Source organism: Streptomyces sp. NPDC102259, from assembly GCF_044766465.1.
Taxonomy (GTDB): domain Bacteria; phylum Actinomycetota; class Actinomycetes; order Streptomycetales; family Streptomycetaceae; genus Streptomyces.
In genome coordinates this window covers 354,936-466,556 of record NZ_JBIWMA010000004.1, presented here as the reverse complement: position 1 = coordinate 466,556, position 111,621 = coordinate 354,936, and the positions used below count along the sequence as shown (strand labels likewise).

The 111,621-nt window shown below is 71.9% G+C and carries 104 protein-coding genes and 1 pseudogene (2 of these 105 running past the window's edge); 50 read left to right on the top strand and 55 right to left on the bottom strand.

Annotated elements, in window-relative coordinates; all coding sequences use genetic code 11:
* Positions 1-99 carry the start of a DUF3500 domain-containing protein gene (locus ACIRPU_RS13965; RefSeq protein WP_403866124.1) on the bottom strand. Its footprint begins 1,119 nt before the window's first position, so 99 of the gene's 1,218 nt are visible here — the first part of the coding sequence; its start codon is at positions 97-99; the stop codon falls past the left edge of the window.
* A gap of 531 nt (positions 100-630) precedes the next feature.
* On the opposite strand from ACIRPU_RS13965, the gene ACIRPU_RS13960 reads away from it, so the two are divergent.
* Both ACIRPU_RS13960 and ACIRPU_RS13955 read left to right on the top strand, forming a co-directional pair.
* Positions 631-1,335, top strand: coding sequence for a DUF6445 family protein (locus ACIRPU_RS13960; RefSeq protein ID WP_403866121.1), 705 nt, complete (start codon positions 631-633; stop codon positions 1,333-1,335).
* Between the two features lie 122 nt (positions 1,336-1,457).
* Entirely contained in the window at positions 1,458-2,519 is a 1,062-nt protein-coding gene (locus ACIRPU_RS13955) for a M20/M25/M40 family metallo-hydrolase (protein ID WP_403866118.1), read from the top strand.
* Here the strand turns inward: ACIRPU_RS13955 and ACIRPU_RS13950 are convergent.
* Both ACIRPU_RS13950 and ACIRPU_RS13945 read right to left on the bottom strand, forming a co-directional pair.
* On the bottom strand, positions 2,516-3,436 hold the full coding sequence (locus ACIRPU_RS13950) for a hypothetical protein (protein ID WP_403866115.1): 921 nt from the start codon (positions 3,434-3,436) through the stop codon (positions 2,516-2,518). The genes ACIRPU_RS13955 and ACIRPU_RS13950 overlap by 4 nt on opposite strands.
* A gap of 110 nt (positions 3,437-3,546) precedes the next feature.
* Positions 3,547-4,089: an FxLYD domain-containing protein gene (locus ACIRPU_RS13945; protein WP_403866112.1), complete on the bottom strand. Its 543-nt coding sequence runs from the start codon at positions 4,087-4,089 to the stop codon at positions 3,547-3,549.
* Between the two features lie 168 nt (positions 4,090-4,257).
* Here ACIRPU_RS13945 and ACIRPU_RS13940 point away from each other — a divergent pair, with 168 nt between their 5' ends.
* Positions 4,258-4,746 (top strand): hypothetical protein, encoded by a 489-nt coding sequence (locus tag ACIRPU_RS13940; protein WP_403866109.1) that lies wholly within the window; start codon positions 4,258-4,260, stop codon positions 4,744-4,746.
* A gap of 27 nt (positions 4,747-4,773) precedes the next feature.
* On the opposite strand, the gene ACIRPU_RS13935 is transcribed toward ACIRPU_RS13940, so the two are convergent.
* The 3 genes from ACIRPU_RS13935 to ACIRPU_RS13925 all read right to left on the bottom strand — a co-directional run bounded on the left by ACIRPU_RS13935 (position 4,774) and on the right by ACIRPU_RS13925 (position 7,291).
* Positions 4,774-5,598 carry a M23 family metallopeptidase gene (locus ACIRPU_RS13935; protein ID WP_403866107.1) on the bottom strand — a complete coding sequence of 275 codons (825 nt, stop codon included), beginning with the start codon at positions 5,596-5,598 and terminating at the stop codon, positions 4,774-4,776.
* A 62-nt stretch (positions 5,599-5,660) separates the two neighbouring features.
* A complete protein-coding gene (locus tag ACIRPU_RS13930; RefSeq protein WP_403866104.1) occupies positions 5,661-6,653 on the bottom strand; it encodes a glycoside hydrolase family 26 protein in 993 nt (330 codons plus the stop codon).
* Positions 6,654-6,823: 170 nt separating this feature from the next.
* Complete coding sequence (locus ACIRPU_RS13925; protein WP_403866101.1) at positions 6,824-7,291, bottom strand: GNAT family N-acetyltransferase; 468 nt, start codon at positions 7,289-7,291, stop codon at positions 6,824-6,826.
* 125 nt (positions 7,292-7,416) lie between these two features.
* Here ACIRPU_RS13925 and ACIRPU_RS13920 point away from each other — a divergent pair, with 125 nt between their 5' ends.
* The 3 genes from ACIRPU_RS13920 to ACIRPU_RS13910 all read left to right on the top strand — a co-directional run bounded on the left by ACIRPU_RS13920 (position 7,417) and on the right by ACIRPU_RS13910 (position 11,909).
* Positions 7,417-8,313 (top strand): hypothetical protein, encoded by an 897-nt coding sequence (locus tag ACIRPU_RS13920; RefSeq protein ID WP_403866098.1) that lies wholly within the window; start codon positions 7,417-7,419, stop codon positions 8,311-8,313.
* Positions 8,314-8,482: 169 nt separating this feature from the next.
* Positions 8,483-10,222: a lysyl oxidase family protein gene (locus ACIRPU_RS13915; protein ID WP_403866095.1), complete on the top strand. Its 1,740-nt coding sequence runs from the start codon at positions 8,483-8,485 to the stop codon at positions 10,220-10,222.
* A gap of 394 nt (positions 10,223-10,616) precedes the next feature.
* Positions 10,617-11,909: an LCP family protein gene (locus ACIRPU_RS13910; RefSeq protein ID WP_403866092.1), complete on the top strand. Its 1,293-nt coding sequence runs from the start codon at positions 10,617-10,619 to the stop codon at positions 11,907-11,909.
* 216 nt (positions 11,910-12,125) lie between these two features.
* On the opposite strand, the gene ACIRPU_RS13905 is transcribed toward ACIRPU_RS13910, so the two are convergent.
* Entirely contained in the window at positions 12,126-13,478 is a 1,353-nt protein-coding gene (locus ACIRPU_RS13905) for a sensor histidine kinase (RefSeq protein ID WP_403866089.1), read from the bottom strand.
* Positions 13,479-13,628: 150 nt separating this feature from the next.
* Positions 13,629-13,826 carry a hypothetical protein gene (locus tag ACIRPU_RS13900; RefSeq protein ID WP_403866085.1) on the bottom strand — a complete coding sequence of 66 codons (198 nt, stop codon included), beginning with the start codon at positions 13,824-13,826 and terminating at the stop codon, positions 13,629-13,631.
* 181 nt (positions 13,827-14,007) lie between these two features.
* On the opposite strand from ACIRPU_RS13900, the gene ACIRPU_RS13895 reads away from it, so the two are divergent.
* The 3 genes from ACIRPU_RS13895 (at position 14,008) to ACIRPU_RS13885 (ending at position 15,978) form a co-directional block, all read left to right on the top strand.
* Positions 14,008-14,559, top strand: a complete 552-nt coding sequence (locus ACIRPU_RS13895; protein ID WP_403866082.1) for a MarR family winged helix-turn-helix transcriptional regulator — start codon at positions 14,008-14,010, stop codon at positions 14,557-14,559.
* Positions 14,560-14,655: 96 nt separating this feature from the next.
* Complete coding sequence (locus tag ACIRPU_RS13890; protein WP_403866079.1) at positions 14,656-15,024, top strand: DoxX family protein; 369 nt, start codon at positions 14,656-14,658, stop codon at positions 15,022-15,024.
* 30 nt (positions 15,025-15,054) lie between these two features.
* The gene (locus tag ACIRPU_RS13885) at positions 15,055-15,978 is read left to right on the top strand and encodes an RNA polymerase sigma-70 factor (RefSeq protein WP_403866076.1); all 924 of its coding nucleotides are present in this window, start codon (positions 15,055-15,057) and stop codon (positions 15,976-15,978) included.
* Positions 15,979-16,024: 46 nt separating this feature from the next.
* Here the strand turns inward: ACIRPU_RS13885 and ACIRPU_RS13880 are convergent, their stop codons facing one another.
* The 9 genes from ACIRPU_RS13880 to ACIRPU_RS13840 all read right to left on the bottom strand — a co-directional run bounded on the left by ACIRPU_RS13880 (position 16,025) and on the right by ACIRPU_RS13840 (position 25,990).
* Positions 16,025-16,648: a GtrA family protein gene (locus ACIRPU_RS13880; RefSeq protein WP_403866073.1), complete on the bottom strand. Its 624-nt coding sequence runs from the start codon at positions 16,646-16,648 to the stop codon at positions 16,025-16,027.
* A 183-nt stretch (positions 16,649-16,831) separates the two neighbouring features.
* Positions 16,832-18,640 (bottom strand): NADase-type glycan-binding domain-containing protein, encoded by a 1,809-nt coding sequence (locus tag ACIRPU_RS13875; RefSeq protein WP_403866070.1) that lies wholly within the window; start codon positions 18,638-18,640, stop codon positions 16,832-16,834.
* Positions 18,637-19,194, bottom strand: coding sequence for a phage tail protein (locus ACIRPU_RS13870; RefSeq protein WP_403866067.1), 558 nt, complete (start codon positions 19,192-19,194; stop codon positions 18,637-18,639). The genes ACIRPU_RS13875 and ACIRPU_RS13870 overlap by 4 nt, the downstream gene beginning before the upstream one ends.
* Before the next feature lie 31 nt (positions 19,195-19,225).
* Positions 19,226-21,184, bottom strand: a complete 1,959-nt coding sequence (locus ACIRPU_RS13865) for a putative baseplate assembly protein (RefSeq protein WP_384115870.1) — start codon at positions 21,182-21,184, stop codon at positions 19,226-19,228.
* Entirely contained in the window at positions 21,184-21,627 is a 444-nt protein-coding gene (locus ACIRPU_RS13860; RefSeq protein ID WP_020132881.1) for a GPW/gp25 family protein, read from the bottom strand. The genes ACIRPU_RS13865 and ACIRPU_RS13860 overlap by 1 nt, the downstream gene beginning before the upstream one ends.
* A 52-nt stretch (positions 21,628-21,679) precedes the next feature.
* Positions 21,680-23,581: a VgrG-related protein gene (locus ACIRPU_RS13855; protein ID WP_403866062.1), complete on the bottom strand. Its 1,902-nt coding sequence runs from the start codon at positions 23,579-23,581 to the stop codon at positions 21,680-21,682.
* The gene (locus tag ACIRPU_RS13850) at positions 23,581-24,306 is read right to left on the bottom strand and encodes a peptidase M23 (protein WP_355702463.1); all 726 of its coding nucleotides are present in this window, start codon (positions 24,304-24,306) and stop codon (positions 23,581-23,583) included. The genes ACIRPU_RS13855 and ACIRPU_RS13850 overlap by 1 nt, the downstream gene beginning before the upstream one ends.
* 52 nt (positions 24,307-24,358) lie before the next feature.
* Positions 24,359-24,784, bottom strand: a complete 426-nt coding sequence (locus ACIRPU_RS13845; RefSeq protein WP_020132884.1) for a phage tail protein — start codon at positions 24,782-24,784, stop codon at positions 24,359-24,361.
* A 51-nt stretch (positions 24,785-24,835) separates the two neighbouring features.
* Entirely contained in the window at positions 24,836-25,990 is a 1,155-nt protein-coding gene (locus ACIRPU_RS13840; RefSeq protein ID WP_403866060.1) for a hypothetical protein, read from the bottom strand.
* 826 nt (positions 25,991-26,816) lie between these two features.
* Between ACIRPU_RS13840 and ACIRPU_RS13835 the strand changes: the two genes are divergently transcribed.
* Both ACIRPU_RS13835 and ACIRPU_RS13830 read left to right on the top strand, forming a co-directional pair.
* Complete coding sequence (locus ACIRPU_RS13835; protein ID WP_403866057.1) at positions 26,817-27,371, top strand: hypothetical protein; 555 nt, start codon at positions 26,817-26,819, stop codon at positions 27,369-27,371.
* A gap of 549 nt (positions 27,372-27,920) precedes the next feature.
* Positions 27,921-28,256 (top strand): hypothetical protein, encoded by a 336-nt coding sequence (locus ACIRPU_RS13830; protein WP_403866054.1) that lies wholly within the window; start codon positions 27,921-27,923, stop codon positions 28,254-28,256.
* 425 nt (positions 28,257-28,681) lie between these two features.
* Here ACIRPU_RS13830 and ACIRPU_RS13825 read toward each other — a convergent pair whose 3' ends face one another.
* From ACIRPU_RS13825 to ACIRPU_RS13810, 4 genes are all read right to left on the bottom strand, one after another.
* Positions 28,682-28,840, bottom strand: a complete 159-nt coding sequence (locus tag ACIRPU_RS13825) for a DUF6760 family protein (protein ID WP_020132885.1) — start codon at positions 28,838-28,840, stop codon at positions 28,682-28,684.
* Positions 28,837-29,361: a hypothetical protein gene (locus tag ACIRPU_RS13820; protein ID WP_403866051.1), complete on the bottom strand. Its 525-nt coding sequence runs from the start codon at positions 29,359-29,361 to the stop codon at positions 28,837-28,839. Before ACIRPU_RS13820 ends, ACIRPU_RS13825 begins: the two co-directional genes overlap by 4 nt.
* Positions 29,361-29,804 carry a phage tail protein gene (locus tag ACIRPU_RS13815; protein ID WP_020132887.1) on the bottom strand — a complete coding sequence of 148 codons (444 nt, stop codon included), beginning with the start codon at positions 29,802-29,804 and terminating at the stop codon, positions 29,361-29,363. Before ACIRPU_RS13815 ends, ACIRPU_RS13820 begins: the two co-directional genes overlap by 1 nt.
* A gap of 62 nt (positions 29,805-29,866) precedes the next feature.
* Entirely contained in the window at positions 29,867-31,459 is a 1,593-nt protein-coding gene (locus ACIRPU_RS13810) for a phage tail sheath family protein (RefSeq protein ID WP_384115848.1), read from the bottom strand.
* Between the two features lie 345 nt (positions 31,460-31,804).
* Here ACIRPU_RS13810 and ACIRPU_RS13805 point away from each other — a divergent pair, with 345 nt between their 5' ends.
* Both ACIRPU_RS13805 and ACIRPU_RS13800 read left to right on the top strand, forming a co-directional pair.
* Positions 31,805-33,220 carry a hydrolase gene (locus ACIRPU_RS13805; protein WP_403866047.1) on the top strand — a complete coding sequence of 472 codons (1,416 nt, stop codon included), beginning with the start codon at positions 31,805-31,807 and terminating at the stop codon, positions 33,218-33,220.
* Positions 33,221-33,369: 149 nt separating this feature from the next.
* Positions 33,370-34,749 (top strand): ricin-type beta-trefoil lectin domain protein, encoded by a 1,380-nt coding sequence (locus ACIRPU_RS13800; protein ID WP_403866044.1) that lies wholly within the window; start codon positions 33,370-33,372, stop codon positions 34,747-34,749.
* A gap of 48 nt (positions 34,750-34,797) precedes the next feature.
* Here the strand turns inward: ACIRPU_RS13800 and ACIRPU_RS13795 are convergent, their stop codons facing one another.
* The 3 genes from ACIRPU_RS13795 to ACIRPU_RS13785 form a co-directional block, all read right to left on the bottom strand.
* Positions 34,798-36,813 (bottom strand): ATP-binding protein, encoded by a 2,016-nt coding sequence (locus tag ACIRPU_RS13795; RefSeq protein ID WP_403866261.1) that lies wholly within the window; start codon positions 36,811-36,813, stop codon positions 34,798-34,800.
* A 137-nt stretch (positions 36,814-36,950) separates the two neighbouring features.
* A complete protein-coding gene (locus ACIRPU_RS13790) occupies positions 36,951-37,625 on the bottom strand; it encodes a DUF4255 domain-containing protein (RefSeq protein ID WP_355702472.1) in 675 nt (224 codons plus the stop codon).
* 139 nt (positions 37,626-37,764) lie between these two features.
* Positions 37,765-38,475: a LuxR C-terminal-related transcriptional regulator gene (locus ACIRPU_RS13785; protein ID WP_403866041.1), complete on the bottom strand. Its 711-nt coding sequence runs from the start codon at positions 38,473-38,475 to the stop codon at positions 37,765-37,767.
* A gap of 297 nt (positions 38,476-38,772) precedes the next feature.
* On the opposite strand from ACIRPU_RS13785, the gene ACIRPU_RS13780 reads away from it, so the two are divergent.
* From ACIRPU_RS13780 to ACIRPU_RS13770, 3 genes are all read left to right on the top strand, one after another.
* Positions 38,773-41,772, top strand: coding sequence for an AAA family ATPase (locus ACIRPU_RS13780; protein WP_403866038.1), 3,000 nt, complete (start codon positions 38,773-38,775; stop codon positions 41,770-41,772).
* A 52-nt stretch (positions 41,773-41,824) separates the two neighbouring features.
* Positions 41,825-42,175 (top strand): VOC family protein, encoded by a 351-nt coding sequence (locus ACIRPU_RS13775; RefSeq protein ID WP_403866035.1) that lies wholly within the window; start codon positions 41,825-41,827, stop codon positions 42,173-42,175.
* A 98-nt stretch (positions 42,176-42,273) separates the two neighbouring features.
* Entirely contained in the window at positions 42,274-42,486 is a 213-nt protein-coding gene (locus tag ACIRPU_RS13770; RefSeq protein ID WP_403866032.1) for a DUF4287 domain-containing protein, read from the top strand.
* A 22-nt stretch (positions 42,487-42,508) separates the two neighbouring features.
* On the opposite strand, the gene ACIRPU_RS13765 is transcribed toward ACIRPU_RS13770, so the two are convergent.
* Both ACIRPU_RS13765 and ACIRPU_RS13760 read right to left on the bottom strand, forming a co-directional pair.
* Positions 42,509-44,020: a DEAD/DEAH box helicase gene (locus ACIRPU_RS13765; RefSeq protein ID WP_384115826.1), complete on the bottom strand. Its 1,512-nt coding sequence runs from the start codon at positions 44,018-44,020 to the stop codon at positions 42,509-42,511.
* A gap of 130 nt (positions 44,021-44,150) precedes the next feature.
* Entirely contained in the window at positions 44,151-44,354 is a 204-nt protein-coding gene (locus ACIRPU_RS13760; protein WP_403866029.1) for a cold-shock protein, read from the bottom strand.
* Positions 44,355-44,699: 345 nt separating this feature from the next.
* Between ACIRPU_RS13760 and ACIRPU_RS13755 the strand changes: the two genes are divergently transcribed.
* The gene (locus ACIRPU_RS13755; protein ID WP_403866026.1) at positions 44,700-45,023 is read left to right on the top strand and encodes an SCO0607 family lipoprotein; all 324 of its coding nucleotides are present in this window, start codon (positions 44,700-44,702) and stop codon (positions 45,021-45,023) included.
* 22 nt (positions 45,024-45,045) lie between these two features.
* A complete protein-coding gene (locus ACIRPU_RS13750; RefSeq protein ID WP_403866023.1) occupies positions 45,046-45,408 on the top strand; it encodes a DUF952 domain-containing protein in 363 nt (120 codons plus the stop codon).
* 185 nt (positions 45,409-45,593) lie between these two features.
* Here ACIRPU_RS13750 and ACIRPU_RS13745 read toward each other — a convergent pair whose 3' ends face one another.
* Together ACIRPU_RS13745 and ACIRPU_RS13740 are read right to left on the bottom strand one after the other, a co-directional pair.
* Positions 45,594-45,857: a GlsB/YeaQ/YmgE family stress response membrane protein gene (locus tag ACIRPU_RS13745; protein ID WP_355702479.1), complete on the bottom strand. Its 264-nt coding sequence runs from the start codon at positions 45,855-45,857 to the stop codon at positions 45,594-45,596.
* A gap of 72 nt (positions 45,858-45,929) precedes the next feature.
* The gene (locus ACIRPU_RS13740) at positions 45,930-46,385 is read right to left on the bottom strand and encodes a TerB family tellurite resistance protein (RefSeq protein WP_355702480.1); all 456 of its coding nucleotides are present in this window, start codon (positions 46,383-46,385) and stop codon (positions 45,930-45,932) included.
* Between the two features lie 173 nt (positions 46,386-46,558).
* On the opposite strand from ACIRPU_RS13740, the gene ACIRPU_RS13735 reads away from it, so the two are divergent.
* The 3 genes from ACIRPU_RS13735 to ACIRPU_RS13725 all read left to right on the top strand — a co-directional run bounded on the left by ACIRPU_RS13735 (position 46,559) and on the right by ACIRPU_RS13725 (position 49,315).
* Complete coding sequence (locus tag ACIRPU_RS13735) at positions 46,559-46,771, top strand: hypothetical protein (RefSeq protein WP_403866019.1); 213 nt, start codon at positions 46,559-46,561, stop codon at positions 46,769-46,771.
* A 12-nt stretch (positions 46,772-46,783) separates the two neighbouring features.
* Positions 46,784-47,395, top strand: a complete 612-nt coding sequence (locus ACIRPU_RS13730) for a hypothetical protein (RefSeq protein WP_403866016.1) — start codon at positions 46,784-46,786, stop codon at positions 47,393-47,395.
* A 336-nt stretch (positions 47,396-47,731) separates the two neighbouring features.
* On the top strand, positions 47,732-49,315 hold the full coding sequence (locus ACIRPU_RS13725; protein ID WP_403866258.1) for a carbohydrate-binding protein: 1,584 nt from the start codon (positions 47,732-47,734) through the stop codon (positions 49,313-49,315).
* Between the two features lie 75 nt (positions 49,316-49,390).
* On the opposite strand, the gene ACIRPU_RS13720 is transcribed toward ACIRPU_RS13725, so the two are convergent.
* The 3 genes from ACIRPU_RS13720 to ACIRPU_RS13710 form a co-directional block, all read right to left on the bottom strand.
* Complete coding sequence (locus ACIRPU_RS13720; RefSeq protein WP_403866013.1) at positions 49,391-49,894, bottom strand: DinB family protein; 504 nt, start codon at positions 49,892-49,894, stop codon at positions 49,391-49,393.
* 145 nt (positions 49,895-50,039) lie between these two features.
* A complete protein-coding gene (locus ACIRPU_RS13715; protein ID WP_403866010.1) occupies positions 50,040-50,498 on the bottom strand; it encodes a pyridoxamine 5'-phosphate oxidase family protein in 459 nt (152 codons plus the stop codon).
* 69 nt (positions 50,499-50,567) lie between these two features.
* On the bottom strand, positions 50,568-51,227 hold the full coding sequence (locus tag ACIRPU_RS13710) for a TetR/AcrR family transcriptional regulator (protein WP_403866007.1): 660 nt from the start codon (positions 51,225-51,227) through the stop codon (positions 50,568-50,570).
* 155 nt (positions 51,228-51,382) lie between these two features.
* On the opposite strand from ACIRPU_RS13710, the gene ACIRPU_RS13705 reads away from it, so the two are divergent.
* The 4 genes from ACIRPU_RS13705 (at position 51,383) to ACIRPU_RS13690 (ending at position 55,148) form a co-directional block, all read left to right on the top strand.
* A complete protein-coding gene (locus ACIRPU_RS13705; RefSeq protein WP_403866004.1) occupies positions 51,383-52,414 on the top strand; it encodes a medium chain dehydrogenase/reductase family protein in 1,032 nt (343 codons plus the stop codon).
* 127 nt (positions 52,415-52,541) lie between these two features.
* Positions 52,542-53,186, top strand: coding sequence for an SRPBCC family protein (locus ACIRPU_RS13700; RefSeq protein ID WP_403866001.1), 645 nt, complete (start codon positions 52,542-52,544; stop codon positions 53,184-53,186).
* A gap of 136 nt (positions 53,187-53,322) precedes the next feature.
* A complete protein-coding gene (locus tag ACIRPU_RS13695) occupies positions 53,323-54,054 on the top strand; it encodes an RNA polymerase sigma factor (protein WP_403865998.1) in 732 nt (243 codons plus the stop codon).
* A complete protein-coding gene (locus ACIRPU_RS13690; protein ID WP_403865995.1) occupies positions 54,051-55,148 on the top strand; it encodes a CU044_5270 family protein in 1,098 nt (365 codons plus the stop codon). The genes ACIRPU_RS13695 and ACIRPU_RS13690 overlap by 4 nt, the downstream gene beginning before the upstream one ends.
* A gap of 40 nt (positions 55,149-55,188) precedes the next feature.
* Here ACIRPU_RS13690 and ACIRPU_RS13685 read toward each other — a convergent pair whose 3' ends face one another.
* Positions 55,189-55,641 (bottom strand): DUF5707 domain-containing protein, encoded by a 453-nt coding sequence (locus ACIRPU_RS13685; protein WP_403865992.1) that lies wholly within the window; start codon positions 55,639-55,641, stop codon positions 55,189-55,191.
* Positions 55,642-55,924: 283 nt separating this feature from the next.
* Between ACIRPU_RS13685 and ACIRPU_RS13680 the strand changes: the two genes are divergently transcribed.
* The 3 genes from ACIRPU_RS13680 (at position 55,925) to ACIRPU_RS13670 (ending at position 59,395) form a co-directional block, all read left to right on the top strand.
* On the top strand, positions 55,925-58,258 hold the full coding sequence (locus ACIRPU_RS13680) for a histidine kinase (RefSeq protein WP_403865989.1): 2,334 nt from the start codon (positions 55,925-55,927) through the stop codon (positions 58,256-58,258).
* Positions 58,255-58,938, top strand: coding sequence for a response regulator transcription factor (locus ACIRPU_RS13675; RefSeq protein ID WP_355702493.1), 684 nt, complete (start codon positions 58,255-58,257; stop codon positions 58,936-58,938). The genes ACIRPU_RS13680 and ACIRPU_RS13675 overlap by 4 nt, the downstream gene beginning before the upstream one ends.
* A gap of 106 nt (positions 58,939-59,044) precedes the next feature.
* Positions 59,045-59,395, top strand: a complete 351-nt coding sequence (locus tag ACIRPU_RS13670) for an SCO4225 family membrane protein (protein ID WP_403865985.1) — start codon at positions 59,045-59,047, stop codon at positions 59,393-59,395.
* A 2-nt stretch (positions 59,396-59,397) separates the two neighbouring features.
* Here the strand turns inward: ACIRPU_RS13670 and ACIRPU_RS13665 are convergent, their stop codons facing one another.
* From ACIRPU_RS13665 to ACIRPU_RS13635, 7 genes are all read right to left on the bottom strand, one after another.
* Positions 59,398-59,748: a MerR family transcriptional regulator gene (locus tag ACIRPU_RS13665; RefSeq protein ID WP_403865982.1), complete on the bottom strand. Its 351-nt coding sequence runs from the start codon at positions 59,746-59,748 to the stop codon at positions 59,398-59,400.
* A gap of 450 nt (positions 59,749-60,198) precedes the next feature.
* Positions 60,199-60,510 (bottom strand): SCO5918 family protein, encoded by a 312-nt coding sequence (locus ACIRPU_RS13660; RefSeq protein ID WP_355702495.1) that lies wholly within the window; start codon positions 60,508-60,510, stop codon positions 60,199-60,201.
* 7 nt (positions 60,511-60,517) lie between these two features.
* Positions 60,518-60,805, bottom strand: coding sequence for a CBS domain-containing protein (locus ACIRPU_RS13655; RefSeq protein ID WP_384115778.1), 288 nt, complete (start codon positions 60,803-60,805; stop codon positions 60,518-60,520).
* 54 nt (positions 60,806-60,859) lie between these two features.
* Entirely contained in the window at positions 60,860-62,353 is a 1,494-nt protein-coding gene (locus ACIRPU_RS13650) for a DEAD/DEAH box helicase (protein WP_403865977.1), read from the bottom strand.
* Between the two features lie 218 nt (positions 62,354-62,571).
* Entirely contained in the window at positions 62,572-62,775 is a 204-nt protein-coding gene (locus ACIRPU_RS13645; protein WP_020133169.1) for a cold-shock protein, read from the bottom strand.
* A gap of 314 nt (positions 62,776-63,089) precedes the next feature.
* The gene (locus ACIRPU_RS13640) at positions 63,090-64,073 is read right to left on the bottom strand and encodes a polysaccharide deacetylase family protein (protein ID WP_403865973.1); all 984 of its coding nucleotides are present in this window, start codon (positions 64,071-64,073) and stop codon (positions 63,090-63,092) included.
* Between the two features lie 37 nt (positions 64,074-64,110).
* Positions 64,111-65,091 carry a glycoside hydrolase family 11 protein gene (locus ACIRPU_RS13635; protein ID WP_403865970.1) on the bottom strand — a complete coding sequence of 327 codons (981 nt, stop codon included), beginning with the start codon at positions 65,089-65,091 and terminating at the stop codon, positions 64,111-64,113.
* 395 nt (positions 65,092-65,486) lie between these two features.
* Here ACIRPU_RS13635 and ACIRPU_RS13630 point away from each other — a divergent pair, with 395 nt between their 5' ends.
* The 3 genes from ACIRPU_RS13630 to ACIRPU_RS13620 all read left to right on the top strand — a co-directional run bounded on the left by ACIRPU_RS13630 (position 65,487) and on the right by ACIRPU_RS13620 (position 68,546).
* Positions 65,487-66,773, top strand: coding sequence for a sensor histidine kinase (locus ACIRPU_RS13630; protein ID WP_403865967.1), 1,287 nt, complete (start codon positions 65,487-65,489; stop codon positions 66,771-66,773).
* Positions 66,770-67,483, top strand: coding sequence for a response regulator (locus ACIRPU_RS13625; RefSeq protein WP_403865963.1), 714 nt, complete (start codon positions 66,770-66,772; stop codon positions 67,481-67,483). The genes ACIRPU_RS13630 and ACIRPU_RS13625 overlap by 4 nt, the downstream gene beginning before the upstream one ends.
* Before the next feature lie 133 nt (positions 67,484-67,616).
* On the top strand, positions 67,617-68,546 hold the full coding sequence (locus ACIRPU_RS13620) for a lysostaphin resistance A-like protein (protein WP_403865960.1): 930 nt from the start codon (positions 67,617-67,619) through the stop codon (positions 68,544-68,546).
* Positions 68,547-68,608: 62 nt separating this feature from the next.
* Here ACIRPU_RS13620 and ACIRPU_RS13615 read toward each other — a convergent pair whose 3' ends face one another.
* From ACIRPU_RS13615 to ACIRPU_RS13600, 4 genes are all read right to left on the bottom strand, one after another.
* Entirely contained in the window at positions 68,609-69,958 is a 1,350-nt protein-coding gene (locus ACIRPU_RS13615) for a sugar ABC transporter permease (RefSeq protein WP_403865957.1), read from the bottom strand.
* A complete protein-coding gene (locus tag ACIRPU_RS13610; protein ID WP_355702499.1) occupies positions 69,949-70,728 on the bottom strand; it encodes an ATP-binding cassette domain-containing protein in 780 nt (259 codons plus the stop codon). The genes ACIRPU_RS13615 and ACIRPU_RS13610 overlap by 10 nt, the downstream gene beginning before the upstream one ends.
* Positions 70,729-70,761: 33 nt before the next feature.
* Positions 70,762-71,877, bottom strand: coding sequence for a sugar ABC transporter substrate-binding protein (locus tag ACIRPU_RS13605; protein ID WP_403865954.1), 1,116 nt, complete (start codon positions 71,875-71,877; stop codon positions 70,762-70,764).
* 73 nt (positions 71,878-71,950) lie between these two features.
* Positions 71,951-72,430 carry a DUF5990 family protein gene (locus tag ACIRPU_RS13600; protein WP_403866255.1) on the bottom strand — a complete coding sequence of 160 codons (480 nt, stop codon included), beginning with the start codon at positions 72,428-72,430 and terminating at the stop codon, positions 71,951-71,953.
* A 145-nt stretch (positions 72,431-72,575) separates the two neighbouring features.
* Here ACIRPU_RS13600 and ACIRPU_RS13595 point away from each other — a divergent pair, with 145 nt between their 5' ends.
* Positions 72,576-73,430 carry a polysaccharide deacetylase family protein gene (locus ACIRPU_RS13595; protein WP_403865951.1) on the top strand — a complete coding sequence of 285 codons (855 nt, stop codon included), beginning with the start codon at positions 72,576-72,578 and terminating at the stop codon, positions 73,428-73,430.
* 82 nt (positions 73,431-73,512) lie between these two features.
* Here the strand turns inward: ACIRPU_RS13595 and ACIRPU_RS13590 are convergent, their stop codons facing one another.
* Complete coding sequence (locus ACIRPU_RS13590; protein WP_403865948.1) at positions 73,513-73,833, bottom strand: hypothetical protein; 321 nt, start codon at positions 73,831-73,833, stop codon at positions 73,513-73,515.
* 175 nt (positions 73,834-74,008) lie between these two features.
* Here ACIRPU_RS13590 and ACIRPU_RS13585 point away from each other — a divergent pair, with 175 nt between their 5' ends.
* Complete coding sequence (locus ACIRPU_RS13585; RefSeq protein ID WP_403865945.1) at positions 74,009-76,717, top strand: LuxR C-terminal-related transcriptional regulator; 2,709 nt, start codon at positions 74,009-74,011, stop codon at positions 76,715-76,717.
* Here the strand turns inward: ACIRPU_RS13585 and ACIRPU_RS13580 are convergent.
* Positions 76,672-77,373 carry a response regulator transcription factor gene (locus ACIRPU_RS13580; protein WP_403865942.1) on the bottom strand — a complete coding sequence of 234 codons (702 nt, stop codon included), beginning with the start codon at positions 77,371-77,373 and terminating at the stop codon, positions 76,672-76,674. The two genes, ACIRPU_RS13585 and ACIRPU_RS13580, sit on opposite strands and share 46 nt — an antisense overlap.
* 145 nt (positions 77,374-77,518) lie before the next feature.
* Positions 77,519-78,880 carry a sensor histidine kinase gene (locus ACIRPU_RS13575; protein ID WP_403865939.1) on the bottom strand — a complete coding sequence of 454 codons (1,362 nt, stop codon included), beginning with the start codon at positions 78,878-78,880 and terminating at the stop codon, positions 77,519-77,521.
* A 231-nt stretch (positions 78,881-79,111) separates the two neighbouring features.
* Here ACIRPU_RS13575 and ACIRPU_RS13570 point away from each other — a divergent pair, with 231 nt between their 5' ends.
* The 4 genes from ACIRPU_RS13570 (at position 79,112) to ACIRPU_RS13555 (ending at position 83,529) form a co-directional block, all read left to right on the top strand.
* The gene (locus ACIRPU_RS13570; protein WP_355702506.1) at positions 79,112-79,321 is read left to right on the top strand and encodes a hypothetical protein; all 210 of its coding nucleotides are present in this window, start codon (positions 79,112-79,114) and stop codon (positions 79,319-79,321) included.
* Positions 79,318-80,037 (top strand): ABC transporter ATP-binding protein, encoded by a 720-nt coding sequence (locus ACIRPU_RS13565; RefSeq protein ID WP_403865935.1) that lies wholly within the window; start codon positions 79,318-79,320, stop codon positions 80,035-80,037. The genes ACIRPU_RS13570 and ACIRPU_RS13565 overlap by 4 nt, the downstream gene beginning before the upstream one ends.
* A gap of 3 nt (positions 80,038-80,040) precedes the next feature.
* Positions 80,041-82,575: an ABC transporter permease gene (locus tag ACIRPU_RS13560; RefSeq protein ID WP_403865932.1), complete on the top strand. Its 2,535-nt coding sequence runs from the start codon at positions 80,041-80,043 to the stop codon at positions 82,573-82,575.
* Between the two features lie 366 nt (positions 82,576-82,941).
* A complete protein-coding gene (locus ACIRPU_RS13555) occupies positions 82,942-83,529 on the top strand; it encodes a lamin tail domain-containing protein (RefSeq protein WP_403865929.1) in 588 nt (195 codons plus the stop codon).
* Positions 83,530-83,647: 118 nt separating this feature from the next.
* On the opposite strand, the gene ACIRPU_RS13550 is transcribed toward ACIRPU_RS13555, so the two are convergent.
* Complete coding sequence (locus tag ACIRPU_RS13550; protein WP_403865926.1) at positions 83,648-85,180, bottom strand: FAD-dependent oxidoreductase; 1,533 nt, start codon at positions 85,178-85,180, stop codon at positions 83,648-83,650.
* A 126-nt stretch (positions 85,181-85,306) separates the two neighbouring features.
* Between ACIRPU_RS13550 and ACIRPU_RS13545 the strand changes: the two genes are divergently transcribed.
* The 3 genes and pseudogenes from ACIRPU_RS13545 to ACIRPU_RS13535 all read left to right on the top strand — a co-directional run bounded on the left by ACIRPU_RS13545 (position 85,307) and on the right by ACIRPU_RS13535 (position 87,800).
* Positions 85,307-85,783, top strand: a complete 477-nt coding sequence (locus ACIRPU_RS13545; protein ID WP_403865922.1) for an SRPBCC family protein — start codon at positions 85,307-85,309, stop codon at positions 85,781-85,783.
* 93 nt (positions 85,784-85,876) lie between these two features.
* A complete protein-coding gene (locus tag ACIRPU_RS13540; protein WP_403865920.1) occupies positions 85,877-87,031 on the top strand; it encodes an aromatic acid exporter family protein in 1,155 nt (384 codons plus the stop codon).
* Positions 87,032-87,138: 107 nt separating this feature from the next.
* Positions 87,139-87,800: pseudogene (locus tag ACIRPU_RS13535) on the top strand (GAF and ANTAR domain-containing protein).
* An 82-nt stretch (positions 87,801-87,882) separates the two neighbouring features.
* Here the strand turns inward: ACIRPU_RS13535 and ACIRPU_RS13530 are convergent.
* The gene (locus tag ACIRPU_RS13530) at positions 87,883-89,661 is read right to left on the bottom strand and encodes a SulP family inorganic anion transporter (RefSeq protein WP_403865917.1); all 1,779 of its coding nucleotides are present in this window, start codon (positions 89,659-89,661) and stop codon (positions 87,883-87,885) included.
* A gap of 142 nt (positions 89,662-89,803) precedes the next feature.
* Positions 89,804-90,778, bottom strand: a complete 975-nt coding sequence (locus ACIRPU_RS13525; RefSeq protein WP_403865914.1) for a helix-turn-helix domain-containing protein — start codon at positions 90,776-90,778, stop codon at positions 89,804-89,806.
* A 118-nt stretch (positions 90,779-90,896) separates the two neighbouring features.
* Here ACIRPU_RS13525 and ACIRPU_RS13520 point away from each other — a divergent pair, with 118 nt between their 5' ends.
* On the top strand, positions 90,897-92,000 hold the full coding sequence (locus tag ACIRPU_RS13520) for a saccharopine dehydrogenase family protein (RefSeq protein ID WP_403865911.1): 1,104 nt from the start codon (positions 90,897-90,899) through the stop codon (positions 91,998-92,000).
* Positions 92,001-92,094: 94 nt separating this feature from the next.
* Here ACIRPU_RS13520 and ACIRPU_RS13515 read toward each other — a convergent pair whose 3' ends face one another.
* Positions 92,095-93,156, bottom strand: coding sequence for a YihY/virulence factor BrkB family protein (locus ACIRPU_RS13515; protein WP_403865908.1), 1,062 nt, complete (start codon positions 93,154-93,156; stop codon positions 92,095-92,097).
* Between the two features lie 227 nt (positions 93,157-93,383).
* Here ACIRPU_RS13515 and ACIRPU_RS13510 point away from each other — a divergent pair, with 227 nt between their 5' ends.
* Complete coding sequence (locus ACIRPU_RS13510; RefSeq protein WP_403865905.1) at positions 93,384-94,733, top strand: hypothetical protein; 1,350 nt, start codon at positions 93,384-93,386, stop codon at positions 94,731-94,733.
* Between the two features lie 124 nt (positions 94,734-94,857).
* On the opposite strand, the gene ACIRPU_RS13505 is transcribed toward ACIRPU_RS13510, so the two are convergent.
* The gene (locus ACIRPU_RS13505) at positions 94,858-95,145 is read right to left on the bottom strand and encodes a DUF4190 domain-containing protein (RefSeq protein WP_403865902.1); all 288 of its coding nucleotides are present in this window, start codon (positions 95,143-95,145) and stop codon (positions 94,858-94,860) included.
* A gap of 866 nt (positions 95,146-96,011) precedes the next feature.
* Between ACIRPU_RS13505 and ACIRPU_RS13500 the strand changes: the two genes are divergently transcribed.
* Entirely contained in the window at positions 96,012-98,474 is a 2,463-nt protein-coding gene (locus ACIRPU_RS13500; protein ID WP_403865899.1) for a P-loop NTPase fold protein, read from the top strand.
* A complete protein-coding gene (locus ACIRPU_RS13495) occupies positions 98,461-99,477 on the top strand; it encodes a hypothetical protein (RefSeq protein ID WP_403865896.1) in 1,017 nt (338 codons plus the stop codon). The genes ACIRPU_RS13500 and ACIRPU_RS13495 overlap by 14 nt, the downstream gene beginning before the upstream one ends.
* 102 nt (positions 99,478-99,579) lie before the next feature.
* Here the strand turns inward: ACIRPU_RS13495 and ACIRPU_RS13490 are convergent, their stop codons facing one another.
* The gene (locus ACIRPU_RS13490) at positions 99,580-101,277 is read right to left on the bottom strand and encodes a transglycosylase domain-containing protein (protein ID WP_403865893.1); all 1,698 of its coding nucleotides are present in this window, start codon (positions 101,275-101,277) and stop codon (positions 99,580-99,582) included.
* A gap of 167 nt (positions 101,278-101,444) precedes the next feature.
* A complete protein-coding gene (locus ACIRPU_RS13485; RefSeq protein ID WP_403865890.1) occupies positions 101,445-102,542 on the bottom strand; it encodes a sigma factor-like helix-turn-helix DNA-binding protein in 1,098 nt (365 codons plus the stop codon).
* A gap of 272 nt (positions 102,543-102,814) precedes the next feature.
* Between ACIRPU_RS13485 and ACIRPU_RS13480 the strand changes: the two genes are divergently transcribed.
* Together ACIRPU_RS13480 and ACIRPU_RS13475 are read left to right on the top strand one after the other, a co-directional pair.
* Positions 102,815-103,351: a SigE family RNA polymerase sigma factor gene (locus ACIRPU_RS13480; protein ID WP_403865887.1), complete on the top strand. Its 537-nt coding sequence runs from the start codon at positions 102,815-102,817 to the stop codon at positions 103,349-103,351.
* The gene (locus tag ACIRPU_RS13475) at positions 103,341-104,141 is read left to right on the top strand and encodes a hypothetical protein (protein ID WP_403865884.1); all 801 of its coding nucleotides are present in this window, start codon (positions 103,341-103,343) and stop codon (positions 104,139-104,141) included. The genes ACIRPU_RS13480 and ACIRPU_RS13475 overlap by 11 nt, the downstream gene beginning before the upstream one ends.
* Before the next feature lie 180 nt (positions 104,142-104,321).
* Here the strand turns inward: ACIRPU_RS13475 and ACIRPU_RS13470 are convergent, their stop codons facing one another.
* Positions 104,322-105,140, bottom strand: coding sequence for a hypothetical protein (locus tag ACIRPU_RS13470; protein ID WP_403865881.1), 819 nt, complete (start codon positions 105,138-105,140; stop codon positions 104,322-104,324).
* 1,262 nt (positions 105,141-106,402) lie between these two features.
* Here ACIRPU_RS13470 and ACIRPU_RS13465 point away from each other — a divergent pair.
* Positions 106,403-107,275: a helix-turn-helix domain-containing protein gene (locus ACIRPU_RS13465; protein WP_403865878.1), complete on the top strand. Its 873-nt coding sequence runs from the start codon at positions 106,403-106,405 to the stop codon at positions 107,273-107,275.
* 41 nt (positions 107,276-107,316) lie between these two features.
* Here ACIRPU_RS13465 and ACIRPU_RS13460 read toward each other — a convergent pair whose 3' ends face one another.
* Positions 107,317-108,558 carry a PP2C family protein-serine/threonine phosphatase gene (locus ACIRPU_RS13460; protein ID WP_403865875.1) on the bottom strand — a complete coding sequence of 414 codons (1,242 nt, stop codon included), beginning with the start codon at positions 108,556-108,558 and terminating at the stop codon, positions 107,317-107,319.
* A gap of 612 nt (positions 108,559-109,170) precedes the next feature.
* Here ACIRPU_RS13460 and ACIRPU_RS13455 point away from each other — a divergent pair.
* From ACIRPU_RS13455 to ACIRPU_RS13445, 3 genes are all read left to right on the top strand, one after another.
* The gene (locus ACIRPU_RS13455) at positions 109,171-110,568 is read left to right on the top strand and encodes an ice-binding family protein (RefSeq protein ID WP_403865872.1); all 1,398 of its coding nucleotides are present in this window, start codon (positions 109,171-109,173) and stop codon (positions 110,566-110,568) included.
* Positions 110,569-110,786: 218 nt separating this feature from the next.
* A complete protein-coding gene (locus ACIRPU_RS13450; RefSeq protein WP_403865869.1) occupies positions 110,787-111,419 on the top strand; it encodes a DUF5819 family protein in 633 nt (210 codons plus the stop codon).
* Positions 111,409-111,621 carry the 5' end (the start) of an HTTM domain-containing protein gene (locus ACIRPU_RS13445; protein WP_403865866.1) on the top strand. The gene runs 981 nt beyond the window's last position, so only the first 213 of its 1,194 coding nucleotides appear in the window; it begins with the start codon at positions 111,409-111,411; its stop codon lies beyond the right edge, outside the window. The genes ACIRPU_RS13450 and ACIRPU_RS13445 overlap by 11 nt, the downstream gene beginning before the upstream one ends.

The following is a 111,621-nucleotide window of genomic DNA, read 5'->3' as shown; positions in this document are numbered from 1 at the left end:
CGGGTAGTGGACGCCTGCGGCCGCCTTCTGCGCGTCACCGCTCGTCGAAGCATTGGCTACCGCAAATCCACCGCCGACGAGGACGACTCCGGCGGCCACGCCGGCCACGCCTCGCCACGTGCGTCGCTTGCGTGCCTGACTGGTTCTTTCCCTACTCACGAACACTCCCTTGAGACAAAGTCCGGGATGGCGTGCCGACCATGCGGGCAGCACCCGTCGACTGGCTGTGGGGTCGCGAAGTCCCGCTCCAACTAGGGGAGTTGGGGCATGGACGGATCAGATGGCGGGCCGAATCCGGCCTGCCTGCGATGGATAAGGAAATTATCAGCGACATTGTTGACACCTCAATGCCGGAGTCTCGGGACGGGCCCGTTTTGGGTGCCGTACGTCGCATATCCAAGGCGTTTGCTAAGTTGGTTGACAGGTTTCGCACATCGCCGCTTCAGCCGACCGGCGGCAGTCGTGCGGCACCCGTCCCCCAGCCGCCCCGGCGCCGCCCCCGGTCCGTGCCGTCGGGCTCGCGTGGTTGACGAACCGTTGACCGCCTCGACGAAATGTTGACCACTTCGCGGAGGAGTGCGGACGAACGGAAGGGCGAGTCATGAGGATCCCCCGACCTAGATTCGCTGCATGTCCATGCCACAGCGGCCCCACCAGCCCGCGAGGGCTGCCGCCACGCTCCCCGTGCTCCCCTACCGCAAGCCCACCAAGGGCCGCGACTACTGGGTGATCGACGACGTCTTCCCCGAGGCCGACATCACCGCGATCCGCGAGCGCTGTCTCGCCAAGGACGACTGGGTCAAGGGCTACCCGTACACCTCGGAGAGCTGGCCGGGACTGCGCACCATGCCCGGACTCGAACCCGGTGAACTCGGGCGGGTGGAGCGGCTGGTGAGGAACGCGACGGGAGCCGGGAAGCTGTGGGTGCAGCGGGCGCCCGGCGGCGGGACCCTCAACCACAACTGCGTCCAGGTGGTGGGAGAGGGCGAGAGCACACCCCGGCCGCACTCCGACTCCCGGGCGCTGTGCCGGTACGCGGCCGTGCTGTACCTCAACCCGGCCGTCCCCAAGGACTGCGGCACCAGCTTCTACCGGCAGTCCCTGCCCGGCGGGCGGCTCGGCGGCAACGTCGTCCAGGCCCCGCACAACAACCTCGTCGAGGCGCTCGGCACCCGGTTCGTCGCCCCGGACGCCTTCGAGGAGGACGTACGGGTCCCCCACAAGGCCAACCGGCTGCTCCTCTACCACGCCAACCTCGTGCACAGCGCGACCGGTTACTCCGGCACGACCCTGGAGGAGAAGCGGATGACGGCCGTCTTCTTCTGGATGGCCTGAGACCGTCGGAGTGCCTGAGGCCGGCGGAATGGAGTGGCCTGAGAGCGGCCTACGGTCTGAGACCGTCGGAAGTGTCGGAATGGTCCGAGGCGGGCTGAGAGCGTCCGTCAGACGACATCGTCGTGCCGGCCGGCGAGTGCCGCGCCGGTCACCAGGCCGACCGCGATCGCGGTGACGATCGTGACGGCAGCGCCGACTGCAAGGGCAACATCGTCATGCACCTCACCGCGCTGCGGGCACTCGGCGAGAACCTCCCGGTGGGGCTGAAGCTCGTCGCGGAGGGGTCCGAGGAGCAGGGCACCGGCGGACTGGAGGCGTACGTCGCCCAGCACCCGGAGCAGTTCCTCGCCGACGCCCTGCTGGTGTGCGACACCGGCAACGCGGAGGTCGGCACCGGCACCGCGACCATCACCCTGCGCGGCCTCGCCAACCTCGTCGTCACCGTCGACACCCTCAAGGGCGAGATCCACTCCGGCATGTTCGGCGGCCCGGCCCCCGACGCGCTCGCGGCACTGATCCAGATGCTCTCCACCCTGCGCGACCCGGTCACCGGCTCGACCCGCGTCGACGGCCTGGTCTGCGACGGGACATGGCAGGGCGAGGACTACCCGGAGGACCGGTTCCGCGCCGACGCCGGTGTCCTGGACGGCGTACGGCTCACCGGCACCGGCACGGTCGCCGACCGGCTGTGGGCGAGACCCGCCGTCACGGTCCTCGGCATCGACTGCCCGCCGGTCGTCGGTTCCGCAGCCGCCGTCCCGCCCACCGCCCGCGCCCGGGTCAGCCTGCGCGTCCCGCCCGGCACGGACGCGGACGCCGCCCGCGAGGCCCTCACCCGGCATCTCACCGAGGCCGCGCCCTGGGGCGCGAAGGTCACCGTCGAGCCGGAGGGCACCGGATCGCCCTTCCGCGCCGCCACCGACGGCCCCGCGTACACCGCCCTCGGCACGGCCGTGCGGGAGGTCTACGGCAAACCGCTCGCCTTCCTCGGGCAGGGCGGATCCATCCCCCTGTGCAACGTCCTCGCCACCACCTTCCCCCGCGCCGAGATCATCCTCATGGGCGTGGAGGAACCCCGCTGTCTCATCCACGCCCCCGACGAGAGCGTCGACCCGACCGAGATCGAGCACATGGCCCACGTGGAGGCGCTGTTCCTGCGGGAGTTCGCGAGGACGAGGAGCTAGCCCGGTCTCCGGCTGCGGCTCCGGCGCCTGCTCCGGTCGCGGTGCGGGCCGCCCCGCCGCCGGTGCCGCCGCCACAGCCACACCGCTCCCGTGCCCACCGACGCCGCCGTCAGCGCGAGCCCCAGGACCGGCCAGTTGCCGCCCGCGATGCGCAGGTCGGCGACGAGTACGCCGATGATCAGCGCCACCGGTACCAGCAGGGACAGCAGGGCACGGCCCGCGCCGGCGAGGGCGGCCGGGTCGGGGCGGCGGCGCGGGGGTGGGGCGTCGTCGTCCGCCCCGGCCGTCGGGAAGTAGAAGCGGACGGCCCGGTCGTTGAGCCGGGTGGTGGCGCGGTCGTAGGAGTTCGCCATGTAGGGCAGCCAGACGAGCGGCGCGGCCAGGCCGACGAGGATCACGGCGGCGAGCAGCAGCCAGCGCGCGGCCTGCGCCGACCGGCGAGGACGGCCGCCGGGACCGGCCGGCGTGATGAGGCCGAGCAGACGGGCCATGCGCAGGGTGAGGTTCCACAGGACGATCGGGCGGATGCGCCGACCGGAAGGTCGGGAGGGACCCGAGGGGCCGGCATGGCTGGAGGAGCCTGAGGGGTCTGAGGGGCTGGAGGGGCCTGGTGGGCCGGGTGGGTCGGCGGTGTGGGCGGCCAGGCCGGCGCGGGCCGCGGGGACGTCGTCGTACACCCCTTGCAGGACCAGGAGTTCGGCCGCGCGGTCCCGCTCCTTCGGGTCCCGGCCGGTCAGCGCGGCCAGTTCGAGGATCGTTCGGGTCTGGCGGAGCAGGGCGGCGCAGAACGCGACCGGGATGAGCAGGAGGAACGGGCCGCCCACGAACGCGCCTTCGGTGACCGTGGCGCGGCGGCCCCGGGCGAGCAACTGGGCTCGGGTGGGCGGCGGTTCGGTCGACGTCGTGCGGTCCGCCACCGGACCCAGGTGGCGTACCGCGAACAGGGCCAGATGCTCGGGGAGGCGGTGGGGGTCGGTGACGATCTCCCGCAGCAGTCGGCCCGCGACGGACGTCTCCGCGGTCGGCGTCAGTACCGCACCGCCCGGGCCACCTCCGCCTTCACCTCGCCGGACAGCGTGCGGTTGCTGCGAGCCGTCTCCTTGCCGGTCTTGCCCGCGGCCACGTCGGCGACGGTGGTGACGACCGTGTCGAGCCGGTTGCCGGAGGAGTCGGTGAAGTCGACCTGCACGGCGAAGGACTTCGACGCGTCGGTGGTGTTGGAGACGGTGACCTCGACGGTGGCCCGGCCGTCCTGGTCGGTGTCCGGGGCGCCGAGTTTCACGTCGGACTTCACGTCGACGCCGTCCTTGATCTCGCCCAGCTCGCGGCCCGCCTTCGCCGTCGCCGACGCGAGCGCCGAGGCTCCCCCGGACGCGAGGTCGGAGGCGAAGCCGGAGGCCAGGGAGGACGCGGCGGCGGTGGCTTCCCTGCCCAGCGACTCGGCCGCCGAGGCTGCCTTGCTGGCCGCGGACGACACCGACGAGGGGGTGTTTTCGTCCGAGCAGCCGGTGAGCACGGTGGCGCAACAGATCGCCGCCGCCGTCAGCAGCACGCCCTTGGTGCGTCGCATCTTGTCTCCTCCTGGGGGGTCCGCGGGCCTCCCTCCAGTGAAGGGGCGGTCCGGCCCGTCCGCATGCCGGGTCACCCGTACGGCGCACCCCCGTGGTGGCGGCACCCGTCCGGACGGATGGTCGGTGCAGTGCAGTGCAGAACACCGACACAGAGACGGGGTGGCGCCATGAGCGATCAGCCGCACTCCCAGCCGTCGCAGGGGCCCCGGGTGTGGGACCCGTCCCATCAGGGCACCGGTTCGCCGGGCATGGGCTCGCCGCCGCCCGCGGGGGGTGGACTGGTCGCCGGCGGGGTCGTCTTCGGCGGCGTGCTCATGTTCGTCAGCGGCTTCCTCGCCGTGTTCCAGGGCATCGCCGCGATCGCCGAGGACGACGTGTACGCCCGGGTCGCCCAGTATGCCTACGAGATGAACCTCACCGCCTGGGGCTGGATCCTGGTGATCGTGGGCGTCGTGGCCGTGCTGACCGGATACGGGCTGCTCAGCGGAGGCGAGTGGGCCGGGTGGGCCCGGATCAGCGGCATCGTGCTGGCCTCCCTGAGCCTGATCCTCCAGTTCCTGTTCCTGCCGTACGCGCCGTTCTGGGCGGTCATCCAGATCTCCATCGACGTCTTCGTGATCTGGGCGCTGGCCGCCTACCGCCCCCAGCAGACGTAGTCCTTCCAGCACGGCCGCCGCCCGCGGTCAGGGCAGCGCGGACGCTCCTGCCACCTGGACGTCCTTCCGGCGCAGCCAGGGCAGGGGCGGCACCGCGGACCCGACGTACGGGGTGATCCGCACCTCGAAGTGCAGATGCGGGCCGGTGACGTTGCCGGTCGCGCCGGACAGGCCGATGCGCTGACCGGCGCTCACGCGTCCCCCCTTGCGCACGTCGATGCGCGACAGGTGGGCGTACTGCGTGAAGTAGCCGTCGCGATGGCGGATCACGACCTGGTTGCCGAATCCGTCGCCGCAGGTCGTGGCGCGGACGGTGCCGGAGCCGACGGCGTACACCGGGGTACCGGAGTCCACGGCGAAGTCCTGGCCGGTGTGCCGGTGGGCCCAGCGGGAGCCCTTGGCGGCGTAGCCCGCGGAGAGCCAGTAGCGGCGGGTCGGGGCCGTCCAGGGGTGCGCGCGCCGCTCCGGCGGGCGGCTCCGGTCGCCGAACGGACAGCGGCTGTCCTGTCCGGACGGGTCGACGGCGACCGGATCGCCTGAGTTCCTCCCGGTGGCCCACAGCAGGTCCCACAGCCCGGCGCGGACGGTCTTACGGCGGCGTTCGGCGTCCTCGACCTCCGTGGGAGAGGCGTCGGACTCGCGCAGCCTGTCGACCCGCTCACGAGCCCGCTCGTGCGCGCGGACGGCACGGGCGGCCTCCTTGCGGAACCCGTCACTCTCGGCTCCCGCGGGCACGGCGGCGAGCGCGAGCAGCAGGAGGACCGGCAGCAGGAGGGCCGGCAGGGCGGCCCCGGTCGCGCCACGGAGGCGCGCGCGCGTTCGCGGGAGACGCGCGTGGTGTTCTCGTCCCATCGTGTGATCATCGGACCGGTAGGGCGGGTGGGAGCGGCAGGCGGCCCGCGTGGCGGCCGGGTTCAGCCGAACGGCCCCCCGACCAACGACCGGTACACGGCCGACGACCGTGGATTGCCGGAACACCGCCACACGCCGTGCGGGCAGTAGTCGCTGATGGTCTGGTACAGCGGCCGCTGCTCGGCGAACCAGGTGAGCATGCCCCGTACGTACTCCGGGTTGTCGCCGTTGCGGTACAGCCCCCACTCCGGATACGAGACCGGCTTTCCGTGCGCCCGCGCGAACCGCACATGCGCGGCGAGGCCGTACGGCTCGGCGACCTGTTCCTCGAAGGACATGCCGTGGGGCTGGTCGTAGGCGTCCATACCGATGACGTCGACGTACCGGTCGCCGGGATAGCACTCGTTCCAGGGGACGGCGTCCAGCCCGCGACTGGGCGTGAACTCGAACCGGAACCGCTGCCCCGCGTCCACGGACCGCATGGCGTCGACGATCCGCGCCCAGTACCGCTTCCAGGCCTCCGGGTCGGGCCCGCACCGGTGCGTGTAGGTGATCCCGTTCATCTCCCACCCCACCACCAGCACGGCATCGGGCACCCCGAGCGCGACGAGCCGCCGGGCCAGCACCCGGAAGTGCTCGTCGTACTCCCCGCGCGCCCCTCGGCGCAGCTCGTCCCGCACGACCTGGTCGGGCACATGCTCCTCGGTGTGCTCGAGCATCGGCACGTTGAGCACGAACATCCGGTCGGCGCGCTCCCGCCGCCACCGCGCCCAGTACTCCAGGTACCCGGGCGTCCCCTCGATGTTGCTCCACCGGTCGCCCGGCAGATAGGCGTGCCCGACCCGAGGCGTCGCCGCCCCGAGCCACCCGTCGAGCGCCGCGATCCGCCGCATACCGGCGGCGTCGTACCCGACGTACGCCCCGAAGGCCCCGGGCGGCGCACCGACCCCCCGCCCGACGGGTACGCAGGCGGGCCCGGCGAGCAGGGCACAGGCGACGAGGAGCGCGGTCAGCGGCGCCCGAAGGGCGCGAAGGGCGCGAAGGAAGCGAAACACCGGCTCATGATGAAGCCGCCGCCCCCTCCTCCACCCCGAACCCGCCCCGGAACCACCCGGACCGGGGACGGGACCGGCGACGGGAGCGGGGACGGGGAGAGGGCGGGGAGGGGGCGGGGAGGGGGCCGGAGGCGGGGTCAGAGACGGGTCAGGGGTGCGAGCGGGTCGGGTCAGGGGTGGGATCGGGGACGGGGTCGGGGATGGGGCGCGCGCACCAGGAACACGTCGACGGCGTCCTCGTGTTCGAACGTGAAGCCGTGCCGTTCGTAGAGACGGCGGGCCGGACTGCCCTGAAGGACGTCGACGCGCAGCCGGAGCGCCGAGCGGTCGGCCGTCTCGACCAGCTCCCGCAGGACGGCGGTCCCGATACCCCGCCCCTGGGCGTGCGGCGCGAGATAGAAGTGCTCCAGCCAGTGCGCGTCGTCCGCCGGGCGCAGGGCCACACAGCCGGCGAGGAGGCCGTCGAGCTCGATGATCCGGGTGTGCGCGGGCACGAACCCGTCGCGCAGCCGCTGCCGTACACGGTGCTCGTCGTAGCGCCCGAGCCGCTCCAGATCGGCCCGCATCGCCACCGCCCGCACCTCCGCCACGGCCTCGACGTCGTCCGCCGTGGCCGGTCGGAGCACCCAGTCCGCCATGGCGCGGATGCTACGACCGGAAAGCGGCAACCCGCTACGGGCCCGGCGGCGACCACACACGCACCAAGCATGGCCGCACGACCGCACCGGCAAGTGAATCCCGTTCCCCGCACGAGGAGTTCACCATGCGCAAACCCCCCGCACGGCGACCCGCCCGCCACCTCGCGAGGCCCCTCACCCTCGCCCGGCTGCTCACCGTCCTCGGGGCGCTCGTCGCCCTCCTCATCCACGCGACCGGAGTCGCCGCCCCACGGGCCGAGGCGGCCGACGAATGGAACCCGCCCGCGGCCCTGGTCCAGCCCCTGAACGAGGTCTGGAACCACGTCTCGACGACCTACCCCGACCTCTACGGCTTCCGCAACTACGGCTGGGACCAGGTCATGGCCAACAAGGGCAGCATCAACTACTGCGTCCGCTGGGAGTCGGACGCCCCCGTCAACACCACCCTGCGCGACCAGATCCACGCGGCCCTGAAGAAGCAGTTCGCCAAGTGGATGGCGGCACAGGTGGAGAACGGCCGGGCCTACGACAACTGGCCCTACACCACCGTCCCGGTCAACATCGTCGGCTGGGCGGTGAAGAACCGCTCCACCCTCCAGTGGTCCGACGACTCCGTCGACGTCTACTCCGGCGTCCTCGACGGCGCCGGCGCCCCGCAGTGCGTCCCCGACTGCGGCCGCTTCTTCCACCAGGACGGCAACTACTCCAAGTGCCCCGGCGGCACCGCCCGCCACTACGACCAGTCGCTCTGGCTCACCAAGGGCTTCCAGGGCGGCGCCGGCGGCGACTGGGGCCAGCGCGTCGGCCAGGAGTACTTCACCGGCGTCCTGAACCAGGAGAACATCCACATCTACCTGCACGAAGTCGGCCACACCTTCGGCCTCGACGACTTCTACGACTGGACCCCGACCGGCCAGTGCTGCTTCCTGATGAACGCCGGCAGCGCCACCCAGATCACCGAATTCGACAAGTGGATGCTCCGAGACTTCTGGCGCCACCTGAAACCCCGCTACAACCTCTGACGCTCTTCAGTCGGTTTTCGCCCAACAGGCAACCCCGACACACCATTTACCGGTCTCACAGGGTGCTCACAGTTCCGGCCGGGGTGCGGGGGTTCGTCTGTCGCGCCGGTCGGGGTGTGGGCTGTCCAGTCCGATGCCACTGACCATGGCACTCGCAGACGAGGAACCGATGACCAGATCGCAACACCGCAAGGGCCTCAAGCACGCGGCGTTCGCCGCCGGGGCCGCGCTCACCGTCGTGGCCGCCGTCGCCGGGTCCGCTCCCGGCGCCGGGGCCGCGCCGGCGAGCCCGGCAGGGACGCCGAAGCTCAAGCTCGTCGCCGCGTCGAAGGCCGTGACCGCCGACCGGTACGAGGGGAACTCCGGGGTCTACCTCGACCTCGGGACGTACGTCACCGTCGACAACGCTCCGCTGGAGCTGAAGGTGACCCGCAAGTCGTACAAGGACCCGATCGTCGCCCAGCAGATCCTGCGCAACGGGACGAAGGTGACGACGAAGACGCTGCCCGCCGGGCTCGTCAAGGACTTCAGCGGCCTCCCGGACTTCCTGGAGGTCTCCATCAAGAACGCGGCCGGGGCGGAGGTGCAGAAGAGCACGAGCAACTTCTGCCTGAACAACGCCTCCGGCCGACTGCGTCCGGACGCCCCGGCCACCTCGCACTATCCGCAGAGCTGCTCCACCAACCCCTTCACGCTCGGCTCGGTCTGGGGCGTCGAGAAGGGCTGGGCGGCCAACACCTCCGCCTTCGACTACGACAGGCCGCTCGACCTGGCCGCGGGTGAGTACACCGTCAAGGTGGCGGTGGCGAAGAAGTACCGCGACCTGTTCGGCATACCCGACGACCGGCCGACCATCGCGCTGACCGTCCGGGAGATCAGCGACGGCGGGGAAGGCGGAGGCGGAGGTGGGGCCGGTCTCACCGCCCACAGCGCCACCGGCACCGGCAGCGGCCACGGCCACGCCTCGCACGACATGGCGGGCATGGCGGGCATGGAAGGTATGGAAGGCATGGCCGGCATGGGGGGCGGTCATCACTACGGGCCCCGTGGCGCCGACGCTCCCACGCCCTCCGCGCTCTCGCACGCCCTGGAGGCCCGTGGTCTCACCCCCCGCCCGGGCGACGGCGCCGGTCACACCGACGGCTCCCGGATCGCACCCGCGCTGAAGGCCGCCGGCAAGCGGCCCACCGGCCGGGCGGGCGTAGCGGCCGACGTGCCGAAGCCGGACCTGCGTTCGCTGCCCGCCTGGGACATCGCGGTCACCGACGGCGAGGACGGCGACGTGGCCGGCAAGGACTACCTCGCGTTCAGCGCCAACGTCTGGAACGCCGGCCCCGCGCCGCTCGTCGTGGACGGCTTCCGCAAGCCGGGCGCGGACCTGATGGACTCGTACCAGTACTTCTACGACGCCAAGGGCAAGCAGGTCGGCTACGCGCCGGCCGGCACCATGGAGTGGGACCCGCGCATCGGCCACGAGCACTGGCACTTCACCGACTTCGCCAGCTACCGGCTGCTCGCCGCCGACCAGAAGGAGATCGTCAAGAGCGGCAAGGAGGCGTTCTGCCTCGCCAACACCGACGCCATCGACTACACGGTGAAGAACGCCAACTGGCACCCGTACAACACCGATCTGTCGACCGCCTGCGGCCAGCAGAACTCGATCTCCGTGCGGGAGGTCCTCGACGTCGGCTCCGGCGACACGTACACCCAGTACCGTCCCGGCCAGTCCTTCGACATCACCGGCCTGCCGAACGGCACCTACTACATCCAGGTCGTCGCCAACCCGGCGAACCGCCTCCAGGAGACCAACACCAAGAACAACGTCTCCCTGCGCAAGGTCGTCCTGGGCGGCACCGAGGGCGCCCGCACGGTCTCGGTCCCGCCGGTCGGCCTGATCAACGCGCCGTGACCGTCCCCGCGACCGTCCACGTGACCGTTCTCTGATCCATCAGCCTCTCAGGCATTCCGACGCCCCCGCGGAGACCAGCCCGCGGGGGCAACCCTGGGGTGGCTCTGTGAGTCTCCTGAGTCATCTGTGCTTTTAAGACGTATTCCTGCACGCGTGTAGGGTTCCGACGTTCGGCGGCGACCAACGCCGACGATCCGAACACGGTGTACGGGGTGAAACAGCCGAGGCGGAGGGGCGAGCGCCGGTGAGCGGGACGAGGAGGCGTGGGCGTACTCCGGTGGAGGCGGCCGGCCGAGGCGGCAGGAGCAGGACGGGCGGGCCCGGTGGCGGTACGGGCGGGCCCGGCAGGACGCGGCTCACCCGGCGGGGAAAGATCCTCGTGTGGGGCGCGGGCGTGACGTCCCTGGTCGTCCTCGGGGTGGGCGGGGTCGGGGCCTGGGTCTACAACGACCTGAACAACAACATCAACTCCGCCGACGTGGACGACAAGCTGGGCGAGAACCGGCCCGAGAACCTCAGTCCCGGCTCGAAGAACATCATGATCGTCGGATCCGACAGCCGCGACGGCGCCAACGCCAAGTACGGCAAGGATCTGACCACCATGCAGTCCGACACGCTGATGGTGCTGCACATCCCGGCCGACCGTAAGTGGGCCTCGGTCGTGTCCTTCCCGCGCGACTCGTGGGTGGAGATACCCAGTTGCGAGAAGGGGGACGGCAGTTCGTCCTCCCCGCACCACTTCAAGATCAACGAGGCGTTCGCGCTCGGCGGCAGCAACGGCAAGGTCGCCGAGGCCGCCGCGTGCAGCATCAAGACCGTCGAGTCCAACACGGGCCTGCGCATCGACCACTTCATGACGGTCGACTTCTCCGGCTTCAAGGGCATGGTCGACGCGCTGGGGGGCATCGAGGTCTGCCCGAAGCAGGCCATCCACGACGAGAAGGCCCACCTGGACCTGGAGGCGGGCTGCCAGACCGTCAAGGGCGAGAAGGCGCTCGGATACGTCCGCACCCGCTACAGCGTGGGCGACGGCTCCGACATCGGACGCATCGGGCGCCAGCAGGAGTTCATGGACGCGCTGGCCAAGAAGGCCAAGTCCAAGCTCACGAGCCCCGACGCCATGTACGGCTTCCTCCAGTCGATCACCAAGTCCCTCACCACCGACCCCGACATGGCCGGCATCCAGCCGCTGTACGGGCTGGCCAACGAGCTCAAGGGGATACCGAGCGACCGCCTGAGCTTCCTCACCGTGCCCAACTACGGGCGCGAGGCCGACCAGCCCACCGACAAGGCCAACATCGTCTGGCAGTACCCGCAGGCCACCGACCTGTTCACCTCCCTGGCCAAGGACAAGGAGGTCACCAAGCCGCAGTTGGAGGCGGCGAAGAAGAACGTGGTGTACGCCTCCAGCGTGCGGGTCCAGGTCCTCAACGGCACCGGGGTCTCCGGGCGCGCCGCCGCCGTCGCGGAGAAGCTGAAGGACGCCGGTTACACCGTCACCGGCACGGGCAACGCCCCCAAGACGGTGGCCAAGACGACCCTCACCTATCCGACGGGCCTCGACGGCCAGGCCGCCGTCCTCGCCTCCCGGCTGCCGGACCGGACGGCCACCGCCGACGCCTCGGCCGCACCGGGCGTCATCACCCTGGTGGTGGGACCCGAGTTGAAGGTCGGCGACGTCGCCTGACGAGGTCTCCGGCCTCACGAGGTCTCCGGCCTGACGGTGTACATGGTCAAGAGCACCCCCGAGATGCGGTAAGCTTGATCTTGAGCCGGTCACCGGAAAGCAAAACGGTGGACGACCTCTGCGTTGGTGGTCCAAGGAAAGACGCCCCGCTTCCTGCGGGGAAATGCAGGTGCAAGGCCTGCCCGGCGCTCCATTTCGAACGAGTCCCATCCCGTGTCAGACGGGGTGGGACTCGTTCGTTTCCCGTGTGCGCAGGGGCAGTTCGGCGACGACCTCGAAGCCGCCGCCGGGCCGATGCCCGGCACGGACCCGGCCGTCCGCCGAGCGGGCCCGCTCCCGCATGCCGATGAGGCCGTATCCGCCGCCGCCCACGGAGGCGGGGGCCTTCGGATGCGCGCCGCCGCCGTCGTCCGTGACCGCGACCGTCAGCAGATCCTCCGTGTAGACGAGCCGTATCGCCGCCGTACGGGCGCCCGCGTGCTTGGTGACGTTGGTCAGGGCCTCCTGCACGATCCGGTACGCCGTGAGCTCCGCGCCGGCGGTGAGCGGACCGGGCTCACCCTCGGTGTGGAGCCTGACCTCGAGGCCCGCCCCCTCGAAGGAGGCCGCCAGCCGCGGCAGTTGAGCGATTCCGGGGGTGGGCCCCCCGGCCCCGACCGATCCCACGGCCCCGACCGACCCCACGTCGTTGGTGCCCGCTCGACGCAACAGGCCGACGGTGGACTTGAGTTCGCGCAGGGCGGAGGCGGTGGTGCCGGTCAGGTCGGCGGTGAGGCGGGCGGCCTCCTCGGGACGGGCGGGGAGGTGCCGGGCCACCGCGCCGGCCTGGAGTCCGGCCAGGACCAGGTGGTGGGCGACGACGTCGTGCAGGTCACGGGCGATCCGCAGGCGCTCCTCGGTGACCCGGCGGCGGGTCTCCTCCTCCCGGGTGCGTTCGGCGTGCTCGGCGCGGGCCCGGACGGCGTCCAGACAGGCGGCGCGCAGTCGGGTCACCGTCCCCAGCGCGGTGGGCAGCAGCAGCCAGGCGGCGGGGCCGAGCAGCTTGAGGACCAGCGGTTCGCCGGCCGGCCCGGACGGCAGCCCGACGCCGACCAGCAGGACGATGCCGGTGAAGGCGAAGGCGTTGGCGGTCCTGCGGTCGGTGGACGAGGCGAGGGAGTACAACGCGGCCATGAGCGGCGCCAGCAGCAGCACCGTGAGCAGATACCCGAGCGCGGAGGCGGCCACGGCGCAGGCGAGGGTCACGACGACCGTGCCGCGAGGGCGGTCGCGGCGCCGGATCAGCGCCGCGCAGGAGACAGCGGCCAGCACCACACCGGGCCACCAGGGAACGCCCAGGTCCTGGCCGGGGAAGGTGATCACACTGCCCGGGAACGAACAGGCGAAGAGGGCGGCGGCGAGAACCGCGTCGGAGGACCGGGGATGGCCACCGGCGAACGGCAGTCCAGGGAGACCGACGGCTCCGGCGGGCTGGGAGGAAGGCTGCGGGAGGGGCTGGGCACGGGCATGGGGCGGCTGGGCATGGGGCTGGGCACGGGCATGGGGCTGGGCGGGGATCCGGGAGCGCATGGGATGGGGTTCCTGTTGCGAGCGAGGAGAGGGAGGGTCAGCCGGTGCGGTGGCCCCAGCCGTGCCAGGCGGTGACCAGCGCGGAGGCGCCGACCACGACGGCGAGGAGAAGGAGGAGGAGGGGGAGGAGGGGGAGCGTCGGGTGAGCGGTCACGGACGGACTCCGGCCGCGGTCGCGGTGCCGCCGGGGAGGAGCGCCTGCCAGAGCGGCAGGACGGTCCTGGCGGGCGCGAGGGCGGGAGCCGGTGCGAGGGCGAGGCGTACGGCACCGGCACGGACACCGGCGCGGGCGGGCGCCGGGCGGCGGACGCGGTTCTTCCGGGCGGGGGCGATGGTGGCGTGCGGCATGGGAGACGCTCCGGTGGATCGGGGGTGCTCTTGGGTCTCTTGGGTGCTCCTGAGTGCCCTTGGGTTCTCTTACCCCGGGGCTCTTAGTTGCTTGAGTTAGGCAACCATGATGGACTTACTTAAGTCAAGCAACGAATTACTTGTCTTGCTTGAGTTAGGCAATTATCTGTACGGTGAACGGATGCCGATACCGTCGCCCGCAACGCCCGTCCCCGAAGATGTGATCGCCGTGGAGCGGGTGCTCACCCGCCTCACCTACCTGGCGACCCGCGCCCGTCGGCACGACCGGCTGATGGCGCTCGCCGGACTCCCGCTGGACCGGGCCGACGTGGCGATCCTGCGCCATCTCGCCGAGGCCGACCCGCTCCGCCCCGGGATGCTCGCCGTCCGGCTGTCCGTGGAGGCCTCTCATGTCACGCGGCAGCTCAGGCAGTTGGAGAAGTCCGGCCTCGTGGTCCGCTTCCCCGACCCGGAGGACCGACGGGCCCAGCTCATCCAGCTCACCGAGGCGGGCCGGGCCGCGATCGACCGCGTACGGGACATCGGCCGCCGAGGCATGAGCCTCGCCCTGGCCGACTGGACGCCGGACGACCTGCGGCAGCTCGCCACCCTCTTCCACCGCCTCGTCGACGACTTCGTCGCCCACGCGGAGACGGCGCTGGACGCGCCGGGGGAAGCGTCGCTGGGCGCGCCGGGGGACATGGGGGCGGAGGGCGGTCCGACCGGCGCGTGAGGCCTTCGCGCGTTCGCCGGACGCGGATGTCACAGGCGGAGACCGCTGTCTCGTCCTAGGGGTGCGGAAGGACAAACCCCGATCAAGGAGTGGACGATGGACCTCGCGCTGTGGATCGCCGCCGGACTGCTGGCCGCCTTGGCCCTGGCCGCCGGCGTCACCAAGACGTTCGTGCCCAAGGAGAAGCTGGCCGCCGCCCACGGCGGGGGGTGGACCGCCGACGTCGGCGCCCCCTTCGTCAAGACCCTCGGCATCCTGGAGCTGCTGGCCGCGGCAGGCCTGATCCTGCCTGCCGCGCTCGGGATCGCGCCGATTATGGTGCCGGTGACCGCCGTCTGCTGGATCTTGCTGATGGTCGGCGCGATGATTGCCCACGGCCGCCTCGGTGAGTCCAAGTTGGTGGTACTGAACCTGGTCTATCTCGCCTGCGCGGCATTCATCGCGTGGGGCCGCTTCGGCCTCTGACCGCGTGGGTGACGTCACGGAGGAGCCGGCATGGGCAGGACCGAGGAGTTCCAGGAGCTGCGGCCGCTGCTGTTCTCGATCGCCTACCGGATCCTCGGCAGTGTCGGTGAGGCCGAGGACGCCGTCCAGGAGACCTGGCTGCGCTTCGAGGCCTCCCCGGCCTCACCCGCGTCGACCAAGGCCTTCCTCTCGGCCGTGGTGACCCGGCTCTCGATCGACGTGCTGCGCTCGGCCCGCGTCCGGCGGGAGGAGTACGTCGGGCAGTGGCTTCCCGAGCCGCTGCTCAGCGACCCCTACGAGGATCCGGCGCGGTCGGCGGAACTGGCGGACTCGGTGTCGGTGGCGGCCCTGCTGCTGCTCGAGCGGCTCAGCCCGCTCGAGCGGGCGGTCTTCGTGCTGCGGGACGTGTTCGCGTTCGGGTTCCCCGAGGTCGCGGCGGCCGTGGGGCGTTCGGAGGCGGCGTGCCGCCAGCTCGTGGTGCGGGCCCGGCGCCACATGGCCGAGGGTCGGCCCCGGTTCGCGGCGGACCGCAGAGAGCGGGAGGAACTGGCGTCCGGGTTCTTCGACGCCCTGCGCGAAGGCGATGTCGCCGGCCTTCAGAAACTGCTCGCCGCCGACGTGGCGATGGTCGGCGACGGCGGCGGCCGGGCCCCGCAGCTGGCCAGGGCGGTCAGCGGCGCCGAGAACGTGGCCCGGCTGCTCACCACCGCCTTCGTGCTGGTGGCCCGGATCGACGTGACGTTCGAGCCGCGCGAGATCAACGGCCAGCCCGGCGCGATCTTCCGCGACCGGGACGGCAGGGTGCTCCACACCTTGGCTCTCGACGTGCTCGACGGGCGGATCCAGGCGATTCGCCTGGTGATCAATCCCGACAAGCTCGGGCACCTGGGCCCGGTGGCGGACGCCTGGGCCGTCGACGGCGAAGCGCGGAAGGTGCGCCGGCCCGGGCGGTGAGGGCGGCCGGGTCCGGGCGGTGAGGGCGGACGGGTCCGCGTCTCGGTCAGCTCGGGCTGACGGCCGTCGTCAGCCCGGCGGCGGCGGGGGCGGGCGTCCGCCGGGGGCGGGTGATCGTGACCTTGATCGGCTTGATCGGCTTGATCGCCGTGGGTGCCGTGGGTGCCGTGGGTGCCGCGGTCACCGTGGCCTTGGTCGGCTCCTTCGTGCCGGTCGTCTTCGTCGTCTCGCCGTGGGCGCCGGCCAGGTTTGGCGCGGTCACGTCGGTTGCGGTCGCGTCGGCGCTGGTCGCGAAGACGAACAGGCGCAGGATCACGAAGCGGCCGATGCCCGCGAGGCCCGAGGCCGAGAGGTAGACGAGCTGCTCGGTGAGCATGCCGGGGGTGGGCTGGATCGCGTGCAGGGCGAACACGGCCACGGAGGTCGCCGCGTAGGCGGCCGCCGCCGAGCCCGCCGACTGCCAGTGCCGGCGCAGGCCCGCGTGGCTGCCGGTGCGGAAGGTGTAGCGGGCGTGCAGCTCGGTGCACAGGACGGTCGAGGCGATGGTGATCAGCGCGTTCGACAGGGCCCACGGCATCAGCGCCGCCAGCAGCGGGACGGCCAGGCTGGAGAGGACTCCGGTACCGCCGCCGAAGGCCACGAAGCGGGCGAAGGAGGTCAGCGACTTCACGGCGGTTCCTTCCGCAGCGGGTGAACTAGCTTGCTTAACTCAGGCAACCATAAAGAGATTGCTTGACTTACGCAAGTACACGCTCAAGAGGAAGGGCCCTGGGTGGCCGGGAGGTTTCCCTCCCGGCCACCCAGGGCCCTGAACCGCCAGGTCAGGCCGTCGAGCCGCCGGCCCGCCGGGCCGTCACGTCGAGTTCGCGCTCGACCGGCCGAAGAACTCGATCTCGGCTATCGACACCTGCTTGCTCGCGGAGGCCATGTACGACGACTCGATGGTGAAGCGGACCTTGGTGACGTCGCCCACGCGGAAGGCGCGGCGCTGGCCCCCCGAGCTCTGGTCCAGGACGATCTCCCGGGTCGTCGTCTTGCCGTCCTTCAGGGTGATCGTCGCCTTGATGCGGTGCGGGAGGGCCGACTGGTTGAGCTGGTCGGGGCGGACCGACGTGCCCGAGGTGATGATCAGGTCCAGCAGGCGGGTCGGCTCGTCGAAGCGGGCCTCGATCCACTCGCCCTCGCCCGACTGCGAGACACCGGGACCCCACCAGCTGTTGTTGATCTTGTCGAAGGCCAGCTCCGGCTTGTGCCCCGGGTAGGAGCGCGAGGCCGCGAACGAGTCCGGGGTGACCGGGGCGCGCTTGGCGAAGTGGTCGCGGGTGGCCTGGATCGCGGCCGGCGTGTTCACCCCCGCGATGATCACGAGGGTGATGACGACCGCCGCGACCACCCAGCTGAGGATGCGGTCGAACGTACGGCGCAGCCGCGGGCGGTCGCCGGCCCAGGGGGTCGCGCCGTTGCGGTTGAACAGGCGGCGCCACCAGGGGAGGCGGATCGAGGACCGGTCCTCCAGCGTCATGGGCATCGCGCAACGGACGCAGAAGTGCCGGTCGGGGTTGTTGGGGGTGGCGCACCAGGGGCACGCGACGCCGTTGTGCTCGCCCAGGACGGGTCCGGGCGCACGCACCTGCGGCCGGTCCGCGACCGGCCTGCCCGGCAGGACCGGGGCCACGGACGGAGGCGCGGCGGGTCGGGGCTCGGCGTCGGCCACGGGGACCAGGAGGGAACGGGCCCGGGCGGCCATTGTGTCGCCGAGGGCGGGAGCGGGGGCGGCGGCCGCCGGTACGGGTGTGGTGGGGGCGGTCCGGTCGGGGGCGGGAGTGTGCGCGGGGGCCGGTGTTGTGCCGGACGGAGCGGTGGTGCCGTCCTCCGGCGGGATGACCGGCAGGGGAGTTTCCGTGGTGTCCTCGTCGTCCGGGTCGTAGTCGTCGTTGTCGGCGGCCGGGGCGGCGGCCTGGGGCGTGGGCTCGGGCGCGGTGTGCGGCGAGGCGGGTGCCGGCGCGCTCGCCACGGTCGTACCGGGGGCGGCGGCGGGGGCCGGAGAGGTGATGGGAGCGGGAGCGGTGGTGGCGGAGGCGGTGGGGGAAGCCGTACGGGAGGCCGCACCGGCTTCCGGTCCCGCGGCGCCCGACGGCTCGCGCGAGCCCTCCGCGGAGCGGTATCCGGCCCCGGAGCCGCCGCCCACGCCGCCGGAGTCGGCACCGGCCGCCGCCCCGGACCCGTACGCCGAGCCGGAGCCGGAGCCGGAGCCGTACGCGGAGCCTGACGACCCCGTTCCGGACCCGCTTCCGTGAGCGGACCCCGCCCCGGACCCGTCGCCCGTCGCGGACCCGGCACCGGAACCCGTGCCGAAGCCGGGACCCGCCCCGAAGCCGGAGCCCGCTCCCGAGGCGGAGCCCGTCCCGGGACCGGGGTCCGACCCGGATCCGGCACCGGGGGTCGAGCCCGACCCGGAGCCGGACCCCGAACCCGAACCCGAACCCGAACCCGAACCCGAACCCGAACCCGAACCCGAACCCGAACCAGCGCCCGGGCCGGTGGCCGCGCCGGGGCGCGACGAGGGGCGGTCCGTCCAGCTCAGTACGGCGCCGCAGGCGTCGCAGAACGACTGGCCGGGCTCGGCCCGCGTGCCGCACTCGGCGCAGTTCTGGGTGGTCATCTCTCCGGGGTCCTTTCGGCGGCGGTCACCTTGACCGTGTACGGCATGTGGGCGGGGCGGGCCGCGGCCACGAGGGTGTCCAGGCGGTGCTCGTCCGCCGGGCCGGGGTCGGGCAGGCGGACCGTGACGTGCAGGTGCGGCCGGGGTTCGCCGGGGACCGGGCCGAGCGGCCGGGCGCTCCAGTCGGCGCCGCCGCTCTCGGAGATCTCCGGCTCCACGCCGAAGGCCAGCCGGACCGTCTCCGACAGGCCGCGCCGGGTGCCGCGCACCCGGTGCAGGTACGCGGCCGCCGCCACCGCGGCCCGCAGCCTCGGTTCCGGTTCCGTGCCGTCGGTCTCCGCGCCGACCCAGCCCGCCAGCCAACGGGTGAAGTCGACCGGGGCGAGGGCCGGGTCGAAGTAGGCGGGCAGGCAGTCCAGGACGTTGAGGATGGGGGCCATCACCTCGTCCAGACCCCCGACGAAGCGCTGTGCCAGGTCGTCGTCGGCGAAGACGGCCGGCAGCATCCCGCCGATCGGGACGGAGGAGCCGAGTCCGTCCACGGAGCCCCTCAACGCTCCGTGTCCTTACGTGAGTTCGCGCCGGTCATGAGCCGTCCCCGATCACTCGCACCCGGTGGTCGTAGGAGAACACCAGGGCCGGGGCGGCCAGGTCGATGCGGTCGGTCGCCTCGCCGCGCTTGCCCGTCAGCGGGTCGGCGGGGTGCAGCATGACCTGGTCGACCAGCTCCACTCCCGGGACGCGTTGGAGGACGGCGAAGACCTCGCCCGACTGCACCGGGCGGCCGAAGGGCCAGCCCTTGCCGTCCGCGCCGCCGACCAGCGGGTCGAGGTGGCGGTAGAGGGCGTCGTGGGCCTGGCGGCGGACGCGGTCCGTGTCGACGCCCCGGAAGGCGTGGACCGTCGCCACCACCGTCACACCCTGGTAGTACGGCGGGCCGACGGCCAGCCTGGTGCCGATCAGACGGCGTTCGTCGAGATGGCGGGTGATGCGGTCCAGCAGGGAGTCGCCGGGCACCAGTTGCTCGAAGCGGAGGCGTCCGCCGGGGTCCGGCACGGCCTGCGGGACCACCAGCACCCGTACCGCGTAGGAGCCGTGTTCGTCGGGCTGACCCTCCAGGCAGGTGATGCGGGCGGTCTCGGGCGCGGCCCGGCGGGCGAGTTCCTCGTAGTCGCGCAGGGTCACGGCCCGCTCCTGGGCGCGCAGGGTGATCGGCGCGCGGAGCTTCGCCTCCTCCACCGTCTCGCCGTCGACCCCGCCGCGCGCGGCCTCCCGGTTGACGACCTCCGAGACGTATGGGACGGAGGTGCGGAGCACTTGCACCGCGCCCCGGGCCACGTTGCCGGCGCGGCCGCCGCCCGTGCGGTAGCGGCGGGCGCGGATGACCGAGCCCTTGGGGGCGACGGCCCCGTACTGGCGGAGTTTGCCGTCGGGTTCGCGGACGGACGGGCCGAAGGCGATCTCGCCGGTGGCCGCGTCGAGGGTGACATGGCGGTCGTCGTGGCCGGAGGCGGCGAAGTGCGGGACGACCTGCCAGTCGGACCAGCCCTCGTGCTGGGCGGTCTGCAGCAGAAGCGGCGGGTCGTCGCCGACGACGGGCGAGTGCGCGAGGGCGACGCGCTGGCCGGGCAGGCCGGTGGACTCGCCGAGGGCCTCGTCGTAGACGGTCTCGGCGTGCACGGCGGGGGCGGTGCCGCCGATCGTGAAGACCTCGGCGGAGCGCACGGTCGGCGAGGTCGTGTAGAAGGGCTGGCCGGTGAGGGGCTCGGTGACGCGGCAGCGCAGCCAGCCGGCCTCCTGGCCGCCGGAGCGGGACAGGACGTGGCCGCCGGTGATGTGCAGGACGACCTCGCCGGGGCGGTTGAGGCCGCCGGTGCCGTCGCGGTCGATCTCGCACTCCTGCCAGCCGTCCTCCGTCCACGCCTCCCAGACGAGCGGGGGCTGGCGCGGGTCGACGCCGACGCCGTCGACGCGGCTGTCCAGTTCCAGGACCACCGCGCAGTGCGGGACGGCCGCGCTCAGACCGAACAGCATGCAGTCGCCGGGCTGCGGGGCCTCGGCGAAGCAGAGCAGGTCCTTGCCCTCGGTGAGGTCGCTGGTCCGGTCGGTGACCGGCTCGCCCCGGTGCTGCACCACGAGGTGGTTCAACTGGCTTGGCACGACGGTGAGTTCGCGTTCCGTCGCGAAGACGACCGCTTCCTCGCTCTCCGTGCGGACCGTGGCCACCTCGGTGCCCACGGGCAGGAGGACCGGCTCGTCCTGCGGCGCGGACAGCCAGAAGGTGACCTCCGTGCGGGCGGCGGACGGCGGGAAGAGACGGATGCCGACCAGGTCCAGGAAGGCGAGGTGGTTCTTGTCGGGGACGCGGTTGAGGCGGTACACGATCTGGTCGGCCATGTGGGCGACCGTCTCGATGAGCGTCACGCCGGGGTCGGAGACGTTGTGGTCGGTCCACTCCGGTGCGCGCTGCTGGATGTAGCGCTTGGCGTCGTCGACGAACTGCTGGAAGCGGCGGTCGTCCAGGTTCGGGGAGGGCAGGGCCATCAGCGGTCGCTTTCGGAAGCCGTACCGGACGGACCGGGAAGACCCGGCTCGTCATGGGACGGAATGACGTAGAAGGGGAAGACGAGACTGCGCGGATTGTTGGTGCCGCGGATCGCGTACTGGACGTCGATGAAGAGCACGCCCTGTTCGGCGCCGGCGGTGACCTCGACGTCGGTGACCTCGATGCGCGGCTCCCAGCGGTCCAGGCTGGTGTACACCTCGTGCTGGATGCGCCCGGCGGTCGCCTCGTTGACCGGGGCGAAGACCAGGTCGTGGATGGCGCAGCCGTACTCCGGGCGCATGGGGCGTTCGCCCGGCGCGGTGGCGAGGATCAGCCGGATGGCCTCCTCGATCTCACGCTCCCCGCTGACCAGGGCGATGCCCCCGGTGGGGCCGATACGCAGGGGGAACGCCCAGCCCGATCCGACGAATTGCTCGGCCATCAGACGGCCACCTGCCTCTTTCTGATTCTCACGGCATGCCGTCGTCGGTGCGTCACGGCAGCGGGTACGGCTTGGCGTTGACCATGACCAGGCCCTGGAGCATGAGGTTGGCGGCCCGGATGCCCACGTTGGCGGTGGCGTTGATCTGTACGGTGGCGCCCGCGCTGAACGTGGCGGCACCGCCCGACTTGAGGTTGAGCAGGCCTGCCGCGTCCACCGACACCATGCCCGTCATCGACCTGATGTTGACCAGGTTGCCCCGGAGGGTGATGGAGCCGCCGCTTCGGATGGCGATGTTGCGGCCCGCGGTGAGGGTGAGGTCGGTGCCCGCCTTGACGGTCACCGAGCGGCTGCCCGTGATGCTGACGGTGCCCTTGCTGTCGACGGTGATCTCGGTCTGCGCCCGGTCGAGGTTGATGACGAGTTTGTCGTCGCCGCTGGTCAGCCGTACGCCCCGTTTGCCGCCGGTCCGCTGGCTGAGCAGGTCCAGCCGGTTGCCCTCGCGGTCGGACAGGGTGTGCCGGGAGGCGCGCTGGCGGGTGCCGTCGTGCAGGGGCACGTCCTTGACCGGGGTCGGCTTGTCCCTGCCGTTGTAGAGGCCGCCGATGACGTACGGGTGGTCCAGGGCGCCCCGGTCGAAGGCGACCAGCACCTCGTCACCGACGTCGAGAGGGAAGATCGAGCCGCCGCGCTTGCCGCCCCACTGCACCACGCGCGTCCAGTCGCTGACGTAGGCGTCGTCGAGCCAGGGGAACTGGAGCTTGACACGTCCCTGCTTGAGCGGATCCCCCACGTCGGTGACCAGGGCGTTGGCGGTGCCGGGCAGGTTCAGGCCGTTGGACGCGTTCCCGCCGCCGGAGGACAGGCCGTACAGCGACCGCCACTGCCGGCCGCTGACCGTCACCCAGGCCTCGTAGTGCTTGCCGTCGCCGAAGACGTGCCGTACGGAGGTGGCGGTGTACTTGCCCTCGAAGGGAGCGCCGACGTCGGCGAGGGTGACGGGCAGCCCGGGGCGGAGCTTCGGGGTGCCGCGCGCGATGACCTCCAGCTCGGCGAAGGAGCCGGTGACGTCGTCGGCGAGGGCCTCGGCGGCGAACTTCACCTCCGACTGCCGGTCGTACGGCGTCTGCGCGTCGACCAGCTTGGCCGGCTTGAACTTGGCGGCGGCCTCCCCGGGGGTGGTGCCGATGCTGATGCCGGGGTTGGTCTTGGCGGGCGCGGTCGCGGTGAGCTTCTTCTTCGTCGTCACGTCCCAGCCGCGTGCCTCGACGGATCCGACCTGCTCGGCGGAGGTGACGGCGGCCCGCAGCCGGAGGATGTCGTTGCCCGCTTCCAGGACGAACGGGCTCTTGTCACCGGGGGTGGAGGTGGGCGGCGCGCCGGACGCCGGGTCCGGCTTGACGAACTGGAACTTGCCCTTGGCGTCCACCGACATGACCATCTCGTTCTCGTCGGCCAGCCGGGCGAGGAAGTCCCAGTCGGTGACGTTGGCCTGGCTGATGAACTCGTAGACGGTCTTGGTGGACTGGATCTTCCCGACCGGGACGCCGTCCTGGGCGGCCAGCTTGCGGGCGATGTCCGCGGCGCTCTGGTTGCGGTAGGCGGCGACGCGGCGCTGGCGCATCAGGCGGTGGCCGAAGTCGTAGCCGCGGATGACGGTGAAGGTGCCGGTGCCGTCGTAGTCGGCCTCCAGGCCGCAGACCTCGCCGGTGAAGAGCGGGTCGGCGGCGCCCTTGCCGTCGGCGATCGGGGCGAGGACGACGGGGGTGCCGAACTTGACGCCCAGCTTGCCCAGGACCTGATGGCCGGGGTCGCGGAAGGTGAGCCGGAACGCGGCCGGCACACCGAGCCCCTGGTCGACCCAACCGTCGACGAGGAGCGGCGCGATGTCGACGGGGAGGGGAGCGCCACCGAGGGTGACCTGGATGACGCTGGAGAACGCGGACGCGACCACTAGTAGCGCACCTCCTCGACGGCCGGCATGACGAGCTCGATGCCGGTCGGCAGCCGGGAGGGGTCGTCGATGCCGTTGACCTCGGCGATGGACCGCCACGCGGAGGCGTCGCCGTACTCGCGCCAGGCCAGGGACTGGAGGGAGTCGCCGGCGACGACCCGGTGCACGCGCTGCGCGGTGAGCGCGCCCGAGGTCGGGTTCTGGCCCTTCGTCTTGCTGGGGATCTCGTTCAGGCGCACCTGGCAGGTGGCGCGGATCGGGACGCCGGTCGTGCCGAACAGCGAGTACGTGACGTCGATGCTGCTGACGTAGGCGGTGAAGCGGGCCGTGGAGAACGAACCCCACTGGAACACCACCCACGGCGGCGAGGGCTGCTTGGCGGCGATGCTCTTGGTGGTGACCTCGCAGCACTCCAGCAGCGACTCGACCTTCTTCAGGACGGTGTTGCTGCCGGGCTGGTCCGAGGTGTCGAGGAAGATCTCGACGGTCATCTCGCGGGGCTCGGGGCCCATGAACTCCGGCACGGATCCGTCCCGGACGGCCGCCGTGGGGGTGACCTTCCACTGGGCCTTGCGGCCGAGCTGGAGCTGCGACGGGTTGAAGTCGAACCCGAAGGATTTGATCAGCCCGCCGGGGGTCGTGCTCGTGCCCACCGGCGGTTCGTGGATCGCGAGGGTGGCACGGACCAGGCTCTTGCCGGCGCCGCCTTTGCTTCCCTTGGCCATGGCTTGTACTCCCTGCCTAGTCCTAGCTGGTCCCGGTCCCGGTTCCTGCTGCTCAGTCCGTGAAGCCGTGGTGGGTGATCTCCAGGACCTCCGTGGCCACACCCGGACTGTCCGGGCTGAGGGACGGCCCCTGCCAGCTGACCGGCAGCACGTCGATGAGCCCCCACCGGGCGACCTCCGAACCGTCCGCGCGCAGCGCCGCGATCTGCGCGGTCGGCCGGGTCACCCCCGTGGTGACCGACGAGATCCACTTGGCCACCTTGGTGGTGTCCGGGGTGAGCGGACGGGTCAGCCGGATCGTGGAGAACGTGACCCGGGAGGGCAGCTGCCAGACGAAGCCGTTGTTGCCGCCCTCCTGGCGGTGCTCGATCTCCACCTGCGACGAGAGCCCCTCACACCCGTTGAAGAAACCGAGGCTCTCGCCGTCGATGGTCAGGGTGAAGAAGATGGTGGAGCCCGGGTCGAGATCGGAGGGCATCGGGGCCTGGCCTTTCTGGGAGAGGGGGCGTCGGGGTCGGTTGCGGGTGCGTCAGCGACGGGGGTCGCGGAGTCTGCCGATGCGTTCGCGGTCCAGCCGCAGTTCGGTGCGGAGCAGACGGGTGATGCGGCCGGTCAGGCGGTGCGTCAGCTCGTCGAGCTGGAAGTCGGTGAGCCCGCGGGGATCGAAACCGGGATGCGCGGGAGCCGGGCTCGCCGCAGCCTGCTCGCCGCCGGTCGGGAGCGCGGCGGCGCGCGACGGCTTCGTCGGCGGCGGGGCGGTGCGCCGCTGGACCACGGAGGTGGGTGGCGTGGGAGCTGCGGGCAGCGGCCGTGCGGCGGGCGCCGGGATCGGCATGGGCGCCGTCGGCATCGGCATCGGAAGGGGCGCCGCCTGAGCCGGTGATGCGGGCGATGTGGCGGGGCGTACGGGCGCGGTGGCCGCCGAGACCGGGGCGGCGGGCAGCGACCGACGCTGTACGACCGGGATCGGCGAGGCCGCCTGGGTCGCCTGGGTCGGCTGGGTCGCGGGCGGAAGGCCGGGAGTGGGGTACGGGTGCGCCACGGGCTGACCCGCGGCCGCGCCGGGCGCGGTGCGGCGCAACGGCACGGGCGCCTTGACGGCGCGGCGCTGCACGGGTGCCGGGGACGCCGGCGGCCTGCCGGTGAGGGAGACGGGGTGTACGGGGTGGTGCTGTCCGGTCGTCGTCGTGGGACGAACCGTGCGCGGGATGGCGCCCGTAGGGGCGTCGGGGGCGGCGGTGGTGCCGGTGTTCTGGGGCAGCGGGGCCGGACGATGCGCAGGCGTGCCGGTGCTGTGGGCGGACCCGGGTGTGAACGCGGGTGTGGACCCGGGTGCGGGCAGCGGGAGTTCGGGGGCGCTCGGCGTCGCGGTGCTGCGCTGCACGAAGGGCGGCGTGAACGGCGGGCTCGCCGGGGAGGCGACTCCGGAACCGGCCGCCGCACCGGGGACGCCGCCCAGGGGCGCGATCGGCATGCCGCTCGGTGCGCTCAGCGGTGCCGCGTCGGCGGGGCGGGTGGAGAGGGGAGCGCCCAGCGCGGGACGCGCGGACGCGGGGCGCGAGGGCTGCGCGGCGGCGACCGGCACGGCGGCGCGCTGCACGGGGGCGCCGAGAGGAGTGGAGCGCCGGGGCGGGACAAGCGGTTCGGTCCGCGCGCTCGGGGCGCCGTGGCTGTGCGCGGCCACGGCGGCGGGGGGCGTACCGACGGGGGCTGGCGTCGCGGGAGGCGTCGGCGACGCCGCGGGCGCGTGGGACGAGTGAGGCGGGTGGGGCTTGTCGGGCAGGTTCGCCGGGCCGGGTCGGCCCGAGGGAAGGCTCGTGGGGGCACCGAGGCCCACGCGACGCCGGGGGGCGGCCGTACCGGACGCGGCCCGCTGGACGCTCGTCGCGGCCTGGGACACGGACGCGGGAGCGGAGGCGGGCGAGGACCCGGGTGCGGAACCTGCGGCCGACGCCGGGGAGTCGACGGCGGAGGGCGTCGGAAGCGCCGGGCCGGTGCGTGCCGGCACCGAACCGCTCACGCCGCCCACGGGCCGAGCGGAACCGGCTGCGGCGGGCGTGGCGGGTCGCGCGGGCGGCGTGACCGGGACGGGGGCCGATACGGCACGTTGCACGTCGGTGGGCGCCGTACGACGACCGGCGGACGTGGGTGTGGTCGTCGGCGCGGACGGCGTCGAGGCCGGTGTCGGTGTCGTCGCGGCACGTTGCACGCCTGGGGTCGATGCGCGGCCGTCACCACTGGAACCCGAGGCGGGGCCCGGCACCGAGGCGGGGCTCGAGCCGGGAGTCGAGGTCGGGGCCGTCACGGCGCGTTGCACGCTCGGGGTCGGCGTGCGGCCGCCGTCGGTCGAGGACGCGGAGGGGCCCGGAACCGAGGCAGGGCCCGCACCGGAGGCCGCGCTTGACCGACGAACGTGAACGGGACTGTCGCCGGGGCCGGGGCCGAGGCCGGGGTGGGAGGCCGAGGCCGAGGTCGGTGTCGTCGCGGCGCGCTGCACGCTCGGGGTCGATGTGCGGCCACCGTCACCCGAGGACGCGGTGGGCCTCGACGCCGAGTCCGGTGTCGTTGCCGCCCGTTGCACGCTGGGGCTGGGGCTGGGGCTGGGGCTGGGGCTGGGGCCCAGGGCGGGACCGGAGCTTCGCGCAGGGCCGGAAGCGGAGGTCGAAGCGGAGGTCGAAGCGGAAGCCGGGCCCGGGGCGGCCGTAGAACCGGAGCCGAGCCCGCGCCCAGAACCGGAGCCAGAACCGGAGTCCGAACTGCGGGGTGCCGACGACCCGGTGGGTGCGTCGGCGGTGGGAGTGGAGCTCGTGTTCGTGGCGAGGCGTCTGCTCACCGGAACCGGCGTGACCGCGCCTGAACGCGGAGCGGTCGGGACGGTCGCGGTGGTCGTGGTGGTCGCCGAGGGCGGACCCGGGGTGGACGTCGGCGACGGGCCGCGTTCCGTTCCGCCCGGCCGAGGTGCGGTGGGCCCGCTGCCCGCGGAGCGCGTCCCGGTGCCCCCGGATGCCCCGCCGGGGGAGGAGGACGGTGTCGTACGCGGGGGAACGGCACGCTGCACGCTGTGACCGGCGCTGGACGAAGGGGACCCGGCGGAGCCGACGGACGGAGCCGCCGCTGTCCCCGAAGCACCTGCGGAGGCCGAACCGGCCGCCACGACCGGCGACTTCGCCGACGACGGCAGGGTCGAGCCGGTCCGCACGGCGGGCGGGGCGCCGCCCGCCGCCGAGGGGCCGGGGGCGGGCGCACCGGTGTCACCCGCGCCCGGTACCGCTCGCTGTACCCGCACCGGGGCGCCGCCGGACGCCGAGCCCTCGTGGAGGGGCACCGCCCGCTGGAGTCCGACGGGCGGGAGCGCAGCCGTACGGGCCTGCCCGGAACCGGAGTCGCTCGCCGCCGCCGGTGAGCTCGGGACAGCGGCCGGCCGGGGGCCTGGAGCGGGTTCCTTGGCGGGCGCCGGGCCCGCGCCGTCGGCGCCCGGACCCCGGCCGGACGCCTGAGCGGATCCGCCGGCGGCGGACGAGGCGGGGGCGGGAGTCGAGGCAGAGGCCGGAGCAGGTGCCGGTGCGGCGGACGCCGGTCGGGCGGGCAGGCTGCGCCGCTGTACCGGCGCGGACATGGACCTCGTCAACGGGGCCGGTCCCGTCGAGGGGGCCGGGCTCGCCGGGGACACCCGGATGCCCCGCGCGGGGAAGGCGGCGGGAGCGGACGGCTCCGTCGGCCGCGACGGCACCACGGGCACCGCCGGGGGAGCCGAAGCCGCAGGCAGCGCGGAAGCCGTCGGATACGCGGGAGCCGCCGACCCGGACGGGCGCGGCGCCGCACCGGAAGCCGTGGCGCCCGTAGCGGCCCTGGCGCCCGTGACACCCGAAGCACCCGGGCCGGCCGTCGAGCCCGGCCCGGCCGCGGCCGGACGGGGTGCGAGAGCCGGGGAGGCGGGAACGGCGCGCTGAAGGGGCGTCGGCCGGGGCGGCGCGGCCACCCGCTCGGGTTCGGCGACCGGTGGAGCCGTCCGCAGGCTGCTCATCAGGCCGCCCGGCGCCGCGTCCAGCACCGCGTGGAAGCCGGTGCCGGTGAAGGAGGGGTTCTGCCAGGTGGCCAGCCGGCCGCCGAACCCGGCGTCGGCGACCCCCGACGTGCCGCCTGCCGCCGCCCGCTGGATGGGCGGAAGCGTCGGCCAGGCGGCCGCGACGACGCGCGGCGCCGCACCGGCGTCGCTCGCCGGAGCGGTGACGCTCGCCGCCGCGGTGACGCTCGCTGCCGCGGTGACGCCGCCGCCGGGCGTCGGCGTACCGCTCTCGGCGGCCGGCGACGTGCCCGGGCCGCCCCCGCGTCCGCTGCCGCGGCCACCTCGGAAACGTTCCAGGAACCCCATGCCTCAGCCCTCCGCCCCGCCCCGGGTCACCAGGGACGCGATCTGGTCGGCGTAGCGGCGCCGGTCGTGGTGTTCCAGGTCGAGGATCTCGTCCTGGCCCCAGTGGAAGTGGTAGGCGACGTACGCGATCTCCTCGTGCAGCCGGTCGGTCGCGTACGTCACGATTCCCCCAGGCGGCTCCCGCCGAGTTCCACCTCGAAGGGCTCCGAGCAATGGGGGCACTGCACCGAGGCGCGGGTGTGGCCCTCGGCGTTGACCTGGCGGTAGAAGTCCTGGAGGAACGCCAGGTCGGAGGCGAACATGTTCTCCACGACGCCGTCGTGGACCAGCGGGAGGCTGCCGAGCCGGGTGATGACCCGGCCCAGCAGCACGACCGACAGGTACGCCGGGTTCTCCTGGACGCGGATGTCGCGGAGCGGGACCAGTTCGTCCCGCGCCGTCGCCAGCCGCATCACGCCGTCGCGGTGGACCGTGCCCGCGTCGTCGACGTAGCCGCGCGGCAGCTCGAAGGGGAACTCCGTCTGGAGCCGGTACGGCGCCGGGGCCGGGGTGGCGGCCGCGCCCGGCGCGGAGAACGCGGACGCGGAGCCGGACAGGGATTCGGACTCGGGCACGGCGGTGACCGGGAGCGCCTCCTGCGGCTCCCCGCCCGCCGCCGCCGCCCGGACAGCCGTGCGCCGCATTACTCGATGACCAGTTCTTCGAACGTGATCGTCACGGTCTCGGTCAGCGCGGAGGCCTCGCCGGCCTTGACGGAGCTGGTGTCGATCTTGCTGCACCAGGCGTTGCGCATGTTGTACCGCTTGACCGGGTTGTTCTGGTAGTCCATCACCATGATCGTGGCGTTCTTGCGGGCGGTGCCCATCACGCCGTTGATCGACTCGGTGATCCACTGGTTGAACGCCGCGGACTGGGTCATACCGCGGACGACGGTGCAGGTGCCCGCCTTCTTCACGCCGGGCAGCTTCTTGGTGACGGGCTTGCCCTGCGCGGAGACCTGCTGGTACTCGATGACGTCCTGTTCGAGGCTGAGGCCGCTGACCTCGGCGAGGTACTCGACCATCACGCCGTCGATCTGGAGACCGAAATTATGTGAAGTTAGGGCGTCACCCGGCTGGAGACTCATCTGGCTTTCCTTCTAAGTGTGGTGAAGCGGGCGGTACGACGTCGGAGCGGCCTGCTGCGGCCCTACTCCTCCAACTCGCCGTTGCCGCTGGAGAACTGGGCCAGGCGGAAGATCACGAACTCGGCGGGCTTGACCGGCGCGATGCCGATCTCGCAGATCACACGGCCGAGGTCGACCGACTCGGGAGGGTTGGACTCCTCGTCACACTTGACGTAGAACGCCTCCTCGGGGCGGGCGCCGAACAGCGCGCCGCCGCGCCACTCGTTCACGAGGAACGCCGAGACGTTGCGCCGGATCCGGGCCCACAGAGCGTGGTCGTTCGGCTCGAACACCACCCACTGGGTGCCGATCAGGATCGACTCCTCCAGGTAGTTGAAGTACCGGCGGACGTTGAGGTAGCGCCAGGCCGGGTCGGAGGAGAGGGTGCGGGCGCCCCAGATGCGGATGCCCCGGCCCGGGAACGCCCGGATGCAGTTCACGCCGATCGGGTTCAGCAGGTCCTGCTCGCCGCGGGTGATCTGGATCTCCAGGTCCACCGCGCCGCGCACGACCTCGTTCGCGGGCGCCTTGTGGACGCCGCGCTCGGAGTCGTTGCGGGCCCACACGCCGGCCACGTGGCCGCTCGGCGGGATCAGCCGGGCCTTGCCCGCGGACGGGTCGAAGGACTTGATCCACGGGTAGTACAGGGCCGCGTACTTGGAGTCGTATCCGGCCGTCTCCTGGCGCCACACCCGAATCTGACGGGCGTTCAGGCTCGGCGGCGGGTCGATGATGGCGACGCGGTCGCCCATCAGCTCGCAGTGCGCGATCAGGCCCAGCTGGACCGCCTTGACCGACTCCAGGTCGATCGCGCCGCGCTGGTAGGCGGCCATCAGGTCGGGCACCGCGACCATGGACACCTCGTCGACGGCCTCCAGGCCACCGAAGCCGGTGCGGTCGGAGCTGTCGCCCAGGTACTGCGCGGGGCCGACGGGCTGCGCGGCCTCGACCGCACCGGCCGGCGCGCCGGCGGGCGGCGCGGCCAGCGCGACCGTCTGGTTGTCCGGGCGGGCCAGCTGCGCGGCGGGCGCGGCCTCGGCCACGGTGATGAGCTTGGAGCGCTCCTTGACCTGGGTGACGACGTAGGAGCGGTTGCCCTTCTTCGCCGACACGTCGAACGTCTCGACGGCCTTGTCGCCGTCCTTGACGATCAGCTTGAAGCGCTCGGCGGGGCCTTCGCCCTCCGCGTCCGCGACCTCCACGCTCAGCGGGCCGCCGGTCTCGCCCGGCGCCACGGCCGTCACCGTGAACGTGCCGAGCTGCTTCGGCTCACCGGCCGGCAGGGCGGCCGGCGCGGGGCCGGAACCGGCGACCGCGGCGGGCGACTTCGCGTCTCCCGCGGCACCCGCCGAGGAACCGCCGACACGGACGACGTACGCCGCCGAGCCACCGTTGTTGAAGAACCCGTAGACGGAGTGCGCCAGGTAGTAGCCGTCGGTGAAGTCACCGAACGCAGCGACGTACTGGGTCCAGTTGGTCACCAGGGTCGGCTCGTTGAGGGGGCCGGTCGGGGCGAGCCCGACGAAGGCCGCCACCGAGGTGCCCACCCCTTCGATCGGGCGGGAGCCGCTGGCCACCTCCTCGACGTATACGCCGGGCGACAGGTAGGACGGCATGCTGTGCTCTCCTCGGGGTACGCGTCAGGACGTCTTTCACCGTCACGCGCGAAGCGCGTTTGTCGAAACGGCTTCCGGTGCACGGTCCGGGGCACGGCTGTTGCCCTCGGGGGCAGTAGGGGCCTCCGGGCCCCGTCCGCACCCCCCGGTCGCCGCCGGTGCGACGGGGTCCCCGACGGGAGCACGGGGCGAGCACGGCGGGAGCACGAGGGGAACGCCGGGGCGGATCCGGGGGCGGCGCCGGGCCGTGCCGTCCCCACGGGCAGCCGGTCGCGGCCCGGCAGGGCACGCACCCTGCCCCCTCGCCTCTGACCCCGCCCGCCGCCCTCCCCGTAGCGTCGGCGCGTGAGCCTGTGGACATCCCTCGAACCCGCCTCCGTCACCGTCGACCCCGGCAGCCGGGCGTCCGTCCGGCTGCGGGTGCGCAACACCGGTGACGTCGTCGACGAGTACCGCCTCGAACCGGTCGGCGCGGTGGCGCCCTGGACGACGGTGGAGCCGCAGACCCTGCGGTTGTACCCGGGCACGACGGGCACGGTCGAGCTGACCTTCGCCCCGCCGCGCACCTCGGACGCGACGGCCGGCCCGAATCCCTTCGCGGTGCGCATCACGCCGACCGAGCATCCGGAGGCGGTGACCGTCCCCGAGGGGAACCTGACGATCACGCCGTTCACGGAGGTGCGGGCGGAGCTGGTGCCGCCGACCGTGAAGGGACGGTTCCGGGGGCGGCCCCGCCTCGCGATCGACAACATCGGCAACACCAAGCTCACCGCCTCGCTGAGCGGCAGCGACACCGGTGACCGGCTGTCGTACGAGCTCCAGCCGGCCAACGTGCAGATCGAGCCGGGGCGGGCGGTGTTCGTGAACACGACGCTGCGCCCGCGCCAGGTCATCTGGTTCGGCTCGAAGGAGGAGCAGCGCTACAGCCTGGCGGTGCGCCGGTCGGGCGCGCAGGCGCTGGAGGTGGAGGGCACCTTCGTGCAGCGCGGGTTCCTGCCGCGCTGGCTGGCGACGGCGCTCAGTCTGACGGTGGCCCTGGCGATCGCGTTCGTGATGATCTGGCTGGCGTACAAGCCGCAGGTCAACACCAGCGCCAACGAGAAGCTCGCGGAGGCCGGCGTCAGCACCCTGGCGCCCAGCCCCTCGGCCGCGCCCAGCGCCCCGGCCCTGGTACCCACCCCGACGGCAGTCGTCGTACCCGAGGCCCCGGCCACCAGCGCGGCCCCGGCCGCCGACAGCGGGAGCGGCGGCGGGAGCGGCGGGAGCGAGTCGAAGGCGCCCGCGAAGCCCAAGCAGGAGACGGCGGCCGACGCCGTGAACAAGCTGGCGGCACGCAGCGACGGGCGGCACATCTGCTACCGCGCCTATGTGGCGGACAAGGGCTGGCAGGACCCGGTCTGCGACGGCGCCATCGCCGGCACGACCGGCAAGAACCTGCCCATCAAGGCCCTCAACATCGCCACGGCGCGGACCGGCGGTGTCACGGGCAACGCCGCCCATGTGGTCGGGGGCTGGCTGACCGGCGACAAGTGGTCGAAGGCCGGCGACGGCGTCAACATGTGGATGGGCTCCAGCAAGCCGGCGGTCGCGGCGATGGAGGGGTTCACGATCAAGACCATCGAGGGCTCGGTCTGCCAGAACGCCCACGTCAAGGACCGGGGCTGGCTGGGGAACGGCTGCACCAAGGCCGGTGACTGGATCTACGGCGGCAGCCCCATGGAGCAGAAGCTCCAACTGGAAGCCGTCCGCTTCACCGTCTGACGCAGGGCTTCACCGTCCGGCGCAGGGTTTCACCGTGTGGCGCAGGGCCCGAAACCGGGTGCGCGGGCACGACCGCTCGTCCCTTTCGGGCAGCGGTCGTGCCCCGCGGCCTCCTGACGGGCCCTCACCCCGCGTCATAGCGTCGACAGGTGACTCTGTGGACTTCTCTGGAACCGGCCGCGGCGACCGTCGACCCCGGCGGCACGACGACCGTACGGCTGCGGGTGCGCAACACCGGTGACGTCGTCGACGAGTACCGCCTCGAACCGGTCGGCGCGGTGGCGCCCTGGACGACGGTGGAGCCGCAGACCCTGCGGTTGTACCCGGGCACGACGGGCACGGTCGAGCTGACCTTCGCCCCGCCGCGCACCTCGGACGCGACGGCCGGGCCCAACCCCTTCGCGGTGCGCATCACGCCGACCGAGCATCCGGAGGCGGTGACCGTCCCCGAGGGGAACCTGACGATCACGCCGTTCACGGAGGTGCGGGCGGAGCTGGTGCCGCCGACCGTGAAGGGACGGTTCCGGGGGCGGCCCCGCCTCGCGATCGACAACATCGGCAACACCCGTCTGACGGCGTCCGTCGCGGGCGCCGACATGGGCGACCACCTCGGGTACGAGTTCCGGCCGGGCAGTGTGCAGATCGAGCCGGGACGGGCGGTGTTCGTCGACATGACGTTGCGCCCCCGTCAGATCATCTGGTTCGGCTCGAAGGAGCAGCGGCCGTACGCGCTGAGCGTGCAGCGGTCGGGAGCGCTGCCGCTCTCGGTGGACGGCACCTTCGTGCAGCGCGGGTTCCTGCCGCGCTGGCTGGCGACGGCGCTCAGTCTGACGGTGGCCCTGGCGATCGCGTTCGTGATGATCTGGCTGGCGTACAAGCCGCAGGTCAACACCAGCGCAAGTGAGAAGCTCGCGGAGGCCGGCAGCACCGCGCTGCCCAGCCCGTCCGTCTCCGCGCCGTCCGCGCCGAAGGCCGACGCCTCCGCCGCCCCGCTGCCCGAACAGCAGCCGCCGTCCACTCCCGCCAAGGAGGAGGACGGCAGCGGCGGTTCCGCGTCCGGCGGTTCCTCGGGGTCGGGCAGTGGCAGCGGCAGCGGAACCGGTGGTTCGGGCAGCACGAAGACGACGGCCCCGGTACCCGGCGCCGTGATCATCGGCCAGGCCTCGGACCGGTGCATCGACATCACCGGCGCCCAGAACGGCAAGGGCAAGGACGGCACCCCGCTCCAGCTGTGGGACTGCGCCGGGTCGGCCAATCAGAAGTGGGTGTTCAAGAGCGACGGCACCGTGCGCGCGCTCGGCCTGTGCATGGACGTCGCCTGGGGGTCGAAGGACGACGGCGCGGTCATCCAGGTGGCCAACTGCTCCGGCAACCCCGCCCAGCAGTGGGTGCTGAGCCAGGCCGGCGACCTGGTCAACCCGCAGGCCGACAAGTGCATCGACGCCAAGGACAACGGCACCGGCAACGGCACCAAGCTCCAGCTGTGGACGTGCTCGGGGACGCCCAACCAGAAGTGGCGCGCGGAGTAGACCCGGCGGGTGGCGTAGACCCGGCGGGTGGTGAGCCCCGCGCGGGGCTCACCAGTTGGCTTCGCCCGGCACCAGGCGGCCCGCCTTGCGGTACTCGCGGCGGGCCCCCTCCAGCAGGTCGCCGTCGCCGACCGGCTCGCCGCGTCCGGCGGCGAGGTAGGCGGCGGTGACGACGGCGCTGCGGATCGAACCGCCGGCCAGCTCGAAGTCCTTGGCCAGCTGCCCGGGATCGACGTCGTCGGCGCACGGCACGTGACAGAGCCCGTGCCGCCACAGCGCGAGCCGTTGCCCGGCGTCCGGGAACGGGAAGTCGACCACCAGGTCCAGGCGCCGGGTGAACGCCTCGTCGATGTTGGCGCGCAGGTTGGTGGTGAGCAGCGCGATGCCGTCGAAGGATTCCAGCCGCTGGAGCAGGTAGGCGCTCTCCATGTTGGCGTACTTGTCGTGCGCGTCCTTGACCTCCGACCGCTTCCCGAAGACGGCGTCGGCCTCGTCGAAGAGCAGCACGGCGTCGGTGCGGTCGGCCTCGGAGAAGATGCGCTCCAGGTTCTTCTCGGTCTCGCCGACGTACTTGTCGACGATCGAGGAGAGCTGGACGACATAGAGGTCGAGGCCGAGTTCGGCGGCGACGACCTCGGCGGAGAGCGTCTTGCCGGTGCCGGAATCGCCCGCGAACAGTCCGAGGACCCCGCGGCCGCGTCCGCCGCCCGCGCTGAGCCGCCAGTCGCCGAGCACCCGGTCGCGGTGCCGGGCGCGCAGGGCGAGTTCGTGCAGTTGGGTCAACGGCCGCTCGGGCAGCACGAGGTCCTGCCAGCCGACGTCCGGCCGGATCCGCCGCGCGTGCCGCTCCAGCCCGGAGGCCGACTGCTGTCGCGCGGCCAGCCGCACATGGTCGGCGGTGAGCGGCCCGCCCTCGAAGGCGGCGAGGACGGAGGCGGCCCGCGCGGCCCGGGCGACCCGTTCGCCGCCGAGGCGGTAGGGCGCGACGGTGGCGGCGAGGTCGAAGCCGGGGGCGGTCTCGAGGGGGCCGGCGGAGTCCAGCGCGGCCGCCCAGGCGGCCGTCCCGCCGGCCCGGCGGCGCGGCGCCTCCAGGACCAGCGGATCGTGGGTGGACCAGTGCGGGTCGTAGGGGCGCGGGTCCGTGAGCAGGACGGTGACGTCCGGCGCGTCGGCCAGCGCGCCGATCAGCGGCCCCGGCTGGTCCGGCAGCCCGGACAGCACGACCGCCCGGCCGCCGAGGCGTGCCTCGCGCAGCAGGCCGGGCACGCGGTCCTCGGGCCCGGTGAAGCGCAGGGCGTCGACTCCGGCGGCGCGCAGGGCGGAGGTGATCGCGGCGAGGCCGTCGCCCTCGCGGTGTTCGCGCAGATAGGCGGTGAGCGGGCCGCCCTCCCTCATCCGGCGCGCCAGCAGCCGGACGAAGTCCTCGTCGTCGGCGGGCAGCGGCGGCGGCAGCGGGTGCAGGTGTCCGTGCAGGGCGGCGTCCGGGGTGTCGTCGCCCAGCAGATGGGCGAGCAGCCGGTCCGGTACGCGCAACGAGCGGGACAGGAAGGGCCGTTCGGGCTCCTCGACGTCCAGCAGCCCGTACGCGCGCAGTGGCGCCGAGGAGTGGAATCGGGCGCGGGCCGCGGCCAGGTGGGCGGGTGCCCCGCACAGTTCGAGGGCGAGGCCCACGGTGGCCCGCCGCCTGCTCACGTCGTCGTTGAGGTAGCCGTAGAGCGGCTCGAAGTCGCGGTCCAGATCGGGCGCGAGGGCGATGAGGAGGATCGCGGCGTCGAGCTCGGTGAGCCGGAGCCGGGCCGCGAGGGCGCTGAGCGAGTCGGCCGGTGCCGGGTCCGGGGCCGGATCCGGTGGCGCGGCGGGGGCGACGGCCGGACCACCGCCGAGCAGGTGACGTACCGCCTCCTCGGAGAGGTACAGGCCGCGCAGCGGATCGGCGGCCGTCGGATCGACGGCGGCCCGCCGGTCCACCAGAGCGCCGACCCGATCCCGCAGAGCACCGAGCCGAACGACCAGCGCCGGGGCCTCGCCCCGCTCACCGTGCCCGCCATGCCCGCCGTGCGTCACAGGGCCACCATCGTCCGGTGCGGCGTCGAAGCCGTCCGGTGCGGCGTCGGCCGCGAACGTGCCGGTGTGGGGCGCGTCGGTGTCGGGGACGGGGGCCTCCTCCACGTCGGCTGCGGACGCGCCGGTGTAGGCGCTGGTCACTGCTTGTCCGGGCGGTGGGCGCCGGCCTCGCGGGCGGCGCGGGCCGCGGCCACCTGGTGTGGGCGGTGGGCGCGTTCGGCGGACTCCGGGGGGTCGCCGTCCATCCCGCGCAGGCGGACCGCCGCGCCTTCCGTGACCGGCGGCCCGGCGTCGTACTCGGGGTAGGCCGGGAAGGGCGCCGTGACCACCAGGTCCAGCGACGGTTTCAGCTCACCGCCCAGGGCGGACCAGATCTCGGCGAGGGAACGCGACTCGGTCTGGATGCCGGCCACCGTCACCGGCATCGCGAGCCCCAACGCGCGCAGGGAGCCGGGGAGCTCGTCGGCCGGCAGCATCTCGCGCGGCAGCAGCGTTGCCAACACGGCAGACAACAGCCGGTGTTCGTCCTGCGGGGTCCGCGTCCAGGCGGTCACCAGGTACGACAGCCGGAACCAGCGTGGCGGTTGACGGCGCTTCACGATGACGTCCCGCTCATCCCGCACCGCCATCTGGCCGCGCTGCCGACGCGTCACGTCCTCACGGATGTCGTACAAGTAGGTGTTGATCACAGGGGCGTTGCGGCGGGCCGCCCAGTCCCGGGTCGGCGCCTCGAAGGAGACGTCGATGCCTGAGCCCGCGAGCGCGCCGCCCGAGAGCAGCTCTTTGAGGACCTCGTCCACCTCGTGGATCACCGTCGTGCTCCTCAACTTGCCTTGCCGCACCCACTGTCAGTCGATCGTGCCCCGGACCGCCCCGGATCCGCAGGCACGACAGGGTCGGCGGCCGGGCAGGGCGTCGTGCCCGCGTGTCCGCCTTCGATTGCCCGTTCGGTCAGATGTAGCCTTCCCGCAGGGCATATGCCACCGCGTGCGCCCGGTTGCGCAGATGCAACCGCGTCGTGAGTCCGTGCATGACGTTCTTGACGGTTCGTTCGGAGTAGGACAGCTTGCTGGCGATCTCTCCGGTGTCCAGGCCCTCGGCGACCAGCCGCAGGACGTCCACCTCCCGTGGCGCGAGTCCCAGGGAGGGGGCGCCGGGCCGGCCCGCCGCACCGCGGTGCAGCGTGCCCACCTGGCTGATGAGCCGGCCGAGCAGGTCGGCGGGCAGGTCGCCGTCACCGCGGTGGGCGGCCAGCACCGCCTGCACCAGCCGGTGCGCGGTGGCCTCGCGGCGCCAGACGATGGCCCCGACCCCGCACTCGATGACGTCCAGGAGCTCCGTCTCGCGGATCGTGCCCACGACGAGCACCGCCCGCGCGCCCTCGCTGCGCACGATCCGCCGCAGCCGGCCCAGCGCACCTTCGTCGAGGGTGTCCTCGATCAGCAGTGCCACCGTGCCGGCGGCGGCCGAGACCTCGTCGCGGACCTCGACCTCGGGGCGCCCGCGCAACTGGCTGACCGCGCCCTCGCGGGAGATCGGGTCCGGTGCCTGGACGGCCACGGGAATCCGCCTCCGGGTGCCGATGGCGGCGCCTGCGACGGCGGCGCCCGACGCGGTGATACCCGCGACGCCGGTCTCTGGTGTCCGTGGTGAGCTGAGCAACCGTTTCCCCCAAGTTCACGGGCCCGCCGTCCGGAGGGGACCGGTGACGGGTGGGTCCGGTCCAGACTTCTGGGACCTCCGGGGCACGCGCAATCGTGGAGCACCACGAGGCGGACCACGAGAGCAAGCCCTCCACTACCACGGTTCGCCTTCATCGTCGCAGGTCAGAGCCTTTTCAGTGATGGCGCGCCAGTCCACCGTGAGCCTCGCCACAACGGCCGCGTGGACCCGTGCCGAACCGCACGACCTCTACGTGTACATGGACAAGTCCGATGTGCCCGACAGTAGGAGGCAGGGATGACCGAACCGTTGCGGGAACGCGAGGACGCGCACGCGCTGCTCACGGCCGAGGCGGAACGGGCCCGAGCCGGCGGCGGCCGTCTCGTCCTGCTGCGCGGGGCCACGGGCACCGGCCGGTCCGCCGTCCTGGAGGCCGCCGCCGCGCACGCCACCCACCTGGGCATGCGGGTGCTGCGCGCCCGCTGCTCGCCCGACGACATCGCGCTGCCGTTCTCCTCGGTGCTCCATCTCCTCGGCTCCGTCCCGGAGTTCGCGGACGTCGGGCCGGGCGACGACGACCGGGGCAGCGCGGCGCGGCTGTGGCGGCTGCTGCGTTCCTACGCGGACGAGACGCCGCTCATGGTGGCCGTGGACGACGTCCACCTCGCCGACGAGGCCTCGCGTCGCTGGTTCGTGGAGGCGGCCCGCCGCATCGACCGATTACCGGTACTCCTGGTGGCCACCGAGCGCAGTCAGTACGACATCGACCCGCGGCCCGCCGGTCTCACTCACGCCCTGTCCCCGTCCGTGGTCCGTACCCACACCCTCGCCCCGCTCACCGACAACGCCTCGGCCGACCTGGTCCGGGCGGCCTTCCCGGCCGCCTCCGACCGGTGGACGGCGGACTGCGTGCGGGCCGGCGCGGGCAGTCCGCTGCTCCTGCGCGCCCTTCTCGACGACCTGGACGGCGCCCCGCCGCCGACGGCCGTCCCGAGGACGTGCGCCGCGCTGTACCCGGGGTCCTACCCGGCGGCCGTCGCCTGGTGGCTGGACAGCGCGGGCCCGGCGACGGCGGAGGTGGCCCGGACCCTCGCGGCACTGGAACAGGCTGAACGAACGGGACGAACAGAACAAGCAGAACAAGTAGAACGAACGGAGCGGTCGCAGCGGTCGCAGCGTACGGAACCGGCCGGGCGGGGCGAGCAGGCCGAGCGGGCCAAGGGCGCCGCCGGCCGGAACGCCGTTCCCGCTCCCGATCCCGCTCCCGCCTCCACCCACGCAGCCCCGCCCGCCACCGCAACCGCCGCCACGACCGAAACCGCTTCCGAAGCTGCTTCCGAGGCCGCTTCCGAAACCGTTTTCGAAGCCGCTTCCGAAGCCGCCACCGACACCCTCGCCGCTCTCGTCGCCGACGCCTCCGGCGCCGACCCGGCCCGGGTCTCCGGGTGGTTCACCGCGATGACACGGCTCGGCGTGCTGCGCCCGGACCGGGCGGGCCGCCCCCGCTACGCGCACCCGCTCCTGCGGGACGCCGTCCTCGGCGGCTGGTCCACCGCCCGCCGTCAGGACGCGCACCGGGCGGTCGCCCAGGCGATGCTGCGCCGGGGCGACCATCTCGACGCCGTGGCACGGCAGTTGCTGGGCAGCGCGCCCACCGGTCTGCCTTGGGCGCTGCGCGTGCTGCGCGACGCCGCCACCGTGGCCGCGCGCCAGGCCCGCCCCGGCGACGCCGTCCGCTACCTGCGCCGAGCCCTCCAGGAACCGCTGCCCGACGACCTGCGCCAGCGGCTGCTCACCGAACTCGGCTCGCTGGAGTACGCCTCCGCGGACACCCCGGCGGGCATCCCACGGCTGGCCGAGGCGCTCGACCTGCCCGCCGAACCCCGTGACCAGGTCCGTACGGCCATCGCGCTGGGCACCGCTCTCGTGGGCCGGGGGGAGGTCCGTACGGCGGTGGAGGTGCTGCGCCGGCTGGAGGGCCGGCTGTCCGGCCACCCCGACCTGGCGCGTGCCCTTCAGACCGCGTCCGCGCTGCTCTCGGACCAGGACCAGACGGTCCGCCGGGAGGCCTACCGCTGGCTCACCGACACCGCCGAACGCTCCCCGGAACTCGTCGGCCCCTCCGGTCAGGCCCTGCTCGTGCGGTACGCGGCGACCGCGGGCGACCTCCCGGCGCAGGAGGCGATGCGACGGCTGCGCACCCTCCTGACGAAACCCGCCGATCCGTTCGCCGAGCCGTTCCTGCTGGGCACGGCCGCGGCGGTGGCCCAGTGGGCCGACGAGCTCGACGAGGCGGAGCGCCTGGTGGAACGCGGCCTGGCCGGCCAGCACCCGTCCCTCCTGCACCCGATGGAACAGGCCCTGCGGGACACCAGGTGGGACATCGCGGCGGCGCGGGGCGCGTACGGCACCCTGCTCGACGCCCTGCCCGAGGCGGCCCGGGCCCGGCGCACCGGCGGCGGCCCGGTCAACGCCGACGCCCACACCCTGCTCGCGCTGGTCGAGACGGGCCGTACGCCGGAGGCCCGCCGGCTGGCCGACGCCTTCGACCTGCGCGACACCTCCGACTCCTGGGAGCTGAACCGTTTCCTGTACGCGCGGGGGGTGCTGCGGTTCACCGAGGGGGATGTCGCGGGCGCCCTGCACGACTTCCTGGAGTGCGGCCGCCGTCAGTCCGCCCGTGCCGTCCTCAGTCCGGTCGTCACGCCGTGGCGGACGGCGGCCGCGGAGTGCAGGCTGGAGCTGGGCAACCCCCAGGAGGCGCTGGCCCTGGCGACGGAGGAACTGCGACTGGCCCGGGTGTGGAACACCCCGCGCACGACGGGACGGGCGTTGCGTGTCCTGGGCCGGGCGACCCGGGGCCGCCGGGGCCTGGAACTGGGCGCGGAGGCGGTGGCCGTGCTCCGGGACTCCCCGGCCGAGGCGGAGCTCGTGGCCTCGCTCCTCGCCCATGGCCGGCAGTTGAACGCCGCCGGTGAACGCGGGCGGGGCCGCGACCATCTGCGGGAGGGCGCCGAACGCGCCGAACGGCTGGGCAGCGTCCGCCTTCTGACCTATGCCGAACAGGCCCTCCGTACCGCCGGGGGCCGCCGCACCACGCCCGCCCACACCGGCTCCGGGGCCCTCACCGGCAGCGAACGCCGCATCGCGGAACTCGCGGCGGAAGGCCGCACCAACACCGAGATAGCGGAACTCCTGCATGTGGCGCGCCGTACCGTGGAAACCCACCTGACCAGCACGTACCGGAAGTTGGGGATCCGGCGCAGGGGTGAGTTGCGGAGTGCCCTGGACGACTGAGGCGGCTGCGCGGCACCGGGTCGCCGCGCGCCGCCGGACCTACGATGAGGGCATGGCCGTCGACCTCTTCGCAGGCATCCCCGTCAACGACTTCGCAGCGGCCCTGGCCTGGTACGAGCGGCTGCTCGGCGACCCGCCGGCGTTCCTCCCGAACGACACGGAGGCCGTGTGGGAGCTCGCCGAACACCGCTACCTGTACATCGAGAACCGTCCGGGCCGCGCGGGCCACGCCCTGCACACCCTCTTCGTCGACGACCTCGACACCCGGGTCGCCGCCATCACCGACCGCGGTCTGACCCCGGCCCGGGGCGAGACCTACTTCAACGGCGTACGCAAGGTCACCTACCACGACCCGGACGGCAACGAGATCGGCTTCGGCGGCGCCCCCCTCCGGCCCGGGTGAGCCGCGGGCCGCTCCACGCGTCAGCCGAGGCCAGGACGGTGACGCGGATCACATCCTCGGCGTCGATCACTTCTCCCGCCGACGCCGGTCATACCGACATGACCGAACCTGTGAAGGGCCCCGCGAGTTACTTCCCGTCGATCGAGAAGAAGTACGGACGTCCGATCGCCGAGTGGAAGACCCTGATCCGGACCTCGCCGCTCACCCGGCACATGGAGCTCGTCTCCTGGCTGAAGACCGAGCACGGGCTGGGGCACGGCCACGCCAACGCGCTGGTCGCGCACACGCTGGCGGAGGACGCCGGCGTCTGAGCCGCCGGCCCCCAGCCCGGTCTCAGCGGCCGTTCGCGGTGTTGCCGTTGCCCTTGGCGGGGGAGCGGCGACGGCCCTGGGAGGAAGTGGGTCGTCCGCCCTGGGAGGTGGGACGGCCGCTGCCCTGGGCGGCGGGACGGCCACGGCGCGAGCGCGCGGCGGACGTCGAGCGCGCGGGACGCTCCTCGGCGGGCGGCGGGGTGAGGACGACGGGCACGCCGGACGGCGCCTGCGCACCGGTGATGCGGCTCAGCTCGGCCTCGCCGGACCGGACCCGGGTGGTCTGCGGGGTGATGCCGGCGTCCGCCATCAGACGCGTCATCTCCCGGCGCTGGTGGGGCAGGACCAGCGTGACGACCGTGCCGGACTCACCGGCGCGTGCCGTACGGCCGCCGCGGTGCAGGTAGTCCTTGTGGTCGCTCGGCGGGTCGACGTTGACGACCAGGTCGAGGTTGTCGACGTGGATGCCGCGGGCCGCGACGTTGGTCGCCACCAGCACCGTGACGTGGCCGTCCTTGAACTGGGCGAGCGTCCGGGTTCGCTGGTTCTGCGACTTGCCGCCGTGCAGGGACGCGGCGCGCACCCCGACCGCCAGCAGCTTCTTCGTCAGCCGGTCCGCCGCGTGCTTGGTGTCCAGGAACATGATCACGCGTCCGTCGCGGGCGGCGATCTCCGTCGTCGTGGCGTGCTTGTCCTCGTCCTCCACGTGCAGCAGGTGGTGCTCCATCGTGGTGACGGCGCCCGCCGACGGGTCGACCGAGTGGACGACGGGGTCGTGCAGGTAGTTCCGCACCAGCCGGTCGACGTTACGGTCCAGGGTCGCCGAGAACAGCATGCGCTGGCCGTCGGGAAGCACCTGGTCCAGCAGCTGCGTCACCTGCGGCATGAAGCCCATGTCGGCCATCTGGTCCGCCTCGTCGAGGACGGTGATGGCGACCCGGTCCAGCCGGCAGTCGCCGCGGTCGATGAGGTCCTTGAGGCGGCCGGGCGTGGCCACGACGACCTCGGCGCCACCGCGCAGGGCGCTCGCCTGGCGGCCGATCGACAGACCGCCGACCACCGTGGCGATCCGCAGCCGCAGCGCGCGGGCGTAAGGAGTGAGGGCGTCGTTGACCTGCTGGGCCAGTTCCCGGGTGGGGACGAGGACCAGGGCCAGCGGCTGCCGGGGTTCGGCGCGCTGTCCGGCCGTACGGGCCAGCAGCGCGAGGCCGAAGGCGAGGGTCTTGCCGGAACCCGTGCGGCCACGGCCCAGGACGTCCCGGCCGGCCAGCGAGTTCGGCAGCGTCGCGGCCTGGATCGGGAACGGGCTGGTCACACCCTCGGCGCCGAGGGCGGTCAGCAGCCGCTCGGGCATGTCGAGCTCGGCGAACGACTCGACCGCCGGCAGTCCCGGGGTGAGGGTGACGGGCAGCGCGAATTCACCGCCGGACGCGGCGGGACGACTCCCGCGTCCACTCCGCCCGGGCTTGGCCGAACGGGACGGGGCGCCTTGACGCCGGTCCGTACGGGAGCGGACGGAGCTGTTGCGGTTCATCCGATACCTTCCTCGAAAGGGCAAAATGCCATGGGCCGGGGCCCGCACTCAGGAGTACGGGCCCCGGCCACTAGTCCGCGTGATGCGCAGCCGACCGCGTCAGCGTCAGCGTCAGGCGGCGTCAGGCGGTTCAGGCGGGAACGATGTTCTCCGCCTGCGGGCCCTTCTGGCCCTGAGTGACGTCGAAGGTAACCTTCTGGCCTTCCTGAAGCTCACGGAAGCCGGACGAGGCGATGTTCGAGTAGTGGGCGAACACGTCAGCGCCGCCACCATCCTGCTCGATGAAGCCGAAGCCCTTTTCCGAGTTGAACCACTTCACGGTGCCAGATGCCATGTTGAATCTCCCTATGGGGCAATGCCCGGACTCCGCACCTTGCGGAACCGGGGGCGGCAGATCGGGAAAGCCCCAAAAACAAAAAGAGTGCCCGTCGACGGAAGGTCGAAGAGCACTCAAAAGTCTCTGGTAACCGAAACTGCCACTTTTATCACGGTAGCACACGTCCGGATGAGGGGCCGGGGAGCGGTCGCGCACGACGCATACGTGTCGAGGACGTCGTCCCAGGCATATGAGTACCCGTACTCAAGAGGAACACTCCCCCGGTCGGCAGGCTGATCGCACAACCGGTGCGGCCGTCGAGCCGGCCGGCCGTCGAGCCGCGCAGAGGAGCCGACCGTGCGTATGACCGGGAGCCGAGTGGGAGTGGGCCGCGCTCTGGCCGGAGTGGCCGTGGCGGCCGTCGTGGCCGTCGTGGCCGTCGCGACGCTGACCGGCTGCTCCCTCCGGATCGAGGAGGCGAGCTGCGGCGGCGGCGAGTACCCGGTGCTGGCGGTGAACAGCGGTGGCAGCGACTGTGTGCCGGACGGCGAGGAGCCGGCGCAGGGCTGGGCCCGCTACCCCGAGGGCAAGGTCCCCGAGAAGGTCGGCGACGAGTGGGACACCTACTGGAGCACCCACACCCTCGACGAGAAGGGCGAGATCGTCGAGCTCCCCGAGGTCCGGTGAACTCCCGTTGTATAACGGCATCATGATGTATCACGTCGTGCCGCTCGACGACTGGAACGCCGCCCCCGAGCGCCCCTACGCGCCCGCCTCGCTCGCACAGGACGGGTTCGTGCACTGCTCGCCCGACGAGGACACCACCCTCGCCGTCGTCAACGCGTTCTACCGGACCGGACCCCGGCCGCTGCTGGCACTCGTGCTCGACGAGGAGAGGCTCACCGCGACCTGTGAGTGGGAGGCGGCCGCGCCCGCTCCGCCGCCCGGGGTCGCCGAAGGCACCCTGTTCCCGCATGTCTTCGGGCCGATCGACCGGGACGCCGTGACCCGCGTCCTGGAGGTCCGCTGGGACGAGAACGGCATGGCGACGGGCCTGACGGACTTCGGCTGAGGGGACTTCGGCTGCGGGGCATCTTCTGCCGGGCGCCGGCTGACGGAGCGTCGGCTGCCGGGCGTCGTCTGCCGGAAGGTCGTCTGCCGGGCGCCGGCTGACTCGGGCGGAAGCGGGCGGTGGGGGGGGGGGGGCCCCCCCCCCCCCCCCCCCCCCCCCCCCCCCCCCCCCCCCGGCGAGCCGCTTCAGCTGCGCAGCTTCACCTTGCTGAGCGCGGCGACGCCGACGGCGGCGAGAGCGATCTGGATGAGCCACTCCACCCAGTCGACCCCGTCGGTGTCGGCGACGCCGAGACCGGAGGCGATCCCGGTCCCGATGAACGCGGCGATGATGCCGACCACGATCGTCCACAGAATGCCGATCCGCTGCCGGCCCGGGACGACGAGCCGGCCGAGGACACCGATCACGATGCCGATGACGATGGCGCTGATGACGCCGGAGATTTCCATGAGCGGTCTTCACCCCTCGGTTGTCGATGACATCCGAATGCCCGCTCGAACCGGCGTCAGTCCTTCACTCGCTCACAGGTCGAACTCGTGCGGCGGCAGGTCGAGGGTGAAGCACGCCTCCCGTACGACGGCCTGCTCGGTCTTGTCGAAGTCGCCGTCGGCGCCGCCGATGACGATGCCGATCTGGATGACGGCCCGCGCCTCGGCCGGCTTCTTCTTCGCCTTGGCGATCTCCTGGAGAACGCTGACCTTGCCGAAGTCGAAGTCGGCGGTCAGCTTGTTCAGGTTGTCGTCGAAGCGCCGCTGGAGATCCGTGGCGTCGAAGTTCTGCAGCACCTCGTTGCTCGCGATCAGCTGCGCCACCCGGCGCCGCTCGGCGGGGTCGATGGTGCCGTCCGCCGCCGCGACCAGGGCGCACATCGCCATGCTCGCGTCGCGGAAGGCGCCGCTCTTGAGGTCGTTCTTCTTCGACACGAGCTGGGTCTGCATCGTCGACGCGGACTCCTTGACGCGGTCCCACAGGGCCATGAGAACTCCAGAAGGTCGGGGCGGAGTAAGTGGCTGCACAAGATCTACAGCAACGTAGAAACTATCGGCCGCCCCGATAAGTTCCCCCGGTCTCGTCCCTCTCCCGCGGCTCTCAGCTGAGGCAGATCAGCCCCAGCAGGCAGACGTCCGAAGGCGAGGTCCCCGCGGGCGCGGTGCTCGTCGACGAGGACGAAGAAGACGACGACGAAGACGAGGACGACGAAGAGGACGACGACGAATTCGACGAATCCGAGGCGGAGTTCGAGCCCGAGGCCGACGAATCCGTGCCGTCGTCGGCGGCGGGAGCGGATGACGGCTGCTCGCCCGTGCCCGTCGCGCCGAAGGCGTCCGTCGTGCCGGTGGGTGCGGTGACCGTTCCCCCGTAGGACGAGGTTCCGGTGCGCTGCCGCGGGACCGACGGCGTCGTGGCGGGGGAGGAGGCCAGCGAGTCCGGGTGGGTGTTCGTCGACGACCGCGACGGGGCGCCGGCGGAGGGCGGGGTCCGGCGCGCGTCGGAGCGGGTCACCGTCGGGCGGGTGTGCTCCAGGGTCGGTTCCTCGCCGCCCGCCGTGGTCGGGGTCTCCGGCACCGTGGCGGCCTGGGCCTGGTCGCCGGTCTGCCGGTCCAGCGCGGCGAAGGTCAGCCCGCCGCCGACGAGGGCCACGGCCGTCGCGACCACGGCTCGGCGCTGGCTCTTCTTCCAGCGGGCCAGCTGCCGTCGCCGGGCCGCCCGCCCCGGCGGCGCGTACGGAACGGACGGCGCGAGCGGCCCGGACTCCCCGGACTCCCCGGACTGCGTGGACTCTGCCGACTGCGCGGGCGGCGGGCTCGCGGAGTCGGGTGACGGGGCGGCCGGCGGGGCGGCCGACGGCGCCGTGTCCGCGTACGCGGTCGTCGGAAAGGCCGTTGTCGCGGGCGTGGGCGCCGGCGGCGGTATCCGTGTCGGTCTCGCGACCTGCGCGGGAGCGATGCCGCGGTCGACCGTGACCGGCGCGATGTCGGGAGCGTAGGCGCCGCATCCAGGGCACACCAGGGCGCCGTTGAGATGCCGACGACACGTGGAGCAGTAGTCCATCTGCGGTCTTCCTACGCGGGGGTCCGATGGCCGGCAACGCTAACGAGTCGTTCGCGGGACTGTGTGCAGTCTGTGTGACGCTCCTGCACGGATCCCTTGAGGAGATGGAGCACACCCGGGCACACACAAGGTATCCGTCCATAGATGTGAACAACAAACAGGTACACGTCTCTTGACGCGGTCACGCCACGCCCCTAACTTCCGGGAGAAAGCGCTTTCTGGTCCGGCCGACCCGCACTCGTTCCGTTCCTGGAGATGACCCATGCGAACCATGCAGCTGAGATCCGTCACGGCCTGCGTCAGCCTGGTGGCCGGAGCGCTCGTCGCGCTCTCCGGCACCACGGCCCAGGCGGCCACCATCACCCGCTACGAGGCCGAGACCTCCCCGGCCGTCTGCACCGGCGCCATCGACTCCGACTGGACCGGCTACTCCGGCAGCGGATTCTGCAACGGCACCAACGCGACCAGCGGATACGCCCAGTTCACCGTGAACGCGGCCACGGCCGGCACGGCGACGCTGAACGTCCGCTTCGCCAACGGCACCAGCACGGCCCGCCCGGCCTCCCTGGTCGTCAACGGCGCCACCGTGCAGACGCCGTCCTTCGAGGCCACCGGCGCCTGGTCGACCTGGGTCACCAAGACGCTCACCGTGTCCCTCAACGCGGGCAGCAACACCGTCCGGCTCACCCCCACGACCGCGGACGGCCTGCCCAACGTCGACTACCTGGAGGCGACGACCGCCGACAGCACCACACCCCCGGCCGGCGGCGCGCTCTACGTCTCACCGAGCGGCACGGACGGCGCGGCCGGCACCCAGTCGGCCCCGACCACCCTCACCTCGGCGATCAGCCGCGTCACCGCGGGCGGCACGATCTACCTGCGCGGCGGGACGTACGCCCAGGGGTCGACGGTCACCGTGCCGGCGACCAGCAGCGGCACGGCGAGCGCGCTCACCACGCTGTCCGCCTACCCGGGTGAGACGCCGGTCCTCAACTTCTCCGCGCAGAGCGAGAGTTCGTCGAACCGGGGGCTCCAGCTCTTCGGCTCGTACTGGCATGTCTACGGCATCGTCGTCGAACACGCCGGTGACAACGGGATCTACGTCGGCGGCAGCCACAACGTCATCGAGCGCACCATCACCCGCTACAACCACGACACCGGGCTCCAGCTCGGCCGGATCGCCTCCACCACGCCCACCGCGCAGTGGCCGTCCGACAACCTGATCCTCTCCGCCGAGTCGCACGACAACGCCGACTCCGACGGCGAGGACGCCGACGGCTTCGCCGCGAAGCTCACCACCGGGACCGGCAACGTCTTCCGGTACGCCGTCTCGCACAACAACATCGACGACGGCTGGGACCTCTACACCAAGACGGACACCGGCGCCATCGGCCCGGTGACCATCGAGGACTCCCTCTCCTACAACAACGGCACGCTCTCCGACGGCACCGTGAACTCCAACGGCGACCGCAACGGCTACAAGCTCGGCGGCGACGACATCGCCGTCAACCACGTCGTACGGCGCAGCATCGCCTATCACAACGGCCATCACGGGTTCACGTACAACAGCAATCCGGGCTCCATGGCCGTGTCGAACAACCTGAGCATCGACAACGCCGAGCGCAACTACTCGTGGGACGCGGGGACCTCGGTGTTCCGTACCAACACGTCCTGCCGCTACAACGTGAGCGGCTCCAACGACAAGACCATCGGTGACGCCGACAGCACCAACCAGTTCTGGACCGGAGCCAACGGCTCCCGGTGCGCCTCCTCCTACGGCGGCGCGCTCGCCTGGTCCTTCGCCTCGAACGGCCAGCTGGTGGTGACGCTGGGCGGCACCAGGGTGACGCTGTAACGAGCGGCCGGCACGGGTGCGGGGGGCCTCCCCTCGCACCCGTCGCGGTGTCGCACCTGATGTACCGCACTCGCGTCACCGACCGATCGAGCCGTCGATCCGCTCGCGCAGGATGTCCGCGTGACCGGCGTGCCGGGCGGTCTCTTCGATCATGTGGACCAGCACCCAGCGCATCGACGGCGGCGAGGTCTCGCGCAGCGAGCGGGCGCCGGGGCGGTCCAGGTCGGTGCAGGCGAGGGCGACCTCGTTGGCCCGGGCGACCGCCTCGCGATAGGCGTCCGCCAGGTCCGACGCGGTGTCGTCGGCGGACACCGCACTCTCGTCGTCCCAGCGCTCGCGGTCGGCGCCGGCGTAGGCCCAGACGAACCAGTTGAGCTCGACGGCCGTCAGGTGCTTGAGCAGTTGGAGCAGGCTGGTCCCGGAAGGCACGCCGGCCGTGCGGACCGCCGGCTCCGGGACGCCGGCCGCCTTCGCGAGGACGGACTCGCGCAGGTAGTCCAGGAAGGCCAGCAGGGTGGTCTTCTCGTCGGCGTTCAGGCCGGGGGGCCGTAGATCGGGGCGGGGCTCCACAGTCGTCATGGCGGAACCGTAGATGATCGATTCACGCCGTCAGTGGTCGTATGCAGTCACCGAGCGCCTGACGGGCCGCCCGGTGTGCTCGTTGTGCCAGATAGCGGCGGTCTCCCCCGTCTCATGCGCGCAGCCAATCCTTGGATTCGACCATCTAGCCGTCGATGTCGAGCGCCGTACCGTACAGCCGGTCCACCTTCAGCCGGACGACCACCCGGCGTTTGGCGACCTGCTGCTCCAGGAACCCGTCCTCGTCCTCGGGCCGCGCGTCCGCCGGGATCATCCCGAGCAGCTCCCGTCCGACCGCGTCACCGGGGACGGTGGTGACCTCGGAGACCTCGGCCACCCCCTCGGCGACGGCGAACGACCACACGTCGTCGCCGGGCACGTGCAGGGCGGCGTGCGGGTCGCGGCGCAGGTGCTGGACCTTGATGCGGTCGGCCGTCGTCGAGAACCGCACGATCCGGTCGTCGGCGTCCCAGCTGTAGAGCATCGTGGTCAGATGCGGGTGACCGGTACGCCGGACGGTGGCGAGCGTGCCGAACCGCTGCCGGCCGAGCAACTCGGAGAGCGCTCCGTCGGACAACGTGCGAGGTGCGGGACCTTGAGTCATGCCATGACCAACTCCCCTGACCCCACGGGTATTTCATGCCAGTCGTGGGTGGGGGCCCGCAGGTTCGTCTCAGTTCGGCGGGGGGGCGGTCAGGGTGGTGAGTTCGGCGGTGAAGAGCTGGGTGGGGTCGAAGCCCATTCCGGTGAAGTGGCCCGCCAGTTCGAGGGACAGGACGCCGTGCAGGCGGGTCCAGCAGGTCAGGGCTCGTTGGAGGGCGGCCGGTGGGGCGGAGTGGCCGTTCGTCCACCGGTCGCCGAGGCCTTCGAGGTGCGCGGCGAGCGGGGTCGCCGGACCGTCGGCGGGCAGGTCGGCGCAGGCGTCGAGCAGGGCCGTCATGATCTCGGACGCGATCAAGGTGACGTCGTCGGGCGCGTGGTAGCCCGGGACGGGGGTGCCGTAGACCAGGAAGTACCGCTGCGGGTCGGCCAGGGCCCAGTCGCGCAGCGTGTGCGCCAGCCCGGACAGGCCGGCGCCGGCGGCCGAGGCGGTGCGGAAGGCGTCGGCGAGGCTCCGGTACGCGTCCCGGACCAGCTCGGTGATCAGCTCGTCACGGCCGGCGAAGTACCGGTACAGCGCGGGCCCGCTCATGCCCATCTGCTTGGCGATCGCGTTGAGGGACAGCGCTGACGCCCCCGCCGTGGCGATCTGCTCCCACGCGCGTTCCTTGACCTCCGCGCGCACCTGGGTGCGATAGCGCTCGCGCGGGGTCGTCGTGCCCGTCTCCGCCATGGTGTGCCGCCACCTCTCCGCTCGCACTCACTCGCTCACGTCTACATCCTCAAGATTTAGTTAGAGGCTATCACGAAGGTTATTGACACCTCCCTTCGATCTGCGTTACAACTTCTAACGAACGCAAGCACAAGTAACGCTCACTGGAGGTCGTCATGAACGCCGAAGGACTCGTCGAGGTCGTCCTGCCGGGCAAGGTCGAGCCGGAAGGACTGCGGATCCGGCACGGAGCCGTCCCCACGCCGGGCGCCGGGCAGGTGCTGATCCGGATGGAGGCGACCGGGGTCTCCTTCGCCGAGCAGCAGATGCGCCGCGGTCGCTACTACGACCAGCCGCCGTTCCCCTTCGTCCCGGGCTACGACATGGTCGGCACGGTGCTGACCACCGGCGAGGGCGTCGAGCCCGGCCTGGCCGGCACCCGGGTCGCCGCCCTGCTCAAGGTCGGCGGCTGGTCCAGCCATGTCCTCGCCGACGCCGCCGACGTGGTGCCGGTGCCCGCCGGGATCGACGCGGCTGAGGCGGAGACCCTGGTGCTCAACGGCATCACCGCCTGGCAGATGCTGCACCGCAAGGCACGGATCCGCGCGGGCGGCACCATCGTCGTGCACGGCGCCAACGGCGGCGTCGGCTCGGTCCTGGTCCAGCTGGCCCGCGCCGCCGGCGTCCGGGTGATCGGCACGGCGTCCACCCGCCACCACGACGCCCTGCGGGACCAAGGAGTCACCCCCGTCGACTACCGCGCCGACAACCTGGCCGCACGGATCCGCGAACTCGCCCCCGGCGGCGTGGACGCCGTCTTCGACCACGTCGGCGGACGGGGCATCGTCGACTCCTGGCGCCTCCTCGCCCCCGGCGGCACGCTCGTCTCGTACGGCACCGCCTCCACGCGGGACGACGAGGGATCCAAGCAGTGGCCCGTGCTGAAGCTGCTCGGCCGACTGTGGCTGTGGAACGCGCTGCCCAACCGCCGCCGCGCCTACTTCTTCAACGTCTGGGCCGGCCGCGCCCTGGCCAAGAACCGCTTCCGGGCCCGCCTGCGGACCGACCTCACCGAGCTCTTCGCGGCCCTCCAGCGCGGGGACGTGACGCCCCGGATCGCCGCCCGGCTCCCGCTCGCCGACGTCGCCGAAGCCCTTCGTCTGGCCGAGTCCGGCACGGTCGCCGGCAAGGTCGTCCTCCACCCGTAGGGCTCCGCCGCACGTGAGCGAGGGCGCTCGTACCCGCTGCCCGCGTCCCGTACCCCGTCCCGTATGCCTCGCATGCCCCAGCCACCGGCCCACCGGACCACCCGGCCGCCTCACCAAGGGAAACCTCATGCCCACCACCCGGACGCTGCCGTTCGCGCTCCCGCTCGCACTCCCTCTCGCGCTCGCCGTCGTCGGCGCCCTCGCCACCGCCGCCCCGGCCGCCCAGGCCGCGCCCGCTCCGACCGCCGCCCAGCAGAGCCGTGCGTCCCAGTGCCGGGGGCAGGGCGTGGACGCCTCCGCCCGCATCCGCTACCACTCCGACGTGGTGATCAAGGCGCCGCTGAGCACCGTCTGGAAGCTCCAGACCGACGTCGAACGGTGGCCGTCCTGGCAACCGCCCGTCCTCAGCGCCGAACGCCTCGACGCCGGCCCGCTCCTGAAGGGCTCGCGGTTCCGCTGGACCACGCCCGCGCCCGCCACGCCCACCACCCCCGCCACCACCCTCGAGATCACCTCCACCGTCCGGCAACTCCGGCGCGAGGCCTGCGTCCTGTGGAGCGGACCCGCGATCGGGCAGGGCCTGCGTGTCGACGAGGGCGTCCACCTGTGGACCTTCACCGAGGTCAAGGGCGGTGTCCGCGTCCACACCGAGGAGACCTGGACCGGCGACCAGGTCGAAGCCGACGTCCCCACCGCGACCGCGGCGCTCGGCGCGGGCCTCGAAGCCTGGCTCCACGACCTGAAGACCACCGCCGAACACCGCCGGGGGTGACGGCGGCCGCGTGCGAACCTCTACGCCGGGGCCGGCCCAGGACGGACGGCCCGGTACGAGTCGGCGGGGCGAGTGTGGCGCAGGTCACGGGAAGTCGGTGTCGAGTGCCGGACAGCTCATTGAGGTGAGCACTCATATGCGTACCCGGGTACGGGCCGGGGAGTCGAGCGCGTTCGCGGAGTTGTTCGACGACTACGCCCGCGCCGTCTACAACCATGCCTTCCGGCTGACCGCGGACTGGTCGACGGCCGAGGACGTGATGGCCGCGACCTTCATGGAGGCGTGGCGGCTGCGTGAGCGGGTCGATCCCGAGGGCGGCTCCCTGCGGCCCTGGCTGCTGGGCATCGCCACCAACACCGCCCGCAACCAGCACCGCAGCAACCGGCGGTACCGGGCGGCGGCCGGCGTCGCCGCGGCGGCCGAACTGTCCGTGCCCGACCATGCCGACGAGGTCGCCGACCGGATCGACGACCGGCGGCGGCTCGCGACGGCCCTCACCGCCCTGGCCACGCTGCGCAGACCGGAGCGCGAGGTGGTGGCGCTCTGTCTGGGGGAGGGGCTGGACTACGAGGCCGCGGCCGAGGCCCTGGGGATCCCGGTCGGCACCGTCGCCTCCCGCCTCTCCCGGGCCCGCAAGAAACTGTGGGCGCTCGCCGAGGACGAGCCGGCCCCCCGTCCGGCGGCCGACCGGACGCTCGACCGGATGTCCAAGCGGACCCCCGCCCCGATGTCCGACCCGATGTCCGAGCGGAACGCCGACCGGCCGCCTGAGAAAGTTCGCGGAAATCGGGAAGGCGGCCGCACCGGACGACAGGTAAGAGGCGATCACGCAAACGTGGTCCGGCCCGTGCAGGGAGGAAACCGATGAACGCGAACACGTCCCGGCAGAGTCCGGCCGAGGGGGAGGAGAGCGCACAGCTCTTCGCCCGGACGGCGCGTGACCTGCCGACGGGCCGTCACCAGTTCCACAAGGAGCGTCTGATGGCCCAGATCCACGAAGCGCGACAGGAAGAGCACACGCCGGCGGCTGCCCCGGGCGGCACCCGGCGGCTGCGGCTGCCGCACCCGGCGATCACCTGGCCCGTGCTGGCCGCCGCGCTGGCCGGGGTGGTCGTCGCCGGTGTGGCGACGACCGGGGGCGACGGGGTCAGGGACGGCGGTGTCGCCACCGGGCCGGCCCTGACGACGACCGTCGGCGTCGCCACCAGCAAGGGCGTGCCGCAGCTGCTCGACCAGATCTCGCTGGCGGCCGCCGAAGACGACCACCCGGTGGTCCGGCCGGGTCAGTACATCTACATCGAGTCCAAGTCGGCCGACACCTTCCTGAGGACCGTCGACGACAAGACCACCCTGGCCAGTCACCAGCTGCACACCCGTCAGCTGTGGGACTCCCCGGACGGCACCAAGGGCTGGCTGATCGACCCCGCCGTCAACGACAGCCCCGAGGGCGAGACCCTGAGCCTCCCCGACGAACTGGGCAACACCCCGAAGGCGCACCTGGGCGCTCCGTCGTACGACTACCTGTCCAAGCTGAGCACCGACCCCGACGTGCTGCTCGCCAAGATCTACAAGGAGACCGAGGGGCAGGGGAACACGCCGGACCAGCAGGCCTTCACCACCATCGGCGACCTGCTCACCGAGAGCTACCCGCCGGCGGAGCTGTACTCGGCGCTGTTCAAGACCGCCGCGAAGATCCCCGGTGTCGTGGTCGTGAACGACGCGGTGGACGCGGTCGGCAGGCACGGGGTGGCGGTGGCCCGGCTGGACGAGACCAGCGGCCAGCGCGAAGAGTGGATCTTCGACGCGAAGACCCATGTCTTCCTCGGTGAGCGCTCGGTCCAGGTGAAGCAGCTCAGCGGGACGGACGCCCTGATCAAGCCCGGCACGGTCACCTACACCAGCGCCATCCTGAACCGGGCGATCGTCGACGGCATCAAGCAGACGCCGTCCCAGGCCGGCTGACCCAGTTCCGACCGACCCGGGCAGTGGTCCGCGTACGCGGTCAGCCGGTGACGTCGAAGACGGCGGCACGGGACACGAACGCCGTGCCCCCGTCCTTGGCGGTCGCCAGCGCCGAGACGTGCCAGGTGCCCCCGGGCATCTCGGCCGCCTCCGCCGCGGTGACCTTCACCGTGTAGGTGCAGCGTGCCTTCTCGGTCGAGACGGTCCGGCACACGGCGCTGTCCACGTCCTTCCGCATGTCGTCCTCGGTCGGGTCGAGCTTCGAACTGACCGGCCACGCGAGGACCTTGAGGCCCCGGACGCCGGAGTCGTCGCTCACGTCCGCGGTGAAGGTGAGGCTGCCCGCACTCCCGTGGGACGGAGCGACAAAGCGGGCCGAGCCGTTCGCCACGGCCGGCTCCGTGGCGCCGTAGGCCAGGGCGAGACCTCCGGCGGCCACTCCGCCGAGGACGACGACACCGACGATGGACGGGACGAGAACGCGCTTGGACATGGGAGATCCCCCTGAATTCACTGATTGGCTGGATTGGATTGATTGACTGAACTCGCTGAACTCGCTGAATTCGGCGAACGCGGCGTGTTCGGTGTGCAGAAGCGGTGGTCGACCGCTTTCCCGATGTGATCGAGGCTAGGACCGGGGACAGGGGCCTGTCCTCGCGCTGCGGGACGATCGCGGTGTCGAACCGCAGGTAGAGGAAGTGCAACCCAGGTAAGAGAACGAAATCCGCCTCCAGCGGGAGGGGGCCCGCTCACCTGCGGCCTAGCCTGGACCGGCCATGAATCGAACCGACGACCGGCTGCTCCCGGTCCTGCTGATCTGCGGCCAGGCCGCCGTGTGGCCGGGCGCGGCGCTGGTGCGCGGGGCCGTTCCGCCCGCGTCCGCCCTGTTCGTGGCGGCTCTGGTGGCCGGTTCGGTGACGGCCGCGCTCGCCCTGCGCCGCACCCGCCCGGTGGCGGCCCTCGTCGTGGTCGCCGCGGCCTGCGCGCTGGGTGCGGGGCCGCTGCCCACCGGGGCGATGGCGGTGCTCGGGACCGCGGGGGTCGCGTCGGCCCTGTTCACCGTGGCGACCGAACGCGACACCTTCACCGTCGTGCTGTGCGGAACGGCGCTCGCCGTCTGGCAGTTGCTCCAGGGCATCAGCCTGCACGGGCTGAGCGACCGCGACGGACTCGACCTCGTCCTGACCGCGCTGCTGTACGCGACGGCGTGCGGCGCCGGTCTGCTGGTTCGGCGGACCCGACGCGCACGCCGAGCGGCCGAACGGACGCTGAAGCGGGCCGAGGCCGAACGCCATCGGCTCCCGGAGGCCGAACGACGTCGTATGGAAAGGGAGTTGCACGATGTCAGCGCCCACCATCTGACGGCCGTCGTGGTCACGGCGGGAGCGGCGCTCGGGCTGCGCGACCGCCGTCCCGAACTCGCCGACGAGGCGCTGGAGTTCGCGGCCGAGACCGGGCGCGAGGTCACCCGGGCGCTCGGCGCGGTGCGGGCGCCGACTCCTTCCCGGGAGGAACTGCCGTCGCCGGAGGAACGGCTGCGTGCTCTGGTGGAGGGGTTCCGCCGGCTGGACCAGCGGGTGGACCGCGAGATCGACGCCCTGCCGGACGGCGTGGTCGCGGACGCGGTGTACGGCATCGTGCGCGAGGCGCTGACCAACGTGGCACGGCACGCGCCCGGAGCGCACACGACCGTGCGGTGCCGGTACGACGACAGCCGCACGGAGGTCGCGGTCACGAGCGCGGCGCCACCGGCCGGTTCGGCGGCGCACGGGGCGGACCTGGGTGGCGGCCGAGGCCAGGGCTTCCTGCGGGCCCGGGCCCGGGAGGCGGGCGGCAGGCTGACCAGCGGCCCGACGGCGGACGGTGGCTGGGAGGTGCGTGCGGTGCTGCCCGGCCGGACCGCCGCCCCGGCGGAACGGCCCGTGCCGCGGAACTACCGAGCGGCGCAGCTGACGGCCGCCGCCGGCCTCGTCCTCCAGCCGCTGCTGCCCGCCCTGGTCATCCACGCGCGGCCCACGTCGAACAGCACGCAGGTGTCCGCCGGTGTGCTCTTCGCCCTGCTGGCGGCGGCACAGGCGGTCGCGCTGCTGTGGCTGCGCCGGGCGCCCCGCACCGCCCGGGTCGTCCTGCTCGGGCTGGCCCCGCTCTGGCCGGTGGCGATGGCCGCGGGCGACTACAGCGGCCCGGTCGCCCTGCCCCCGGCGCTGAGCATCCTGGCGACCTGCGCGGCGATCGCGGCGCAGGCGTCCCGCTCCGGTCCCGGTGTGTCCGGCGCTGCCGAAGAGCGTCGTCGGGTGGGCCCGGTCGGGTTGTTTCCGGGGGCGGCCGTGGTCGTGCACGCGACGGCCGTGGCGGTCGCCGTTCTGGGCCGGGGGACGTCGGTCCCCCTCTGGGCGGTGGTCGGGTGGGCGACGGCCGGGGCGGCCCTGGCGGTCGGCGCGGCCGGCCTGGTCGGGACCTTGCGGGGGCGGCGCGACCGGGCCGCCCGGGGCTCCCGGGACGAACGCCTCGCCGCCTGGACCGAGGAGGCCGTCCGGGACGCGTGGGCCGAACGCCGCCGGATCGCCGCCGGACTGGAGACCACCGTGCTGGCGCGTACCGCCGACATGGTCACGGAGGCGGAGGCGGGCCGGCTCGACGCGACCGCCGAACGCGCCCGCGAGGCCCTGGCCGCGATGCGCGCCCTGCTCGACACGGTCCGGCAGGGGGCGACGGGGCCCGAACTGCGGCCACAGCCCACCCTCCAGGCGCTCGATCTGCTCGCCCGCCAGTGCCGGGCCACCGGCCGCGACGTCGAGATACGGTTGACCGCCCGGGTGCCGGAGCGGCTGCCCACGGCGGTCGACCTGACCGCCTACCATGCCGCCGAGACGGTACTGGCGGCCGGCGGCGAGGAGCCCGCGGTGCTCGAACTCGACGCGGACGGCGCTATGTTGACGCTCACGGCCACCGGGGTGCCGCGTGCCGCCCGCCCCGCCGTACGGGAGCGGCTTGCGGCACGGGTCGCGGCGCTCGGCGGCACCCTGATCACCGGCCGACCGGACACGGTCGGTCTCCGGCTGCCACTCGCGCCGGTTCCGCGGCAGGGCGACGAGGAGAGGGAGCGATGAGCCTCAGCGTGCTGGTCGTCGACGACCAGGGCATCGTACGGGCGGGGTTCGCCGCCGTGATCGACGCCGAGGATGACCTGACGGTCGTCGGCGAGGCAGCCGACGGCGTCGCCGCGGTGCGTCTCGCCGAGGAGCTGGCGCCGGACGTGGTCGTCATGGACGTCCGGATGCCCGAACTGGACGGCATCGCCGCCACCCGGATCATCACCGGCCGGGAGAACGCGCCCCGGGTCCTGGTGCTGACCACCTTCGACCTCGACGCGTACGTCTTCGACGCGCTGCGCGCCGGCGCCTCCGGATTCCTGCTCAAGGACGTGCACCCCGCCGAGCTGCTGCACGGCATCCGGGTGGTGGCCGCCGGTGAGAGCGTGCTCGCCCCCTCCGCGACCAGCCGTCTCATCGGCCACTACGCGTCCGCGGCGGGCTCCGGGCAGCGGACGGGAGGCGGCTCCCGCGAGCTGGACAGCCTGACCGCCCGCGAACGGTACGTCCTCACGCTGATCGCGACGGGACTCAACAACGCGGAGGTCGCCGAGGAGCTCGGGATCACCGTGGGCACCGTCAAGTCCCATGTGAACGCGCTGCTGCGCAAGCTGGGTCTGCGCGACCGCGTACAGGCGACGATCCTCGCGTACGACCTCGGCCTCGCCCGCCCGAACCCGCCGGGCACCCACCTCTGACGGCCCTCCACCAGCAGCCCGAAGCCCCCGACCGCAGCACCGTCCACCGCAACCGAGGAGTCCGCCGTGACCGAGAAGCCCACCCCGTGACCGAGGAGTCCGCCCCGTGACCGGTACCGGCTCAGGCCGAGCCCTCCCACACCGTCTTCTTCACCGGCTGCGCCGGAGTCTGGGCCACGCCCTCGGTGACGTCTTCGCCCGTGGCTACCTGGCGCTCTGCGCGGTCCTGCTGGTGTGGGCGATCGTGGTGACCGCCGGCGACAGCTCGGGCGAGTCCATGGCGGGCGTCGTCCCGCTGCTCGCCACCGCCCCGGGCGGCTTCGTGCTGCTCGTGCTGCCGGACGGCGTCGCGATGTTCGTCGTCGCCGTCGTGTTCGGTGCGCTGGTCAACGCCACGGTCATCGGCTGGTGCGCCCGCGCCCTGCGCCGCGGCGAGCGCCCGGACCCGACGCCCTGAGCTCAGCCGGAACCGGAACCGGGGCCGTCGGAGCCTTCGTCCGCGGCGCGGCGGTACTCGGCGTTGATGCGCTGAGCCTCCTCGAGCTGGTCCTCGAGGATGACGATGCGGCAGGCGGCCTCGATGGGAGTGCCCTTGTCGACGAGCTCGCGGGCGCGGGCGGCGATCCGGAGCTGGTAGCGGGAGTACCGGCGGTGTCCGCCCTCCGAGCGGAGAGGCGTGATCAGCCGGGACTCGCCGAGGGCTCTGAGGAAGCCCGGAGTGGTGCCGAGCATCTCTGCTGCCCGACCCATCGTGTACGCGGGATAGTCGTCGTCGTCCAGACGACCGCCGAGCGGGGTATCTGCTGTCATCTCACCTCGTTGTGCAACGCGTCGAGGGGCCCTGGTGCCGTACGGCACCAGGGCCCCGAGGGAAATTCAACACCATCGGTCGGCTGTGCTGCTGCGCCGACCTTCTGTTTCGCTACCCGGGCCCGTCGTACGGGCGGGGGCGCGTGGATCGCGGTTGCGTGACCGGGGACCACCTTCCCATCCATGGCCTTGCGGTACCCGAACCCGGAGTCTTCCTCGGGTCGGGCGATCCTGATGGCGTATGCGTTTCCGTCCTTCCTCTGAACCGACCACTGCCTGGTCGTGCGTACGCAAGAAACGTTACCCAAGCCGCATGCCAATGTCTACTCTGACAAGAGTAGATTTCGGTTCCCCGAGGGTGCAGATACCGTTCAGGCCCGCACAACGCGGTGAGGGCCCTGCCGACAGGTGTCGGCAGGGCCCTCACGGTACTTCCGGGTCTTCGGCCCGTCAGGCCTCCCACACCCCGGGGGCGCCGAGCAGCGCCGAAGCGCTCTGCATCGGCGTCAGGTCCTGTACGGGCGTGGCGGGGTGCTCGTGGCAGGTGAAGCCGAGGCGGACCATGGCCCGCACGACCTCGCCACCGGTGAAGTCACGGCGGTCCTGGCGGGTGATGATCTCCCCCACCTGCTTGACGGGGTAGCGGCGACGGCCGATGGTCACGGACTCACCCGTGACGGGCTCGGGCGTGATGCCCTTCATCGAGTCCATGACGCCGTCCTTGGTGAGGTCGAACGGGTACCGGGCGATGACACAGCGCATGGATGCCTCACAGAGAGAAGGAGCAGGGCCTCGACGGCGGCCGGACCGGCGCGTCGAGCACGTCCCGCAGGCGGAGCCGGTCCGTGTACGTGGCAGCGGCGCGCAGAACGGCCAGCTGGGCACGGGTGACCGAGCCCGTGCACTGATCGTCCCCGTCGCAGAGGATCAGATGATCGACCCGGGCACCGGCCATGACGGACAGCGCCACTTCGACGGTCATGTCGTCACGGACCCGCGGCCCGGACTCGTCGTGGTGCCGCCGGGTCCGCACCGGGTGCGTCTGGACCGATGTCACTTGTGCCTCCTGCGGAATGGGTGAGCCTTTCTACGGCGCGATGCGGGCCGGACCTCAGGCCGCCGGGTTGACTGCGGGCCGGTCCCGGCCCGGCCGCCCGCGACGGCCCCGGGACGAGGAGGACCGGGACGAGGCGGACGGAGACGAAGCGGACGAGGACGACGACGCGCGGCGACGCGGGACGGCCGCGACCGGCGCGGTGATGACGACCGGGACACCGGAGGGCGTTCGGGCGCCGGTGACGCGGCTCAGCTCCGCCTCACCCGAGCGGACCTGGGTGATCTGCGGGGTGATGCCGGCCGAGACCATCAGCCGGCTCATGCCGCGCCGCTGGTCGGGGGTCACCAGCGTGACGACGCTGCCGGACTCGCCGGCCCGTGCCGTACGGCCGCCGCGGTGCAGGTAGTCCTTGGGGTCGCTCGGCGGGTCGACGTTGACGACCAGGTCGAGGTTGTCGACGTGGATGCCGCGGGCCGCGACGTTGGTCGCCACCAGCACCGTGACGTGGCCGTCCTTGAACTGGGCGAGCGTGCGGGTGCGCTGCGGCTGGGACCGGCCGCCGTGCAGGGCCGCGGCGCGGACGCCGTTGTGCAGCAGGTGCTTGGTCAGCTGGTCCACCGCGTGCTTGGTGTCCAGGAACATGATCACCCGGCCGTCGCGTGCCGCGATCTCGGTGGTCGCCCGCTGCTTGTCCGCGCCGTGCACGTGGAGTACGTGGTGTTCCATCGTGGTGACGGCGCCCGCGACCGGATCGACGGAGTGGACCACCGGGTCGACCAGGTAGCGCCGGACCAGCAGGTCCACGTTGCGGTCCAGGGTGGCGGAGAACAGCATCCGCTGGCCGTCGGACCGCACCTGGTCGAGCAGCGCGGTGACCTGGGGCATGAAGCCCATGTCGGCCATCTGGTCGGCCTCGTCGAGGACGGTGATGTCGACGGCGTCCAGGCGGCAGGCGCCCCGGTCGATCAGGTCCTTGAGCCGACCCGGCGTGGCGACGACGACCTCGGCGCCGTTGCGCAGCGCGCCGGCCTGCCTGCCGATCGACATTCCGCCGACCACGGTCGCCAGCCGCAGCCCCACGGAGCGGGCGTACGGCGAGAGCGCGTCGGTGACCTGCTGGGCGAGTTCCCGGGTGGGTACGAGGACGAGCGCGAGCGGCTGTCGCGGTTCGGCGCGGCGGCCCGCCGTACGGGCCAGCACCGCGAGGCCGAAGGCGAGGGTCTTGCCCGAGCCGGTGCGACCGCGGCCGAGCACGTCGCGGCCCGCGAGCGAGTTCGGCAGGGTCGCCGCCTGGATCGGGAACGGTATGGCCACGCCCTCGTGACCCAGCGCGGCCAGCAGTCGTTCCGGCATGCCCAGCTCGGCGAACGACTCGACGGCGGGCAGCGCCGGGGTGATCGTCTTCGGTAGTGCGAACTCGCCCTGGGGCGAGATCCGTCGGCGTCCGCCGCCGTCGTTGCCGCGGCGCGGGGCGCCGGAGCGGTCGGGCCGGGAGCGGTGCTCGGCGAAGCGGTCGTTCCTGCGGGTATGCGTGCGTGCGTGGTTCAAAGGAACCTTCCTTGATGCGTCGGCGCGTATCAAGGAATTCCCGCGGCAGGTATGCGGCGCTGAGAATCGCGAGAACGGGCCAAAGGCGATGGCGTCGAATCGGGTCGACGGCGAAAAATGCGCCGCGGGGTTTATCCGCGGGAAAGCAGCGAGCTGGGGCCCGCACCCCAAGGTGCGGGCCCCAGCTGCGAAATTATTGTGTCCGCGCTGCTTGGGTGTCAGGCGGGGACGATGTTCTCAGCGGTCGGGCCCTTCTGGCCCTGCGCGATGTCGAACGTCACCTTCTGACCTTCCTGGAGCTCGCGGAAGCCCTGGGCGGCGATGTTCGAGTAGTGGGCGAAGACGTCGGGGCCGCCGCCGTCCTGCTCGATGAAGCCGAAGCCCTTTTCAGCGTTGAACCACTTCACGGTGCCAGCAGCCATTTTGAATCTCCTTCGGGAACGGTGTCGGAATCCACCCTGTGCGGATCCCGGTCGCCGTGATGATCACCCCGTCGGAAAAACCTTCTGGAGACCACAACTGCAACTGGTAAAGACAGTAGCACGCCGCGATCGACGGTGCGTGACCGATAATTACGCTCCGTCTGTCGGCCAAGAAATACTCATCGCGTGTCCCGTCCATTTCTCACTTTGCGACAACAGATAATGCCCCGCCGGCACCGCCGGGCCCTGGTGTGGCGCGGCGACCGGGGGTCGCCGCGCCATCGTTGCGGTTGCGGTGTTGCGGGGATGCCGGATCAGGTCGCGCTGCAGGTGACCGTCGGCCAGGTCCAGGAGCCGTTGGTCTGGACGGTGACTCCCCAGTTGTTGCCGCTGCCGTTGGGCTTGGCGGTGAGTACCTGGGCGCTGGGATAGCCGGCGCTGATGTTCCAGGTGGCGATGATCTTCTCAGGGGAGGGGACGTTCATCGTGACGGTCCAGTTGCTCGAGCCGGTGACCGTGACGTTGATGTTGTACCGGTCGCTCCACTGCTGGCCCGCGGACAGGGTCGCGGTGCAGGCGCCGGTGCCGCCGCCACCACCGCTGTCGTCGGGAGCCACGGCCCGGCCGGTCTGTGCGGAGATCCTGCCGGCGCACAGGCCGCGTGCGGCCAGGCCCTGCGCGATGCGCGGGATCGCCGCGAGGGTGTTGGCGGGCCAGTCGTGCATGAGGATGACCTGGCCGTTGGTGAGCCGGCCGGCGGCCTGCACGATCGCGTCGGTACTCGCGCTGTTCCAGTCCTGCGAGTCGACGTCCCAGATGATCTCGGTCAGGCCGTACTTGGCCTCGACCGCCTTCACCGTCGCGTTGGTCTCGCCGTACGGCGGGCGGAACAGCACCGGGGTGCCGCCGCCCGCGCCGGCGACGGCCGCTTGGGTCCGGGAGATCTCCGAGTCGATCTGCGACTGGCCGAGCTGGGTCAGATGCGGGTGCGTGTAGCTGTGGTTGCCGACCCACATGCCGGCGTTCACCTGGGCCCGGACCAGGGACGGGTTGGCGGCGGCGTACTGGCCCTGGTTGAACATCGTGGCCCGCAGCCCGTTCTGGGTGAGGGCGTTGAGCAGGGCCGTCGTGGTGCCGCCCGGGCCGTCGTCGAAGGTGAGCCCGACGTACCCGTTGCACGTGGCGGCCTGTGCCGGGGCGGCGGCGGCCTGGACGGTGAGGGTGCACGCGGCGGCCGTCGCGACGACCACCAGCCTCGTGACCAGGGAGCGTAAGGAGAGATGTGGTCTGGTGCTCATACGGGGTGGTCCTCCAGCCTGGGGCGGGGTGTGGGGGTCAGCTCGCGGCGCAGGAGACCGTCGGCCAGGTCCAGTTGCCGTTGGGCTGGATGGTGACGCCGAAGTTGTTGCCGCTGCCGTTGGGTTTGGCGGTCAGCACCTGCGCGCTGGGGTAGGTGGCGCCGGTGTTCCAGGTGGAGAGGACTTTCGCCGGGGAGGGGATGTTCATGGTCACGGTCCAGTTGCTGGAGCCGGTGACCGCGACGTTGAGGTTGTACCGGTCGCTCCACTGCTGGCCCGCGGACAGGGTCGCCGTGCAGCCGCTGCTGCCGCCTCCGCCGGTGCCGCCGCCCGAACCGGCGCCGTCCACCGTGATGTTGGAGTTGCCGCTGCTCTGGTACCCCTCGGTGGCGAGGATCATGTAGTAGCTGAAGCTGCCCAGGGGCATTCCGGCGCGGGCCCAGGCGTCGAAGTGGTTGCCGGTGGTGATGGTGCCGCCGGTCCGCTTCGACTGCCGGACGCTCCAGTACTGGTCGAAGGTCTTGGTGCCCTCGACGGACGGGGCGTTGTACCGCGTCGTCTTGTAGATGTCGTAGGTGCCGCCGTCGCTGGTGACGGTCCCCTTGTACGTTCCCGTGGGCCGGTAGGTGCCCCAGTTGTCGACGATGTAGTACTCGACGAGCGGGTTCGACGTCCACCCGTAGAGGGCCAGGTAGGCGTTGCCGGACGGGTTGAAGGTGCCCGAGTAGGTGACACTGCGGCGCCCGCCGGTGCTCCAGCCCTTGCCGGCGACGAAGTTCCCGGTGTTGCTCCAGGAGGTGCCGTAGTTGCCGCCGGAGCCCAGGTTCATGGAGACCGTGCCCTGCGAGTCGGTCCAGAACGAGTAGTAGTAGCCGTTGTTGGTGCCGGTCTGGTTCGTGTTGACGACCGTGTCGGCGTGCGCGGTGCCGGGCAGGGTGAGCGCGGCCACGGCGACCAGCAGCATGGTGCAGACACCGCTGATGAGCAGCCTGAGTCGCTGTGCGGGTGCGATTTTCATGTGCGTGCTTCCTCCTCGTCCTCTTACGGCCGATGACGGCGCCAGTGTTGGCCGGGGCACGACAACTGTCAATACTTTCGGTTTCTACTTCGAAACATTCGGAATACCCGAAGGGCGTGCGTGGGGATATTTGTGCAGCTCAGAGGCTGCATGGCTCGAATGCGTCAATTCATCTGAGCAAGATCGGTAAAATCAAGATCAAGTGACCCCCATGCCATTCTCGAATGTTTCGAAACTCCACCGATCTTTCCAGGCTCCCGTGGCGCCGGAAACAAGGCCGGAAACAGTGCCGGAAACAGTGGTGGAGCGGACTCGGAAGCGGTGCCGTCGGAGGTCGGGCGGAGGCTAGGCTCGCCCCTGTGTTCGAGGCGACGGCGTCATCACTGTCATCACTGATGGACGGCGCGCGAGCCGTCGTGACGCGCTGGAGCGCGCGGGGCGTGTTGCTGCGGGACGGAGTTCTCACCGTCGCCCTGGCGCCGGTGATGTTCGCGCCGGTGACCGCCCCCGTCGGCGCGGAGTTCGGCGATCTGACGCAGCGTCCGTACGACGGGCCCGGCCTTCTGGTGGCGGCGGCCCTGTGGCTGCCGTTGGTGCTGCGACGGCGGTGGCCCGGGGTGTGCCTCGCGCTGGTGGCGGGAGCGTCCGCGATACATGAACTGGCGGGCTATCCACAGACGTTCGCGAGTGTGGGCCTGTATGTCGCCCTGTACAGCGCGGGCGCCCACGGGCGCAGCGCGGGCGGCGTACGTCTCGGTGTGCCGGTGGCCGTCGCGACCGGGCTGTTCGCGCTGTTCGCGATCGGACTGCACGGCAGGGGCTCACCGCAGGGGGTGTCCGACTTCGTCCTCATCCACCTCGTGCTGGTGGCGTGCTGGGCCGTGGGCAGGTCGGTGCGGGCCCAGCGGGCCGGGGAGGAGGAGCGGCGGCGCATCGGCGCGGAGATGGCGACGGCGCGGGAACGGGCCAGGATCGCCCGGGAGCTGCACGACGTGGTGACCCATCACGTCACCGCGATGGTGGTGCAGGCGGACGCGGCGCAGTTCCTGCTCGCCGACGCGCCGGACCGGGTGGCCGTCGGGCTCGGTGCGATCAGCGACTCCGGCCGGCACGCCCTGACCGATCTCCAGCACCTGCTGGGCGTACTGAAGGCGTCCGGCGGCAGGCCCGGCGACCCGGCACCCGGCGAGGCGTCTTACGAGAAGTCTCCCGAGGAGTCGTACGAGATGGAGCGCGGGTCGGCGTCGGGCGGTCTGGGCGGTCTGGGTGACCTGGGCGGCCTGGTCGAGCAGGTCCGGGCGGCGGGCCAGCCGGTGGAGCTGACGGAGCGGGGAGAGCGACGGCCGCTGCCCTCGGCCGTGGAGCTGGCCGTGTACCGCGTGGTGCAGGAGGCGCTGACCAACGCGCTCCGGCACGCGCCGGGCCACGGGACGCTCGTCCGGGTCCAGCACGGCCACGACGTGATCGAAGTCGAGGTGACGACCGAAGGAGCGCCCGCGGTGTCGACCGTTCCCGCGCCCGGGCCGCTCGGCGGCGGAGGCGGCCACGGACTGGACGGACTGCGCGAGCGGGTGAGCGTGTTCGGCGGCGAACTGCACGCCGGCGCCCGGCCGGACGGCGGCTTCGGCGTCCGCGCCCGCATCCCCGCCCGCGTCCCCGCCCCCACCGGGAGGCACGCATGACCGGCGGCAGCACCGAAACCGGCACCGGCGTCGGGGCGCCGATCCGCGTCCTGGTCTGCGAGGACCAGGAGCTGGTGCGCACCGGCTACGTCACCATCTTCACCGCGCACCCCGGCATCGAGGTCGTGGGAGAGACCGCCGACGGCCGCGCGGCGGTCGAGGCCGCGCGACGGCTGCGCCCGGACGTGGTGGTGATGGACATCCGGATGCCCCTCCTGGACGGGATCGAGGCGACCCGGCTGCTGGCCGGACCGGGCGTCGCCGACCCGGTCAGGATTTTGGTGGTCACCACCTTCAACCTCGACGAGTACGTGTACGAGGCGCTGCGGGCCGGCGCGAGCGGGTTCCTGCTCAAGGACTCACCGCCGCGCGAACTCGTAGAGGGGATCCGCACGATCGCCGCGGGGGAGTCCCTGCTGGCGCCGGCCGTCACCCGGCGACTCGTCGGCAGGTTCGCCGACCGGATCCGCCCGAACGCCCGCGGGTCCGCCGTCCCGGAGGCGCTGTCGGTGCTGGCGCCCCGCGAGACCGAGGTGCTGAGACTCATCGCCGAGGGGCTGTCGAACGCCGAGATCGCCGACCGGCTGGTCCTCAGCCGCGAGACGGTCAAGACGTACGTGTCCCGCATCCTCACCAAGCTCGACCTGCGCGACCGCGTGCAGGCGGTGGTCCTCGCGCACCGGGTGGGACTGGTCACCGTCCACGACTGAACGGGGCCGTTGTCCCCCGGGAGAGCTACACGCGACTGTCCACCACAGGGCGATGATCAACGGTGGCCCGCGCTCGTAGCGTTCCTGCCGACGCGGCGGTGACGGGACCGCCGCCCGGCACGGGAGGAACCTCATGGCGCTCAACAACGCGCGCCCGCTGAAGAGCACGCTCAAGGACCTGTTCTCGCAGGAGCCGTTCGTCGTCTCGCGGCGGGTGCGTCCGGCGGGGGTGCGGCTGGTGGCGATGGTGGTGCTGTTCGTGGCGGTGACGTCGCTCGCGGCCGGGGCGAGAGCCGTGGCGGGGGACAACCCGCTCCTGTCCCTGCTGTTCGGCGCGGCCGTGGTGGCGCTCGCGCTGACGAGCTACGCGGCGGTCGTACGGGCCCTGGAACAGCGCCCGGTGTCCGAACTGGACACCACGACGGCGACCTCCGGGCTGCGCACCGGCACCCTCGTCGGCCTCGGCCTCTTCACCGGGACGATCGCGATCGTCGCCCTGTTCGGCGGGTACGGCACGAAGGGCGGGGTGTCCGTCGGCGGGGCGGTGACCGTGTTCGGGACGATGGCGGGCGTCGCCGTCACCGAGGAACTCCTCTTCCGGGGTGTCGTCTTCCGGCTGCTGGAGGAACTCACCGGCACCCGGGGCGCGTTGACGATCTCGGCCCTGCTGTTCGGCGGGCTGCACCTCGTCAACCCCGACGCCACCGTGTGGGGGGCGCTGGCCATCGCCGTCGAGGGCGGTCTGATGCTCGGCGCCGCCTATGTCGCCACCCGCAGCCTCTGGCTCCCGATCGGTCTGCACCTCGGCTGGAACTTCGCCGAGAGCGGCATCTACGGCACCACCGTCTCCGGCAACGAGGACGCCCCGGCGGGGCTGCTCCAGGGCGTGCTGTCGGGACCCGACGCGCTCACCGGGGGCAGCTTCGGTCCGGAGGCCGGCGTGGCCGCCATCCTCGTCTGCGTCGTCCCCACGGTCGTGTTCCTGCGCGCGGCCGGCCGACGGGGCGGCTTCCGCACCCGACGCCGTTCCACCCCGACGCCCGCCGCGCCCCCGACCCCCTGAACGCCGGACGCGCTCACCGACACCGTCGCGGACGCGCTCACCGGCACCGTCCCGGAGGTCTCTCAGACCCGTCCGCGTGACTCCGCGGAGCGCCGCGTCAGCGAGTCGAAGACCACCGCGGTGAACAGCACCCCACCCGTGATCATGAGCTGGACCGGGGGCTGGACCCCCAGCAGCGCCATGCCCGAGCCGATCGACTGGATGATGAGCACCCCCAGCAGCGCGGACCAGGTCGAGCCGCGTCCGCCGAACAGGCTGGTGCCGCCGATGACGGCCGCGGCGATGGCGTTGATCAGCAGCACGCCGGAGCCGGAGATCTGGCTCGCCGAGGTGAGCCGCGACGCGATGAACAGGCCGCCGACCGCGGCCAGGGTCCCCGACACCATGAACACCGAGATCCGCACCCGCGCCACGTCGACGCCGGACCGCCGGGCCGCCTCCACCCCGCCGCCCAGCGCGAGGACCTGCCGGCCGTAGGGGGTGCGGCGCAGCAGGAGGTCCGAGGCGACGATGACCGCCAGGAAGATCAGCAGCGCCAGCGGCAGCCCCTCGAAGCGGCCCAGCACGTAGACGACGGAGAACGCGACCAGCGCGAGCAGGGCCGTGCGCGCCCAGATCTCGCCCATCGGCCGGCAGGGCATCCCGGCGGCGGCGCGGCGCCGGTGGTCGTGGAGGGCGACGAGGAGGTAGGCGGCCGTGCAGAGCGCCGCCAGGCCGTTGACGGCGACGGTGGAGTCGAAGTAGCGGCTGGTCAGCGTGGCGACCAGGCCGTCCTCGCTGAAGTTGATGGAGCTGTCGGGCCCCAGCAGGTAGAGCATCACGCCGTTCCAGACCAGCAGACCGGCGAGGGTCACGACGAAGGCGGGTACGCCGATCCTGGCGAAGGAGAACCCGTGGACGGCCCCGGCGGCCGTGCCGCACAGCACCGCGATGAGCACGGCGAGCCACTCCGGCATCCCGAGGTTCACGTTCAGCGCCGCGAACACGGCGCCCGCCAGGCCGGCGAGCGAACCCACCGCCAGGTCGATCTCGGCGATCAGCAGGACGAAGACGATGCCGACGGCGACCATGCCGGTCCCGACGATGTCCACGCTGAGGACGGACAGGTTGCGCGGCGAGAGGAAGTTGTCGTTGAGGGCCTGGAAGACGATCCAGGTCACGGCGAGGGCGAGCAGCACCGGGGCGGGGCCGAGCCCGCCTTCGCGCAGCCTGCGGCGCACCGCGTCGGTCGGGGCGAGCCGATCGGCCGATGCCCTGAGGCGTTCGCCGTACGCGCCGAGGCGTCCGGCGGGCCCCCGGTGACCGTCGTCCTCCCGGAGACCGTCGTCCTCCCGGTCGGCGGTGGGCGTGGCATCGGCGGTGGGCGTGGCATCGGTGGTGCGGTTCCGGTTCCTCCTCCCCCTCAGGGCCATGCTTCCTCCGGGCGGGTCGTGCGGTGCGCCACGGCGTTGTCCGACGCGCCGGTGATGGAGGAGATGATCTGTTCCTGGGAGGTGGTGTTCACGTCGAAGAAGCCGTTGTTGCGGCCGAGGCGCAGGACGGCGACCCGGTCGGCGACGGCCTTGATGTCCCCCATGTTGTGGCTGATGAGCAGCACCCCGAGGCCCTGGTCGCGCAGTTCCTCGATGAGGTCGAGGAGCTGGCTGGTCTGCTCGATGCCCAGGGAGGCGGTGGGCTCGTCGAGCAGCACGAGCCGGGGCTCGCCGAGGAACGAGCGGGTGATCGCGACGACCTGCCGCTGGCCGCCGGACAGCGTGGCGAGCGGCACGCGCACGTCGGGGATGCGGATGGACAGGGTCTTCAGCAGCTCACGGGTGCGGCGCTCCATCTCCACCTCGTCGAGGATGCCGAGCCGGTGGATCTCCCGGCCGAGGAAGAGGTTGGCGACGACGTCGAGATTGCCGCACATCGCGAGGTCCTGGTACACGGTCGCGATCCCCAGCCCCTGGGCGTCCTGTGGACGCCTGATCTGGACGGCGCCGCCCTGCCACTCGATGACGCCCCGGTCGGCGGGACCGACTCCCGAGATCACCTTGACCAGGGTGGACTTACCGGCGGCGTTGTCGCCCATCAGGGCGACCACCTCCCCGGCCCTGATCTCCAGCTCGACGTCCGCCAGTGCCTGGACGGCGGCGAACCGCTTGGAGACACCGCGCAACGCCAGCAGGGGCTGAGCCGCCACGGGGTCACCTCCTTCCGCTCCGGGGAAGACGCGTCAAGTGAGTCCGGCCTTGTCGCAGGCGGACCTGAGCTCGGGGGTGCAGATCTGGTCGATGGTGTACATACCGTCCTTGACCAGAGTGTCCTTGATGTTGCCGACGGTCACCGGGACCGACGGGAGCAGAACCGCCGGAATGTCCTCGGTGGTGGCGTTGTCGACGGTGCCCGTGGCGATGGAGTCCAGCGTCTCGTCGCGCCCCAGGGCGACGGCCATCTTCGCGGCGGCGTCGGCCGCGGGCTCGAAGGGCTTGTAGACGGTCATGTACTGGTCGCCCCGGACGATGCGCCGCACGCCCGCGAGGTCGGCGTCCTGGCCGGTGATCGGAGGCAGCGGCCTGACCTCGGCGGCGTTGAGGGCGGCGACCACGGCGCCGGCGAGGCTGTCGTTGGCGGCCAGGACGCCGTCGATCTCGCCCGCGCCCAGGGCGGCGATGGCGTTGGTCATGTTCACGAAGGCGTTCTCCGGGCGCCAGCCGACGGTGTCGTACGACTTGCCGATCTGGACCTTGCCGTCGATGACGGAGAGCGCCCCGCGCTTGAACCAGCCGGCGTTGGGATCGGTCGTGGCGCCGTTCATCATGACGATCCGTTCGCCGCGCGCCGCCGCGTTCATGGCCGTCAGGAGCGCCTCGCCCTGGAGCCTGCCGACCGTCGCGCCGTCGAAGGTGACGTAGCCGGAGATCGGGCCCTGGGCGAGCCGGTCGTAGGCGACGACCGGGATGCCGGCCCGGTGCGCGGCCTCGACCGACGGGCGCAGCAGCTGGGGGTCGACGGCGGCGAGGATCAGGACGTCCACCTGCCGGGTGATCATGGACTCGATCTGCTGTCGCTGGACAGCCGGGTCGGACGTGGCGGCGAAGGTCGGCGCCGGGCAGTCCGGGCACAGCGCCTTCAGCCGCTGCTCGATCAGGGGCTTGTCGAACTGCCCGAACCGCGAGGCCCCGCCCCCCGGGAGCAGCACCCCGACGGCGAGACTGCCGTCCCCGTCCCCGCTTCCGGCGCTTCCGCCGCAGGCGCCGGCCAGGATCAGACCGGCGGCGACCGCGACCGCCACCGACGCGCGGATGAGGGACCTACGCTTCACGGCCGGACGGCCGGCGCCGAGACCCATCTTCGGTTCCTTAGGACATTTGTCCGACATTGCCCCGCAATAGGCACTTAATGCCAAGCGTAGCCAAGCCGCTCTAGTCGGCGCGTTCTGCGGTCCAGGTGATGCGCGGGGGCTCGACGCGTGCGCAGAGGGGTCCGCCCTGCTCGTCGGTCAGGCCGAGGCGTCCGACCAGCAGTCCGTCCTGTGCGGCGGCGGCGAGCACGTCGGCGGGGACGGCGTCGATCATGAGCTTGGCGCGGCGGAACATCGTGAAGACGCCCGACCCGTCGACCGTGCCCCACGACAGGTAGACGAACCGCCGGCCCAGACGGTCCTGGACATAGGGCCCTCTGACCTCGATGCCGGTCGCCGAGACGCTCGTGGTGCACTCCAGGGTCCAGCTCGCGGACGGCGCGTCGCCGGGCTGCGGTTCGAGCAGTTCCGCCGGACGGTCGCGACGCTGCACGGCGACGTGCAGGTTGCCGTACGCGGGGACCCTGCCGTCGGCGGAGGCCGGTCGGGTGAGGCCGGGCAGGTCGACGGCGTCGATGCGGATGCGCATACCGGCCATCATCGCGCGCCGGCCCGCGTCCGCCCGCACCGGGGAGACCCGCACCGGGAGACCCGCACCCGCTCGGTTCCGCGGCGGAACCTCGGACGTCCGTTCGACATCAAGCAGTGGACAGGTCGAGGCGTACGGATCACATGGGGTGCACAGGATGGACAGGCGGATCAGAGGGGCGGCGCTTGCCTGCGTCCTTCTCGCGACGGGCGTCGTGACGGGCTGCGCGGCCGAGCCCCCGGCGGAGTCCGGCCGTCCCGCCGCATCGTCCCGCTCCGTACCGCCCACCCAGTCGCCCCGCGGCGAGGCGGGTGCGCGGGCGGGCGTCGAGGCGGCGTACGGCAAGTGGGGCCTCGAGCCGCTGGCCGCACCGCCCGCCCCGCCCGACGTCAAGCCGGTCGCGCCGTCGGCCGCCGGCGGCCGGGTGCCGGTGATCAGCGAGATACCCACCCGGGAGAAGATCGTCTTTCTCACCTTCGACGACGGGGCGGAGAAGGACCCGGAGTTCCTGACGATGATGCGGGAGCTGAAGATCCCCTTCACGATGTTCCTGACGGACTCCGCCATCAGCGCCGACTACGGCTACTTCGGCAAGCTCCAGGCCCTCGGCGACGGCGTCCAGAACCACACGCTGACCCACCCGAACCTCCGCACCCTGGGCGCGGCCGCGCAGAAGCAGGAGATCTGCGGCCAGCAGACCAAGCTGAAGGATCGATACGGCACCCTGCCGCGGCTGTTCCGTCCGCCCTACGGCAACTGGAACGAGGACACCCGGGCCGCCGCCGCGTCCTGCGGGGTCGAGGCGATCGTCCTGTGGCGCGAGTCCATGCAGATCAAGAACATGCAGTACCAGCGCGGCGACAAGAAGCTCCACCCGGGCGACATCGTCCTGGCCCACTTCCGCGGGCCGTCCGAGCTCAAGGGCACGACCATGACCGAGATGACGGCGAACCTGCTGCGACACATCCGGGAACAGGGATTCACGGTCGCCCGCCTCGAGGACTACCTCTAGCCCAGCCGCCCAGCCGCCCAGCCGCCCAGCCGCCCAGCCGCCCAGCCGCCCAGCCGCCCGGCCGCCCGGCACGCGGTCCCGCTCAGGCCGTCGCACGAGGGGGCGGGGGGACGTCGGTGGTGTGGTCGTCGTCGGCGCCCCCACGACCGTGCCCGCCGACGAAGAAGCTCACCGCGGCCGTGAGGGTGGAGGTGACGGCGAGCCGCACGACCCAGGGGGTGACCCCACCCTCCCCGACGGTGGAGGTGAAGAAGGACGTGCCGAGCAGGACCTTGCTCAGGGGCAAGGAGCCCGCGCCGGTCAGCAGACAGACCCACAGCGGGGGCTCGTTGGAGACGACGAGGACCGCGGCCGCGACGATCACGACCACGCTGAGTACGACGACGAGCGAGGTGATGTCCATGGCCTTCAGCATTCCGGCGGCCGGACCGCGAATCGTCGGCGCAGCGGAGGAACGGACCCTCTACCGCAGGATAGAGACCGGCCCGGTGAGGCGGTGGCCGACGGGGGGCGGTCCGGTGTGACAGTGGCCGGGCCGGTGCCCTGAGCGTGTCGCGGGCCCTACGCTCGTGCCCGACATGGAGACGACACGGAACTGGGCGCTTCCGGGCCTGCTCGCCGCCGCTCAGCTGGTGTGGCTGTGGCGTGGCGCCGACTGGACGGCCGTCCCGGCCCCGGGCCCGGCGGGCGTCGTCGGCGTACTCGTCGCCCTCGCGGTGGGGACCGTCGCGCTGAGCCGGCGGCGGCGCGCGCCCGCGCGGGCGCTGATGTGGACCCTGGGCGCGTCCGTACTGGGCCAGGCGGCGGCGTACGAGGCGTTCGCCGATCTCGGCCTGACGGTCGCCCTCTACTCCGTCGCGGTCCGCCGCCCCGCCGCGGTCACCTCGCGGGCCTTCGCCGCGACCGTCGCCTCGTCCTGGCTGTCGGCGGCCGTCCGGTTCGGCTTCCACCCCGCGCTCGCCACCGAACTGGCGCTCCAGACGGCCCTCTACGTCGGCTGCGCGGGCCTCGGACTGGCGCGCCGCCAGTGGCTGGCGAGGAGACTGGCGGCGGCCCGACTGCTGGCCGGCGCGGAGGAGGGCCGCCGACAGGCCGGCGAGGCCGAACGCGACCGACTCGCCCGCGAGTTGCACGACGTCAGCGCGCACCACCTGACCTCGGTCGTGGTCACCGTGGACGCGGCCCGCAGACTCGGCGACCGCAGACCCGAACTCGTCGCCGAGGCGCTGGAGTTCGCCGAGCGGACGGCCCGCGAGACCCTGACGTCGATTCAGCGGCTGGTCGCGGTGATGCGGGACGCCGGTCCCACCGACGCCCGGCCGATGACCGGACGCATCCGGGAACTGGTCTCCGGATTCGGCCGCCTGGGCCGCCCGATCGCCACCGAGATACCCGACGACCTCGCGGGCCCCGCCGCCGAGGCGGTGCACGGCATCGTGCGCGAGGCCCTCACCAACGCCCTGCGCTACGCGCCCGGAGCGGCCGTGCGGGTCGTCGTACGCCGTGCGGGCGGGGCGCTGGAACTGACCGTGGACAACGCCGCCGCGCGCGGCACGGCCGCCTATACGGGGATGGGATCGGGCCGGGGCGTCTCGGGCATGCGGGAACGCGCGGCGGCCGTCGGCGGGGAACTGACCGCGGGACCCGGGCCCGACGGGGGCTGGCGGGTGCGCGCCGAGCTGCCCGATGCCACCGGGCCCCGGGAGTCGGCCGTACGTCCCCGGCGGCGCGACTTCCTGCGGGAGCAGCGGCTGACCGACACCGCGCTCGCCTTCACCGCGACGGCGCTCCCCCTGATCGTCCTGCTGGTGGCCACCGAGGACGGGGAACAGCGCGGCCGGGCCGGCCCCGGGGGCATCGGCCTGGTGTCCGCGCTGCTCGCCCTGCACGCGCTGCCGCTGCTGTGGCGGCGGCGTGCGCCCTGGACGGTCCTCGCCGCGGTGCTGGCCACGGCGTGGCTGTGGCCGTCGATCGCCGTCTCGGGCGCGCTGCCAGGGCGGTTGGCGCAGTTCCTGGTGGGCGGTCTGGTGGTCGAGACGCTGGCCGCGTACACCCTGGGGGCCTACGGTCGCGGCGCCGGGCACACCTGGCCCGCGCCGTTCGTGGCGGCGGGCGCGAGCGCCGGGGTGCTGGTCGTGGCGGCGGCCTCCGACGGCACGCTGGCCGGCGCACCGCCCTCCGTGCTCACCGTGGTGTTGATCGTCGTGCCCGTGGGCCTGTCGCTGTGTCTGGTGTTCGCGCCGGCCTGCGGCGTGGGGCTGGTCGTCCGCAACCGTCGGCTGCGCGCCGTGGCGCGCGACGACCTCGCCCTCGGCCACTCCCGGTGGCAGGCGGAGACCGCGGCGGGCGCCGAGCGGCACCGGCTGGCCGCCCGGCTGCGCGACGCCGTGCTCCACCGCACCACGGCGCTCGTCGAACTCGCCCACCAGGGAAGGCTGGACGAGGTGGCCGCCGAGGCCCGCGCGGCGCTCGCCGCCATGCGGGAACTGCTCCACGGCATGAACGACGACCAGGACGACCAGGACGGCCGGCACGGCCGAGACGGCCGGGACGGGCCGGGCTCCGCGCGGCGGATCCCACCGCAGCCGACCGCGGCCGACCTCGACGCGCTGTGCCGGACGGGGGGCCCCGCCGGGCGGAAGGTGACCGTGCGCGGCATCCCCGAGGCGGCTGCGGGGCTGCCGGGACCGGTGCTTCTGACGGCGTACCGGATGGTGGAAGCGGCACTCGGCGCGGGAGACCGGGGCCCCGCCCGGGTGAGAGCGCGGCGGCGCAGGGGAGCGCTGCACCTCACGATCACCGGCGTGCGCCTGGCGGCGACGGGCCCGGTCGCGGAACGCCTGCGGGTCCAGGCGGCCGCCGGGGAAGGCACGGTCACCTTCGAACAGGCCGGTACGGTAAGGGCGTTGCTGCCGCTGCCGCTGCCGCTGCCGCTGCCGCTGCCGCAACTCCTCACCGCGCTGCGTGTCGTCGCGTCCGGCGACGGGATCCTCGCCCCGGCCGTCACCCGCCGCCTGATCGACACCTTCGCGCAGGGCGCGCCCCCGCCGCCCGCCGTCACCGGCGTCCTCGGCGGGCTCACCCCTCGCGAACGGGAAGTGCTGCTGCACATCGCCTCCGGCCTGGCCAACGCGGAGATCGCGGCCGCCCTCGGCGTCACCACCGGAACGGTCAAGACCCACGTCAACGCCCTGCTCACCAAGCTGGGGCTGCGCGACCGGGTGCAGGCGACGATCCTGGCCTACGAGAGCGGGCTGATCCGCCCGCGCGGCGCGCCCGCCGACTGACCTCCCGTGCCGACCGCCTCCAGATACCGCAGGACGGCCGCGACCCGACGGTCCACCTGGTCCGTCGGCGACAGGTCGAGCTTGGCGAAGATGCTGCGGATGTGCTTGTGGACGGCGCCGTCGGTGACGACGAGCCGTTCGGCTACGGCCGAGTTGCCCAGCCCCTCGGCCATCAGGGCGAGGACGTCCCGCTCCCGGGGGCTGAGCCGCTCCAGCCGGGTGTCCTGGCGCGAGCGGGTGAACAGCTGGGCGACGACCTCCGGGTCGATTGCGGTGCCGCCCGCCGCCACCCGCCGCAGCGCGTCCAGGAACTCCTCCACCCGGCCCACCCGCTCCTTGAGCAGATAGCCGAGCCCCTGCACACCGCCGCCGAGCAGCTCGGTGGCGAAGCTCTGCTCGACGTATGCGGACAGCACGAGCACGGCCAGGCCGGGCCGCCGGCGCCGGGCCTCGACCGCCGCGACGATCCCCTCGTCGGTGTGGGTCGGCGGCATCCGGACGTCGAGGATGGCGACGTCCGGCTCGTGCACGTCGATGGCGTCCAGCGCCTCGTCCGCGGTGCCGGCGGTGGCCACCACGTCGAGGGCCTCGGCGCGCAGCAGCAGGGCGAGCCCCTCGCGCAGCAACGCGTCGTCCTCGGCGATCACGATCCGCATCTCACGCTCCACAACTCATGACGCTCCATGGCTACAACGCTCCACAACTCGCAACGCTCCACAACTCACTACGATCCCGGGCTCATCACGCCTCCGTGGCTCTCAGGCCTCCGTGGCTCACGACGCCTCCACAGCTCGCGACGCTTCACAGTTCACGACCCACCGGCAGGTCCACTTTCAGGACGGTGGGGCCGCCGGGCGGGCTGGTCAGGGAGAGGCTGCCGTCGTGCGCCGCGACCCGGCGGCGGATGCCGGTGAGTCCGGTCCCGCCGTCCGCTCCCTCGGTGCCGAAAGCCTGGGAGGGGCCCCCGGCGCCGCCCCGGCCGTCGTCCTCGACGCGCAGCAGGAGCCTGCCGCCCCGGGCACGGGCCGTGACGGTGGCCTGTCCGGCGCCGCTGTGCTTGGCGATGTTGGTCAGGGCCTCGGCGAGGACGAAGTAGGCGGTCGCCTCGACGGAGGCGGCACAGCGCTCGGGCACGTCCACGTCGATCCGGCAGGGCACCGCGCAGTCCGCGGCGAGGCCGGAGAGCGCGCCCGCGAGTCCCCGGTCGGCCAGCACCGGCGGCAGGATGCCGCGCGCGACCGTACGCAGCTCGGCCAACGCCTGTTCGGCCGCGGACTGGGCGCGCTCCAGGAGCTCGTCGGCGCCGGCCGGGTCCCGGGCCACCATGCGGCGGGCCGCCCCGACCAGCACCGTGACGGAGACCAGCCGGTTCTGTGCGCCGTCGTGCAGGGAGCGCTCGATCCGGCGCAGTTCGGTGGCGTGGGCGTCGAGGGCGGCGGCGCGGGTGGCGGTGAGTTCGGCGACCCGGAGCGACAGATCGGCTTCCGGACCCGCCGCGAGGAGTCCGCGTCCGGGCCGCGCCTGGAGCCGGGCCATGCCGGGGGCCAGCCCCAGGATGATGGCGATCCAGCCCACGCCCAGCAGTGCGACGGCGACGGCGGCCGGCCAGGAGTGCGCGCTGCCGACCGCGACGGAGGTGGCGGTCGCGCCCTTGGGCAGGAACGTCCAGTACAGCGGGAAGGCGGTGTCGCGCACGGCGGCGATCGGCAGGTAGACGCCGAGCAGCCCGAGCAGGAGCCCCAGCGTGCCGTGCCGGACCAGCCAGCGCAGCTCGCGGCGGGTGGTGGCGTCGACGAGGGCGGGCCGCAGCCGGGTGGGCGGGGGCCGTGGGGCGACGACCTCGGGGCCGCGGCGGCCGAGCCGGTCGCGTTCGCGGCCCGCCAGGGCGTGCAGGGCGCGCAGCAGCGCGGGCGCCATGAGCAGCCCCACGCCGACCACGCTCGTCACGGCGGTGACGGCCAGCCACAGCAGGAGGAGCAGGGCGAGCAGAGCCGTGTTGAGCCCGGAGGCGAGCTGGGCGATCGCGGCGCCCGCGGCCCCGAGGGTCCGCACGACGATGTCCTTGAGACTCTCGTCCCCGAGGCCACCCGGCCGGTCACCGGCCGCCGAGCCGGCTGCCGGATCGACCGCCGAGCCGACCGCCGGGTCCTGCTGGACCGCCATCGCGCCCTTCCCTTCCTGCTCCCGCTTCCCGCCGCCCACGCCCACTGGTCGCGGCCTGAACGACCTTATGCCGCAAGCCGGTTCGCCGTCATGCGCGTCATGCGGGGGACGGGGTGGTACAGCCTGCTGTACCTCGAACCGGGCGGACTGCGGGATCGGCCGCGGGGGTGCCGATCCATAGCGTCGGTGACGACAGCAGGAACGGCACAGGACCCCGGGAGAAGGCCCCCCATGACGAAGACCACGACCACCGATCCGGAGCGGCTGACCCGTGCGGAGATCGCCCGCACACTGCTCTGGGCCGTGGTGGTGACCAGCGCGGTCACCAACATGGCGGCCTCCTTCGGCGGCGCCGACACCTGGGTGCACCTGCTCTGCGGCGCGGTCACCGTCCTGTGCGCGGGCACCCTCGTCGTGCGCAACGTGCGGGGCCGTCGATGAACGCCGCCATCGCCCTGACCGGCGTCAGCAAGGCGTACCCGGGCGGCGTACGGGCCCTCGACGACGTGTCGTTGACCGTGGAGCGCGGCACCTTCCTCGCCGTGATGGGGCCGTCGGGCTCCGGCAAGAGCACGCTGATGCACTGTGCCGCCGGGCTGGACTCCCCGACGTCGGGCAGCGTCCGCATCGACGGCCACGAGATCGCCGGGCTGAACGAGACCCGGCGCACCGAACTGCGCCGCGAACGCGTCGGCTTCGTGTTCCAGGCGTACAACCTGATCCCCTCGCTCAGTATCGAGGACAACATCACGCTGCCGCTGCGGCTGGCGGGCCGCACCCCGGACCGCGACTGGCTGCGGACCCTGGTGGAACGGGTCGGACTGACCGACCGGCTGACCCACCGGCCCGCCGAACTCTCCGGCGGCCAGCAGCAACGCGCGGCCGTGGTGCGGGCGTTGGTGGCCAGGCCGGCCGTCGTGTTCGCCGACGAGCCGACCGGCGCGCTCGACCTGCGCAGCGCCCACGAGGTCCTCGACCTGCTGCGCGACCTCGTCGCCGACCTGCGTCAGACGGTGGTCATGGTCACCCACGATCCGGCCGCCGCGGCCCGTGCACACCACGTCCTGGTGATGGCCGACGGGCGGGTGGTCGAGTCCCTCGAGGCGCCGACCGCGCCCCGACTGGCAAGCCGTCTCGTCGCGTTGGGAGAGGTCTGAGTCATGTTCCGTCTCGCGATACGCATGGTCGGACACCGGATCGCCGCGCTGATCGCCGTGGCCTGCGCGGTCCTCGGCGGCGCGGCACTGATCACCGCCACCGGTGTACTGGCCGAGTCCGGCCTCCGCTCCCATCTGCCCGCCGGTCGGCTCGACGGCGCGGACGTCGTGGTCGCGGCCGACCAGGAGTTCCATCCGGCCGGTGAGCTGCCGCTCGCGCTCCCGGAGCGGCGCAGGATCCCGTCCCGGCTGGTCGACGAGCTGGCCGGGCTGCCCGGTGTCACCGTGGCGGTCGGCGACCTCAGCTTCCCCGCCGCCCTCCTCGACGCCCGCGGACAGGTCGTACCGGCCCAGGACCCGCGGGTGGCGGGGCACGGCTGGTCCTCGACGAAGCTGGCGAAGCCGCGGGCCGGCGGGCACCTCGACGGCGTCGCGCCGACCGGTTCCGGCGAGGTCGCCGTGGACAGGGCCACCGCCGCCGCGGCGGGGATCGCGACGGGGGACGGGGTGCGGGTCGTCGTCGACGGCCGCCCCGCCGCCGGCTACCGCGTGTCGGCGGTCGTCGACGCGCCGGGTGCGGGCATCTTCTTCGCCGACCCGACGGCCGCCCGCCTGGCCGGTCGCGCGGGCCGCGTCGACCTGGTGGGCCTGCGCACCGAGCCCGGCGCCGAACGGCGCGTCGCCGCCGAGGTCCGGACGGCGCTGAAGGGCACCGGTCTGCTGACCGTCACCGGAGCCGACCGGGGCGACACGGCCGCACCCGGCGCCGGCGCGTCCCGCTCGCTGCTGGTCCTCCTCGCCGGTTCGCTCTCCGGGATCGTCCTGCTGATCACCGGATTCGTGATGGCGAGCGCGCTGGCCGTGTCGATCGCCGGACAGCGCCGCGACCTGGCGCTGATGCGGGCCGTCGGCGCGACCCCGAAGCAGATCCGCCGCCTGGCCGCCGCCCAGTCCACGGTCGTCGCGGCCGTGGCGCTGGCGCCCGGCGTGGGGCTCGGCTACCTGCTGGCCGGGCAGTTCCGGCGACTGCTCGCGGACCGCGGGGTCGTACCGTCCGAACTCCCGCTGACCTACAGCCCGTTGCCCGCCCTCGCGGCGATCCTGCTGATGGTCCTGGCCGTCCAGGTGTCGGCTCGCTGCTCGGCCTGGCGCACCTCGCGGATGCCGGCCACCGAAGCGGTCGCGGAGTCGCGCAGCGAGCCGCGCGAACCGTCGCGGGCCCGGACGCGCGTCGGCGTGCTCGTCATCGTCGGCGCGACCGCTCTGTCGGCGCTGCCGCTCTTCTCCCGCACGGTCATCGGTGCGACGGCCACGTCCATCGCGGGCATCCTCGGGGCGATCGGCCTGGCGCTGGCCGGCCCGGCGCTCGTCCGGGGCGTCGGCGGGGCCGCGGCCCGTGCGACGGGGTCGGGCGCCTCGGCCCCCACCTGGCTGGCGATGGCCAACCTCCGCGCCTACGCCCTGCGCAACGCGGGGATCGTCAGCACCCTGGCCATGGCGGTCGTGTTCGTGCTGACGTACGCCTTCACCCAGACCACCGTGCTGGCCGCCACCGCCGACGACACCCGCACCGGCACCCTCGCCCAGCAGCGCCTGACCGCTCCGGGCCTGGGGGGCCTGCCCACGGACACGCTCGCCGCCGTACGGAACACGGCCGGCGTACGGGCCGCGGCCCCGGTCGGCACGACCACCGTGGTCTGGCAGTACCCGCAGTTCGGCGACACGACGACCGAGTCGGAGCCCGCCACGATCCTCACCCCGGACGCCTCCGACGTCCTCGACCTCGACGTACGCGACGGCAGCCTGGACCGTCTGCGCGGCGCCACCGTCGCCGTCAGCGGCGACGCCGCCCGCACCCGCTCCGCGACCGTGGGCCACCGGGTGAGCCTGGTCCTCGGCGACGGCGCACGGGTCGACGCCGAGGTCGTCGCCGTGTACGGCCGTGGCCTCGGCTTCGGCACGGTGGTGCTCTCCCACGACCTGGCCGCCGGACACACCACGACCTCGCTGGACCAGTCCCTCCTGATCCGCACGGACGGCACGGCGACGGCCCGGCAGGGCCTCACGGCGCTCGCGGCGTCCCGCCCCGGCCTGGCGCTCCAGCCCGCGAACCTGCCCTCGGCCGGCGGCCTGAAGGACGCCCCGCCCGAGGTGTGGATCAACCTGGCCACCATCGTGGTCCTGCTCGTCTACCTGCTGCTCAGCATCGCCAACAAGCTCGTCGCGGCCACCGCCCAGCGCCGGGTCGAGCTGGGCGCCCTCCGGATGAACGGCACCACACCCCCTCAGATCCGGTCGATGATGCGGCGCGAGGCCGCGGTGACCGCCGCCACCGCGCTCGTCACCGCCCTGCTGCTCTCCGCGCTGCCGCTCGCCCTGCTGGGCCAGGGCTTCCTCGGCCGTCCCTGGCCCGCGGGACCCGTCTGGCTCCTGCCCGGCCTCGCGCTCACGGTCACCGTCACGGCCTTCCTCACCATCGAACTCCCGACCCGCCAGGCACTGCGCACCGCGCCGGCCGATGCCCTCCGCGCCCACTGAACGAGGCGGATCCGCCGACGGCAGGGTGACAGGGGAAGGGGCGGCCGTTACTCACTTTCGGGTGACGGGTCGTCGCCCGGCGGGGTGGCGTGACATGGCGTCCGGACGGCACAGGCCAACTCCCACAAGGGGTCATCGACTGTCGGAACGTCAACTTCGGTACTTATTCACTTAAATGGACGTTGCAGCCGAGAGTCACAGAGATATGGACAACAGGTAACACACGCCACGTTTCCTACCCATCTCCCGCACCCCGTGGACAGAGTGTGTCTGCGGCCAGCCGACCGCACCCGCACATCGCATCAACCCCCACGGCGTCCACGAAGGCCGCAGTGGGAGGGTGCCCGCACATCCCAGGGGAATTCTTTGTCCACTTCCGCTTCTGTCACCGCTCGTCGTCTGACCGCCGCCGCCCTCACGGCCGGCGCCCTGGTCGGCGCGATGGCACTGCCGGCGTCCGCGTCCGACCACGCTCGTCCCAACCGCCCGGAGGTGCGGATCAGCGCCGTCCAGTACGACGCCCCGGGACGTGACGACCGCTCCCGGAGCTCGCTGAACAAGGAGTGGGTGGAACTCACCAACACCACGCGCCACACGATCAACCTCGACGGCTGGACCCTCGAGAACGAGGACGGCCGCACCTACACCTTCCACCACTACCGCCTGGAGGGCCGCTCGACGGTCCGCGTCCACACCGGTGAGGGCCGCGACTCCCGCCGGGACCTCTTCCAGGACCGCAACAGGGAGGTGTGGGACAACCGCTCCGACACCGCCACCCTGCGCAACGACCACGGCCGCTTCGTCGACGACGAGTCCTGGGGCCGCAACCGTCACCACCACGGCGACCACGACGACAACCGCGGTGGCGGCCACCACGGCGACCACGGTGGCAGCCGCGGTGGCGACCACGACGGCAACCACGGCGACAACCACGGTGGTGGCCACCACCACTGACCCACCCGGACCCGGTGAGCCGATGAACACCTGACTCGGCACACCGGCGCGCGACAGGCGGCGCGCCCGGCCTTCCCAGGCCCGGGCGCGCCGCTCGCATGTGCGGCGGCGGGTGCGGTTACTCCGGAAGGTCGCGCTTCTCCAACGGGTGTACCGCCGGGCCTTGGAGGATCTTGCCGTCCGGGGCGAAGCGGGAGCCGTGGCAGGGGCACTCCCAGGCCTGCTCGCCGTTGTTGAAGGACACGATGCAGCCGAGGTGGGTGCAGCGCGCCGAGACCGCCTGGAGCGAGCCGCTCTCGTCCCGGTGGACGGCGTACTGCCGCCCGCCCAGGCGCAGCACGGCGCCGTGGCCCGGCGGGATGTCGTCCGGCGCGAGGGCCGTCACGGCCGGCAGCCGGTCGCCGACGAAGTGCCGGGCCACCTGCGCCTGGTGTTTCAGGAACGTGGCCCCCTCGCGGACCACGGACGCCAGGCGGCGCGGGTCGTACAGGCCGCTCCAGGCCGGCTCCCGGCCGTTGATCAGGTCGCCGAGCAGCCGGCCCGCCATGATGCCGCCGCTCATGCCCCAGCCGCCGAAACCGGTGGCCACATAGGCGTGCCGGCTGCCGAGGTGGAGCGGTCCGACCAGGGGCACGGAGTCGGTGGAGTCGTTGTCCTGGGTCGCCCAGCGGTGGGTGAAGGTGAGACCGTCGAAGCAGTCGTCGGCCCAGGCGGACAGCCGGGCGAACCTCTCCTCGACGTCGGCGGTGCCGGGGGTGAAGTGTTCCCCGGTGACGATCAGCAGGCGTTTGCCGTCGCGGTACGGGGCGGTGCGCACGGAGCGGGTGGCCCGTTCCGGTGTGATGTACATGTCGCGCGGGGCGCGGTCCTCGTCGATGGTCGCGGCGACGACGAGTTCACGGCGCGGACTGAGCCGGGTGGACAGCAGCGCCCGGTCGAAGACCGGGTAGTGCGTGGCGATCACGACCTCGCGCGCGCGGACCGACACACCGGTGTCGGTGCGCAGGAAGCAGGGCTCGCCCTCGGTGAGGCCGACGATCCGCGTCCCCTCGTACACCGTGCCGCCGCGCCGGCGCAGCTCCTCGGTGAGCGCCAGCAGGTACTTACGGGGATGGAACTGGGCCTGCCCGCTCACCCGGACCGCGCCGGCGACCGCGAAGGGCAGCCCCGTCTCGGTCACGAACTCGGCGGGGAGTCCGGCCTCACGTGCCGCTTCGGCCTCCGCCCGCAGCTTCGCGACGTGCCGCGGATCCTCGGCGTAGGTGAAGGCCGCCGCCTCTTCCCACGCGCAGTCGACGCCGAGTTCGTCGACGATCTCGGCGGCGTGCCGGATCGCCTCGGTCTGCGAGCGCGCGTACAGGGCGGCGCCCTCGGGGCCGCGGGTGCGCCGCAGATGGTCGTAGATCAGGGTGTGCTGGGCGGTCAGCTTGGCCGTCGTGTGGCCGGTGACCCCGGCGGCGACCCGGTCCGCCTCCAGCACCGCCACCTCGCGTCCCTGCCGGACCAGCTCCCAGGCCGTGCTGAGACCGGCGATGCCGGCGCCGACCACGGCGACGTCGACCGTGAGGTCACCGGACGGCGGGGGCGCCGGGGCGCCGGGCGGCGCGGTCTCCAGCCAGTAGGAGCCCTGGGTTCCTGTCTCGGCGTTCATGGCGGCCGAGTTCCCGCCGTGCGGCGGGATACGCCGTAATACACCCTCATGTGTCGGTCTTGATTCCTGTGCACTCGGGTACCCGGCGTCCTGCGCAACGGAAACGACCGTCAGCGAGGAGGAACGATGAGCAGGGTGAAGGAAGCGGTGGAGGTCGACGTCCCCGTCCACACGGCCTACAACCAGTGGACGCAGTTCGAGGAGTTCCCGAACTTCATGGAGGGGGTCGAGGAGGTGCGGCAGCTCGACGAGCGGCACAACCACTGGACCACCAAGATCGGCGGGGTGCGGCGCGAGTTCGACACCGAGATCGTCGACCAGCTGCCGGACGACCGGATCACCTGGCGGGTCGTCGACGGCGACTCCCGCCAGCGGGGATCCGTCCGGTTCGAGCGCCTGGACGACAGCCACACCCGGGTGGAGCTCACGATGGACGTCGAGCCCACCGGCATGGCCGAGAAGGGCGCGGACATGCTCGGCATGATCGACCGCCGGGTCAAGGGAGACCTCCACCGCTTCAAGGACTACATCGAGCAGCGCGGCGGCGAGACGGGCTCCTGGCGGGGACGCATCCGGCCCGGGGACCCCGGTTCGCCCCTCTGACCGGACCGCGCCCGGCGATCGGGTTCGACGATTCGATGAGCGAAGTCGCGGTCGGCGGGTGCGTATCGTCCCTGGTGTGGCACTCGCTGTGCCATGGAGTGGACGCGTAGGACGACATGGGCCGTTCGGCTCTGGGCCGGGTCCGCCGTGGCCGCGGTACGGCGGGCGGCGGCGGGCCCGGGCCGCGAGCGGGACCTGGCGGTCCAGGCGGGCAAGGCGGCGCTGGCCGCCTGGCTGGCGTGGGCGGTCGTGGGCTGGTGGCTCGAGGCCCCCATGGCGTTCGTGGCGCCGTGGGTCGCGGTCGTGCTGGTGGAGTCGACCGTGTACCGGTCCGTCGCGCACGGGCTCCAGCAGCTCGCGGCGATCGCCGTGGGCACGGTCATGGCCACGGCGGGGACACTGCTGCTGGGCAGCACGATGGCCGCCATGGCCCTGGTCCTTCCCGCGGTGCTGCTGCTGGGGCAGTGGCGGCGGCTGGGAAGTCAGGGCGTCTACGCCGCCACCGGTGCGCTCTTCGTGCTGACCGGTGGCCAGGTGAGCGTCGTCTCGTCGGCCGCCCGCGTCGGGGAGGCGGTGTTCGGCGCGGTGGTCGGTGTGGCGGTCAACGTGCTGATCCGGCCGCCGGTGTACCTGCGCGACGCCCGCTCCGCACTGGAGGACGCGGCCCGTGAGGCGCAGGAGATCCTGGACGCGGTGGCCGACGGCCTGGCCGACGGCGAGTGGGACGGACAGGCGGCCGGGAACCGGCACGAGCGGGCCCTGCGCCTGGGCCGGCTGGTCGACCAGGCCCGGTCGGCGATCGGCTGGAGCCGGGAGAGCATGCGCGGCAACCCGCGCGGCCGCCGCGCACAGCCCCGCTCCTCGCGCGGCAAGGCGTACGACGACGCGCTGGTCGTGCTCGACCACGTCGCCGTCCACACCGCGGGGGTGACCCGGACCGTGCGGGAGATCGCGGAGAGCGGGGAGACGTCCCGGCCGCCCGCGAGGATCACCCACGCCTATGCGGACTTCCTGCGCCACACGGCGCGCGCCGTCCGGCTGTACGGCCGGACCCGGTTCGCCCCGGGCGACCCCGACGACGCAGGGGCGGAGCAGCTGCGTGAGGCGGTCGGGGAACTCCACCGCACCCTCGACGAGTTCCGCCGCCGGCTGCCGGGAGCCGTGCCCGACGACCCGGACGCGCTGGTGACGTACGGAACGCTGCTGGCCCAGGCGCACCGGCTGGCCGATCAGCTCGTCCGGGACTGACGCCCCCGACCGTGCCGTCTCCGAAGGCCGCCGCGGCTCGCGTGCAGGGTGGGGGTGACGACCGGGAGAGGCGGAGGACGCGATGGACTGAGCGGTTCGCTCAGCAGCTGGCGTCGACGCCCGCGACCTTCTGAAGCAGGATTCGGTGGGGGCCACGCTGAGCCGGATCGCCACCTCGGCCACCGAGCTGGTGGAGGGCTGCGACGAGGCCGGCATCCTCACCCTGCGCGGGACGAAGGTGGACACGGTGGCCGCCACGGACCGACTCGTCGTCGACAGCGACCGGCTGCAGGAACAGCTGGGCGAGGGGCCGTGCTTCGACGCCGCCCGCACCGCGCAGAGGGAACGGGTGTTCCGCATCGCCGACTTCACCCTGGAGCAGCCGCGCCGGCCCGCCTACGCGCCACGGGCCCACGCCCTGGGCGTGGGCAGCATGATGGGCTTCCTGCTGTTCACCGAGGACGAGGACCTCGGCGCGCTCAACCTCTATTCGCGCAGACCCGGCGCCTTCACCGAGGCCGGCGAGACGGCCGGCTGGCTGCTGGCCTCGCACGCCGCGGTCGCCTTCTCCAGCGCCCGCGCGCACGCCCAGATGCAGCAGGCGGTCGCCACCCGGCATGTGATCGGCGAGGCCATGGGCATCCTCATGGGCGGTCACCGGCTCACCGAGGACGAGGCGTTCGACGTCCTGCGCCGCTACTCGCAGGAGCACAACGTCAAGCTCCGCGAGGTCGCCCGCCGGGTCTGCGAACGGGGCGGCCTCACCTGACGGACGGGCTCCACGACCGGGGCGCCGCTCACGTCGCTCACGTCGCTCACGTCGCTCACATCGCTCATGCCGCTCACGTCGCTCACATGTCGTCCTGCGCGGCGGCGGGCGGGGGCGTGGCGGCGTCGGGGCCCGACGTCCATTCCGCTCCGGTGCGCAGGCGGAAGGCGGCGACGGCGGCCTCCACGGTGGGGAAGAAGTGCCGGGGGTCGATGGTGCGGGTGAGCCCGTACCGTTCAATCTTGCGTCGCACGGGGTCCTTGAGCTCGGCGAAGACCAGGTGCACATGGTGCGCGTTGAGCGTCTCGTCGAGCTCCGCCAGAACGTCGGCGGCGGTGGTGTCCACGTCCGTCATCGGCTCCGCCGCGATCACGATCCAGCTCGGCCGCGGGTCCGCCCCGGCCAGCCGCCCGACCTCGTCGCGGAAGGCCTTGGCGTTGGCGAAGATGAGCGGGGCGTCGAACCGGTAGATCACCAGGCCCGGCAGCCGGCCGGCCGCCGGGTAGGAACGGACGTCGTGGTAGCCCTCCAGGCCCCGCACCCGCCCCAGCACGGTGTTGTACGGCCACCAGGCGCGCCGGAAGACGTTGAGGACGGACAGCGCCACGGCGACGCCGATCCCGGGCAGCACGCCGAGCAGGGCCACGCCGACGAAGGCCGCCAGGCACAACGCGAACTCCGTCCGGCGCTGCCGCCACAGCCGTACCGCCCCCGGGATGTCGGCCAGGGACAGGGACGCGGTGATGACCACGGCGGCGAGGGCCGGCTGGGGGAGGTTGCGGAACAGGCCCGGGACCAGCACCAGCATGAGGACGATGAGCGCCGCGCCGACGACCCCGGTGAGCTGGCTCCTGGCCCCCGCGCGCTCCGCCACCGCCGTACGGGAGCCGCTCGCGCTGACCGGGAAGCCCTGGAAGAGACCGGCCGCCAGGTTCGCGACGCCGACCCCGGCCATCTCCTGGTTGCCGCGGACCTCCTGTCCCGAGCGGGCCGCGAAGGCCGACGCGTTGGAGATGGTGTCGGCCAGGGACACCAGGGCGATCCCCAGCGCACCGCCGAGCAGCGGGGGGAAGTCGGCGAGCCGGACGTCGGGGACCGTGAACGGCGGGAAGCCCGCGGGCAGTTCCCCGACCAGGACCACACCGTGCTCGCCGAGATCGAGGACGGTGGTCGCGGCGATCGCCAGGACCACCATCACGAGCACCGCGGGGACCTTCGGCACGAAGCGCTGGAGGACCAGGACCAGGACGATCCCGCAGCCGCCGACCGCCGCGGCGGCCGGCACCGCCGCCCCGTCGGCGAGCTTCCGCACGAAGCCGGCGCACTCGCCGATCAGGTTGTCCGCCTCGACCTTGAAGCCGAGCAGCTTGGGCAGCTGACCGATCAGAATGGTCAGGGCCAGGCCGTTCATGTAGCCGATCATCGTCGGCTTGGAGATCAGATCCGCGATGAAACCGAGCTTCGCCACCGAGGCGAGGATCATGACGGCCGCCACCATCAGCGCGAGCACCGACGCCAGCGCGACCGCCCGGTCGGGGTCACCGTCCGCCGCCACCAGGGGCAGCACGGTGGCGGCGATCATCGGCCCCAGCGAGGAGTCCGGGCCCAGCACCAGGACCCGGGACGGCCCGCACACCGCGTAGCCGAGCAGACAGAGGATCGTCGTGTAGAGGCCGGTGATGGCCGGCAGACCCGCCAACTCGGCGTACGCCATGCCCTGCGGCACCAGCAGCGTGGTCAGGACGACGCCCGCGACCAGATCCTTGACCAGCCACTCGCGCCGGTAGGACGCCACCGCGCGGACCCCGGGAACAGCCCCCCACCGGGAGCGAAGGGTACGGCTCAGGTGCTGGTCCGTCACAGATCGTCCTTCCGTTCCGCCCCACCGCTCCCGGTGCGCGGGGCGTGAGGCGTGGGGCGCGAGGCGCGAGGCGCGGGCCATGATGCGCGGGGCGTGGATCACCTTGCCCCAGACCGTGCGCCTCGTACGCACGGATCCCGTTTCACCCGGCCCGTGTCGGGTCGACGCCCGGCCGTGCGCGGAAGGTCCGGCGGTAGGTGTCCGGAGGCACGCCGACCGTGCGGTTGAAGTGCCGGCGCAGCGTCGTGGCGGTGCCCATGCCGGTGGCCGTCGCGATGACGTCGACGACGTCGTCGGTGGTCTCCAGCAACTCCTGGGCGCGCCGGATCCGCTGGGTCAGCAGCCACTGCAACGGAGTGGTGCCGGTCACCGTCCTGAAGTGGCGGCCGAGGGTGCGCGAACTCATCCGTGCCCGGCGGGCCAGGTCCTCCACGGTGAGCGGCCGGTCGAGGCGCTCGATCGCCCAGGGGAACAGCGAGGCGAGCGGGTGGTCGTCCCGGGCGGGCACCGGGGCGGCGACGTACTGGGCCTGGCCGCCCGCCCGGTGCGGCGGCACGACCAGGCGGCGGGCGACGGCGTTGGCGACGGACGAACCGTGGTCGAGACGGACGAGATGCAGGCACAGGTCCATCGCGGCGGCCTTGCCGGCGGAGGTGAGCACACTGCCGTTGTCCACGTAGAGCACGTCCGGATCGACCTCCAGCCGCGGATGGCGGGCGGCCAGGACGTCGGTGTGCGCCCAGTGCGTGGTCGCGCGCCTGCCGTCCAGCAGTCCGGCGGCGGCCAGCACGAACGCGCCCGTGCACAGCGAGGCCACGCGCGCACCCGCCTCGTGGGCCGCGCGCACCGCGTCGACGAGTTCGGCGGGTGGCTCCTCGTCGACGTCCGCCCAGCCGGGCACGATCACGGTGTCGGCCTGCCGGAGGCGGCCCAGGCGGTCGAGCCCGTGGTCGGGCTCCAGCCGGAACCGCCCGACCCGCACGGCGTCCGACCCGCAGACCTCGACGTCGTACCAGGGGACGGTCACGCCGACCGGAGCGGCGCCGAACACCTCGTACGCCATGGACAGTTCGAAGTGCAGCATCCCCTCGGTGACGGCCAGCGCGACGGTACCCATGTCCGAAAGTGTACGGGGCATGTCGTTCCGGACACTCACGCGCGGACACCCACCCTCGCCAGGATGTTCTCAACGGATCACGCGGATCACGCGGATCATTCGAGGGCGGGGGGAACCCATGGGAACGGCATCAGGGTCGGGGTCGGGCACGGGGCGGACGGTGGTGGTGTACGGCGCGTACGGCCACACCGGACGGTTCGTGGTGGCACGGCTGCGGGACCGCGGCTTCGTCCCGGTCCTCGCCGGCCGCGACGCCGAGAAGCTGCGGGCGGCGGCATCCACGTGGACGTCCGCACCCGCACCTGGACTCACACCCGCACCCGGACTCGAGGTCCGGCCCGCGTCGGTCGACGACCCCGCCTCGCTCGACCGTGCCCTGGCCGGCGCGGACGCCGTGATCAACACCGCCGGTCCCTTCGCCACGACCGCCGCTCCGGTGATCGAGGCGGCCCTGCGCGCCGGGATCCCGTACGTCGACGTGGCGGCGGAGATCGAGGCCAACCTCGACACGTTCGCGCACTTCGCCGACCGTGCCCGCGCGGCGGGAGCGGTGATCGTCCCCGCGATGGCCTTCTACGGCGGTCTCGGCGACCTGCTCGCCACCGCCGCGATGGGCGACTGGACGGCGGCCGACGAGGCGGACGTCGCCTACGGACTGAGCGGCTGGCACCCGACCCCCGGGACACGCACCGCCGGCACGGTCTCCCGGGAGCGGCGCGGCGGCCGGCGCGTGCGCTTCACGGGCGGGCGGCTGGAGTACCACGACGACCGGCCGACGCTCCTGAAGTGGGCCTTTCCCGAGCCGCTGGGCGCCAGGGAGGTCGTCGGGGAGTTCACGATGGCCGACGTGGTCACCATCCCCAGCCACCTCGCCATCCCCGCCGTACGCACCCACATGACGACCGAGGCGGCCACGGACCTCGCGGCCTCGGACACCCCGGCGCCGACCGCCGCCGACGGGAACGGGCGGTCCGACCAGACCTTCGTCGTCGACGTCGTCGTACGCTCCGGCGGCGCCGAACGGCGCGCCGTGGCGAGCGGCCGGGACATCTACGCCGTCAGCGCGCCGCTCGCGGTGGAGGCGGTCGAGCGCATCCTGACCGGCCGGACCCGCACGGTCGGTGTCGCCTCCGCGGGCGAGATCTTCGACGCGCCCGACTTCCTCCGCGCCCTGTCCCCGCACATCTCCCTCGAGCCGGTCCAGGAGCGGACGGTGTCCTGAACCCGGGGTTCCGGCCGCCTCCGCCCGGGGTTCCGGCCGCCTGCGCCCGGGGTGCCGGCCGCCTCCGCCCGGGGTGCCGGCCGCCTGCGCCGGGTCAGGACCCGAGGCGGCGGCGGTCCTCCTCGTCCCAGGTGCGGGTGTCGCGCGGCTGGACGTACGGCTCGTCGTCGGCCGGGTGGCCGCCGGCGACGGCGCGCTGGCGGACCAACTCGGCGTCGAACTCCAGGCCGAGCAGGATGGCCAGGTTGGTGATCCACAACCACACCAGGAAGATGATCACGCCGGCCAGAGTGCCGTAGGTCTTGTTGTACGAGCCGAAGTTGGCCACGTAGAGCGCGAACCCGGCGGACGCGACCATCCAGATCAGCAACGCCAGGAAGCTGCCCGGCGTGACCCAGCGGAAGCCGCGCACGCGCGCGTTCGGGGTGGCCCAGTACAGGACCGCGATCATCACCGTGACCAGGACCACCAGCACCGGCCACTTCGCGATCGACCACACGGTCAGCGCCGTGTCACCGACCCCGAGGGTGGTGCCGACCTGCCGGGCCAGACTGCCGGTGAACACCACGATCAGCGCGCTGATCACCGCCACGACCATCAGCACCACGGTCACGCCGACCCGCACGGGCAGCACCTTCCACACCGGACGGCCCTCGGGGATGTCGTAGACCGCGTTGGCGCTGCGGATGAACGCGGCGACATAGCCGGACGCCGACCACACCGCGAGCACCAGGCCCACGATCGCCATGACCGAGCCGATCCCGCCCTTGCCCTGCATCTGCTGCACCGCGTTGCGCAGGACGTCCTGAGCCGCGCCCGGCGCGAGTTTCTGGATGTTGTCCAGGACGGTCTGGGTGGCCGACTGCCCGACGATCCCCAGCAGTGACACCAGCGCGAGCAGCGCGGGGAACAGCGCCAGGATCGAGTAGTAGGTCAGGGCCGCGGCCCGGTCGGCCAGCTCGTCCTTCTTGAACTCCTTCAAGGTTCCTTTCAGTACCGCTCCCCAGGAGCGTTTTGGCAGGTCAGTGGGCTTGTCGGGGGCCTGCCGCTCCACCTGCTCGTCCGGACCGACGGCGGCCGGATCCTGCCCGGTCCCGCCGTCGCGGTCGGCCGTGCGCTCGTCGTGCCGCTTGTGCGGCTTCAGTGTCCGTACCATTCCGCACGGGTATCCGGCCTGACGCCACACATGCCTACATATCGAACATATCGGACTCATATTTCCGTGTCCGCGACGTTCTCGGCCTTCCGCCGTGGGATCAAGAAGACGGTGAGAACTCCGCCCCACGTGCCCGCCACCTACAACCTTCCGTCCCGGCGGACCGTCCAACTCGCGCTCGGTGCAGACCACTTGCCGGGTGTATTCGGTCCGATCCGGGAGATTTCATGAATTCTGTGACCGTCGGGCGCGCACTGCGCCGCGGGGCATGTGCCACAGCCGTGGGGGCGTTGATCGTCGCCGGTCTCGGAAGCGGGGTCGCCCTCGCCGACGACGAGCCGCAGACCGACCAGCTGTGGATCCAGGCGCCGTACGAGCAGGCGGTCACCGTCGCTCCGGACGGCGGGGCGGCGCAGTACCGGTCGCTGGCGCTCGGCCTGTACCACGACAACGGCAACTTCACCGTGACCGAGGGGCGGCTGACCGTCGACGTATCCGGGCTCGCCGGGGTCGCCGAGGTGGTCTGGCCCGACAACTGCACACCCGACGACGCCGGCGCCGTCGCCGTGTGCGACACCGGGGACGTACCGACCCGCTACAGCGCGCAGGTGCAGCTGAAGGTGCGGGCCGCCGCCGGGGCCGCCGTGGGAGCGCAGGGTTCGATCGCGTACGCCGCCGAGGCCACCGGCGGACCCGACGGCACGCTGGTCGTCCCGGAGGACTCCGCGGCGACCTCCGTCACCGTCGGCTCCGGCCCGGACCTCGGCGTCAGCGCCCCGCAGGACGTCACCGACGTCGCGACCGGCACCGCCCTCACCGTGCCGTTCTCCGTCACCAACACCGGCAACGAGACCGCCCACGGCTTCAGCGTGCGGATGTGGGCGACGTACGGCCTCGACGTCGTCACCCGCTACCCGCAGTGCACCTACAGGGGGCCGGACGACGGCGGCGAGTACACGCCCATGACATACGTGACCTGCTCCTTCGACACCGACGTCGCGCCCGGCGCCACCGTCCCGCTGCCGGAGCCGCTGCGGCTCGCCGTCACCGGCCACGCGCTGTACGAGCGGTTCGACTACGAGGTCCAGCCCGGCGGCGAGGTCACCGACCTCGACAGCTCGGACAACGGTCGTGCCTGGCACATCGACGCCGACAACACCGCCGACTTCGCGGTGCGCGGCAGCAAGGTGAGCGGCGCGGCCGGTGACACGGTCACCGCCGCCTTCCGCTTCGTCAACCGCGGCCCGGCCTGGGTGGGCAACGTCAGCTCCGGCGACCCGGTCGCCGTGATCGACTTCTACCTCCCAGAGGGCACCACCGCCACGTCCGTCCCCGACACCTGCCGCACCGCCTCGACCTCCGGCGACGACCCGGCCGTCGGCCACTACGCCTGCACCCTGCCGATGTGGGCCAAGCCGGACCTCAAGGTCAAGTTCCCGTTCCGGCTGCACATCGACCGGCTCGTGCCCGACGCGACGGGCCGCGTCGTCGCCCGCCCCGACTACGGCACGTCCTTCCCCTTCGACCCGAAGAGCAGGAACAACACGGCCGCGGTGGTGCTGAACCCGTCCGCCTGACGGCGGCCGGCCGCGCACACTCCCGCGGCCCCGGCGCAGGCCCCGGCCCCGGCCTGCGCCGACACGGCGGCGCCGGGCCGGGGTCGTCCCCCTCGGCCCGGCGCCCGCCGCGCGTCCAGGGCGGTCAGCCGCCCACGTACCAGCTGAATCCGCCGTTGCTGGCGGCGACGACCAGGAGCACGAGCCACAACACCACGTCGACGATGCCGAGGATGATGCCGGCCTTCGCCATCCCGGCGCCGTTCTCGACCGCCGCCCGGCGTCGGGCGACGGCGCCGAAGATGATGGCCAGCGGCCCCAGGACGATGTTCAGGATGAACAGTCCGACGATGCCGCAGCACAGACTCGCGATGGCCAGACCGTTGGTGCGTGATCCGGAGGACGCGGTGGAAGAGCTGCCATAACTCGTCATCGAATACTCCCGATTGTCGATTGCGCGGACCGAACGGGCCACGCACTCCTCACTTTCGGCTCGCATTCTCCGAATGCCCCTCCGAGGCACTCCCATGTCGACGACCCGTCAGATACGTCCCGTAGCACGTGACATCCGGGCGGAGTTCACCGCTGAGCGTCGCATCGGCGCCCCGCCGGAGCCGCCCTCCCGGACGGCCCCCGCTCGGGGCGTCGCCGAGCCCTCGACGACAAGCCTGGCGGCGCACCGCCAAGCCCCCTCGCCACCCCGAGTGACGCTGTCGGGACCGGCCGACCCGGCGATGAACGCCGAGCAGTGTTCCCGTGCTGCCGAGTAGTGTTCCCGTGCTTGCGTCAGGCTCTCCGACCCGTTGGGACCGCCCAGGACCTCGTCCGCGTCGACATCGTCCTGCCCGTCGTCCTCCCACCCGCCGTAGAGGGTGCGAGCCAGGTCCCGGACCCGCGTCGCGCACCTCTTCGCCCGCCTGCTCGACCTCACCCTCGGCGGAATTTGCCCAGCACAGTGCACCGCAAAATTGCTCAAGATCCGTTGGGGGACGGTACTTGATCTGACCGTTTTTATTGGATTCGGTTCTTCGATGAACAACCGGAGTCATGGCTTCGATATCCCGTACCGTTTCTGCTCTGTTAACCGGTTCGCCCGCTACCGAAGCCGGGTATGAGGCCCCTGTCACATGCCGGCCTGACGCACCCGACAGAAAGCGATCATGTAAGGCCTCTGAGCCGCCGTCCTGGAGCAGTGGCCTGAATCTGCGACGGCTCGCCGACAGTGCGACCATGGAAACAGAACTTTGACCGCGGGGTGACGAATACGTGGATGAGCGACAGCGGCTACAGAGGCTATGGATGGCGCCGGAAGGCCCGGTAGACCTCGAACGCGATACGTTGTTCCAACACCAAGAAGATTTCTACGGTCGTCTTAAATTCCTCGCCGAACATGTAGCCGCAGCGGTGTTCTCCCCCGAGCCGAGTCAATCCGCCGTGTATGGCGTGTCCGCGCCGTGGGGATCTGGAAAGTCCAGCGCACTGCACGTCCTGCTCGACCTGGTCTACGCCCTCTTGAAAGAGACGGAAACGTCGATCAGGCGGGACGCAAACGGGTTTCTCATCGGCGATGCCTACGTGGTCACGACGTCGACTTTCTTCGCTCCCCCGCACGCTGCGTCCTCTCAGCCGGCCCGGCTCGGCTTGGCCTATGAAATTCTTCAGGGGCTCCCCGCTTACTACAGGGATCAACTCCTCGAAGACCTCAACTACTCGGACGGCGATCTGGGAGCCGTGCGGCCGATCAAGGCGGAACTGTACCTCCGAAAGAAGCTCGACAGTTTTTCCTCCGGGCCCTTCTTGGAGAGGTGGATTCATGAGTCTTTCCTCGAATATCGAGAGAGCCAGAGGGAAGTATCAAAGCGCCTGTCGCACGTTCATATACAGCTCATAGACGACCTCGACCGCTGTCCCGCAACCTATACGGCTGAGATTCTGACAGCCCTGAACTTCTGGGTGACGGCACCCAATCTCTTCTTCGCCGTGGCCGCCGACGAGGAACATCTGAAGAAATCTGCCCAAGCGGCCACGGATCTACAGGAGCGATATCACGGGGAAGCTCTGGAAAAGTTCGTTCACTTTCAGTTGAGGCTTCCCGAGCTCCTGTCGGGGTTCGCCGACACGGCTCGATACTGCGAGAAGCTGGTGCCGGACAACCCGGTTCCTCGCGGTGTCGCACACCTCCGGAACCTGCTCCAGAGCGCCCCCACGGACGGGCCCCTGGGAGTACTTGCGCCGGCGCTCTCCGCGCACACCCCCAGGCAGGCGAAGCGGCTGTTCAACGAGTTGCTGCAAGAGTTTTCCATATTGCGCGACGTCGAGGGCGACTCCGTCAAGCGCATCATCTCGCGGCTGGTCTGGCCCGAGGCTTTCATGGAGTTCGTCGCTCCTGCGATCACGGCAGTCGAGCTTCGAGGAAGCAGTTCGCGACGCTCCGCGCGTCTGCATTGGTTGAGGCAGCTGCTCCAAGTCGCAGAAGAGGTGGTGGAGGATGGCACCGAAGACCTGGCAGGCGCAGAAGCCAGACTGAAGCAGCTCGCCAAGGAGCGAGGCATCTACCTCCAGGAATGTCCCCCCGATCTGCTCCTCTACCTGGCCGCACCGCCGGCGATACGACTCCCCGAGGAGCACGCCGGCACCGCCCGCGCACAAGAATTCCTTCGGAAGATCGGCGAACGAGAGAGCGCCGGGCCGGAATCGAACGGCGATACCGAGGAATCCATCTCGCAGATCGCCACCAGGTTCTATATCTCCCACCGGCTCGGCAGGAAAGATGAATTTCTGGACGATGCGAGGAAGGTGGTGTCGATCGGCCATCGTCGTGAACTGCCGCAAGCAGACGCACCCGCGATCGGCAACATGGCGATCCGGCTTGATGCCTGGGCGCCGGAGTTGGCCTGGCAACTGCATGAATTGGCGCATGCGACGGACCCGTCGCATGAAAACATCGAACTGAACCTGGCGGAGTTCCTGCTTGAATACGGAAGCATTGGGGCGCTTCCAGCCGTGGCTGAACATCTGGCCTCGGTGGCTGAGCGCGCGCCCGACTTCAAGCCCAACCGGCAGGCCCTTCTTGCGGCAACTTTGAACCTGGCGCAGGGATACCCGCCGCAAGAGGGAGAGCTCGAGGCTCTCGTGCAGGTAGCGGCCGAGGATAATTCCAACGACGGATTCCGTACCCAGGTTTTCCAGCTACTGGAAAAGGCCAAGAACTATGTACTGCTGGAGAAACTGATTCAGGAATGGGTAGAAACTGAGTGCAGCAAACCGGACCAGGGTCAGGCCTCGACGGTTCTCCGGTTCCTTGCGGACTCCTTTTCCGCTTCTCGCAACGATGAAGTAGGGGCCCGTGGAATCGACCTCATGCGGTATCTGTTGTGGACGGGGAGCTCTGCTGACGACGAAACATTCAGCTCAGCGGCCAGTAATCTTGCCGTGCTGCTTTCAGGGCATGGTTACGACGACATCTCTGGGATGCTTTGGCGTCTCGCCTATGAAATCTCGTCGGACAACTCTCAATTGAAGGCGGCCTATTCCTCACACCTCATCAGCATCGATGACGCGCAAAATGCGCAGGCAGTGCAGCTGGGTCAGATGGTGGACATTCCAGGACCCACCGAAGCCGAGATGGAAGCTGCCTGTTCCAGGCTTCCCGCATATTTCTCGACGGGCCCATGGTGGTGGGAGGAAGCATGCCTGCCGACAGTACCTCGCAAACCATTGACTGCCCTGCGGCCGCGCGGAGGGAAAAATGGAGGAGAATGAGGGTCGTCTGTTGCAGTCGGTCGGTTCTCTCGGGAACGCCGCGGCCTGGGCTGTCGTCAACGAGCGTTGCAATCTTACGGCGGCCGAGTTCAAGAAGGTGGTGCGCTCCGCGGTCGGCCACGGTTTCATTGTGCTACATGGCTCACAAACGAAGCCCTCCCTGGAATTGACAGTCGAGGGGAGGCGGGAGTTGGCGCGGTTTCGTGGCGTCGAGCAGGGAGGAGTCGCCGGGATCGGATCACTCCTCATTTTTGTGGCGCTACAGTTCGAGCTCGATGAACTGTGCAGGCGGTGGGGTCTCACCCAAGAATATCCACAGATTACCTGGACGGGGACTTGCGAAGGCTTTCCAGTACACGTCCTGCCCGCCCACAGCGCCGGCCGAGTCGAGGCGGCGATCGAAATGCTCGAATACTTGAACGCACCTGATACGGAAACGCCGGGCCTGGTCGTCGTGCTCGGGATATGCGGCGGGTTCGAGGAGGATGGAGTATCCCGGGGTGACGTGATCAATGCGCAAGTAATTGCAGACCTGGGCAGTCGCAAAATGCGGACCGGTCCGGATGGCGATCATCCGGAATTCCGTATCAAGGCATTCAATGTGGATAATCGCCTGACTCGAATATTTCAGTCGGGTTCCTTCGACAGGAACGCCTGGATGGGGCAAGCAGTAAGCGAGTTCGACTTTCCCGAAGGTCGCCGCCCCACGCTACGCAATGGCGGGGGTGCAACTCTTGTCTCCGTTGACGAAGTGGTAAGCACTGATCAATGGCGGACTGACTTGCGCGCCGCATGGCCAAAAGCCTTGGGCGTCGAAATGGAGGCAGGCGGTGTATTGGCAGCATGCACCCGCAAGCAGGTGCCCGTCGCCGTCTTGCGGGGTGTATCGGATCTCGCCAACCCTCTGAAGGCAGATGACGAATGGCGCCAGCGGTCGATGCGGACCGCCGTGCTCGCGTTCGAGTGGGCTCTGAAGGTTCTCCGGAAGGCAGAGGCCGACTGACCGGCCTGCCGGTCTCGCCGACAGCGGCTTCACCGCCCATGCGCCGCCCCCGCCACCCTTGGCATCGTTCGGCGCATCGGTTCGGCGCATCGGTTCGGCTCATCAGTTCGGCGCGTCGCTCGCCGCGGCACCCTCCGCGGCACCTTTCGACCCGTCCTTCGTGGCGGCGTCCCAGATCCTCGCCGCCACACTCTGTGCGAACTCTGGCGGCGACGGCTCGTTCGGCAGCTGCGCGGGGACCGTCGTGCCCTTCCCGCTGCCTGCCCGGTCGGCGAACAGCGCGACCGTCAGGGCGAGTCGGTCGTCGTACCCGGTGGTCCACACGGTCCGCCGGGTGATCCCGCCGCCCGCCCCGGCGACGGCGAAATTCTTCGCCTCCGCCGAGCCCGCGTCGACGGCTTCGTCGACGGCGACGGCCCCCGGTCCGGCCCCCGATCGCACGCCCGCCACCAGCGCCACCTTCTCGTCCAGAACCTGCCGCACGTCGGGACGCGCCCGGTAGACGGTGCGGCCCTCCCGTGTGATGCGTGCGACGGTGTACGGGCTGGCGTACCTGCCGTCCGCCGCCACCGTCGCGTACGCCGACGCCAGGTTCAGCGGGGTCGGCGCCGTCGTCTTCAGCAACTTGCTCAACGGCTCGCCCGCATGCCTCACCTCGCTGAACGGATCCAGGGCCGTCCCCGCCTCCACCGCCCCGCTCACCGCGTCGTTGAACGACTGCCGCGCATAGTCCGAGCCCCCGTACAGCAGCCGTACCGCTCCGTCGCCGGGCACCAGGCCCACGACGGCGGTGTGCACCCGCACACCCTTGCCCCCGGGATGCCCCTGGACGAGTTGTGTGGCGCTGTCCTGCAACGCCAGGTCGAAGGTGGTCGTCACGCTGTAGCCGCCGCTCGCGAGCCGGTCCTCGGTGATGCCGAGCCGGTCGGCGGCCTCCTTCGCGGCGACGTCGATCAGATACTGCCGCTGCCCCTCGGTCTCGCCCGGCGGATAGAACCGGAAAGCCGGGAATCGCGCCGCGGCCCGCTGCTTCGCCGTGATGCTCCCGCTCGCGGCCATCGCGTCGAGCACCCACTCCCAGCGGTTCTCCAGCTTCGCGGTCACCTTCGGATCGGAGCCCGCCTTCTCGTAGTACGAGGGGATGTTGAGGATGCTCGCCAGCGCGGCGCCCTGCGCGACCGTCAGGCTCTGCGCGTCCACGCCGAAGTAGTTGCGCGCGGCGGACTGGATCCCGGCGGCGCCCCGCCCGAAGTACACGGTGTCGAGATAGCCCTCGAGGATCTCGTCCTTGGTGCGGGTGCGGTCCAGCTTGATCGCGATGAGCGCCTCACGCGCCTTGCGGGCCAACGAGTGTTCCGGGCTCAGCAGCGCGTTCTTCACGTACTGCTGGGTGATGGTGGAGCCGCCCTGCGGGTCGCCGCCCGTCAGCGTCGCCAGCGTGGCCCGCGCGATGGCCCGCGGCGAGATCCCGCTGTCCGTACGGAAGGAGCGGTTCTCCGCGGCGATCACCGCGTCCTGCACATGCCGGGGGACCGCGGACAACGGGATGTCCTGCCGGTCGACCGGTCCGCGCCGGCCCAGATAGGCGCCGCCCGAGTCGAGGAACACGGTGCTCTGGGTGACGGTCTCGGGGTGCGGCTTCGGAATGGCCGTCAGGTGGTACGCCAGTACGGCCGCCGCACACAGCGCAGCGAGCAGCGTGAGGAAGGCGTACAACAGCCGGCGGAGCCGCCGACCCCGGTTGCGCCGGAACCGGATCCGCAGCGGCACGCGCTCACGGTGCCGACGTTTCGACAGCATCCCCTTCCGCGGCCGCCGCGCGGTGCGCACCGGTCGCGGCAGCAGCCTGTCCGCCCCGCCCCCGGCCTCCTTCCCGGACCCCGCCCCGGCCTCCTTCCCGGACCCCTTCCCGGCCTCCGTTCCGGTCCCGTCCGGGTTCCCGTCCCCTTCCCTGTTCTCGAACAAGCTCATATCCGCCACCACTCGCGGTCCGACCGTGCGGCGACCCTGCCCGAGGCGTCGTACACCGTGACGATCCGATCGTCCCCGCCCAGGGAGAGGAGCGTCTGTACGTTCTTGCTGGGCAGTGGCGTGCTCGCGTACCAGATGCCCCACCCCGGACTGCCCGCCAGGACGAGGACCTTCGCGGTGGTCCTGCCGCCGGCGCCGGTGTTCACCTCGACGCGGGCCGGGTCGCCGCTCAGGCCGTGGAAGAGGCCCGACAGGAAGAACCCGCCGTTCACGCTGTCCACCCGGAGGGAGACGCCCGGTTCGTCGAGCGGGCGGTCGCTGTCGTTCCCCGGGAGGGGCACCGACCAGTGCCCCCCGTCGGCCGTCAGCCACATCCGTACGCCCATCCCGGCGGTCACCCGCTCGCCCGGCCCCACGACCCGGATCGGGCTCGTGGCCTGACGACGGCCGTCCCCCGGCGGGGCTCCGGACGCCCCGTCCTGCGTTCCGCCACCCCCGAGCCGGTCGGCGGCGAAAAGGGCGCCGGGTGCGAGCAGCGCCGCGCAGACGGCCGAGGCCAGGGCAAGGCGGCGGCGTCGGCGGATGCGGCCCCCTGCCCGGAGGTCGGCCAGCGGCACCTCGGACGGGGCGATGTCCCGGGCGGCACGGGTGAACGCCTCGCGCAGCTGCCGGGGGTCGGCGCCGGCCTCCTTCAGACCTTTTCTGGCATGCGCACGCACCGCCCCCACCGAGCAGCTCAGCAACTGGGCGATCTCCGCGTCCGCCAGTCCCTCCCAGACCCGCAGCACCACGACGGCCCGTCGGCGCGCGGCCCGCCGTCCGCGCAGCCGGCGCAGGTGATCGCGCACCAGACAGCGCCGCACATGGAAATCCACGTCGTTGCGCGGAACCCGTCGCCACCGCGCGCACATCCGCACCAGCGTTCTGCGCGCCAGGTCCTCCGCGGCACCGGGGTCGTCGGTGAGCAGCCGAGCGGTCACGACCAGCCGGGGCCAGTGCTTGCGGGCGTACGCGGCGAAGTCGTGGCCGACGGGCGGCACGGGGAGCGCGGGCAGTACGGGGAGCACGGGGAGTGCGTCGGGGGTGGGTGGCACGTGGGCGGTCCTTCGGCTCGGGAACTCGGTCGTGGTCGGACGCATGGGGCCGTCCGGCCTGGTCGGGCAACCGTTCGGTCGTGCAAGTAGGTTGAGCAGGCAGTGAGCCAACGCCGTCAGGGAAGAGGGAGCCTGGAATCCGTGTACGCCGTCTTCCCGGTGGGGGTTGCGCTTCGCTGGATGCGACCTACGCGAGTACGCGACCTACGCGACCTGTACGCACGGCGGAGGTGGCCAGGTTGCAAGGAAAGGGCAGAGATTCCGGTGGGGGCATGACCGAGGACGAGTTCGACGCCTTCTACGCGACCGCGTTCCCCCGACTGACCGGACAGCTCTACGCCTTCACCGGAGACCACGGCGAGGCCCAGGACGTCGTTCAGGAAGCGTTCGTGAGGGCCTGGGACCGGCGACAGCAGTTCCTGTCGGACAACGCTCCCGAGGCGTGGATCCGCACGGTGGCCATGCGGCTGGCGGTGAGCCGCTGGCGGCGCGCGAGACGCTGGCTGGAAATCGTACGGCGCACTCCGCCGCCCGACTCCACCCCGGGGCCGGGCCCTGAGCACACCGCGCTCGTGGCCGCCCTGCGCGAACTGCCCCCGGCTCAGCGGATGGCGATCGTGCTGCACCATTTGTGCGACCTGAGTGTGGAGCAGGTAGCCTCCGAGACCGGCGCGCCCGTGGGGACGGTCAAGGCGAGGCTGTACAGGGGGCGGGCGGAGCTGGCGAAGCGTCTTGCGGGAGACGAGGCCGATGGGCGCGTCGGCGGGGCCGACGGGCAGGGCAGGAAGGAGAGCCGCCGTGTCCGATGAACTTTCCGCCGCGCTGAGCGAGTTGGCCGCCGCCCGAGCGACCGCTCCGATCGTCGGCGGCCCCGCGACCCGTGCCCGGGCGATGCGCCGCAGGCGCCGCCGCCGTGCCGCCGCGACCCTGGGTGCGGGGACCGCGGCCCTCGCGCTGCTGGGCTTCGCCCTGACCCTGCACCTCGGCGACGACCCGGACCACCCGGCCGGACGCCGCGCCTCCGCCGTGACACCTCCGGGTGCCGTCCCGCCGTCGGCGGCCACCCCGGCACCCGTCTCCGGCACGCTCGACCTGTCGGGGCGCGACCTCACGTTCGGCGGTCGCGTGATGCCGATCCGCTCGACCTTCGACCTCCAGCCCGCGTCCACGAGCACGACCTCGATGACGGTGGTCGCGAAGCCGGTACGGATAGCACTGGCCGCCGACGTGCCCTTCAAAGGCTCCACCGTGGTGAACGTCGCGTATGCGGTCGAGCTGCGCCGCGGGGAGGACGGCCCGCTCTACGTCGGCACCTTCCCCTCGGCCATCAAGGCTTCCGGGGGCTACGACGTGAGAGGCGGCGTGATCGGCCTCGGCGTCGAGGACGCGCAGTGGTTCTACGCCCGGATCCGCCTCAACGACAGCATCACGGTGACGACCGGCACAGCGCCGACAGCCACCCCCTCGACCACCACCCCCTCGGCCGGCGCCCCCTCGACCACCACCCCCTCGGCCGGCGCCACGGCGTCCCCGTCCGACGAGGGACGCGCCGCCCCCTCCGTCCGCTTCTCTGCGCCCCTCGGGGAAGGAGCGGGCTAGAGCCCGTGCGGCGGGTCCAGCCGACGATCACCGTTCCGGCGCACATCCGGCACGCGACGAGTGATCGCAGAGCACAGCGGAAAGGCCCAGGTCGATGACCTGGGCCTTCTTCATGGAGCGGGTGACGAGAACCGAACTCGTGCTCTCGGCTCGGGAAGCGGTGATCAGGTGATCAGGTGATCAGTGGTCGTCGGTGATGGTGGTCGCGATGCCGTTGCTGATCTTGACCTCGGCGGAGAAGCCCTTCTTGGCAGCCGTCTCCAGTTGGGCCTCGGTGCACTCGACGCCGCCCTCGCCGCCCGGCCCGGTGTTCACGGCATCGCAGATGTCGTCATAGCCCATGATCTTGGTGTCATCGGCGACGAGGAACTGCTGCTCGGTGCCCTTCATGTCGGAGACGGTGTACTTCCCCGGCGCCAGGTAGGAGACGTTGCCGAACCAGGTTCCGTTGACGCCCTTGCCCTCGTCGACGCCCTCGACCACGGTCTCTCGAGAGTCGGAACCACCGTCGGAGTCGGAGTCGGAGGCCGAGTCGGACGTGGAGTCCTGCTGTGCGGCGCGGCGCTCGGTCACCAGGGTCGCGACGCCGTCCTTCATCTCCACGTCGGCGTTCACGGCACCCTTCTTGAGGGCCGACTCCAGCTGGTCGAGCGTGCACGGCGCGTCCACCTTGGAGCCCGCATCGCCGCATATCGTGCCGACGCCGTAGACCTCGGTGTCGTCGGCGACCCAGAACTGCTGGTCGTCCTTGCCCGACACGGACACGATGTACTTGCCCGGGGCGAGGTAGGTGACCTTGCCCTTCTTGAACGAGCCGCTGACGCCCTTGGTGCTCTTGGCGCCCGACGCCTTCCCCGCGGCCGCCACCGGGCTCGCCGTGTCCGCCGCGCTCTTGCCGGACGAGCTGTCGGCGGTGCCGTTCTGGCATGCCGTCATCAGCAGTCCGGCGGTGATCGCGGCGGTGGTGAGGACGGCCTTGCGCAGGTGGCGGTTCTTCACGGGAGGTTCCTTCCGGGGGCGGAGGCAGCAGGCAGCCGGCGGCTTTTCACCGCTTCCCGCTCTGTGATCACTATGAGGTCTCCCAGAGCCTTCAGGTCACGCCCGTCTTCCCTTCCGGACACCGCCGTGGCACAGCCGTGACACAGCAACACATCTGCCGTGAAGGCCAGTTGGTGGGCACCTCTCTGACGTCACACAGCAGTGCGCCCGCCTTCACGCGGCCGGCCGACCCCCATGTGGATCACCGATCACCGATCACCGATCACGCCCGCGCCAGCGCCCGCGCCCGCGCCCGACCTGTACGTACCGCCTGCGCTCTCGGCGCGTCTGGTCCTTCGTGCTCAGACAGGCCCGTTGTCAGTGCCTGCGTCTATGGTCTCAAGCGCGCGGTCGGCTTCCGGGGGTTCCAGCTCCACAGGGATGGCTGCATCCCCGGCCTGTCTGGGGGCGGCTCGGAGATTTCGTCCGGGACCTAACCGACGGCCGGGCTTCGTCGATGGCCACGAGGTGACCTGCCAGCGCCGGCCGCGCACCCCCTCTCACAGCGGCGGACGCACGCCTCCCCCCCGTGGTGGCGGTCCCTGGCACTTCGAACGGGGCCGGCTGGTGCGCGTCCCGCCCCGGTAGACGGTCGTTTGGTTCCCCGCTGTTCCCCGTGGTTCCCCGCACGATCTGGCACGCGCTTGGCACGAGTCATTCGTCATCGCACGGCTCCAAGGCCAGCCCTACGGAGCCTTCTTCGAGCCCGTTGTTCTCCTCCAAGTGGAGATGAGCACCGTCCGGTGTGCCGTCCTGCGCGAGGGTGGGAGGTGGCCGGCCAGGGTCTTCAACCCGGCGGCGTTGGCCTCAATGACGATCTCGCCGCCCAGGTTGCGGACCTCGATGCGCGCGCCTTCCTCCCACGTGAAAACTCTGGTGGTCCGTCGATCACCGCACTTAGGTGAGTGGTCATCGATGGAGCAGCGCTTGGTCCAGGGGCCATACCCCAAGCATCGTGTACCCCGGGCCGGCCGCGACGGCGAGAACGGTACGGCGAGACATGCATGATGACCTCTTCGTCCCGAAGTCTCGGCACGCCCTCCCTGACGCCGTGTGATGCGGCGCGACCGCCATCACCGTCATCCCCGCTCCACGGCAATTGCCAAGGTAAGAGTCCGTTTCGGCTGCCGGTCCTCACGGCGGCATTGCGTGTGATCGACAACCCCCGTGCCATGGCAACCTGCGTGCTGACACAGCCATTTGGACCCGGAGGTACACCGCGCGTGGCGGCGAAGACCAACCCCACTGTCAGGAGACGCCGTCTCGGGGCCGAGTTTCGCCGGCTCCGCATCGCCAGTGGGCTGAAGAGCACCGAAGTGGCTGAGCTGCTCATGGTCTCTCAGCCCAAGATCAGCCATTTGGAGAACGGTAACCGCGCCATCAGCCCCCGTGACGTGCGCGACCTCTGCGCGATCTACGGAGTGACGGACCAGCAGGTCATCGATTCTCTGACGGAGATGGCCAGGGAATCCGGCCAGCAGGGCTGGTGGCACGCCTACGGTGATCTCTCCGACAGCGTCTACATCGGCCTGGAGACAGACGCTGCGTCCTTGCACACTTACGCGCCCCTGGTGGTGCCCGATCTGCTGCAGAGCCCCGCCTACGCCCAGGCCGTTATCGGAGAAACGATCCCTCGGCTCACTGCCGAACGGGCAGCCGCGCGCCTCAAGGTGCGGCTGCGCCGTCAGCACCGGATCTACGACCCGGCCTGCCCGTTGCGCCTGTGGACCGTCCTCGACGAATCGGCTCTGCGCCGCGTCGTCGGCAGCCCGGATGTCATGCGTGAACAACTGGAGCACCTGCACGCGCTCAGCGCCGAACCGCACATCACGGTGCAGGTCCTTCCGTACACGGCGGGCGCTCACCCGGGCCTGTCAGGACAGTTCTCCATCCTGCGGTTCGCCGACGGTCCCGAGGCGGGGTTGGTGTACCTGGAACGGTTCACCAGCGACCTCTACCTGGAGAAGCCGTCCGACGTGCGGCACTACGGCGTCATGTACGACCATCTTCAGGCCCGGGCCCTCACCCCGGACAGCAGCCGGGATTTCATCAAGGACACCGCCGAGACGTACACCGACGCGGCAATACATTCCTGAGCGGCGGCCGCGGGAGCCGAACCGGTGCATCGGCGGTGGGCTCAATCGAGGGTGGCGAGGTGATCGGCGTCGCCGCCTCGCCACTCGACGAGGAAGATGGTCGCGTCGTCGGTCGTGGTGCCGCCGCGTGCCTGCTTCAGGGTGTGGGAGAGCGCTCGTACCACCGCCCGAATCTGAGGGCGCTCGCGGAGGATGCGGTTGGTCCACTCGATGAGTTGCTCCTCCCCGAACTGTGCCCCGCCGGCCTGGTGTTCCTCGATCAGGCCGTCGGTGAAACACAGCAGCCGGTCCCCGGGTAGCAGCGTCCGCTCGCTGATCACCGGCTCCTCGCCGCCGAAGCCGACCGGCAACGTGGTCGGGCTCTCCAGGCGGTCCACCACAGCGCGGTCGCGGATCAGGAACGGAGCCGGGTGGCCGGCGTTGACCCACTGAAGCCGGCCTGAGGTGATGTCCAGGATCATTATCTGAGCGGTGACGAAGTGGTCATGACCGAACTGCTCGTTGATGGCCCTGTCCATGAACGCGTACACCTGGGACAGGTCCGTATGGGCCCGTCGCGTGTGGCGATAGGCGCCGACGGCCACTGTCGCCATGGTCGCCGCGTCCAGCCCGTGCCCCATCGCGTCGAGCATGGCCATATGCAGGATGTCGCCGTTGAGGGCGTAGTCGAAGCTGTCGCCGGCCACGTCGTAGGCGGGTTCCAGGATCCCGGCCACCTCGACCTGCGGAACGGTCATCGTCAGCGGGGGCAGCAACGACCACTGGATCTCCGCGGCCACACTCATCGGGGAACTGCGGCGAGCCTGGAAGAACTGGTCGGTGTAGGCGTCCTTGGTGACGATCATGTCCGCGACCAGACCGGCAAGTCTGCGCAGCAACCGCCGGTCATCGTCGTCGACGCTGTCCAGAGTGACGGCCATCGCCCCGATCTGGTCGCTGCCGTCCAGCAGCGGCAGGTACATCCGCACGCTGTCGCCCTCCGGAACCTCCACCGTTCTGCGGCTCAGGAACGCCTCGCCGGCGGGGGAGTCCTCGACCGGCTCGGGGCCTCCGACCCTCAGTCTCCGGCCTGGCAGCGGAACCAGCAGCACCTGTTCGTAGTCCTGCAGGAGGATGGAGACCTCCCGCCCTCCGACCCTGGCCACCTCTTCCGCGACGAGGGGGGCGATCAACTCCGGCGGCATCTCGTGGGCCCGGTCGAGGAGCACCCCCAGCAGTCGCTCCCCAAACCCCTCCGACCGGTCCACCCCGATCCGGTCCGGCTTGCGTCCACCGTCCGTCATCGCTGCCTGCTTCAAGGTCGGGTCACCAGGAGGCTCGGGTCATTGGGGCACGGGCCCACCGACCGACGAGCGGGCCAGGTTCGGGGCGCCGTTCCCGCGTCCCGACGGGGCCCTGGCGTCGTGAGTCGCGGCGCTCCGGACGGACCAGCCCTGTTCTTGGTGGCCGCGTCCGCCGTGTTCCAACGACCCCGGCGTATACACACCGGGGTCGCCCTTCCGGGCCGGTCGCACGTGAGAGTGTGCCGACCCAGTCTCATGCTATGCCTGGTGAACATTTCGAGCATCTGGCACTACTTCGCGGAGTCTCGTCTCTCAGACCTCGTCTGGTTCGGTCGGCCGTCGGACCAGCTGCTTCTCCAGCCGTCGGACCCCGTGGCGTGGGGATTTCGGTCTCCCGGGGCGCGGCCCACTTGAGAACCTGACGATAGTAGGAATTTCGAATCTCATTATTTACACAGCGCTGTGCGCTGTTTGAATGAGCGGCGAATTCCTCCTGCCCTGTTTATTTCGGCGCAGGGATATTGCTGCGTAATATGCGGCGACAGCGACAAGGCTTCCCGGGCGATCGGTAGGGCCCGGCATGCCACGGCCCCCACAGAAAATGGCCTTTTGATGAAGCTGAAGATCCCTCAGGCGGATAACCGCCGCAGTTTGTCCGGCGTGCTGGCTTCCGCCCTCGCCGCGACCATTGCCGCCGTGCTGGTCGCCTTGACGCCGACTCAGGCATTGGCCATCGCCACGCCGGTGCCGCTGGCCACGGCCGCGAGTTTCTCCGTTCTGGCAGGTCAGGGAGTCACCAACACCGGCCCCTCGCTGATCAGCCACGACCTTGGCACCCACCCGAATCCGTCCATTACGGGATTCCCGCCCGGCCAGGTACTCGGTGCCGTGCACGCCGCGGACGCTGTCGCGCTTCAGGCCAAGTCCGACCTGGTGACGGCGTACGACAACGCGGCCGGCCAGGCCACGGACTTCGCACTTGCGTCGGCGATCGGCAACGGACAGACGCTGCTTCCGGGCGTCCACACCGCTGTCTCCGGGGTCGGACTCACCGGTGACCTGATCCTGGACGCCGCGGGGAACCCGAACTCCGTCTGGGTGTTCCAGATTCCCGAAGCTCTGACGACGGCGTCCTCCAGCCGCGTGCTCCTCACGAACGGGGCTTCGGCGTGCAACGTGTTCTGGCAGGTCGGGAGTTCCGCCACCCTCGGCACCACTTCCACCTTCGTGGGCACCATCATGGCTCTGACCTCGATCAGCGTCACGACGGGGACGAACATCGAGGGGCGGGCGCTGGCCCGTAACGGCTCCGTGACGCTCGACAACAACCGGATCTTCCTCGGCGGGTGCGCGACCTCCACCACTGGTGGAACGACGACGGGGACGACCACCGGAACCACTGCGGGAACGACCACCGGCACCACGGCGGGGACGACCACCGGCACCACGACCGGAACCACCGCAGGAACGACCACCAGCGGGGGGCTGCTCGGCGGCGGCCTCGTCAGCGGCGGTCTCGTCAGTGGCGGCCTCCTGGGCGGACCGATCGTCGGGACCGGCGGCACCTCGGGCAACGTCGCCGGCAACACGTCCGGGAACACCGCCGGAAACTCGTCCGGGAACACCGCGGGCAACACCGCCGGGAACAACGGCAACACGGCTGGCAACACCGCCGGGAACACCACTGGTGGTCACGGTGCCGGTGGGCACGACCATGCGCCGGGCGGACCGAACCACGAGGGCAAGCCCGGTAAGCCGCACCACGGCGGCAAGCTGGACCTCGAGGACTACATGCATCCCGGCAAGCCCGACCACGGCCAGGACGAACACGGCCAGGACGAACACGGCAAGCCCGACCACGGCCGGGAAGGCCACGGCGGCAAGCCCGACCACGGCCGGGAAGACCACGGCCAGGACGACCACGGCAAGCAGCCCGACGAAAACTACGGCTACGACGGGGCGCCCCAGGGCTACGAGGGCGACGACCACTCCAAGGCCCACGAGGGCTAGGCAGCGCACTGCGCTCAGTCCGTCCACCGGATGGCGGCGCGCGGCTGGATTCTCATCGAGTCCGCCGCGCGCCGTCGGCGACAGTCAGCAAGAAGGCCAGGCTCCAGCAGTTGACAGAGAAAGACAGGTAGCCGGTGTCGAGCGGAATCGACTCAGCGGACGTGAGGGAAATCCAGCAGTCCGACTCCGGTCCGGCCACACGGGAATGTCCTGACGCCGTGCTCGCGCCCGCCGGGCTGCCGAGAGGTACTCGTGCACTGAAAGCAGGGCTGTACACCGCCGTCGCTATTTGTCTGGCGGCGAGTTTCGTCCACGTGATTCTCGTGTTCCTCCACGTGGCACCGGCCAACACGGTCTCCAAGCGATACAGCCCGCTGATCAGTTCCTGGGTGTACCCCTTCTTCGAACAGAATTGGCGGCTCTTCGCCCCGGACCCCGAATCCGTCAACCGGCAGATTCTGGCGAGAACCGCGCACACCCGCTCCGACGGATCGGTTCAGGTGAGCCCCTGGTTCGACCTGACCGCCGTCGACCGTTCAGCAGTCGAGCATCATCCGTTCCCGAGCCACACCGCACAGAACATGTTGCGCCGCGCCTGGGCCGGCTACGTCGACTCGCACGGAGGAGACGACAAGGCGCACACTGACCGTGCCCTGATGATGCAGAAGTACCTGAGGAACATCGCCGCGGAGCGTGCTGCCACACGCAAGGGCGGCACCTTCGACTTCATTCAGCTCCGCGTCGTCACGCTGCCCATCCCCGTGCCCGGCCCCGCCGCAGGCAATCGCCCGCCGACGCCGGTCGAGAACCGGCTCCTGCCCTGGTGGAAGGTGACCCGCCATGGAAAATGAGGCGCAGAGGACCGCGTGCGCCGGCGTCGGCCGGCGGCTCGCCGACCGGATCACCGCCGCGTGGGATCTCCTGACCGGCCGCCCGCTGTCCCTGTACGCGGCGTCTGTGCTGCGCATGGGCTACGGACTGCTCTATCTGATCTTTCTGCTGCGCGAGTTTCCGCACCGTGACGAGATCTGGGGTCCCGGATCTCCGTGGACG

Excerpts from the sequence above, each read along its gene's own strand:
- ACIRPU_RS13960 (WP_403866121.1), top strand. The coding sequence starts at position 631 with ATGTCCATGCCACAGCGGCCCCACCAGCCCGCGAGGGCTGCCGCCACG.
- ACIRPU_RS13945 (WP_403866112.1), bottom strand. The coding sequence starts at position 4,089 with ATGCGACGCACCAAGGGCGTGCTGCTGACGGCGGCGGCGATCTGTTGC.
- ACIRPU_RS13940 (WP_403866109.1), top strand. The coding sequence starts at position 4,258 with ATGAGCGATCAGCCGCACTCCCAGCCGTCGCAGGGGCCCCGGGTGTGG.
- ACIRPU_RS13935 (WP_403866107.1), bottom strand. The coding sequence starts at position 5,598 with ATGGGACGAGAACACCACGCGCGTCTCCCGCGAACGCGCGCGCGCCTC.
- ACIRPU_RS13925 (WP_403866101.1), bottom strand. The coding sequence starts at position 7,291 with ATGGCGGACTGGGTGCTCCGACCGGCCACGGCGGACGACGTCGAGGCC.
- ACIRPU_RS13920 (WP_403866098.1), top strand. The coding sequence starts at position 7,417 with ATGCGCAAACCCCCCGCACGGCGACCCGCCCGCCACCTCGCGAGGCCC.
- ACIRPU_RS13915 (WP_403866095.1), top strand. The coding sequence starts at position 8,483 with ATGACCAGATCGCAACACCGCAAGGGCCTCAAGCACGCGGCGTTCGCC.
- ACIRPU_RS13905 (WP_403866089.1), bottom strand. The coding sequence starts at position 13,478 with ATGCGCTCCCGGATCCCCGCCCAGCCCCATGCCCGTGCCCAGCCCCAT.
- ACIRPU_RS13900 (WP_403866085.1), bottom strand. The coding sequence starts at position 13,826 with ATGCCGCACGCCACCATCGCCCCCGCCCGGAAGAACCGCGTCCGCCGC.
- ACIRPU_RS13895 (WP_403866082.1), top strand. The coding sequence starts at position 14,008 with ATGCCGATACCGTCGCCCGCAACGCCCGTCCCCGAAGATGTGATCGCC.
- ACIRPU_RS13890 (WP_403866079.1), top strand. The coding sequence starts at position 14,656 with ATGGACCTCGCGCTGTGGATCGCCGCCGGACTGCTGGCCGCCTTGGCC.
- ACIRPU_RS13885 (WP_403866076.1), top strand. The coding sequence starts at position 15,055 with ATGGGCAGGACCGAGGAGTTCCAGGAGCTGCGGCCGCTGCTGTTCTCG.
- ACIRPU_RS13875 (WP_403866070.1), bottom strand. The coding sequence starts at position 18,640 with ATGACCACCCAGAACTGCGCCGAGTGCGGCACGCGGGCCGAGCCCGGC.
- ACIRPU_RS13865 (WP_384115870.1), bottom strand. The coding sequence starts at position 21,184 with ATGGCCCTGCCCTCCCCGAACCTGGACGACCGCCGCTTCCAGCAGTTC.
- ACIRPU_RS13860 (WP_020132881.1), bottom strand. The coding sequence starts at position 21,627 with ATGGCCGAGCAATTCGTCGGATCGGGCTGGGCGTTCCCCCTGCGTATC.
- ACIRPU_RS13850 (WP_355702463.1), bottom strand. The coding sequence starts at position 24,306 with ATGGCCAAGGGAAGCAAAGGCGGCGCCGGCAAGAGCCTGGTCCGTGCC.
- ACIRPU_RS13845 (WP_020132884.1), bottom strand. The coding sequence starts at position 24,784 with ATGCCCTCCGATCTCGACCCGGGCTCCACCATCTTCTTCACCCTGACC.
- ACIRPU_RS13830 (WP_403866054.1), top strand. The coding sequence starts at position 27,921 with ATGGACCTCGTCAACGGGGCCGGTCCCGTCGAGGGGGCCGGGCTCGCC.
- ACIRPU_RS13820 (WP_403866051.1), bottom strand. The coding sequence starts at position 29,361 with ATGCGGCGCACGGCTGTCCGGGCGGCGGCGGCGGGCGGGGAGCCGCAG.
- ACIRPU_RS13815 (WP_020132887.1), bottom strand. The coding sequence starts at position 29,804 with ATGAGTCTCCAGCCGGGTGACGCCCTAACTTCACATAATTTCGGTCTC.
- ACIRPU_RS13810 (WP_384115848.1), bottom strand. The coding sequence starts at position 31,459 with ATGCCGTCCTACCTGTCGCCCGGCGTATACGTCGAGGAGGTGGCCAGC.
- ACIRPU_RS13780 (WP_403866038.1), top strand. The coding sequence starts at position 38,773 with ATGACCGAACCGTTGCGGGAACGCGAGGACGCGCACGCGCTGCTCACG.
- ACIRPU_RS13775 (WP_403866035.1), top strand. The coding sequence starts at position 41,825 with ATGGCCGTCGACCTCTTCGCAGGCATCCCCGTCAACGACTTCGCAGCG.
- ACIRPU_RS13770 (WP_403866032.1), top strand. The coding sequence starts at position 42,274 with ATGACCGAACCTGTGAAGGGCCCCGCGAGTTACTTCCCGTCGATCGAG.
- ACIRPU_RS13765 (WP_384115826.1), bottom strand. The coding sequence starts at position 44,020 with ATGAACCGCAACAGCTCCGTCCGCTCCCGTACGGACCGGCGTCAAGGC.
- ACIRPU_RS13760 (WP_403866029.1), bottom strand. The coding sequence starts at position 44,354 with ATGGCATCTGGCACCGTGAAGTGGTTCAACTCGGAAAAGGGCTTCGGC.
- ACIRPU_RS13755 (WP_403866026.1), top strand. The coding sequence starts at position 44,700 with ATGACCGGGAGCCGAGTGGGAGTGGGCCGCGCTCTGGCCGGAGTGGCC.
- ACIRPU_RS13750 (WP_403866023.1), top strand. The coding sequence starts at position 45,046 with ATGATGTATCACGTCGTGCCGCTCGACGACTGGAACGCCGCCCCCGAG.
- ACIRPU_RS13745 (WP_355702479.1), bottom strand. The coding sequence starts at position 45,857 with ATGGAAATCTCCGGCGTCATCAGCGCCATCGTCATCGGCATCGTGATC.
- ACIRPU_RS13740 (WP_355702480.1), bottom strand. The coding sequence starts at position 46,385 with ATGGCCCTGTGGGACCGCGTCAAGGAGTCCGCGTCGACGATGCAGACC.
- ACIRPU_RS13725 (WP_403866258.1), top strand. The coding sequence starts at position 47,732 with ATGCAGCTGAGATCCGTCACGGCCTGCGTCAGCCTGGTGGCCGGAGCG.
- ACIRPU_RS13720 (WP_403866013.1), bottom strand. The coding sequence starts at position 49,894 with ATGACGACTGTGGAGCCCCGCCCCGATCTACGGCCCCCCGGCCTGAAC.
- ACIRPU_RS13715 (WP_403866010.1), bottom strand. The coding sequence starts at position 50,498 with ATGACTCAAGGTCCCGCACCTCGCACGTTGTCCGACGGAGCGCTCTCC.
- ACIRPU_RS13710 (WP_403866007.1), bottom strand. The coding sequence starts at position 51,227 with ATGGCGGAGACGGGCACGACGACCCCGCGCGAGCGCTATCGCACCCAG.
- ACIRPU_RS13705 (WP_403866004.1), top strand. The coding sequence starts at position 51,383 with ATGAACGCCGAAGGACTCGTCGAGGTCGTCCTGCCGGGCAAGGTCGAG.
- ACIRPU_RS13700 (WP_403866001.1), top strand. The coding sequence starts at position 52,542 with ATGCCCACCACCCGGACGCTGCCGTTCGCGCTCCCGCTCGCACTCCCT.
- ACIRPU_RS13695 (WP_403865998.1), top strand. The coding sequence starts at position 53,323 with ATGCGTACCCGGGTACGGGCCGGGGAGTCGAGCGCGTTCGCGGAGTTG.
- ACIRPU_RS13690 (WP_403865995.1), top strand. The coding sequence starts at position 54,051 with ATGAACGCGAACACGTCCCGGCAGAGTCCGGCCGAGGGGGAGGAGAGC.
- ACIRPU_RS13685 (WP_403865992.1), bottom strand. The coding sequence starts at position 55,641 with ATGTCCAAGCGCGTTCTCGTCCCGTCCATCGTCGGTGTCGTCGTCCTC.
- ACIRPU_RS13680 (WP_403865989.1), top strand. The coding sequence starts at position 55,925 with ATGAATCGAACCGACGACCGGCTGCTCCCGGTCCTGCTGATCTGCGGC.
- ACIRPU_RS13675 (WP_355702493.1), top strand. The coding sequence starts at position 58,255 with ATGAGCCTCAGCGTGCTGGTCGTCGACGACCAGGGCATCGTACGGGCG.
- ACIRPU_RS13665 (WP_403865982.1), bottom strand. The coding sequence starts at position 59,748 with ATGACAGCAGATACCCCGCTCGGCGGTCGTCTGGACGACGACGACTAT.
- ACIRPU_RS13660 (WP_355702495.1), bottom strand. The coding sequence starts at position 60,510 with ATGCGCTGTGTCATCGCCCGGTACCCGTTCGACCTCACCAAGGACGGC.
- ACIRPU_RS13645 (WP_020133169.1), bottom strand. The coding sequence starts at position 62,775 with ATGGCTGCTGGCACCGTGAAGTGGTTCAACGCTGAAAAGGGCTTCGGC.
- ACIRPU_RS13640 (WP_403865973.1), bottom strand. The coding sequence starts at position 64,073 with ATGAGCACCAGACCACATCTCTCCTTACGCTCCCTGGTCACGAGGCTG.
- ACIRPU_RS13635 (WP_403865970.1), bottom strand. The coding sequence starts at position 65,091 with ATGAAAATCGCACCCGCACAGCGACTCAGGCTGCTCATCAGCGGTGTC.
- ACIRPU_RS13630 (WP_403865967.1), top strand. The coding sequence starts at position 65,487 with ATGGACGGCGCGCGAGCCGTCGTGACGCGCTGGAGCGCGCGGGGCGTG.
- ACIRPU_RS13625 (WP_403865963.1), top strand. The coding sequence starts at position 66,770 with ATGACCGGCGGCAGCACCGAAACCGGCACCGGCGTCGGGGCGCCGATC.
- ACIRPU_RS13620 (WP_403865960.1), top strand. The coding sequence starts at position 67,617 with ATGGCGCTCAACAACGCGCGCCCGCTGAAGAGCACGCTCAAGGACCTG.
- ACIRPU_RS13615 (WP_403865957.1), bottom strand. The coding sequence starts at position 69,958 with ATGGCCCTGAGGGGGAGGAGGAACCGGAACCGCACCACCGATGCCACG.
- ACIRPU_RS13605 (WP_403865954.1), bottom strand. The coding sequence starts at position 71,877 with ATGGGTCTCGGCGCCGGCCGTCCGGCCGTGAAGCGTAGGTCCCTCATC.
- ACIRPU_RS13600 (WP_403866255.1), bottom strand. The coding sequence starts at position 72,430 with ATGATGGCCGGTATGCGCATCCGCATCGACGCCGTCGACCTGCCCGGC.
- ACIRPU_RS13595 (WP_403865951.1), top strand. The coding sequence starts at position 72,576 with ATGGACAGGCGGATCAGAGGGGCGGCGCTTGCCTGCGTCCTTCTCGCG.
- ACIRPU_RS13590 (WP_403865948.1), bottom strand. The coding sequence starts at position 73,833 with ATGGACATCACCTCGCTCGTCGTCGTACTCAGCGTGGTCGTGATCGTC.
- ACIRPU_RS13585 (WP_403865945.1), top strand. The coding sequence starts at position 74,009 with ATGGAGACGACACGGAACTGGGCGCTTCCGGGCCTGCTCGCCGCCGCT.
- ACIRPU_RS13580 (WP_403865942.1), bottom strand. The coding sequence starts at position 77,373 with ATGCGGATCGTGATCGCCGAGGACGACGCGTTGCTGCGCGAGGGGCTC.
- ACIRPU_RS13575 (WP_403865939.1), bottom strand. The coding sequence starts at position 78,880 with ATGGCGGTCCAGCAGGACCCGGCGGTCGGCTCGGCGGTCGATCCGGCA.
- ACIRPU_RS13570 (WP_355702506.1), top strand. The coding sequence starts at position 79,112 with ATGACGAAGACCACGACCACCGATCCGGAGCGGCTGACCCGTGCGGAG.
- ACIRPU_RS13565 (WP_403865935.1), top strand. The coding sequence starts at position 79,318 with ATGAACGCCGCCATCGCCCTGACCGGCGTCAGCAAGGCGTACCCGGGC.
- ACIRPU_RS13560 (WP_403865932.1), top strand. The coding sequence starts at position 80,041 with ATGTTCCGTCTCGCGATACGCATGGTCGGACACCGGATCGCCGCGCTG.
- ACIRPU_RS13550 (WP_403865926.1), bottom strand. The coding sequence starts at position 85,180 with ATGAACGCCGAGACAGGAACCCAGGGCTCCTACTGGCTGGAGACCGCG.
- ACIRPU_RS13545 (WP_403865922.1), top strand. The coding sequence starts at position 85,307 with ATGAGCAGGGTGAAGGAAGCGGTGGAGGTCGACGTCCCCGTCCACACG.
- ACIRPU_RS13540 (WP_403865920.1), top strand. The coding sequence starts at position 85,877 with ATGGAGTGGACGCGTAGGACGACATGGGCCGTTCGGCTCTGGGCCGGG.
- ACIRPU_RS13525 (WP_403865914.1), bottom strand. The coding sequence starts at position 90,778 with ATGGGTACCGTCGCGCTGGCCGTCACCGAGGGGATGCTGCACTTCGAA.
- ACIRPU_RS13520 (WP_403865911.1), top strand. The coding sequence starts at position 90,897 with ATGGGAACGGCATCAGGGTCGGGGTCGGGCACGGGGCGGACGGTGGTG.
- ACIRPU_RS13515 (WP_403865908.1), bottom strand. The coding sequence starts at position 93,156 with ATGGTACGGACACTGAAGCCGCACAAGCGGCACGACGAGCGCACGGCC.
- ACIRPU_RS13510 (WP_403865905.1), top strand. The coding sequence starts at position 93,384 with ATGAATTCTGTGACCGTCGGGCGCGCACTGCGCCGCGGGGCATGTGCC.
- ACIRPU_RS13505 (WP_403865902.1), bottom strand. The coding sequence starts at position 95,145 with ATGACGAGTTATGGCAGCTCTTCCACCGCGTCCTCCGGATCACGCACC.
- ACIRPU_RS13500 (WP_403865899.1), top strand. The coding sequence starts at position 96,012 with ATGGCGCCGGAAGGCCCGGTAGACCTCGAACGCGATACGTTGTTCCAA.
- ACIRPU_RS13495 (WP_403865896.1), top strand. The coding sequence starts at position 98,461 with ATGGAGGAGAATGAGGGTCGTCTGTTGCAGTCGGTCGGTTCTCTCGGG.
- ACIRPU_RS13490 (WP_403865893.1), bottom strand. The coding sequence starts at position 101,277 with ATGCTGTCGAAACGTCGGCACCGTGAGCGCGTGCCGCTGCGGATCCGG.
- ACIRPU_RS13480 (WP_403865887.1), top strand. The coding sequence starts at position 102,815 with ATGACCGAGGACGAGTTCGACGCCTTCTACGCGACCGCGTTCCCCCGA.
- ACIRPU_RS13460 (WP_403865875.1), bottom strand. The coding sequence starts at position 108,558 with ATGACGGACGGTGGACGCAAGCCGGACCGGATCGGGGTGGACCGGTCG.
- ACIRPU_RS13455 (WP_403865872.1), top strand. The coding sequence starts at position 109,171 with ATGAAGCTGAAGATCCCTCAGGCGGATAACCGCCGCAGTTTGTCCGGC.